This is a genomic window from Tomitella biformata AHU 1821 (assembly GCF_000524475.1).
GTDB lineage: Bacteria > Actinomycetota > Actinomycetes > Mycobacteriales > Mycobacteriaceae > Tomitella > Tomitella biformata.
The window spans coordinates 1-114,777 of record NZ_BAVQ01000071.1 but is presented as its reverse complement, the minus strand read 5'-3'; the positions used below and the strand labels follow the sequence as shown (position 1 = coordinate 114,777).

Annotated in this window: 107 protein-coding genes, 3 tRNA genes and 1 pseudogene (1 of these 111 only partly in view); 71 read left to right on the top strand and 40 right to left on the bottom strand. The window is 68.1% G+C overall.

Annotated elements, in window-relative coordinates:
* Positions 1-207 carry the 3' end of a bifunctional alpha/beta hydrolase/OsmC family protein gene (locus TBIF_RS17110; RefSeq protein WP_024795974.1) on the top strand. Its footprint begins 1,005 nt before the window's first position, so the window shows 207 of its 1,212 coding nt (coding positions 1,006-1,212); the start codon falls outside the window, past its left edge; the stop codon is at positions 205-207.
* A 92-nt stretch (positions 208-299) separates the two neighbouring features.
* Here TBIF_RS17110 and TBIF_RS17105 read toward each other — a convergent pair whose 3' ends face one another.
* Positions 300-1,085 (bottom strand): alpha/beta fold hydrolase, encoded by a 786-nt coding sequence (locus tag TBIF_RS17105; protein ID WP_024795973.1) that lies wholly within the window; start codon positions 1,083-1,085, stop codon positions 300-302.
* A 138-nt stretch (positions 1,086-1,223) separates the two neighbouring features.
* On the opposite strand from TBIF_RS17105, the gene TBIF_RS17100 reads away from it, so the two are divergent.
* The 6 genes from TBIF_RS17100 (at position 1,224) to TBIF_RS17075 (ending at position 7,845) form a co-directional block, all read left to right on the top strand.
* On the top strand, positions 1,224-2,717 hold the full coding sequence (locus TBIF_RS17100) for a flavin-containing monooxygenase (protein WP_038171685.1): 1,494 nt from the start codon (positions 1,224-1,226) through the stop codon (positions 2,715-2,717).
* A complete protein-coding gene (locus TBIF_RS17095) occupies positions 2,711-3,691 on the top strand; it encodes a metal-dependent hydrolase (protein ID WP_024795971.1) in 981 nt (326 codons plus the stop codon). The genes TBIF_RS17100 and TBIF_RS17095 overlap by 7 nt, the downstream gene beginning before the upstream one ends.
* Positions 3,692-3,696: 5 nt before the next feature.
* Positions 3,697-4,758: a PDR/VanB family oxidoreductase gene (locus TBIF_RS17090; RefSeq protein WP_024795970.1), complete on the top strand. Its 1,062-nt coding sequence runs from the start codon at positions 3,697-3,699 to the stop codon at positions 4,756-4,758.
* The gene (locus TBIF_RS17085; protein ID WP_372435166.1) at positions 4,713-5,705 is read left to right on the top strand and encodes an SDR family oxidoreductase; all 993 of its coding nucleotides are present in this window, start codon (positions 4,713-4,715) and stop codon (positions 5,703-5,705) included. The genes TBIF_RS17090 and TBIF_RS17085 overlap by 46 nt, the downstream gene beginning before the upstream one ends.
* Positions 5,702-7,522, top strand: a complete 1,821-nt coding sequence (fadD11, locus tag TBIF_RS17080) for a fatty acid--CoA ligase FadD11 (protein WP_024795968.1) — start codon at positions 5,702-5,704, stop codon at positions 7,520-7,522. The genes TBIF_RS17085 and fadD11 overlap by 4 nt, the downstream gene beginning before the upstream one ends.
* Positions 7,523-7,650: 128 nt before the next feature.
* Complete coding sequence (locus TBIF_RS17075) at positions 7,651-7,845, top strand: hypothetical protein (RefSeq protein ID WP_038171682.1); 195 nt, start codon at positions 7,651-7,653, stop codon at positions 7,843-7,845.
* A gap of 11 nt (positions 7,846-7,856) precedes the next feature.
* Here TBIF_RS17075 and TBIF_RS17070 read toward each other — a convergent pair whose 3' ends face one another.
* Positions 7,857-8,507 (bottom strand): TetR/AcrR family transcriptional regulator, encoded by a 651-nt coding sequence (locus TBIF_RS17070; RefSeq protein WP_024795966.1) that lies wholly within the window; start codon positions 8,505-8,507, stop codon positions 7,857-7,859.
* Between the two features lie 91 nt (positions 8,508-8,598).
* Between TBIF_RS17070 and TBIF_RS17065 the strand changes: the two genes are divergently transcribed.
* Positions 8,599-9,771 carry an acyl-CoA dehydrogenase family protein gene (locus TBIF_RS17065; protein WP_024795965.1) on the top strand — a complete coding sequence of 391 codons (1,173 nt, stop codon included), beginning with the start codon at positions 8,599-8,601 and terminating at the stop codon, positions 9,769-9,771.
* Here the strand turns inward: TBIF_RS17065 and TBIF_RS17060 are convergent.
* Positions 9,752-10,423, bottom strand: coding sequence for a rhomboid-like protein (locus TBIF_RS17060; RefSeq protein ID WP_024795964.1), 672 nt, complete (start codon positions 10,421-10,423; stop codon positions 9,752-9,754). The two genes, TBIF_RS17065 and TBIF_RS17060, sit on opposite strands and share 20 nt — an antisense overlap.
* A gap of 144 nt (positions 10,424-10,567) precedes the next feature.
* Here TBIF_RS17060 and TBIF_RS17055 point away from each other — a divergent pair, with 144 nt between their 5' ends.
* Positions 10,568-11,029: an SRPBCC family protein gene (locus TBIF_RS17055; protein WP_024795963.1), complete on the top strand. Its 462-nt coding sequence runs from the start codon at positions 10,568-10,570 to the stop codon at positions 11,027-11,029.
* A gap of 81 nt (positions 11,030-11,110) precedes the next feature.
* Positions 11,111-12,982 (top strand): ABC transporter ATP-binding protein, encoded by a 1,872-nt coding sequence (locus TBIF_RS23875; RefSeq protein WP_038171678.1) that lies wholly within the window; start codon positions 11,111-11,113, stop codon positions 12,980-12,982.
* A gap of 106 nt (positions 12,983-13,088) precedes the next feature.
* Here TBIF_RS23875 and TBIF_RS23870 read toward each other — a convergent pair whose 3' ends face one another.
* On the bottom strand, positions 13,089-14,018 hold the full coding sequence (locus tag TBIF_RS23870; RefSeq protein WP_038171676.1) for an LLM class F420-dependent oxidoreductase: 930 nt from the start codon (positions 14,016-14,018) through the stop codon (positions 13,089-13,091).
* A gap of 285 nt (positions 14,019-14,303) precedes the next feature.
* Here TBIF_RS23870 and TBIF_RS17035 point away from each other — a divergent pair, with 285 nt between their 5' ends.
* The 4 genes from TBIF_RS17035 (at position 14,304) to TBIF_RS17020 (ending at position 17,613) form a co-directional block, all read left to right on the top strand.
* A complete protein-coding gene (locus TBIF_RS17035) occupies positions 14,304-14,609 on the top strand; it encodes an antibiotic biosynthesis monooxygenase family protein (RefSeq protein ID WP_024795961.1) in 306 nt (101 codons plus the stop codon).
* 124 nt (positions 14,610-14,733) lie between these two features.
* Positions 14,734-15,873, top strand: coding sequence for a DUF4328 domain-containing protein (locus TBIF_RS25055; RefSeq protein WP_084611761.1), 1,140 nt, complete (start codon positions 14,734-14,736; stop codon positions 15,871-15,873).
* Positions 15,873-16,652 (top strand): glycerophosphodiester phosphodiesterase, encoded by a 780-nt coding sequence (locus tag TBIF_RS17025; protein ID WP_024795959.1) that lies wholly within the window; start codon positions 15,873-15,875, stop codon positions 16,650-16,652. The genes TBIF_RS25055 and TBIF_RS17025 overlap by 1 nt, the downstream gene beginning before the upstream one ends.
* Before the next feature lie 34 nt (positions 16,653-16,686).
* Positions 16,687-17,613 (top strand): DUF5926 family protein, encoded by a 927-nt coding sequence (locus tag TBIF_RS17020; protein ID WP_024795958.1) that lies wholly within the window; start codon positions 16,687-16,689, stop codon positions 17,611-17,613.
* A 130-nt stretch (positions 17,614-17,743) separates the two neighbouring features.
* On the opposite strand, the gene TBIF_RS17015 is transcribed toward TBIF_RS17020, so the two are convergent.
* The 4 genes from TBIF_RS17015 to TBIF_RS17000 form a co-directional block, all read right to left on the bottom strand.
* Positions 17,744-18,601: a DUF559 domain-containing protein gene (locus tag TBIF_RS17015; RefSeq protein WP_024795957.1), complete on the bottom strand. Its 858-nt coding sequence runs from the start codon at positions 18,599-18,601 to the stop codon at positions 17,744-17,746.
* A 198-nt stretch (positions 18,602-18,799) separates the two neighbouring features.
* Positions 18,800-20,068 carry an LCP family protein gene (locus TBIF_RS17010; RefSeq protein ID WP_235174834.1) on the bottom strand — a complete coding sequence of 423 codons (1,269 nt, stop codon included), beginning with the start codon at positions 20,066-20,068 and terminating at the stop codon, positions 18,800-18,802.
* A 31-nt stretch (positions 20,069-20,099) separates the two neighbouring features.
* Positions 20,100-20,909 carry a CPBP family intramembrane glutamic endopeptidase gene (locus TBIF_RS17005; protein ID WP_024795955.1) on the bottom strand — a complete coding sequence of 270 codons (810 nt, stop codon included), beginning with the start codon at positions 20,907-20,909 and terminating at the stop codon, positions 20,100-20,102.
* A 16-nt stretch (positions 20,910-20,925) separates the two neighbouring features.
* A complete protein-coding gene (locus tag TBIF_RS17000) occupies positions 20,926-21,663 on the bottom strand; it encodes a DUF2470 domain-containing protein (RefSeq protein ID WP_024795954.1) in 738 nt (245 codons plus the stop codon).
* 119 nt (positions 21,664-21,782) lie between these two features.
* Between TBIF_RS17000 and TBIF_RS16995 the strand changes: the two genes are divergently transcribed.
* The gene (locus TBIF_RS16995) at positions 21,783-22,484 is read left to right on the top strand and encodes a hypothetical protein (protein ID WP_024795953.1); all 702 of its coding nucleotides are present in this window, start codon (positions 21,783-21,785) and stop codon (positions 22,482-22,484) included.
* Here TBIF_RS16995 and TBIF_RS16990 read toward each other — a convergent pair whose 3' ends face one another.
* Positions 22,485-23,000: a hypothetical protein gene (locus tag TBIF_RS16990; RefSeq protein ID WP_369385441.1), complete on the bottom strand. Its 516-nt coding sequence runs from the start codon at positions 22,998-23,000 to the stop codon at positions 22,485-22,487.
* Between the two features lie 184 nt (positions 23,001-23,184).
* Entirely contained in the window at positions 23,185-24,495 is a 1,311-nt protein-coding gene (locus TBIF_RS16985; RefSeq protein WP_158506366.1) for a transposase domain-containing protein, read from the bottom strand.
* 231 nt (positions 24,496-24,726) lie between these two features.
* Here TBIF_RS16985 and TBIF_RS26510 point away from each other — a divergent pair, with 231 nt between their 5' ends.
* Together TBIF_RS26510 and gad are read left to right on the top strand one after the other, a co-directional pair.
* A complete protein-coding gene (locus TBIF_RS26510; protein WP_268746921.1) occupies positions 24,727-24,852 on the top strand; it encodes a hypothetical protein in 126 nt (41 codons plus the stop codon).
* A gap of 105 nt (positions 24,853-24,957) precedes the next feature.
* The gene (gene gad, locus TBIF_RS16975) at positions 24,958-26,349 is read left to right on the top strand and encodes a glutamate decarboxylase (protein WP_024795950.1); all 1,392 of its coding nucleotides are present in this window, start codon (positions 24,958-24,960) and stop codon (positions 26,347-26,349) included.
* 102 nt (positions 26,350-26,451) lie between these two features.
* Here the strand turns inward: gad and TBIF_RS16970 are convergent, their stop codons facing one another.
* On the bottom strand, positions 26,452-26,967 hold the full coding sequence (locus TBIF_RS16970) for a nuclear transport factor 2 family protein (RefSeq protein WP_024795949.1): 516 nt from the start codon (positions 26,965-26,967) through the stop codon (positions 26,452-26,454).
* A 79-nt stretch (positions 26,968-27,046) separates the two neighbouring features.
* Positions 27,047-28,012, bottom strand: coding sequence for an NADPH:quinone oxidoreductase family protein (locus TBIF_RS16965; protein ID WP_024795948.1), 966 nt, complete (start codon positions 28,010-28,012; stop codon positions 27,047-27,049).
* Between the two features lie 150 nt (positions 28,013-28,162).
* On the opposite strand from TBIF_RS16965, the gene pheA reads away from it, so the two are divergent.
* Complete coding sequence (gene pheA, locus TBIF_RS16960) at positions 28,163-29,095, top strand: prephenate dehydratase (RefSeq protein ID WP_024795947.1); 933 nt, start codon at positions 28,163-28,165, stop codon at positions 29,093-29,095.
* On the top strand, positions 29,092-29,763 hold the full coding sequence (locus TBIF_RS16955) for a histidine phosphatase family protein (protein ID WP_024795946.1): 672 nt from the start codon (positions 29,092-29,094) through the stop codon (positions 29,761-29,763). Before pheA ends, TBIF_RS16955 begins: the two co-directional genes overlap by 4 nt.
* Here TBIF_RS16955 and TBIF_RS16950 read toward each other — a convergent pair.
* On the bottom strand, positions 29,760-30,110 hold the full coding sequence (locus TBIF_RS16950) for a metallopeptidase family protein (RefSeq protein WP_024795945.1): 351 nt from the start codon (positions 30,108-30,110) through the stop codon (positions 29,760-29,762). The genes TBIF_RS16955 and TBIF_RS16950 overlap by 4 nt on opposite strands.
* On the bottom strand, positions 30,111-31,319 hold the full coding sequence (locus TBIF_RS23865) for a septum formation family protein (RefSeq protein ID WP_024795944.1): 1,209 nt from the start codon (positions 31,317-31,319) through the stop codon (positions 30,111-30,113).
* 40 nt (positions 31,320-31,359) lie between these two features.
* Here TBIF_RS23865 and serS point away from each other — a divergent pair, with 40 nt between their 5' ends.
* Positions 31,360-32,616 (top strand): serine--tRNA ligase, encoded by a 1,257-nt coding sequence (serS, locus tag TBIF_RS16940; protein ID WP_024795943.1) that lies wholly within the window; start codon positions 31,360-31,362, stop codon positions 32,614-32,616.
* A gap of 6 nt (positions 32,617-32,622) precedes the next feature.
* A complete protein-coding gene (locus TBIF_RS16935; protein WP_024795942.1) occupies positions 32,623-33,567 on the top strand; it encodes a hypothetical protein in 945 nt (314 codons plus the stop codon).
* Between the two features lie 16 nt (positions 33,568-33,583).
* Here the strand turns inward: TBIF_RS16935 and TBIF_RS16930 are convergent, their stop codons facing one another.
* Positions 33,584-33,991 carry a PaaI family thioesterase gene (locus tag TBIF_RS16930; protein ID WP_235174832.1) on the bottom strand — a complete coding sequence of 136 codons (408 nt, stop codon included), beginning with the start codon at positions 33,989-33,991 and terminating at the stop codon, positions 33,584-33,586.
* A 270-nt stretch (positions 33,992-34,261) separates the two neighbouring features.
* Positions 34,262-35,881: a Rieske 2Fe-2S domain-containing protein gene (locus TBIF_RS16925; RefSeq protein WP_024795940.1), complete on the bottom strand. Its 1,620-nt coding sequence runs from the start codon at positions 35,879-35,881 to the stop codon at positions 34,262-34,264.
* A 96-nt stretch (positions 35,882-35,977) separates the two neighbouring features.
* On the opposite strand from TBIF_RS16925, the gene TBIF_RS16920 reads away from it, so the two are divergent.
* The 16 genes and pseudogenes from TBIF_RS16920 (at position 35,978) to TBIF_RS16850 (ending at position 59,422) form a co-directional block, all read left to right on the top strand.
* Positions 35,978-36,730 (top strand): lysophospholipid acyltransferase family protein, encoded by a 753-nt coding sequence (locus TBIF_RS16920; protein WP_024795939.1) that lies wholly within the window; start codon positions 35,978-35,980, stop codon positions 36,728-36,730.
* Complete coding sequence (locus TBIF_RS16915) at positions 36,727-37,542, top strand: HAD family hydrolase (RefSeq protein WP_024795938.1); 816 nt, start codon at positions 36,727-36,729, stop codon at positions 37,540-37,542. Before TBIF_RS16920 ends, TBIF_RS16915 begins: the two co-directional genes overlap by 4 nt.
* 81 nt (positions 37,543-37,623) lie before the next feature.
* On the top strand, positions 37,624-38,922 hold the full coding sequence (locus TBIF_RS23860; protein ID WP_084611758.1) for a SpoIID/LytB domain-containing protein: 1,299 nt from the start codon (positions 37,624-37,626) through the stop codon (positions 38,920-38,922).
* Between the two features lie 101 nt (positions 38,923-39,023).
* Positions 39,024-40,202 (top strand): UDP-galactopyranose mutase, encoded by a 1,179-nt coding sequence (glf, locus tag TBIF_RS16905; protein WP_024795937.1) that lies wholly within the window; start codon positions 39,024-39,026, stop codon positions 40,200-40,202.
* Positions 40,199-42,106 (top strand): glycosyltransferase, encoded by a 1,908-nt coding sequence (locus TBIF_RS16900; protein ID WP_024795936.1) that lies wholly within the window; start codon positions 40,199-40,201, stop codon positions 42,104-42,106. The genes glf and TBIF_RS16900 overlap by 4 nt, the downstream gene beginning before the upstream one ends.
* Positions 42,090-42,677, top strand: coding sequence for a phosphatase PAP2 family protein (locus TBIF_RS16895; protein WP_024795935.1), 588 nt, complete (start codon positions 42,090-42,092; stop codon positions 42,675-42,677). Before TBIF_RS16900 ends, TBIF_RS16895 begins: the two co-directional genes overlap by 17 nt.
* Positions 42,674-43,645: a decaprenyl-phosphate phosphoribosyltransferase gene (locus TBIF_RS16890; RefSeq protein WP_084611757.1), complete on the top strand. Its 972-nt coding sequence runs from the start codon at positions 42,674-42,676 to the stop codon at positions 43,643-43,645. Before TBIF_RS16895 ends, TBIF_RS16890 begins: the two co-directional genes overlap by 4 nt.
* 19 nt (positions 43,646-43,664) lie before the next feature.
* Positions 43,665-45,587, top strand: a complete 1,923-nt coding sequence (locus tag TBIF_RS16885; protein ID WP_235174830.1) for an arabinofuranosyltransferase AftB family protein — start codon at positions 43,665-43,667, stop codon at positions 45,585-45,587.
* Between the two features lie 384 nt (positions 45,588-45,971).
* Positions 45,972-46,976 (top strand): alpha/beta hydrolase, encoded by a 1,005-nt coding sequence (locus tag TBIF_RS16880; protein ID WP_024795932.1) that lies wholly within the window; start codon positions 45,972-45,974, stop codon positions 46,974-46,976.
* A gap of 246 nt (positions 46,977-47,222) precedes the next feature.
* Positions 47,223-48,254, top strand: a pseudogene (locus TBIF_RS26325) (alpha/beta hydrolase); the annotation flags it as partial.
* A 108-nt stretch (positions 48,255-48,362) separates the two neighbouring features.
* Positions 48,363-49,091 (top strand): LGFP repeat-containing protein, encoded by a 729-nt coding sequence (locus tag TBIF_RS26320; protein ID WP_235174838.1) that lies wholly within the window; start codon positions 48,363-48,365, stop codon positions 49,089-49,091.
* 127 nt (positions 49,092-49,218) lie between these two features.
* Positions 49,219-49,731: a DUF732 domain-containing protein gene (locus tag TBIF_RS25475; RefSeq protein ID WP_024795930.1), complete on the top strand. Its 513-nt coding sequence runs from the start codon at positions 49,219-49,221 to the stop codon at positions 49,729-49,731.
* Positions 49,728-50,708, top strand: coding sequence for a cutinase family protein (locus TBIF_RS16865; protein WP_024795929.1), 981 nt, complete (start codon positions 49,728-49,730; stop codon positions 50,706-50,708). The genes TBIF_RS25475 and TBIF_RS16865 overlap by 4 nt, the downstream gene beginning before the upstream one ends.
* A 237-nt stretch (positions 50,709-50,945) precedes the next feature.
* Complete coding sequence (gene fadD32, locus TBIF_RS16860; RefSeq protein ID WP_024795928.1) at positions 50,946-52,850, top strand: long-chain-fatty-acid--AMP ligase FadD32; 1,905 nt, start codon at positions 50,946-50,948, stop codon at positions 52,848-52,850.
* Positions 52,851-52,864: 14 nt separating this feature from the next.
* The gene (gene pks13, locus TBIF_RS16855; RefSeq protein ID WP_084611755.1) at positions 52,865-57,853 is read left to right on the top strand and encodes a polyketide synthase Pks13; all 4,989 of its coding nucleotides are present in this window, start codon (positions 52,865-52,867) and stop codon (positions 57,851-57,853) included.
* Between the two features lie 27 nt (positions 57,854-57,880).
* Positions 57,881-59,422 (top strand): acyl-CoA carboxylase subunit beta, encoded by a 1,542-nt coding sequence (locus TBIF_RS16850; RefSeq protein ID WP_024795926.1) that lies wholly within the window; start codon positions 57,881-57,883, stop codon positions 59,420-59,422.
* 66 nt (positions 59,423-59,488) lie between these two features.
* Here TBIF_RS16850 and TBIF_RS16845 read toward each other — a convergent pair whose 3' ends face one another.
* A complete protein-coding gene (locus TBIF_RS16845) occupies positions 59,489-59,932 on the bottom strand; it encodes a DoxX family protein (protein WP_024795925.1) in 444 nt (147 codons plus the stop codon).
* A 100-nt stretch (positions 59,933-60,032) separates the two neighbouring features.
* Here TBIF_RS16845 and TBIF_RS16840 point away from each other — a divergent pair, with 100 nt between their 5' ends.
* Entirely contained in the window at positions 60,033-60,566 is a 534-nt protein-coding gene (locus tag TBIF_RS16840) for a MarR family winged helix-turn-helix transcriptional regulator (RefSeq protein ID WP_024795924.1), read from the top strand.
* 24 nt (positions 60,567-60,590) lie between these two features.
* Here TBIF_RS16840 and TBIF_RS16835 read toward each other — a convergent pair whose 3' ends face one another.
* From TBIF_RS16835 to TBIF_RS16810, 6 genes are all read right to left on the bottom strand, one after another.
* Entirely contained in the window at positions 60,591-61,925 is a 1,335-nt protein-coding gene (locus TBIF_RS16835) for a glycosyltransferase 87 family protein (RefSeq protein WP_024795923.1), read from the bottom strand.
* Positions 61,926-62,284: 359 nt separating this feature from the next.
* The gene (locus TBIF_RS16830; protein ID WP_024795922.1) at positions 62,285-65,572 is read right to left on the bottom strand and encodes an arabinosyltransferase domain-containing protein; all 3,288 of its coding nucleotides are present in this window, start codon (positions 65,570-65,572) and stop codon (positions 62,285-62,287) included.
* Positions 65,573-65,637: 65 nt separating this feature from the next.
* The gene (locus TBIF_RS16825; RefSeq protein WP_051461611.1) at positions 65,638-67,641 is read right to left on the bottom strand and encodes a galactan 5-O-arabinofuranosyltransferase; all 2,004 of its coding nucleotides are present in this window, start codon (positions 67,639-67,641) and stop codon (positions 65,638-65,640) included.
* A gap of 53 nt (positions 67,642-67,694) precedes the next feature.
* On the bottom strand, positions 67,695-68,453 hold the full coding sequence (dprE2, locus tag TBIF_RS16820) for a decaprenylphospho-beta-D-erythro-pentofuranosid-2-ulose 2-reductase (RefSeq protein ID WP_024795920.1): 759 nt from the start codon (positions 68,451-68,453) through the stop codon (positions 67,695-67,697).
* Positions 68,450-69,907, bottom strand: coding sequence for a decaprenylphosphoryl-beta-D-ribose oxidase (dprE1, locus tag TBIF_RS16815; protein WP_024795919.1), 1,458 nt, complete (start codon positions 69,905-69,907; stop codon positions 68,450-68,452). Before dprE1 ends, dprE2 begins: the two co-directional genes overlap by 4 nt.
* A 63-nt stretch (positions 69,908-69,970) precedes the next feature.
* Positions 69,971-70,885: a serine hydrolase gene (locus TBIF_RS16810; RefSeq protein ID WP_024795918.1), complete on the bottom strand. Its 915-nt coding sequence runs from the start codon at positions 70,883-70,885 to the stop codon at positions 69,971-69,973.
* A 188-nt stretch (positions 70,886-71,073) separates the two neighbouring features.
* Between TBIF_RS16810 and TBIF_RS16805 the strand changes: the two genes are divergently transcribed.
* The 9 genes from TBIF_RS16805 to TBIF_RS16765 all read left to right on the top strand — a co-directional run bounded on the left by TBIF_RS16805 (position 71,074) and on the right by TBIF_RS16765 (position 82,453).
* Positions 71,074-72,969 (top strand): DUF6541 family protein, encoded by a 1,896-nt coding sequence (locus tag TBIF_RS16805; RefSeq protein ID WP_148302306.1) that lies wholly within the window; start codon positions 71,074-71,076, stop codon positions 72,967-72,969.
* A 43-nt stretch (positions 72,970-73,012) separates the two neighbouring features.
* Positions 73,013-73,492, top strand: coding sequence for a GtrA family protein (locus TBIF_RS16800; protein ID WP_304941180.1), 480 nt, complete (start codon positions 73,013-73,015; stop codon positions 73,490-73,492).
* Between the two features lie 39 nt (positions 73,493-73,531).
* Positions 73,532-75,382 (top strand): glycosyltransferase, encoded by a 1,851-nt coding sequence (locus TBIF_RS16795; protein ID WP_024795915.1) that lies wholly within the window; start codon positions 73,532-73,534, stop codon positions 75,380-75,382.
* A 67-nt stretch (positions 75,383-75,449) separates the two neighbouring features.
* Positions 75,450-77,054 carry a sigma-54-dependent Fis family transcriptional regulator gene (locus TBIF_RS16790; RefSeq protein WP_024795914.1) on the top strand — a complete coding sequence of 535 codons (1,605 nt, stop codon included), beginning with the start codon at positions 75,450-75,452 and terminating at the stop codon, positions 77,052-77,054.
* Positions 77,055-77,164: 110 nt separating this feature from the next.
* Complete coding sequence (locus TBIF_RS16785) at positions 77,165-78,664, top strand: aldehyde dehydrogenase family protein (RefSeq protein ID WP_024795913.1); 1,500 nt, start codon at positions 77,165-77,167, stop codon at positions 78,662-78,664.
* A gap of 26 nt (positions 78,665-78,690) precedes the next feature.
* Positions 78,691-79,806: an NDMA-dependent alcohol dehydrogenase gene (locus TBIF_RS16780; protein WP_024795912.1), complete on the top strand. Its 1,116-nt coding sequence runs from the start codon at positions 78,691-78,693 to the stop codon at positions 79,804-79,806.
* 135 nt (positions 79,807-79,941) lie between these two features.
* Positions 79,942-81,102: a DNA cytosine methyltransferase gene (locus TBIF_RS23855; RefSeq protein ID WP_038171667.1), complete on the top strand. Its 1,161-nt coding sequence runs from the start codon at positions 79,942-79,944 to the stop codon at positions 81,100-81,102.
* Positions 81,103-81,129: 27 nt separating this feature from the next.
* Complete coding sequence (locus TBIF_RS23850) at positions 81,130-81,918, top strand: GIY-YIG nuclease family protein (RefSeq protein ID WP_051461602.1); 789 nt, start codon at positions 81,130-81,132, stop codon at positions 81,916-81,918.
* A gap of 154 nt (positions 81,919-82,072) precedes the next feature.
* Positions 82,073-82,453 carry a very short patch repair endonuclease gene (locus tag TBIF_RS16765; RefSeq protein ID WP_024795911.1) on the top strand — a complete coding sequence of 127 codons (381 nt, stop codon included), beginning with the start codon at positions 82,073-82,075 and terminating at the stop codon, positions 82,451-82,453.
* A gap of 21 nt (positions 82,454-82,474) precedes the next feature.
* Here the strand turns inward: TBIF_RS16765 and TBIF_RS16760 are convergent, their stop codons facing one another.
* Entirely contained in the window at positions 82,475-83,113 is a 639-nt protein-coding gene (locus tag TBIF_RS16760) for a TetR/AcrR family transcriptional regulator (protein ID WP_024795910.1), read from the bottom strand.
* A 165-nt stretch (positions 83,114-83,278) separates the two neighbouring features.
* Between TBIF_RS16760 and TBIF_RS16755 the strand changes: the two genes are divergently transcribed.
* On the top strand, positions 83,279-84,739 hold the full coding sequence (locus TBIF_RS16755; protein ID WP_024795909.1) for a DHA2 family efflux MFS transporter permease subunit: 1,461 nt from the start codon (positions 83,279-83,281) through the stop codon (positions 84,737-84,739).
* 3 nt (positions 84,740-84,742) lie between these two features.
* On the opposite strand, the gene glfT1 is transcribed toward TBIF_RS16755, so the two are convergent.
* The 4 genes from glfT1 to TBIF_RS25470 are packed head-to-tail and all read right to left on the bottom strand — an operon-like array spanning position 84,743 to position 87,985.
* The gene (glfT1, locus tag TBIF_RS16750) at positions 84,743-85,723 is read right to left on the bottom strand and encodes a galactofuranosyltransferase GlfT1 (protein WP_084611764.1); all 981 of its coding nucleotides are present in this window, start codon (positions 85,721-85,723) and stop codon (positions 84,743-84,745) included.
* The gene (wzt, locus tag TBIF_RS16745; protein ID WP_051461601.1) at positions 85,671-86,519 is read right to left on the bottom strand and encodes a galactan export ABC transporter ATP-binding subunit Wzt/RfbE; all 849 of its coding nucleotides are present in this window, start codon (positions 86,517-86,519) and stop codon (positions 85,671-85,673) included. The genes glfT1 and wzt overlap by 53 nt, the downstream gene beginning before the upstream one ends.
* A 13-nt stretch (positions 86,520-86,532) precedes the next feature.
* On the bottom strand, positions 86,533-87,396 hold the full coding sequence (gene wzm, locus TBIF_RS16740; protein ID WP_024795906.1) for a galactan export ABC transporter permease subunit Wzm/RfbD: 864 nt from the start codon (positions 87,394-87,396) through the stop codon (positions 86,533-86,535).
* Positions 87,397-87,433: 37 nt separating this feature from the next.
* A complete protein-coding gene (locus TBIF_RS25470) occupies positions 87,434-87,985 on the bottom strand; it encodes a bacterial proteasome activator family protein (RefSeq protein WP_024795905.1) in 552 nt (183 codons plus the stop codon).
* Between the two features lie 110 nt (positions 87,986-88,095).
* Here TBIF_RS25470 and TBIF_RS16730 point away from each other — a divergent pair, with 110 nt between their 5' ends.
* Entirely contained in the window at positions 88,096-89,298 is a 1,203-nt protein-coding gene (locus tag TBIF_RS16730) for a cysteine desulfurase-like protein (RefSeq protein ID WP_024795904.1), read from the top strand.
* A gap of 155 nt (positions 89,299-89,453) precedes the next feature.
* Positions 89,454-90,578 (top strand): polysaccharide deacetylase family protein, encoded by a 1,125-nt coding sequence (locus TBIF_RS23845; protein WP_235174825.1) that lies wholly within the window; start codon positions 89,454-89,456, stop codon positions 90,576-90,578.
* A gap of 25 nt (positions 90,579-90,603) precedes the next feature.
* On the opposite strand, the gene TBIF_RS16720 is transcribed toward TBIF_RS23845, so the two are convergent.
* A complete protein-coding gene (locus TBIF_RS16720) occupies positions 90,604-91,590 on the bottom strand; it encodes an NAD(P)H-quinone oxidoreductase (RefSeq protein ID WP_024795903.1) in 987 nt (328 codons plus the stop codon).
* A 209-nt stretch (positions 91,591-91,799) separates the two neighbouring features.
* On the opposite strand from TBIF_RS16720, the gene TBIF_RS16715 reads away from it, so the two are divergent.
* The 4 genes from TBIF_RS16715 (at position 91,800) to TBIF_RS16700 (ending at position 94,828) form a co-directional block, all read left to right on the top strand.
* Positions 91,800-92,345, top strand: a complete 546-nt coding sequence (locus TBIF_RS16715; RefSeq protein ID WP_024795902.1) for a MarR family winged helix-turn-helix transcriptional regulator — start codon at positions 91,800-91,802, stop codon at positions 92,343-92,345.
* A 12-nt stretch (positions 92,346-92,357) separates the two neighbouring features.
* Positions 92,358-92,442 (top strand) — tRNA-Ser (locus tag TBIF_RS16710).
* Positions 92,443-92,540: 98 nt separating this feature from the next.
* Positions 92,541-93,092 carry a TetR/AcrR family transcriptional regulator gene (locus TBIF_RS16705; RefSeq protein WP_024795901.1) on the top strand — a complete coding sequence of 184 codons (552 nt, stop codon included), beginning with the start codon at positions 92,541-92,543 and terminating at the stop codon, positions 93,090-93,092.
* A 137-nt stretch (positions 93,093-93,229) separates the two neighbouring features.
* On the top strand, positions 93,230-94,828 hold the full coding sequence (locus TBIF_RS16700; protein ID WP_024795900.1) for a GMC oxidoreductase: 1,599 nt from the start codon (positions 93,230-93,232) through the stop codon (positions 94,826-94,828).
* Here the strand turns inward: TBIF_RS16700 and TBIF_RS16695 are convergent.
* Positions 94,825-95,433, bottom strand: a complete 609-nt coding sequence (locus tag TBIF_RS16695) for a PaaI family thioesterase (protein ID WP_024795899.1) — start codon at positions 95,431-95,433, stop codon at positions 94,825-94,827. The genes TBIF_RS16700 and TBIF_RS16695 overlap by 4 nt on opposite strands.
* A gap of 7 nt (positions 95,434-95,440) precedes the next feature.
* Positions 95,441-96,535: a DUF8606 domain-containing protein gene (locus TBIF_RS26010; RefSeq protein ID WP_024795898.1), complete on the bottom strand. Its 1,095-nt coding sequence runs from the start codon at positions 96,533-96,535 to the stop codon at positions 95,441-95,443.
* A gap of 84 nt (positions 96,536-96,619) precedes the next feature.
* On the opposite strand from TBIF_RS26010, the gene TBIF_RS16685 reads away from it, so the two are divergent.
* The gene (locus tag TBIF_RS16685) at positions 96,620-97,573 is read left to right on the top strand and encodes an alpha/beta fold hydrolase (protein ID WP_024795897.1); all 954 of its coding nucleotides are present in this window, start codon (positions 96,620-96,622) and stop codon (positions 97,571-97,573) included.
* A 43-nt stretch (positions 97,574-97,616) separates the two neighbouring features.
* Here the strand turns inward: TBIF_RS16685 and TBIF_RS16680 are convergent, their stop codons facing one another.
* Both TBIF_RS16680 and hisC read right to left on the bottom strand, forming a co-directional pair.
* Positions 97,617-99,296 carry a bifunctional metallophosphatase/5'-nucleotidase gene (locus TBIF_RS16680; protein ID WP_024795896.1) on the bottom strand — a complete coding sequence of 560 codons (1,680 nt, stop codon included), beginning with the start codon at positions 99,294-99,296 and terminating at the stop codon, positions 97,617-97,619.
* Positions 99,297-99,410: 114 nt separating this feature from the next.
* Positions 99,411-100,496, bottom strand: a complete 1,086-nt coding sequence (hisC, locus tag TBIF_RS16675; protein WP_024795895.1) for a histidinol-phosphate transaminase — start codon at positions 100,494-100,496, stop codon at positions 99,411-99,413.
* Positions 100,497-100,613: 117 nt separating this feature from the next.
* Between hisC and TBIF_RS16670 the strand changes: the two genes are divergently transcribed.
* A tRNA-Ser gene (locus TBIF_RS16670) sits at positions 100,614-100,702 on the top strand.
* 58 nt (positions 100,703-100,760) lie between these two features.
* Positions 100,761-100,833 (top strand) — tRNA-Arg (locus TBIF_RS16665).
* Between the two features lie 89 nt (positions 100,834-100,922).
* On the opposite strand, the gene TBIF_RS16660 is transcribed toward TBIF_RS16665, so the two are convergent.
* Both TBIF_RS16660 and TBIF_RS24590 read right to left on the bottom strand, forming a co-directional pair.
* Entirely contained in the window at positions 100,923-102,053 is a 1,131-nt protein-coding gene (locus TBIF_RS16660) for a site-specific integrase (protein WP_024795894.1), read from the bottom strand.
* On the bottom strand, positions 102,046-102,663 hold the full coding sequence (locus TBIF_RS24590) for a hypothetical protein (protein WP_024795893.1): 618 nt from the start codon (positions 102,661-102,663) through the stop codon (positions 102,046-102,048). The genes TBIF_RS16660 and TBIF_RS24590 overlap by 8 nt, the downstream gene beginning before the upstream one ends.
* Before the next feature lie 108 nt (positions 102,664-102,771).
* Here TBIF_RS24590 and TBIF_RS16650 point away from each other — a divergent pair, with 108 nt between their 5' ends.
* From TBIF_RS16650 to TBIF_RS16590, 13 genes are all read left to right on the top strand, one after another.
* Entirely contained in the window at positions 102,772-102,969 is a 198-nt protein-coding gene (locus TBIF_RS16650) for a helix-turn-helix transcriptional regulator (RefSeq protein WP_024795892.1), read from the top strand.
* A gap of 143 nt (positions 102,970-103,112) precedes the next feature.
* Complete coding sequence (locus TBIF_RS16645) at positions 103,113-103,373, top strand: hypothetical protein (protein ID WP_024795891.1); 261 nt, start codon at positions 103,113-103,115, stop codon at positions 103,371-103,373.
* Positions 103,370-103,519 (top strand): hypothetical protein, encoded by a 150-nt coding sequence (locus TBIF_RS25775; protein ID WP_158506364.1) that lies wholly within the window; start codon positions 103,370-103,372, stop codon positions 103,517-103,519. Before TBIF_RS16645 ends, TBIF_RS25775 begins: the two co-directional genes overlap by 4 nt.
* Positions 103,520-103,606: 87 nt before the next feature.
* Positions 103,607-103,846 (top strand): hypothetical protein, encoded by a 240-nt coding sequence (locus tag TBIF_RS25770; protein ID WP_038171664.1) that lies wholly within the window; start codon positions 103,607-103,609, stop codon positions 103,844-103,846.
* A complete protein-coding gene (locus TBIF_RS23835) occupies positions 103,843-105,270 on the top strand; it encodes an AAA family ATPase (protein WP_024795889.1) in 1,428 nt (475 codons plus the stop codon). The genes TBIF_RS25770 and TBIF_RS23835 overlap by 4 nt, the downstream gene beginning before the upstream one ends.
* Positions 105,267-105,509: a WhiB family transcriptional regulator gene (locus TBIF_RS16625; protein WP_024795888.1), complete on the top strand. Its 243-nt coding sequence runs from the start codon at positions 105,267-105,269 to the stop codon at positions 105,507-105,509. The genes TBIF_RS23835 and TBIF_RS16625 overlap by 4 nt, the downstream gene beginning before the upstream one ends.
* A 9-nt stretch (positions 105,510-105,518) precedes the next feature.
* Complete coding sequence (locus TBIF_RS16620; RefSeq protein WP_024795887.1) at positions 105,519-105,959, top strand: hypothetical protein; 441 nt, start codon at positions 105,519-105,521, stop codon at positions 105,957-105,959.
* The gene (locus tag TBIF_RS26505; protein WP_268746920.1) at positions 105,956-106,084 is read left to right on the top strand and encodes a hypothetical protein; all 129 of its coding nucleotides are present in this window, start codon (positions 105,956-105,958) and stop codon (positions 106,082-106,084) included. The genes TBIF_RS16620 and TBIF_RS26505 overlap by 4 nt, the downstream gene beginning before the upstream one ends.
* Complete coding sequence (locus TBIF_RS25765; protein WP_200182810.1) at positions 106,081-106,245, top strand: hypothetical protein; 165 nt, start codon at positions 106,081-106,083, stop codon at positions 106,243-106,245. The genes TBIF_RS26505 and TBIF_RS25765 overlap by 4 nt, the downstream gene beginning before the upstream one ends.
* A gap of 11 nt (positions 106,246-106,256) precedes the next feature.
* Positions 106,257-106,472 carry a hypothetical protein gene (locus tag TBIF_RS16605; RefSeq protein WP_148302304.1) on the top strand — a complete coding sequence of 72 codons (216 nt, stop codon included), beginning with the start codon at positions 106,257-106,259 and terminating at the stop codon, positions 106,470-106,472.
* A gap of 271 nt (positions 106,473-106,743) precedes the next feature.
* Entirely contained in the window at positions 106,744-107,955 is a 1,212-nt protein-coding gene (locus tag TBIF_RS16600) for a phage major capsid protein (protein ID WP_024795885.1), read from the top strand.
* Between the two features lie 163 nt (positions 107,956-108,118).
* Positions 108,119-108,418, top strand: a complete 300-nt coding sequence (locus tag TBIF_RS16595; protein WP_024795884.1) for an HNH endonuclease — start codon at positions 108,119-108,121, stop codon at positions 108,416-108,418.
* A 376-nt stretch (positions 108,419-108,794) separates the two neighbouring features.
* On the top strand, positions 108,795-109,037 hold the full coding sequence (locus TBIF_RS16590; RefSeq protein ID WP_024795883.1) for a hypothetical protein: 243 nt from the start codon (positions 108,795-108,797) through the stop codon (positions 109,035-109,037).
* A 354-nt stretch (positions 109,038-109,391) separates the two neighbouring features.
* Here TBIF_RS16590 and TBIF_RS16585 read toward each other — a convergent pair whose 3' ends face one another.
* Entirely contained in the window at positions 109,392-110,513 is a 1,122-nt protein-coding gene (locus tag TBIF_RS16585; protein WP_024795882.1) for a sensor histidine kinase, read from the bottom strand.
* Entirely contained in the window at positions 110,510-111,211 is a 702-nt protein-coding gene (locus TBIF_RS16580; protein ID WP_024795881.1) for a response regulator transcription factor, read from the bottom strand. The genes TBIF_RS16585 and TBIF_RS16580 overlap by 4 nt, the downstream gene beginning before the upstream one ends.
* 384 nt (positions 111,212-111,595) lie before the next feature.
* Here TBIF_RS16580 and TBIF_RS16575 point away from each other — a divergent pair, with 384 nt between their 5' ends.
* Positions 111,596-112,210 (top strand): DUF305 domain-containing protein, encoded by a 615-nt coding sequence (locus TBIF_RS16575; protein WP_024795880.1) that lies wholly within the window; start codon positions 111,596-111,598, stop codon positions 112,208-112,210.
* Between the two features lie 444 nt (positions 112,211-112,654).
* Here the strand turns inward: TBIF_RS16575 and TBIF_RS16570 are convergent, their stop codons facing one another.
* The 3 genes from TBIF_RS16570 to TBIF_RS26500 form a co-directional block, all read right to left on the bottom strand.
* Positions 112,655-113,380, bottom strand: coding sequence for an MgtC/SapB family protein (locus tag TBIF_RS16570; RefSeq protein ID WP_024795879.1), 726 nt, complete (start codon positions 113,378-113,380; stop codon positions 112,655-112,657).
* A gap of 107 nt (positions 113,381-113,487) precedes the next feature.
* Positions 113,488-114,540 (bottom strand): tyrosine-protein phosphatase, encoded by a 1,053-nt coding sequence (locus TBIF_RS24585; RefSeq protein ID WP_158506362.1) that lies wholly within the window; start codon positions 114,538-114,540, stop codon positions 113,488-113,490.
* Positions 114,537-114,668, bottom strand: coding sequence for a hypothetical protein (locus TBIF_RS26500; RefSeq protein WP_268746919.1), 132 nt, complete (start codon positions 114,666-114,668; stop codon positions 114,537-114,539). Before TBIF_RS26500 ends, TBIF_RS24585 begins: the two co-directional genes overlap by 4 nt.
* Positions 114,669-114,777 lie beyond the last annotated feature (109 nt).

The following is a 114,777-nucleotide window of genomic DNA, read 5'->3' as shown; positions in this document are numbered from 1 at the left end:
GTATCGCTGCGGCACAAGCGGATCCACGCACGGGACTGCGAGGACTGCGAGAGCGTCGACGGCCACATCACCCGCATCGACCGCGAGATCACCATGACCGGAGATCTGACGGCGGACGAGCGCGCGGCGCTGCTGCGGATCGCGGACAAGTGCCCGGTGCACCGCACCCTCGAGGCGGAGATCACGATCCATACCGCCGAGAGCTAGCCACTCGCCGGAACTTACGCACACGCACGCAGAAAAAACGTGCGCGATGTCTGCGTGAGCGCGCGTACGTTTCTGTGGGCACGGGTGTTGAGTCAGCCCAGCACCGTCGAAGCGCATAGGGCCGGGTTGTCCGAGAACGGCAGGTGCCCGCAGCCGGGGAGCGGGACGTGGCGGGCGCCTGGCAGCAGCTTGCGGGCAGCGGCGCTCTGGCGGCGGGCGGGCAGGATCGCGTCGCGGCTGCCCCACGCGATGGTGACCGGGATCCGGGCGAGGCCGTCGGCGGGGCGGGGGGCGGCGCGGAGATCGTAGGCGTTGAACCCGGCGCGTGCCTGAGGGAAGGCGGTGGCCCGGATCAGCCCGTCGACGGCGAGCAGGGCGTCCTCCGGCTCAATGAGCCACGGCTTGCCGAAGAACAGGGAGAACAGCGCGATGCGGCCCACGCGGGTGCGGCTGGCCAGGTCCACGAGGGGGCGGGCGACGGTGGAGATCGCGCGCATCGCGGTGATGACGCCTTGGGCCCAGCGGCGCTCGAGGGGAGTCCAGAAGCCGACGGGCGAGAACGCTGTGACCTGCCCGGCGACGCCCCGACGGCCGAGCTCCAGGGCGATGCCGCCGCCCATGGAATTGCCGACGACGTGGGGACGCTCGAGGCCCAATTCCGTGATCAGCTGCGCCACCCGCGTCGCATAACCGTCGACGGTGAGGTCGAGGCCGGGCTCGGCGGGGGAGAGGCCGAAGCCGGGTAGGTCGACGGCGACGACGTCGTGGGCGCCAGCGAGGCGGTCGAGGATCGGCTCGAACACCTGCCAGCGGCTGCCGATGCCGTGGAGCAGCACGATGGCCGGCGCGCCGGCGGGTCCCCTGCGATTGATCTCCATTCCCGAACCGTACAAGCCGAACCCCTGACAGCGCGGGAAGCGCTGGAGTTGCGCCAAGTTTTCGGCCAACTATTGACATCAGCTGATGTCAGAAATACGGTTGCATGAAATCTTCGTGAAGCGATGAGGAGTCGGCAGATGGTTGAGACAGTCAGGTGTCACCGCGTGGCGATCATCGGTGCGGGCTTCGGCGGCTTGGGCACCGCGATCCAGCTCAAGCGCGCCGGGATCGATGATTTCGTGGTGCTGGAGCGCGCCACCGAGGTCGGCGGCACCTGGCAGGCCAACACCTATCCGGGCGCGCAGTGCGACATCCCCGCGGTGCTCTACTCGTTCTCCTTCGCCCCCAACTCGGAGTGGTCGCGGCTCTACCCGCTGCAGGGCGAGCTGCAAAAGTACCTCGCGGACTGCGCCGACGCGTTCGGCGTCACGGAGAACCTGCGCCTGGGCGTCGAGGTTCTCGACGCGAGCTGGCAGGAGGCCGAGCAGCTGTGGCGCGTCACCACCTCCGACGGCGTGTACGACGCGCAGCTCCTCGTGGGCGCCATCGGCCCGTTCAGCGCGCCGTCGGTGCCTCGGCTGCCGGGCCTGGATAGTTTCACCGGCGAGGTCTTCCACACCGCCGACTGGAACCACGACTACGACTTGGCCGGCAAGCGCGTCGCCGTCATCGGGACCGGCGCGTCCGCGGTGCAGATCGTCCCGCAGATCCAGCCCACCGTGGCGCACCTGACCGTCTTCCAGCGCACGGCCACCTGGATCCTCCCGCACCCCGACCAGCCGCTGACCGGCCTGCCCGGCAAGGTCTTCACCGCCGTCCCCGGCCTGCAGTGGCTGGCCAGGCAGGGCGTGGACCTGGTGCAAGAGCTCATGGTCTCCGGCATGGTCTACCGGCCCGCGCTGCTCAAGGGCCTCGAGGCGCTCGGCCGCGGCCATCTGTTCCGGCAGGTGCGCGATGGCACTATGCGCGCGCAACTGACCCCCGGCTACACCTTCGGCTGCAAGCGGCCCACGTTCTCCAATCGCTACTACCCGGCGCTGGCCCAGCCCAACGTGGACCTGGTCACCGAGGGGATCGACCGGATCTGCCCCGAGGGCGTCCGCACCGCCGACGGCACGCTGCACACGCTCGACGCGATCGTGATGAGCACCGGCTTCAACCTCACCGACCACCCGGGCTTCGGGCTCATCCACGGCCGCGACGGGCGCTCGATGGCGCAGGTGTGGCAGGGCGACGCGAAGGCGTACCTCGGCATCACCGTCGCCGGCTTCCCCAACCACTTCCAGCTGCTGGGGCCGAACTCGTCGAGTTACACCTCGGCCGTGGTGACGCTCGAGGCGCAGATTGACTACATCGTCAGCTGCCTCAAGGAGATGGACAAGCTGGGCCTGGCCAGCGTCGACGTGCGCCCGGAGGTCCAAGACGCGTTCGTGGCGGAGGTGGACCGGGGCCTGCAGGGCTCCGTCTGGAACTCCGGCGGCTGCAGCAGCTACTACCTCAACGACGCGGGCCGGAACTTCACGTTCTACCCCGGATTCACATTCGCCTACCGCAACCGCACGCACAAGTTCGATGCGCGCGACTACCTGACCGAGACACTCGATTCGGCTGTGAGGACATCATCATGCTGAAACAACTTAACCCCCTCCCACGCATCAAGGCCATCGGCCGCAACCCGCGGATCGACCCCAAGGGATCCCGACGCCACCCTGACCACCGCTACACCGACCAGGAGCACGCGATCCACGCGCGCGATGTGCACTTCGACTGGAGCAACGTCCCGCTGCACTACATCCCGGGCGAGCCGATGGCGACGCACGTCATCGACTTTATGCACCTGGTGCTCCCCGAGGGCGAGCGCGCGATGTCGAACACCCTCGCCGAGGCGCTGTCGCTGATCGAGGACAAGCGCCTGCACGAGGAGGTCGTCGGCTTCGTCGGCCAAGAGGCCACGCACGCGTCGTCCCACCGGGGCGCCCGCGAGCGGCTCGCCGAACTGGGCCTGGACGTCGAGCCCATGGCCCAGAAGCTCGAGTGGGCCGTGGACAACATCCTCACCGACCGCGGGCTCACCGGCCGCGCGCGGCACGAGTGGCTGTGCGAGCGGCTGGGACTGTTCGCCGCGCTCGAGCACTTCACCGCCGTCATCGGCGAGTGGCTGCTGGAGTCGGAGACTCTCGAGGCCGCCGGCATGGACCCGATGATGCTGGACCTGGTGCGCTGGCATGGGGCCGAGGAGGTGGAGCACCGCAACGTCGCGTTCGACGCGTACATGTACGTCGACGGCAGCTATGCCCGCCGCGTCCGCACCGCGTTCATCGCGACCGCCGCGCTGCTCGGCATCTTCTTCGCCTCCGAGTCCTACCTGTTCCGCAACGACCCGTCCGAGGACAAGGGCCGGTTCTGGCCGCTGCAGCTGGCCTCCACGATCAACCGCGGCCTCGCGCCGAGCCTGTGGTTCTGGGTCCGCGAGATCCCGCGCTACCTGGACCCGCGCTTCCACCCGTCGCAGCTGGGCGATATCGACAAGGCCGTGCGCTACCTGGCGCAGTCCCCGGCGGTGAACGGCGAGAACGTTCCCGCTGCGGAGAAGGCCGAGGCATAACGATGATGACGACCGAGAACGCCAGCCCCACGGCCACCCTCAAGCTGATCTCCGCCGGTATCACGGCCTACCAGTCCGTGTTCGTCAAGAGCCGACTCGCGCCTCTGCTCTCGCGGCCGAAACCGGTGCGCAACAGTGGTTTTGAGATGGCCCTGACGATCGAGTCGGTCACGGCGCAGGGCCCCGACGTCATCAGCCTCGAGCTGGTGGACCCCGACGGCGGCCAGCTGCCGTCGTGGATCCCGGGTGCGCACCTGGACATCCTGCTGCCCTCCGGCAAGCAGCGTCAGTACTCGCTGTGCGGGGACCCGGCCGACCGCACGCGGTATCGCATCGCGGTGCGCCGCATCGCCGACGGACTGGGCGGCTCCCGCGAGATGCATGAGCTGACGGCGGGCAGGACGATCGACGTGGTCGGCCCCCGCAACGCGTTCCCGCTGATCGCCGCGGAGAGCTACCTCTTCATCGCGGGCGGCATCGGCATCACGCCGATCCTGCCGATGGTCCGGCAGTGCCATGAGCGCGGGATCCCGTGGAAGTTGGTGTACCTCGGGCGTTCCCGCGAGACCATGCCATTCCTCGACGAGCTGGCGCAGTACCCCAGCGGGCAGGTCGAGATCCGGCCCGACGATGAGTTCGGGCTGCCCGACGTCACCCACATCATTCCGACCGCGGCCCAGGGCTCGGCCATCTATATGTGCGGGCCCACCCCGCTGATGGCCACTGCGCGCGGGCTCATGCGCGAGATCAACCCGTCGGGCTCCCTGCACACCGAGCGCTTCTCCGCGCTGCCGGTCGTGGGCGGCAAGGCCTTCGAGGTGCGGCTGGCGGCCAGCGGGATCACGGTGCAGGTGGCGGCCGACGAGACGGCGCTCGCCGCGATCCGCCGCGAGGTGCCGGGCGTCGCGTACTCCTGCCAGCAGGGCTTCTGCGGCACCTGTCGGGTGCGGGTGTGCGGCGGCAAGGTCGACCACCGGGACAGGCTGCTCACCCCTGGCGAGCGCGCGGAGACCATGCTGACCTGCGTCTCCCGTTCCGCTGGCGGTCCACTAGTTGTGGACCTGTGATGGGTTTCCAATCGGCCGCAGGCATCCTGCGTGATCTGGGGTTGCCGATCCCCGGCGGCAGGCGCCTGGATGTGGCCGGCAAGGTCGTGCTCATCACCGGCGGTGCGGACGGTATCGGCCTGGCACTCGCGCGCCGGCTGCACCGCCAGGGCGCGACGGTCGCTCTGATCGACGTCAGCGCGTCCGGGCTCAAGGCCGCCGACTCGGCTCTGGGCGGGGACCGCGTGGTCACCGTGACCGCGGACATCCGCGACCGCGCCGCGATGGCCGACGCGGTGGCCGAGATCGTCCGGCGCGTCGGCGGCATCGACGTCGTCATCGCGAACGCCGGCGTCACGCCCTCCCCTGCGACGCTGCGCACCATCGACCCGGCGGACTTCGACCGCGTCATGGACATCAACATCACAGGCACATTCAACACCGTGCACGCCACCGTCGACGAGGTGATCGCGCGCGCGGGCCACCTGGTCGTCATCTCCTCCGGGGCGGCGTTCACCCCGGGCCCTGGCGGCGCGCCGTACATGATCAGCAAGGCCGCCGTGGAGCAGTTGGGCCGCGCGCTGCGCCTCGAGGTCGCCGCGAACGGAGCCACCGCCGGGGTCGTGTACTTCGGCATGGTCGATACCGCGCTGGCCTCGGCGACCCTCGACGACGACCAGTTCGGCCGCGCTCTCGACGCCCGGCTGCCGGGTGTGCTCAGCCGTCGCATGTCCGCGGACAAGGCTGCCGAGGTCATCGGCCGGGCTATCGAACGCCGCGCCGGCCGCGTCATGGCACCCGCAGCGTGGGAGCCCTGGGCCCTGGGCCGCGGCTTCGTCAACGTGCTCGCCGACGGCGTCCTCGCCGCCGACGCGAAGTTGCACCACCTGATCCGCGACCTCGAAAGCCGCAGCAGGACAGCGCGGCCCGCATCTCAACCACAACCCGACAAGCGAGTGAACCGATGACTGATACAACCCTGTGCGAGGCTTTCCAACGCGTCGCCGCCATCGACCCCGACGCGACCGCTGTGCGCACCGTCGGCGCCGCGCAGTCGCTGACCTGGCGCGAGTACGGCGAGCAGGTCCGCCAGATCGCCGCCGGTCTGAGCGCGTTGGGCGTGCGCCGCGGGGACACCGTCGCGCTGATGATGACCAACCGCATCGACTTCTACCCCGTGGACGTCGGCGCGCTGCACGCCGGCGCGACGTCGTTCTCGATCTATAACTCCTTGGCCCCCAGCGCTATCGCGTACGTGCTGGGCAATGCCGGCGCGAAGGTCGTGGTCTGTGAGGCGCAGTACGTCACCCGGATTCAGGAGGCCGGGCTGGCGCTCGACAAGATCGTCGTGGTTGATGTGGAGCCGTCCGAGGCTCCGGCAGGCACGATCGCCCTGGCCGAGCTGAAGACGCTGGGCCAGGCTGATTTCGACTTCGAGGCCAGTTGGCGCGCCGTCGAGGCGGACGACATCGCGACCCTGATCTACACCTCTGGGACCACCGGCAACCCCAAGGGCGTCGAGACCACCCACCGGGCGCTGCTATTCGAGACGGACGCCGTCGGCCAGGTCCTGCCCGTCGAGTTCGGGGACCGCATCACCTCCTACATGCCGTCCGCGCACATCGCGGACCGCCTGACCTGCCTGTACTTCCAGATCGTGTACGGCGTGCAGGTCACCGTGGTCGCCGATCCGAGCCTGATCGCCGCGGGTCTCGCCGACTGCAAGCCGACCATCTGGGGCTCCGTGCCGCGCGTGTGGGAGAAGCTCAAGTACGCCGTGGAGATGGCGATTGAGGGCGAGCCGGAGCCGGCCCGCAAGCAGGCTCTGCAGTGGGCGATGGGCGTGGCCGCCAAGCGTTTTGCGCTGCTGCGCGCCGAGCAGGCTGTGCCCGCCGAGCTCGAGGAGGAGTTCGCCAAGGCGGACGGCATGGTGCTCGCCGCGCTGCGTGCCAAGCTGGGCTTCGGCGAGCTGAAGTGGGCCATCTCCGGCGCCGCGCCCATCCCGATCGAGACACTGACGTTCTTCGCGGCGCTGGGCCTGAACATCTCCGAGATCTGGGGCATGTCCGAGCTCACCTGCATCGCCTCGGCCGCGCAGGTGCCGCCCGCCAAGCTGGGCACCGTCGGAAAGCCCGTGCCCGGCATGGAGTTCAAGGTTGCCGCCGACGGCGAACTGTTGGTCCGCGGCCCGCTGGTGATGCGCGGCTACCGCGGCGCGCCCGAGCAGACCGCGGAGACTATCGACGCCGACGGCTGGCTGCACAGCGGCGACGTCGTGACGATCGACGCGGACGGCTACGTGCGGGTGGTGGACCGCAAGAAGGAGCTGATCATCAACGCCGCGGGCAAGAACATGTCCCCCTCCGCCATCGAGAATGCGATGAAGGCGGAGTCCGCGCTCATCGGCGAGGTCGCCACCATCGGCGACGGCCGCCGCTTCAACGCCGCGCTGGTGTCGCTCAACAGTGACGCGGGGGCCGCTTATTCCGCGCAGAGCGGCCTGGCGCACGACGCCGCGGTGCTCGCCGCGGACGCCGGCATCATCGCGCAGGTCCAGGCGGCCATCGCGGCCGGCAACGCGGGGCTCTCGAGGCCCGAGCAGCTCAAGCGCTTCCGCATCCTGCCCATCTTCTGGGAGCCGGGCGGCGACGAGCTGACGCTGACGATGAAGCTGCGTCGGAAGCCGATCGCCGAGAAGTACGCGGCCGAGATCGAGGAGATGTTCGGCCCCGACGTCGTGGGCGGGGTTCTCGAGCCGAGTGCCCTTGAGCCTGCCGACGCCTGACTGCGGACTAGAGCGACGTGAGATCGCCGCATACGGCCAGGTGATTCCCTCAGTGAATCAACAGACTCGGCCGGTAGCCTCGGTGCCTTGGGCCGGGGTGCTCGGTGGCATTGAGGGAGAGGTTGGCGATGAGGCGGGTGGCGGCGGGCGTTTTGAGGTTGGCCGTCGTGCTCGGCGTCATTGGGGCCGTGTTCCTGTGGGCCGCCGGCGTCTTCGCCCTGTTCATCGGGGTCTGGCAGTACGCGGGCCTGGCGCTGATCCTGGCGACGGGGATGGGCGTGGCCGCGTATACGGCACAGCGGATCCGGCGGGGCCTGGTCTAGAGCTCAGAACTCTAGATCGGCGTGCTGTCGACCCTCGCGAAGGCCTCAATGATCTGGGAGACGTGCTCCACGATGCGGCGCTGCGAGATGCGGGCCGAGCCGGTCAGCCAGTCCTGGTAGAGGAAGGCGAGCGCGCCGAAGATCGCGATGGAGTTGAACTGCACCGTGACGGCGTCGGGTTCTTCCTCCGCCCCGCTGAGGACGGCCAGCACGGGGCCCAGGGGGGCGGTGAAAAGCTCGATGAGCTCTTTGCCACGGTCCTGCAACTCCGGCACGGACTGGGCCTCGACGAACATGATCCGGCCACGACGCCGATCCCTCGCGACATAGCTGGTGAAGGCCTTGATGACGTGTCGGACCAGCAGTTCCGGGTCCTCGGGCCCATCCGCCAACGCGCCCAAGAGGGTGTCGCGGGCGCCGAGCACGACGGCGTCGAGCACCGCCACCACGAGGTCGTCACGGGTCTCGAAGCTCTCGTAGAAGTACCGCTCGGTCAGCCCGGCCTGGCGGCAGGTGGCGCGCATGGTGGCGGCGGCGGCGCCCTCCGTGCCCATCAGCTGGAGGCCGGCCTCCAGGAGCATCGCGCGGCGGGCGGCGCGGCGGTCCTCCGGTTCCTGGCCGACCCAGCGCCCAGGCTGGCGGCGGGTGCGGGGTGCGGGCATGGCCCCATCCTGTCACCGATCGGTGACACCGAATCAGCTAGTCCCGCCAATTACTTTCAATCTGCCAACGAAGATGAGATGGAGATAGGCGATGGCCCCCAAGACCTCGGCTAGGACCGCACGCTGGATGGACGACGAGCTGTCGGCGGTGGCCGACCTCGCGCGCCACTTCTTCGCCAAGGAGGTCACGCCGAACCAGGGGAAGTACGCGAAGCAGGGCTTCCCGGATAAATCCGTCTATCGCGCGCTGGGCGACCTGGGTCTGGCGAGCATGTCGATCCCCACCGAATATGGCGGCGGCGGAGGCACTTTCGCGCACGACGCGGTCCTGTTCCACGAGCAGGTCATGGCTGGGGACCACGCGCTGCAGCTGGGCGTGCACTCCGGCATCGTGCCGCACTACCTCAACGCGTACGCCAGCCACGAGCAGAAGCTGGACTGGCTGCCCAAGCTCGCCAGCGGCGAGTGGGTCGGCGCGATCGCCATGACCGAGCCCGGCACCGGCTCCGACCTGCAGAACATCGCGACCAAGGCTATCCGCGACGGCGACGAGTACGTGATCAGCGGCTCGAAGACCTTCATCTCCAACGGCCACAACTGCGACGTCGTGATAATCGCCGCCAAGACCGACCCGTCGCTGGGCGCGCGCGGCGTCTCGCTGATCGTGGCGGAAGTGGGCCAGAAAGACGGGGCCACCCCCGGCTTCGAGCGCGGCCGCATCCTCGACAAGGTCGGACAGAAGGGCCAGGACACGACCGAGCTGAACTTCGACGGGCTCCGCGTGCCGGTCGCGAACCTGCTCGGCGAGGTGGAGGGCCGGGGCTTCATCCAGCTCATGGAGCAACTGCGGACCGAGCGGTTGATCTGCGGCGTCGCGGCCGTCGCCGCCATGGAGCGCGCGGTGGCGATCACCGTCGAGTACACCAAGTCCCGCACCATGTTCGGCGGGACGCTGTTCGACTTGCAGAACACCCGCTTCGAGCTGGCCGAGTGCGCCACGCTGGCCGCCGTCGGGCGCACGTTCATCGACGACTGCATCGCCTCGCACCTGAACGGGGAGCTCGACGCGACCACCGCGGCCATGGCCAAGTACTGGCTGACGGACCAGCAGTGCGCCGTGATCGACCGGTGCGTGCAGCTGCACGGCGGATACGGCTACGTCCTGGAGTACCCCATCGCCCAGATGTATGCCGACGCGCGGATCCAGCGCATCTACGCTGGCTCCAACGAGGTCATGAAGGACCTCATCTCCCGGACCCTCTAACCCGCCATGAGCGGATCGCCGTGGCGGGGTTCCAGACCCCGCCACGGCCGCGCGTGAGCGGATAGCAGGCCAGGCCCAAGAATAAGGACGCGAAATGCCCGATGGCAGTGAAGTTCAGGTCAACGAGTAGCGGCACCGTCATCAGCGTCGTCAGCGCGGCCAGATAGTAGTACCGCCACGGCGTGGCGATCCGGTAGACGAGCACGGCGGCGACGCCGACGAGGGCGTAGCTGACGCCGACGTCAAGGGCGAACTCCGACTGCTCCGACGCCTCCCCGTGGTTGATGGCCCAGTACAGGACGCCCTCACTGATGTAGGTGGCGCTCACATGGACGAACACGCAGACGAACAGCCAGCGCCAGGTTCGCAGCCACCGCTCGGCCGGCACGTGGATCAGGTTGAAGATGAGCAGGTAGAGGAGCCAGCCGCCACCGTCGAGCCAGAAGGCGCTACTGATCAGCACCCGCCACGGGTCCTCTGCCAGGTGGTGCAGGTTTGTCGAGCGGTTGCCCAGGACGTGCTCCGCCACCGTCGATGGCAGGCGATGCAGGAAGACGGTCGTCGCCAGCAGGATCGCCAGCCAGATGAAAGTGCCGGGCGCGCGCCGCAGGTAGTCCCACACGAGGCGGGGCAGCGCGGCGGGCCGGGGCATCGCCTCAGGCTAGTGGAGCGCCGGCCCCGGCCGCCGCGATCTTGGTGGAGCTGGCCGCCGTGACACGCGCCTGGCTACTAATTGACGTACCGTCAGCGTGTAGTTGACCACCGGTATCAACCGCATCGAACACGAGGTAAGAGCATGGGCCTGATTCAGATCTCTGCCGTCGCACAGGTGCCGGTCAGTGTCGCGTTCGCGTTCGTCGACGATCACCGCAACGTCCCCGACTGGATGTTCGGCGTCACCAAGTTCGAGCCCATCGGGGCCCAGGACAGCGGGCTCGGTGCGGAGTTCGACGTGGTGATGCAGCTCGGGCCGAAGGCGATGAAGTCCAAGATCCGCTGCACGGAGTGGGGGCAGGACGAGGTCATCACCCTCACGTCCTACGAGGGGATGAGAAACAACTCCAGCTGGCGGTTCCGCGCCGTCGACGCCGAGAAGACCGAGCTCTCCGTGGATTTCGGCTACGAGTTCCCTGGCGGGTTCGCCGGTAAGGCGCTCGCCAAAATCGTGGAGCCGGCCATTCAGATCGCGATCCGGCAGACCGAGCAGAATCTGCGCAAGGCCATCGAAGAGCACCACCGGGCGAACCCGCAAGACTGATCTCTAGGCTGGTCGGGTACTGCAGTACCTGGCCAGCCCGCCACATCGGCTCTGGCCACCTGCTCGGCAACAGGACGAAAAATGAGCATGGATTCGATCGCCCGCTCGGCGATGTACCAGGCGATGATGGCGGAGACCGACAAGCGGCCGTTCTCGAAGAAGACACTGCGGCGCATCGGTGGGTTCGCGCGGCCGCACCGGACACAACTGCTGTGGTTCCTACTGTTGTCGGTGATCACGGCCGTGCTGGCCGTCGCGACGCCGATCCTCGCCGGCCGGGTCGTCGACGCGATCGTCAAGGCCGACGCCGTCAGCGTCGTCGTGTGGCTCGCGGTGGTGATCGCCGTGATCGCGGTGGTCGAGGCAGCGCTGTCGATCGTCTCGCGCTGGCTCTCCTCCAACATCGGCGAGAACCTGATCCTGGACATGCGCAGCGCCGTGTTCAACCACGTGCAGAAGATGCCCATCGCGTTCTTCACCCGCACCCGCACCGGCGCACTTGTCAGCCGACTGAACAATGATGTGATCGGGGCGCAGCGCGCGTTCAGCACGACGCTGTCCGGGGTCGCGTCGAACATCGTGATGCTCGTCGTCACGCTCGTCGTGATGGTCTCGATCTCCTGGCAGATCACGGTGCTGGCGCTGATCCTCCTGCCAATCTTCGTGCTGCCCGCGCGCCGGATGGGCACCAGGCTGGCCACCTACAGCCGCGCGGCTGCCGAGTACAACGCGGTGATGGGCAACCAGATGACCGAGCGCTTCTCCGCGCCCGGCGCCATGCTGGTCAAGCTGTTCGGCCGCCCCGACCAGGAGTCCGAGGAGTTCGCCGCCCGCGCACGGAGCGTCCGCGATATCGGCGTGAAGTCCGCGATGGTGCAGACCGTGTTCATCACGGCACTCACCCTCGTCTCCGCCCTCGCCCTGGCGCTGGTCTATGGACTCGGCGGCTTTTACGCGCTGCGCGGGGAACTCGAGGCCGGCGCCGTCGTCTCGATGGCTCTGCTGCTGACCCGCCTCTACGCGCCGCTCACCGCCCTGGCCAGCGCGCGCGTCGACGTGATGAGCGCGCTCGTCAGCTTCGAGCGGGTCTTCGAGATCCTGGACCTCAAGCCGCTGATCACCGACCGTCCCGGCGCCGGCACCGTGCCCGACGGCCCCGTGTCTATCGAGTTCGACACGGTCGGCTTCGCCTACCCGTCCGCGGACAAGGTCTCCCTGGCCTCGCTCGAATCCGTCGCGGTGCTGGACTCGCGCGGCGGCGTCGAGGTGCTGCACGACGTGTCCTTCCGCGCCGAGCCCGGCCAGCTCATCGCCCTTGTCGGCACGTCCGGCGCGGGCAAATCCACCATCGCGCAGCTGCTGCCCCGTCTCTATGACGTGGACACCGGCGCGGTGCGCATCGGCGGTACGGACGTGCGGGACCTCACTGCCGAGTCCATCCGCGCCACCGTCGGCATGGTCACCCAAGACGGGCACCTGTTCCACGACTCCGTGCGCGGCAACCTGCAGCTCGCCCGGCCCGAGGCCACCGACGACGAGCTGTGGCACGCCCTCGAGCGGGCCCGCATCGCCGAGCTGGTCCGGGCACTGCCCGACGGTCTGGGCACCGTGATCGGCGAGCGCGGCTACCGGCTCTCCGGCGGCGAGCGCCAGCGCCTGACCATCGCCCGGCTCCTGCTGGCGCACCCCCGCGTGGTGATTCTCGATGAGGCCACCGCGCACCTCGACTCCACCTCCGAGGCCGCCGTGCAGGAGGCCCTCGCCGAGGCACTCGCAGGGCGGACGTCGCTGGTGATCGCGCACCGCCTGTCCACCGTGCGGGCAGCGGACATGATCCTCGTGCTCGAGGCCGGCCGGATCATCGAGCGGGGCACCCACGCCGAGCTGCTCGCGGCGGGCGGGCGGTACACGGAGCTGCACAACACGCAGTTCGCGGACGCGCCCTCGGCTTGAGGGTCTCCGGCGATCCGCTCCACCTATTCGAGTCTGCTGCCCGTGCAAGGTCGGCGGACTTGAATAGGTGGAGCGAACCGAGTGGCGGTGGGCTGACGGGGGGCGGTCAGCCCAGCTTGGGCATGACCTGTTCCGCAACCAGCTGCAGGTGCTCGAGGTCCGTCAGGTCCAGGGTCTGCAGGTAGACGCGCTGCGAGCCAAGCGCGGCGTAGCGCCCGAGCTTGTCCACTAGTTCCTGGGGCGTGCCGGCGAGCCCGTTCGCGCGGAGCTCGTCCACGTCTCGGCCGATGACTGCGGCCCGGCGCGCGATGTCCGCCTCGTTCTCGCCGCAGCACAGCACCAAGGCGTTCGACAGGGCGAGGCTTGCGGGGGTGCGGCCAGCGCTCTCGCACGCCCGGCGCACGACGTCGAACTGCGCCTGGGTCGTGGCCTCGTCGGCGAACGGCAGGTTGAACTCGTCGGCGTAGCGGGCGGCCAACGCGGGGGTGCGGCGCTTGCCCATCCCGCCAATCACGATCGGCGGGTGCGGACGCTGACGAGGCTTCGGCAGCGCGGGGGAGTCGGTGATCGGGTAGTGGACGCCGTCATGGTTGAACTGTTCTCCGTCGGGCGTGGTCCACAGCCCGGTGATCACGGCTAGGGACTCCTCGAGGCGGTCAAAGCGCTCGCCGAGGGCGGGGAAAGGGATTCCGTAGGCGGCGTGCTCCTCGGCGAACCAGCCGGCGCCGATACCGAGCTCCACCCGGCCGTCGCTCATGGCGTCGACCTGTGCCACGGAGATGGCTAGGGGGCCCGGGTAGCGGAAGGTCGCCGACGTGACGAGGGTGCCCAGGCGGATCGTTGAGGTGTCCCGAGCCAGGCCGGCCAAAGTGATCCACGCGTCGGTGGGGCCGGGCAGCCCGGCGGCGTTCATGGCCAGGTAGTGGTCGGAGCGGAAGAATGCGCCGTAGCCGCACTCCTCTGCGGTGCGGGCGACGGCGAGGAGATCGTCGTACGTCGCGCCCTGCTGGGGTTCGGTGAAAATGCGTAATTCCATGTGCCCCAGGGTGCCAGTTCGCTGGCGGCGGACACCGTCTGCGGGTTGTGGACAAGTTACCCGTGAGTTTTCACAAGGCTGTGAGAACTCGAGCCAATAGGCAGGTCAGAGGCGGCAATCAATCCCCAGCTTGGGGATAACCCTGTGCAAACTGTGGGTAACCATGAGCCAAATGTGTTCTGTATCACAGTATTACGATCATTTGATTGTAAATAGCGAACAATTCGGTCGAGAGTGATCGACTCTTGCCTGCTCAGTTGCTCGGGGCCGTGGGAGGATTGCGCTGTGATCCACGAGCACGCGGTACTCAATATCGACGTCAGTCGAGCCGAGGAGTTCGAGGCGGCCTTCGAAGAGGCGGCCCCGCTGATTTCCGCATCGGCAGGCTTCCAGCGCATGACCGTGTCCCGGTGCGTCGAGACCCCCGGCCGCTACCTGCTTCTCGTCGCGTGGGAGTCCGTGGCGGCGCACAACGAGGGCTTCCGCGGCTCGCCCGCCTATCAACAGTGGCGGGAACTGTTGCACCAGTTCTACGACCCGATGCCCCTTGTGGAGCACTACGAGGTGGTTCTCGAGGCGGACCCGGCCTGATGGCGGGGATTCAGAGTTCGGTTGTCCGGGTTGGTGCGGCATGAAAAGATCGGCCCCATGACGGAATGGTGGCGAGGGCAACGTTGACTGAAGTGGGCCCCACCCGGCGGCAGGCGGATGAGCGATGACCGCCCCCGGGATCCTGCAGGCCTGCAGCCGCTGCGGCAGTCGCTGGCCCGTGGCCCTCGGTGCCAACGGGCCGGTGCCCGCGCGGTGGTGCCCGCGCTGCCGAGGCACGCTCCTCGCGCCGGTCAGCGCCGGGCCGGCCCCCGCCCATGTCGCACCGCAACCCCAGTCCCCGCAGCCCGTCGCCCAGCACTCTGCACCGGCGCGCACGCGTTCCGGATTGCCCAGGGGCTATCGCTGGATCGCCCGCATGCCCGCGCCGCCCGTCGACGAGAGCGCAGCGGGCCGGGGCTCGCAGCCACTCGGCCCGACGCCCCGCTATCGCGAGATCCCCCGCTGGGGATTGCCTGTCGGCCCCGCCCCCGCTGCCCCCTCGGGCACACCCACGCCGAAGTACCAATCATGGGCATCCTCGGCGCGGTCGACGATGCGAATCCTCGTGTGGGCGCTGATCCTCGGCGTCATCGCGGAGGCCTTCCGATACGGACTGCTGCTGTGGAATCAATCCCACCTGGTTGGGCGGTTCACCGTCGCGATCTCGGACGCCCTGAGCCTGGTGATCGGCGTGCTGACCCCCGTCGTGGTGATCCTGTCCGCCATCGGCTGCGCGGCGTGGCTGGTGCGGACCCGCGCGGAACGTTATGCCCGGTCGGGGTGGCGGGATCCGCGGTCTGTGCGCTCGATCTTCCTTGGCGCACTGATTCCGGGCTGGAACCTCCTCATGCCCGGGGTCTTACTCACCGAATTGGCGCTGCTGGATGAGGCCGACGGTGTGGCCGCGGGCGGGCCTGGTCTGCCGCCCACCGGAACCGCCCGTGCGCCGGCGGGCCGAACGCGCCTGGGCTGGCTGCGCGGCGTCGGCGACAAATTTCAACGGACCTTCGCGGACCTGTCAGCGCTGTGGCTGATCGGGTTCTGGTGGGGCATGTGGGTGCTGACGAACGTGACGGTCGTGGGTGTGCTGATGGCCCGCTTCGACACGTCGTCGCAGGGCCGCGCCGACGGGGTGCTGTTCACGCTGTACGCGTACGTGCTGGCGCTGGCGGTCGCCGGGCTCACGATCAAGGTCATGGCGCGATTCGACGAGACCCCCACCGCTGCGCGAGCCGTGCCGGCCCGATGGCTGATCGCGACATGATGACGCCGCGCTGGGAGGGCCGCGATCCGCACGTGGTGGCGCACCGTGGGGCGTCGGCCGCGCTCGCCGAACACACCCTCGCCGCCTACGAGTTGGCCATCGCGGAGGGCGCCGACGGGCTGGAATGCGACGTGCGGCTGACCCGCGACGAGCACCTGGTGTGCGTCCACGATCGCTCCATCGACCGCACCTCCTCGGGCTCCGGCATCGTCAGCGAGATGAGCCTGGCCGAGCTCGCCGAGCACGATTTTGCCAGCTGGCACGGCGACCCCGCCCCGGCCTCCGTCCTCGAACTCGACACACTGCTGGAGTTGGTGCTGGACCAGGAGCGGCCGATCAAGCTGTTCATCGAGACCAAGCACCCGGTGCGATTCGGGGCGCAGGTCGAGAGCCAGGTCCTCGCCACGCTGAGCCGCTACGGGCTCGGGACCCCCGCGTCGGCGTCGCACTCGCGGGTCGTGGTGATCTCCTTCTCGGCCAGCGCGGTCTGGCGCGTCCGCCGGGCCGCGCCCATGCTGCCGACAGTCCTCCTCGGCGATGCGGCCCGTTACCTGGGCGGGGGCGCGGCCACGACGGTTGGGGCCACTGCGATCGGCCCCTCCATCGAGGCGCTGCGGGCGAACCCCGGAATGGTGGACCGCGCCGCGGCGTCGGGGCGCAGCACCTACTGCTGGACCGTCGACGAGCCCGCGGATGTGGCGCTGTGCCGCGATCTGGGCGTCGGCTGGGTCGCCACGAACTACCCGGGGCGGACGAAGCAGCTGCTGGCCCGCGGCTAGCCTGCCGTCGCTCGGTGCCGTAGGTTTGACCACCGTGGCTAAGAAGAGCAAACGCAACAGTGGTCCCCGCGCCGATGGCAACCGCGCCGAGCTGATGGAGAAGCGCGCCGCAGAGCGGGCCGCCGTGCAACAGGTGCCGACGCGCCCGTTCGCCGGCCTGGCCGCCGAGTGCGACCTCGTGGCGATGCGGGAATTCGTCCCGTCCGCGAGCGCGACGCTGCCGGTGACCGCGCAGATCTCGGCTGATCGGCCCCTGACTGTCGCCACCGTGCTGCCGGGCGCGGTCGCGGCGATCGTGCGCCCGGACGAGTCCGACGAAACGCCCGGCCAGGGCCTGATCGGCATGCAGGTGCAGGCCTTCTCCACCAACCTGGGCGCCGACTTCGCCGCCTCGATCCTCTGGGCCGCCGGCGCCTCCGCCGGAGAGTCGCTGCCCGCGGCCAACCCGTCTGACATGGTCCCCGCCCTCACCGACGTGGTCCAGGCCGACGCGCCCCTGGAGATCACCGTCTACAAGAACTTCGACTGGTGGCTGGCCGAGGGCGTCGAGCCGACCCCCGAGGTGCAGCAGGCGATCTCCCAAGCCAACGAGCTGATGATGCCGTCCGCACGCATCGACGGCGTCTCCGCCGCGTGGTGGGTCGACGCTGGTGAGCGTGCGCACCTGCGCTGGGTCCGCCCCGAGGACGAGGACGAGCTGATGAAGGCGCTCGCCCGCGTGCACGCCGACGGCGGCCTGACCCTTGGCGAAGGCTCGAAGTTCGCGGGCTCCTTCCGCGCGCACGGACTCCTGGTGCCGGTGTTCGACCTGGACATCGAGATGCACCCCGCCGAGTGGACCGATGCGACGATCGAGCTCGGCCGTCGCATCGACGAGGCGCTGGCCGTGGACACCCCGCTGACCGGCGAGCAGCTGCGCTCGCGTGATGGCATCCGCGGACGCCAGGTCACCATTCGCTGATCCCGAGCGCTGTGGCTCGAATGTTGTGGCTCGAACGCTGTGGCTCGAACGCGACGAAGTTGACGTGATTTCCTCGGAAACACGTCAACTTCGTCGTTTTCGGGGACAAGAGTAAGGGACGGGCCGGGAGTCAGACATCTGCGCCAGCCTCGCGCAGGAGAGCACGGACTTCGGCGACGACCTCCCCCGAACACCGCCGAAGCAGTTCGGAGTTCACCCGCACTACCCGCCACCCGAGCCGGGCCAGCAGCGCGTAGCGCCGGATGTCCCTGGTCCGCGCCCGCTCGTCCGCCCAATGCTGGGCGCCGTCGTACTCGACGAGCACCCTCCAGCGCCGCCAGCCCAGGTCAGCGCGGGCGACAATCCGATTGACTTCATCGGTGATCTGCACCTGGGTGCTCGGCGGAGGTAGCCCGGCGCGGACGAGCAGCAGCCGGATTCGAGTCTCGGGAGGGGACTCCGCGCCGCCGTCCACGAGCTTGAGCACCCGCCGAAGTTGCCGAATGCGACGGGCGCCCGGATGCCGGTCTGCGAGGGCTGCGACGGTCTTCGGCTCGATCCGGGTGGCGTTGCAGAGGGCATCGAGCATCGCGACCGCCTCATCGAATGGCAACCATCTGCCCAGGTCGAAGGCTGTTCGTGGGACGGTCGTCACAGGAAGGCCGTGGACCGACTCCACCTCGTCGGGCAGCGGGGAATCAGTGTGGACCCTGATACCGGGCGCTGATCTGCGGCTGCCCGCCCGGCGGATGAGCTCGGCAGGATGGTCGGCGTCGACCCACTTCGAGCCGTGCACCGCAGCCGCGGACAGCCCGGCGAGGACCCCGTTGTCGCCGGCCCACAGCAGGGCTGCCCGCGCCCGAGACAGTGGGGTTGGGGCGGCCCGCGGGTCCACATAGACATTGCGATGTAGCTTGCGATGGTTACGCAGTTGGTGCGTGGTCAAACCGCTGATGCTCGCCAGAAATGGCCCTCCCTGATCCCCCATGCAGACCATCGTGGACCGCGGGCGTGAGCAGCTTCGGCGCAAAGGGCTCCAGGCGCCTAGTTATCCACAGGCGGGGCTGAGCTCACAGGCATCGAGAACGACGAAGTTGACGTGTTTTGCCTGGAAACAGGTCAACTTTGTCGTTCTCGGCGAGGGAATTGGGGGCTGGCGAGGAAATTAGGGCTGGCGAGGGGATGATCACAGGCCGACCGTAATCAGCTCGGGCGGCAACTGCTGGTCCCGCGCCAGGTAGTCGAAGAATTGGCTCGCGCGGTCGCGGTCCCACAGCAGTACATTGCCGGAGCTTTCAGTGTCCTCGAAGCCGCCGATCGGCACCGTCGTGGTGATGAGATCGCCCCGCATGGCCCAGGCGAGGCCGGCGAGGTTCCAGATGTGATCGCCATTGTCGATGGTCAGCGACTTCGCGGCGTTCGAGGCCAGGCCCCACAGGCGGAAGGGGTTGAGGAACGTGGACGGGCTGGTGGCGCCGTTGACCAGCGCGGAGAGGAACTGGCGCTGGTTGTTCATGCGATCGATGTCGCTGTTGTCCAGTCCGTAGCGCTCGCGGACGAAGTCCAGGGCCTTCGCGCCGTCGTACTCGTTGCAGCCGCCGGGCAGGAAGATGTTGTGGTCGGGGTCGTCGACGGGCGCGTCCAGGCAGAGGTCGATGCCGCCGATACCGTCGACGATGTTGGAGAAGCCGCCGAAGCCGATCTCCGCGTAGTGGTCCATCCGCAGGCCGGTGGCCTCCTCGACCGTCTGCGCTAGCAGCGGCGCGCCGCCGATCGCGAACGCGGCGTTGATCTTGTCGCGGCCATTGCCGGGGATCGGGACATAGGAGTCGCGCGGCAGGCTGACCAGCGTTGCCGGGCCGGACTTGGCGATGTGCAGGATCATGATCGTGTCGGAGTGCCCCGCGCCGGTATCGCCGCCGGTGTTGAGGGCCTGCTCCTCCTCGGGGGACATCCCAGTGCGGCTGTCGGAGCCGACGATCAACCAGTTCGTGCCGGGGGTGTCGGCGATGCGGCCGGGATAGTTCGGCAGCGCGTCGATGCGGGTGATGGACTGGTCCAGGTAGAACACAACGCCGCCGAGGCCGAGAAGCAGCACCAGCAACAGCAGGGCGATCCGCCGGCCCCAATGGCGGCGCTTGCGGCGGCGCGGCGGCGCGGGCGGTCGGCCCCCGGGCGGGCGGTTGACCTGCTGGGGCGTTGGACGTTGGGGTGCGGGGCGCTGGGGTGCTGGGCGCTGGCCGGGATAGCGGGGATCCTCGAACCGCTCGGGCACCTGCCGCGGGGCATAGCGGATGCCGTCATCGCCCGGCCGCTGCGGGGATTGCTGCCTAGGGTGGCGCTGCGGGGGTTGTTGAGACCATGCCTGGTTCTGGTCCGGCGGCCGCTGCCGAGGCGTCGGGGCCCGGCGGGTGCCGTCCGGGTCTCGGCTGGGTTGCGGGGGCTCGGCGTTCACGATTTCCAACAGTACGCAATTAGGGCCCCGATCAGTGCAGCCACGACACATGCTCGGACAAGAGCGCGTATCCGACGAACGCGATGACGTCGATGAGGGCGTGCGCGATGATCAGCGGCCACAGCCGTCCGGTGCGCTGCCAGTACCGGCCGAAGATCAGGCCCATCGCGAGGTTGCCGAGCCCCGGTCCGACACCCTGGTACAGGTGGTAGCCGGCGCGTAGCAGGCTTGAGTACGCCAGGGCTGCGTTGGGGGAGAAGCCGAGCCGGCGCAGCCGCGTGAGCAGGTACGCCACGACGAGGGTCTCCTCGGCGGCGGAGTTCGCGATGGCGGCCAGAATCAGGGTGGGGATGCGCCACCAGTGATCGTCCAGGGCGCTCGGCTGCACCTCCGAGGTCCAGCCGAGGACGCGGCCGGCCAGATAGAAGGCCAGCCCGGGGATGCCGATCAGCGCGGCCAGAGCCAGGCCATGCAGCACGTCCGGCCGCCACTTTGCGCGCATGAGTCCGATGGCCTTGGGCCCGATTCCGCTGCGCCAGAGCAGATAGAGCGCCAGGCCCGCGATCGCCAGCAGCTTGGAGATCCCGATGAGTTGGAAGGCGAGGTCGATGAGGCTGTTCGCGGCGCGGGAGGTGTTCAGTGCGACGGTCTGCCCGCCGATACCGCCCTCCGCGACGGCGCTGCGGGCGAGCTGCAATATCGAGGACAGGGCGCTATAGCCGTAGGTGATCATCAGGACCACGGCGATCTCAAGCCACAGCATCCGGCGGGCGCGGGGATTGAGCTCCTCGGGCACGTCGACGGCTTGAGAGCGGGGGCGCAACCAGTCGCGAATCACCACGTCACGGTAGCTGGGTTCAGGGCGCGTCGTGCCGTGCGTGCAATCCTCGATGGAAGACGCAGCTGGCGAGGGCGCGCACGGCCCGCCCGAGCTCGAGCGGGGATTGCGCGGGGGTGGCGAAGGGCAGGCGGACATCGGTGGTGGCGTCCTCCGTCGTCTGCACCCGCAGGCTCAGCCCGTGGCGATCGATGGCGAGCGGGTGGGCGCGGTGGCCGCGCAGGGCCGGGGGCAGCCGGCGGCACAAGATCTGCAGGATCTCGTCGTGCGCGTCCTCGAGGTGGGCGAGCCAGACGTCCTCGAGCATGCAGAACGGGTCGGGGCGGGCGGCGATCAGCTCCTCGATGGACACAGACGTGGCGGCCTCGGCGTCGACTACTACCGCGGTGAGCGGGCGCAGGAGCACCAGTGACGCGCTATGTCCTACCTCCAGCAGCTCGGGGTGCGGGCGGTCCTCGGCGATGTCGAGGGCGATGGCGGCTTGTTCCGCGTCGCACAGGGTCTCGAGGAGGCCGGTGATCCAGGTGAGCGAGCGGATGGGCTGGCGCTGCGGCAGGTTCAGCTGGTCGGGGAGCTCCAGCATGGCCGGCTGCGGATCCGCGGACCAGTCGGTGACCAGCAGCGCGATGGAGCCGTCGGGCAGCAGGTGCTGGAGAACAGGGCGCACGGTTGCGGCGGTGTCGAGAGTGAGTGTGGGGCTGCCGGGGCGCAGGAGTGTGCTGCGAATGCGCTCGGCGGCGGACAGGGCTGCGGACATTACGGTCCCTTCGACGGGGGCGATGAAGTAAAGATAGGCAACCCTAACTTAGGAGAGCGGTCTGCGCGAGGGGTTTGCCCAATTGGGGCCCCGGGCCGCGTCGGGCCTACGGTGTGGGGGTGTCGATTCCCCTGACTTTGCGCCCGCCCACACCCCGGAACGAGCACCCGCTGACCGTCGGTCTGCTGCTGGTGGATCGGCCGGGGACGATCTCGGCGGCGCCGTCCGGGCCGGACGACGAGGCCATCGCCCGGATGCTGGGGCCGGCGAGGGTCGCGGCGTCGGCGGCCGGGGCGGACCAGTCTGGTCTGTTCATCGACCTGGATCTGGACCCGGCCGAGTTGGGCGCGGTCACGGCCCCGCGGCGCTATCTCCTGGACTGCGCCGCCGCCGATCTCGCACAGGCACTGGACTTGCAGACGCCTGCCCCGCTCGTGTTGTTCGTCGAGCCCGACGCCACGCACGGGTTGGCGGACCTTGCGGCGCTCGTGGTGGCGGCGGGCCAGTCGGTGGGGCTGGTCGCCGGTCGCTCGAACGAGGAGATCGCGGATTTCTTCGCGGTGCTCACACACTCGATGGTCGGCTTCGTGCTGCGTGCCGCGGACGCCGAGGACGTGGTGCGCTTGCTGGCGGCCACCGTCGCCTCGATGCGCGGCGACGATGTGCGGGCCGCCCTGGCGCAGCCCAATCTGCGGGGGCTGCTCGGCCTGGGCGACGAGGCTGCCGCGACGGTGCGGGAGATCCTGCTCGGCATCGAGGTTGCGGACCCGGTGGGCGTCGCCGCGGAGCTGCTGGCGAGAGGCTTGGGCGCGGGTCTTTAGTTAGGCGGCCTGCGGCTGGAGTTCGGGCTTCGCCGCGTTCAAGTAGAGGGCCGAGGCGGCGAAGAAGCACAGGGCGCCGATGAAGGTGCCCGTGTTGGCCAGCAGTGCGTCCGCTGTCGCGCCGGACTCAGACACATATGCGCCGACGGCTGAGGCGCCGAACGCCACGCAACCGACGAAGTTGAACATCGTGCTGATCCAGTCCCGCGACCGCGGCTTGTTGAGCTTGCCGATGCGATAGAGCCCGACGATGGCCACCGTCCCGCTGATGAGGAAGGCGACCGAACCGGTCGAGTCGGGCACCCACACATAGTGGCGCTCGGTGGAGACGACGTGCGCGTGGATTGCCGCGCCGGTGCTCACATTGAATAGGAGCGTGCCGAAGAACTGCGTCGAAGCCGTGAGCCAATCCGCGCGGAGCATGCGACGGCCGCGCACGTCCACCGTCATCGGCCCGGCGAGGATTAATTGGACGAGCGCCGCCCCGGTGAAGAACCATGATCCGATAAAGAACACGGTGTTCGTGCCGGTGGACCCCGCCCAGGATGCGAAGCCGGGAACGGCGCCAAGCGCAAAGAGGAATGAGCCTATGCAAAATCCCCACGATTGGCCGCGAAGGGTCGGCTGTAGCAGCATGGAGGCAGCATAACAAGGCGCCCGTGGGCGCAGGCCGTTCGCCATGACTGAACGTCAGGGGCGGTTACCGCATTATGCGGGGGAGATTGTCAATTAGCACGGCGTTGGCAGGGTCTGTTCTACGCAGACTGGTTGAATTGCGATCAAAATTCGAGTTCTGGGAGTGCGCACGCGCCGGACGTCGCGATGGCGCCTCGGCCGGGTGCCGGACAAGGGCTATATCGCCGGTGTCCGACGGGTCGTCGAACGGTTCGCCCACCTCCTCGGCAGCTTGGTTGATGAAGGCCCGGATCGCGTAGTGGCTTAGTAGGTGTCCCCAGATCTCCTGGTGGACCAGATCCGGTTTGCGAGAACGCAGGGGCCGGGCGTCAGGGACGCTCTGGGCGTTGAATTTGGTGAACACCACCGAGTCGTCAGTGCGCCCCGCATACACCGCGAGGAGTTGCTCCGCGGATGCTTCGTCGGGTGCCAGCAGCGAGCTGATCAGTGAGAACTGGGCAGAGTCCCCGTCGGGCGAGGCTCTCAGGCAGGTGAGCACTCGCACGGTTCGGGCCCGCGCTGGGCCTACTGGGCCCCGGCCGAGGGGCAGCGTGGAGAGGTAGGTGCCGTCCGGGAGCACGGTAATCACGGGCAGGGGCAGGGAGTTCTCGACGGCCGAGAGCAGGTCCGCGCCATTGGAGAGGGTCTCGACCCACATGGCCGGCGAGTAGAGCTGCTGGCCCGTGATGAGCAGCATCCCGGGCCGCAGGTAGGTCTTCACCATGTCGACGGCCAACTCCTGGACGTCGCTGCTAGAGGGGCCGAGAGTCGCGCCGATCGTGGCCTGGGTTCCCGCTTCGGCCAGGGTGCTGACTCTGATCTGCGGCAGCGTGGACCGGAATGGGGCGGTGGAGCTAGGGCTGTAGCCGAAGGCGCGGGCGTTGGCCGGGCTGTCCGCCACATTGAGGACCGCGCTGGAGGCCTCTACGACGAGCAGATCCTCAAGGAAGGAATGGGTCCGATTGCGCTTAGCTAGGGGCAGCGCCGCCCGATTGAACAGCGCAATCAGCGGGGCCGAGCCGAGGCGGGTGCGCGCCGCGGTGATCGCGCCGCCGGTGGGAATGGTCAGGGTTCCGCGCCCGCCCCTGATCTGATGCGCGGCATGGGCGAGCCGATCGATGACCTCTGCGTACGACTTGTCCGCGTGCAAGGCCAGGCCCAGTACGAGGTGCACCACAACATAGGCGGGGAGCAACCGAACGCGTTGCTCGCGGCGGCCGGTCTCCTGCAAGACGGAATCGATGAGGGTGCGGTCGAATGCTTGGGCAAACAGCCCGATCCCCAAAATATCGGCGGTGACGACGTCGCTGTCTGCGGGGAGCACTCTTCGAGTCACGCTATTTAATTTAGGGCGCCAGATCAAGATATGGAAGCTGAAATGGAGAATCAGAGGCCGTCCATCGGGCAGCTTCCAGTGTGCTGGGACTACGGACTTCCTTAACTAAACAGAACTGAAATCCGCGAGTGGCGGCATCATTTCAGTTTGGCGGCCGGTTGCGGGTCTGGTATTTTCGTCCAATTTTGGAGGTAAATCGCATTGTTGAGAGTTAGTTGGTATTTTGTGGCCATGAACTCAGACGCGGCCGAGGTGCTGGTGGACGGGCACCATACCGACCTGCGCCTGCCTGGCGCCCCGAGAAAGCCTATCTCGGTGATCAGCAAGGACGGCCGAAGCTACCAAGACGCCCATTGACAAACGCAGAATCACCCCGCCCTGGAAACCCATCCAGGGCGGTGGCCTGCGCTCCATCGACCACCTGCTCGCAAGACCCCGCCACAAGGATAAAACGGAGGAAACGTGTCCGATAACAAGAACCAGAGCTCGTTCAGCGACGAGGTGCTCGCGCCGGCCTACACCGGCCGCCTAGGGACGAACCCGGTCCCGGCGCTGCGCCTGCCGGACTCGGAGATGCAGCCGGAGGCCGCCTACCGCTTCATCCACGACGAGCTGATGCTCGACGGCAACTCGCGGCTCAACCTCGCGACGTTCGTCAGCACCTGGATGGACCCCGAGGCCGAGAAGCTCATGGCCGAGACGTTTGACAAGAACATGATCGACAAGGACGAGTACCCCTCGACCGCCGCGATTGAGTCGCGTTGCGTCTCGATGGTCGCCGACCTGTTCAACGCCCCGGGCCTGGACCCGGCGGATCCCGCCTCGGCGACCGGCGTCTCCACGATCGGCTCCTCCGAGGCCGTCATGCTGGCCGGCCTGGCCATGAAGTGGCGCTGGCGCGCGCGTCGTGAGGCCGCTGGCCTGGACGGGTCCAAGCCGAACCTGATCCTCGGCAGCAACGTTCAGGTCGTCTGGGAGAAGTTCTGCCGCTACTTCGACGTCGAGGCCAAGTACCTGCCGATGGAGAAGGGCCGCTACGTCATCACGCCCGAGCAGGTGCGGGACGCCGCGGATGAGAACACGATTGGCGTGTGCGCGATCCTCGGCACCACGTTCACCGGCGAGTTCGAGCCCATCGAGGAGATCTCGGCAGTGCTCGACGAGCTGGCCGCCAACGGTGGCCCGGACATTCCGCTCCACATCGACGCGGCCAGCGGCGGCTTCGTGGCGCCGTTCCTCCACCCGGATCTGGTGTGGGACTTCCGCAACCCGCGCGTCGTCTCCATCAACGTCTCCGGCCACAAGTACGGCCTGACGTACCCGGGCATCGGCTTCGTGGTCTGGCGCGACAAGGAGCAGCTCCCGGAGGAGCTCGTCTTCCGCGTGAACTACCTCGGTGGCGACATGCCCACCTTCACGCTGAACTTCTCGCGCCCGGGCAACCAGGTTGTGGGCCAGTACTACAACTTCATCCGCCTGGGCCGCGACGGTTACCGCGCCATTATGGAGGCGCTGCGCGACACCGCGGTGTGGCTGAGCCAGCAGATCGAGAAGATCGACGGGCTCTCCATCATCAGCGACGGCTCGGCGATCCCGGTGCTGGCGTTCGAGCTGGAGGAGGGCCGCGGCTACACGGTCTTCGACATCTCGCATGAGCTGCGCTCGCTCGGCTGGCAGGTGCCCGCATACACGATGCCGGCCGACGCCGAAGAGGTCGCGGTGCTGCGCATCGTCGTCCGCGAGGGCTTCTCCGGCGACCTCGCCGGCAAGCTCATGGATGACATGCGGAGCGTGTGCGCCAAGCTCGAGGCCGGGGCCCGCCCGAACTCGCACTCGCAGCACTTCGCGCACTAGGGAACTGGGCTAGTCCCACCCGAACTGCCACTCTCACGCCCGATCCGTGCGTGCGCCCCCAATCCAGGGGACGCAGGCGCACGGATCGGGCGTGAGCCGTTTCTAGCGGTTGTGGAATCCGTCGGTGGCGTCGACGCGCAGGCGGGTGAGGTTCCGGTAGGAGATCAGCCAGCGGCCCTCAACATTGCGGTATTCCTCGTGGTAGTGCCCGTAGCCGTGCAGGTGCTCCTCAGCGTCGGTGGCGGCGTTGGTCCACCACAGCTTGTCCTCCATCGCCCACACGCCGCGCGCGGTGGTGTCGGAGGTCAGCTCGATCTCTGGAGTGTGGCCATGGTGCACGCTGACGACCTTGACCGGGCCATCGAGCGTGCCGCGGATCGCGTCCGCCAGTGCTCGGCCGCCGGTGACCGACCCGGCCGCGGTGCCATCGGCCTGTGGCGCGGCGTCGGTGCTGGCCCAGGAGTCGCTGACGACGTCGTCAGTGTGGAAGGAGGCGTAGCGGTCCCACTCCTTGTTGTCCATGCACCGCAGGCGCCCCGCGAACACGCGCTTGATCTCCTCGATGGCCAGTAGTTGCTCGGGGATGGATAGGGTCACGGCTTGCTGTGTTGCGCTCATAGACAGGACGTTGCCAGCGTCGGGGCGGCGGGACGGGCGAATAGTCCGCCAGCTGGGACAGTCGCTGGGGGGTAGCTGGCTACCGGACCGTGAGGATGATTTTGCCGAGCGCGCCGCGGCCGTCCATTAGTTCGAGGGCCTGAGCTGCTTCTTCCAGCGGGTAGGTGGCGCCGATCACGGGGTCCAGCTGTCCGGCCTCGAGCAGCGGCAGCAGATCCGCCCACTGCTCTTGCAGGTAGGCGATGTTCTTCATCCAGAACTCGCCCCACGCCACGCCCAGCACGGAGACATTGCCCAGCAGCAGGCGGTTGACCTTGACGGTGGGGATCTCGCCGGCGGTGAAGCCGATGACCAGCAGCCGGCCCTCGGGGGCGAGGCTGCGCAGCGAGTCGGTGAAGCGGTCGCCGCCCACCGGGTCCACCACCAGATCCACGCCGCGGCCGTCGGTGAGCGCTCGGACCGCGTCCTTGAAGCCCTCGACCGCCACGACGTCGTCGGCCCCCGCGCGGCGCGCAATCTCGGCCTTCTCGTCCGTGGACGTCACCGCGATCACCCGCGCGCCCAATGCCTTGGCGAGCTGGATCGCGGCTGTGCCGACGCCGCCGGCCGCGCCTTGCACCAGCATCGTCTCGCCAGCCTGCAGCTTGCCGCGGCGAGTGAGGGCGAAGTGCACGGTCAGCACGTTCATGGGGATGCCAGCGCCCTGCGCGAAGCTGAGCCGGTCCGGCAGGGGGAACACCATGGCGGGCGGGACTACGACGGTCTCCGCGAAGGTCCCGAGGCCTGGGAATGCGGCGACCCGATCGCCCGGGGCGAAGCCACTGCCCTCGGGCGCGGAGCGGACGACGCCGGCGACCTCGGATCCCGGCGTGTACGGCAGCGCCGGCTTCATTTGGTATAGCCCGCGGGTCTGCAGCACATCGGGGAACGTCAGCCCGGCCGCATGCACGTCGATCACCACCTGGCCGTGCGACTCTGGCTCTGCCACCTCGAGGAATTCCACGGCGGAGGGTCCGTCCAGGCTGGTGATCCGTACTGCGCGCATGCGGGGTCCTTTCACGGTGGGCTATGTCACTGCCGAGTATGCCGGTTGCCTCTGACGCCGGGCCGGCGAGTCCTCGGCCAGGCGTCCGCGGCGCCGGCCGGGATCGCGGCTCAAGGGCAGATGTCAGGGGCACCACGTAGGGTGCATAGCGTGCAGCGCATCGCCTATTTCGGACCATCTGGGACCTTCACCGAGGCGGCCCTTCGTCGCCTAGAGCAGAATGGCGGCGTCGCCACGCTCCTTGGGGACGGCCCGGTGGAGCGGGTGGCGGCGGACTCTCCGTCTGCCTCGCTGGCCATGGTGGAATCGGGCGCGGCGGATTACGCCTGCGTGCCTATCGAGAGCTCCATCGACGGGCCGGTGCTGCCCACGCTCGACCCCCTGGCCAAGGGGCGTCGGCTGCAGATCTTCGCCGAGACCGAGCTCGACATCAGTTTCTCTATCCTCGTGCGGCCGGGGGTGACGCCGGCCCAGGTCCGCACCGTAGGGGCGTACCCCGTGGCCGCCGCGCAGGTGCGGGAGTGGTTGGCCGCGCAGTTGCCGCACGCCACCGTCGTGCCAGCGTCCTCGAACGCGGGGGCCGCGGAGGACGTGGCCGGCGGCCAGGTCGACGCCGCGGTGTCCACCGACATCGCAGGCCAGCGGCTGGGCCTGGAGTCCCTCGCGGACGGCGTCGTTGACGTCGCGGGCGCGCGCACCCGCTTCGTGTTGGTGGGCCGGCCGGGGCCAACGCCCAAGCGCACCGGCTCGGACCGCACCGGGCTGTATCTGTATCTCGACAACAATCCAGGATCGCTCTCGCAGGCGCTGCTGCAGTTCTCGATTCGGGGTATCGACCTCACACGCATCGCGTCGCGGCCCACCCGCTCGGGCCTGGGCAACTACTACTTCCAATTGGACTGTGCGGGCCATATCGAGGACACCGCGGTCGCGGAGGCGCTCAAGGAGCTGCACCGCACGTGCAGGCAGGTGCGGTACCTCGGCTCGTGGCCGGTGGCGCACAGCGAGGGCTCCGCGCCGCCGCAGGATGTGGACTCGGTGCAGTGGCTCGACGATATGAAGAACGGACGTGATCACCAGTGACCGGCAGGCTGATTTTGGTGCGGCACGGGCAAACAGTTGCCAATGTCGCTCATCAACTGGACACGCTGCCTCCGGGCGCGCCGCTGACCGAGGAGGGGGAGCGGCAGGCCGAGGTGCTGGGCCTGGGCCTGGCAGATCGGAGCCTGGCCGCGCTGGTCAGCTCCACGGCGCTGCGCGCGCGGCAGACGGCGAATCCCGTCTCGCGCACCACCGACAGCGGCATCGAGATTGTCGATGGGCTGTATGAGATCCAGGCGGGCGATCTGGAGGGGCGCTCGGACGAGGAGGCCCACCGCCAGTTCGTCGAGGTCTACACGCAATGGCATCGGGGCAACTTGGCCGAGCGGCTGCCGGGCGGGGAGAGCGGCCACGACGCGCTGGGCCGCTACCTCCCGCAGCTGGACGAGCTCCGGGCTGGCTACCTGCAGGAGGGGACGGACCAGGACGTCGTCGTGGTCAGCCACGGCGCGATCATCCGGCTGGCTGTCGCCGCGATGAGCGGCATCGACCGCGCCTTTGCCGACAGCCGCTACCTCGCCAACACGGAGGCGGTCACGTTGGCCCCCACCGCGGACGGCGGCTGGGAATGCGTGCAGTGGGGCGAGGACCGGCCGCCCTTCACCGTCCGGGTGGACGCGAATGCGGACGATCCCAGCCGGGCCAACTAACCCCAGCCGAGCTCGTGGAGCTGCTCGTCGTCGATGCCGAAGTGGTGGGCGAACTCGTGGATGACCGTGATGCGGACCTCGTCCACCACCTCCGCCTCGGACTCGCACATGTCGAGCAGAGCGTCGCGGTAGATGGTGATGGCGTCCGGCAGGGCGCCGGCATACCAGCTATCCCGCTCGGTGAGCGCGATCCCCTCGTAGAGGCCCAGCAGGTCCGGCTCGTCCTCATTGCGGGACTCGACGAGGACGACGACGTTGTCGATGGCCGCGATCAGCTTCTCCGGCAAGAGGTCTAGGGCGTCTGAGACCAGCTCCTCGAAGCGGTCCGCTGGCATAATCACGGGCATTTAGGCTCCAGGCTCGGTGCCGGGCGGTGGGCCCTCTTCGATCATCGGATTGGCCGGTGCGGGCAGGGGCACGGGCACCGCGCGGCCGGCGGGGGGCTGGGGGGCCGGGGCTGGAGCCTTGCCTCCGATGGTGATCTGGCCGCGCGCGGCGCCGACGATCGGCGCGTAGTCGCCCGCCGCCGATCGGCTGCCGACGGTGCAGTTCACTAGCCGGCTGCCGGCCTGCCAACTGGGCAGGCTCAGATTGCCCCACAGGACGGTCAGCGTCTGGTTGTGCAGGGCGTCCGGGGAGCCGAGGAAGGCCTCCGTCGCCGCCAAGCACGCCTCCTGGAGGAACTGGTCCTGCTGCTCGGCGCTCGGGGGTCCGTCGGGGAATTGCTCGGCGAGATTGAGGATCGCGGTGGCCTCGACGGCATGCTCCTCGCCGCAGTCGACTGGGTCCGTGGGGACACCGCCCTTGATCCCGCGGCATTCCCCGGGCTGGAGGACCTTCGACTGGTCCTGGCTCGCGACCGTGCCGCTGATCGTGTGGAACACGGTGCCGTCGACGCTGGTCTCCTGGAGCCCGCAGCGGATGCTGCGCTCGCCCTGGGACCAGCCCTTGGAGCTCGGGTGGATCAGGCCCACCGTGAACCGACCGCTGGGGTCGAGCTTGCCGCCGAGGTACTGCTCGGTGGCGGGGACGCACACCTGGTCACGTAGCTCGATGTACCGGGCGGGGGTCGCGAGGACGGCGTGTGTGCCGAACTCCGAGTTGGGGAACACGCTCAGGTCGACGGACGCGGACACCTCGAAGAGGTGCTCGGCGGCGCAATCGGCCGTCGTCAAGTCTGGCTCGACGGGGTCGGTCCAGGTCAGGCAATCGCCAGGCTGCGCGTCGGCAAAGGCGGGGCCCTCCGCGGAACCGGTATGCGTGGGGATCGCGGTCGGCGTGCTCGAGCCCTCGGTGACCTTGCCCAGGTTGCCGGTGGTCATGAGAGTGATCGCGGCGGCGGCCAACGAACCCACCGCGACCAAGACCAGTGCCCGGCGGACATTGTGGGCGGATTGGGGACGGGTGGCGTCGCCGGTAGGCCCCTCGGGCTCTGCAGCGGTGGGCTCTGGAGAGTCGGGGGTGGGCTCGGGTTGCGCGCGTCGAATGCGGAACATCGTCACCAATGATGCCTGTTGTCTGTCGACGGTGGACATCGGATCGCGGATTAGCGCCACCCGACGCCTCCGCGGAGCCGGGCAAGTAAGGTCTAACACTGTGATTGACCTGAAGTTTCTTCGTGAGAACCCCGATGTCGTCCGTGAGTCCCAGCGCACCCGGGGCGAGGACCCGGCGCTGGTCGACGCTCTGCTGTCGGCGGACACCGCCCGCCGCGGTGCGATCGCCTCCGCGGACAGCCTCCGCGCAGAGCAGAAGCTGTTGGGAAAGCAGGTGGGCAAGGCCACAGCCGATGAGCGCCCCACGCTGTTGGTCCAGGGTAAGGAGCTCGCCGCCAGGGTCAAGGCGACTGAGGCCATCGAGAACGAGGCGAAGGCCAAGCTCGACGCCGCGCATCAGGCGATCTCCAACGTCGTGCAGGACGGGGCCCCGGCGGGCGGCGAGGACGATTACATCGTGCTCGAGCATATTGGCGAGATCCCCCAGATCGAGAACCCGCGTGACCACCTCGAGCTCGGTGAGGCGCTGAGCCTGCTGGACATGGAGCGCGGCGCGAAGGTTTCTGGCTCCCGCTTCTACTTCCTCACCGGCGCCGGCGCGATGCTGCAGCTGGGCCTGCTCCAACTGGCCGCGCAGAAGGCCACCGCCAACGGCTTCACGATGATGATCCCGCCGGTGCTCGTGCGTCCGGAGATCATGCAGGGCACCGGCTTCCTCGGCCAGCACTCCGATGAGATCTACCACCTCGCCGACGACGACCTCTATCTGGTCGGCACCTCCGAGGTCCCCCTCGCGGGCTATCACTCCGGCGAGATCCTCGAGCTGAACGACGGCCCCAAGCGCTACGCCGGCTGGTCCTCCTGCTTCCGCCGCGAGGCTGGCAGCTACGGCAAGGACACCCGCGGCATCATCCGCGTGCACCAGTTCGACAAGGTGGAGATGTTCACCTACTGCCGTCCCGAGGACGCCGACGCCGAGCACCAGCGCCTGCTGGGCTGGGAGAAGGAGATGCTCGCCGCGGTCGAGGTGCCCTACCGGGTCATCGATGTCGCTGGCGGGGACCTCGGCAGCTCTGCCGCGCGCAAGTTCGACTGCGAGGCGTGGGTGCCCAGCCAGCAGGCCTACCGCGAGCTGACCTCCACCTCGAACTGCACCACCTTCCAGGCGCGCCGGCTGTCCGTGCGCTATCGCGACGAGGACGGCAAGCCGCAGACCGCCGCCACGCTCAATGGCACCCTCGCGACCACCCGCTGGATCGTCGCGATCCTCGAGAACCACCAGCAGCCCGACGGTTCCGTGCGAGTGCCGCTGGCTCTGCAGCCGTTCGTCGGCACCGACGTTCTCAGGGCGAAGTAGCCTCCAATGGTGGTCGGGCTCATCGCCGCGATTCTGGCGAGCCTCGCGTATGGCACCTCCTCGGTGCTGCAGGCGTATGGTGCCCGACAGTCCGCTGGAGCCGCGCTCGGAGACCTTGAGCTTGGCGGCGGTGGTCCGGCCCGGGTCACCGCCTCCGGCGCGCCCACGCTGCGCTCGACCTGGGCGGCGGTGCTGACGCTCGCGTTCATCGTGGGCACGGTGCTCGACGTCCTGGGGTTCGTCGGCGGCGCGATCTCCGCCCGCCTGGCCCCGCTGTTCCTCTCCCAGACTGTGATCAGCGCGAACCTCGTGGTCACCGCGGTCCTGGGCATCTTCGTGCTCAAGATCCGGCTGCACATGCGGGATTGGCTCGCCATCGGCACAGTGCTGCTCGCGCTGGGCGCCCTGGGTCTCGCGTCGGAGTCCTCCGGCGGCGGCAGCTCGGATCCACTGATCCACTGGGGCTTGCTGGTCGGCACTCTCGCGATCCTCGGGGTCTCGCTGGGAGTGGTGCGGCTGCTCGGCTCGCGCGCCGCGATCGCCGCCGGTCTCAGCGCGGGCGTGCTGTTCGGCGTCGTCGCGATGTCCGTGCGGGTGATGCACGGCGTGGAGCCCTTCAACCTCGGCGACCTGCTCCGGGACCCCGCGACATGGGCGCTGGCGATCGCCGGCGTCGGCGGTTTTTACCTGCACACCGTGGCGCTGCAGCTCGGGTCCGTGAACGGCGCCACCGCGGCCCTGGTGGTCGGGGAAACGGTGATTCCGGGGGCCATCGGAGTTTGGCTGCTGGGGGACTCCGCGGTGCCGGGCCTGGAATGGCTCGCGGTGCTCGGCTTCATCCTGGCCATCGGCGGCGCAGTGTGCGTCGCGGTGTTCGGCGCCGCGGAGGCGGTGTCGGCGGACGAGCATGCGGCCTCGGCGAAGCCGAACCCGGTGCCCGACCCCGCCTGAGCTCCGGACAGCAGGACTACGGAGCGTCGAACATGATGCCCGTCGTCGTGGCGGAGGCCAACAGCTTGCCGCGGTCGTCGCGGAGCTCGCCCTGGGCTGTGCTGGTGCGGCGGCCGCGGTGCTCGACTAGGCCTGTGACGAGCACGATCCCCGTCTCCGCGGTGACCGGTCGGATGAAGCGCACGTTCAGGTCCAGCGTGGTGAACCGCTCACCGAGAGCCAGCGTGGTCTGGATCGCGTAGCCCATCGCGGAGTCCAGCCACGTGCTGACGACGCCGCCATGGACGGAGCCGAACGCGTTGTACTGATACTCGGCGGGTGTCGCCGACAACGTCATCGATCCCTCGGAGAACTCGGTTATCTGGAACTCGAGAGTGCCGCAGGAGGGCGGGTAGTCCACCGTGCCGTCTCGCAGTGCAGCCATGAACTCCAAGCCGGTCAGGCCGGCTCTTCCCTCCGCAAGAGAGCGGGGATCCGACCACGTGTGGGTGCGAGAGTTGATTTTAGGGTCCATCGAGGCTCCTGGCTGGGTGGAAGTGGGACTCTTCGCAGCGTACGGGGTTGTGCGCAGGTCGAAAAGTTATCCACCGGTTGGCAAAAAACTCTCCACTCACACCACCCACATTGCCGATTATCGGCAATCCAGGGGTCAAGAGTGGAGAGTTTTCACACCCCGAGACGCTTCGGAGACGACCTAGCTTTTCTCAGCGCTTAGCGTCGCGGTCTCGGCGTCCGCGCCCGGCCCACAACGCAGCTCGTGGCCCTTGGAGGTCAGGCAGCGGCCGCTGGTCAGGTCCCACTGCCAGCCGTGCAGGTTGCAGGTGAGCTTGCCGTCCTCGATCACGCCGAACTTGGTCAGATCCGCCTTCAGGTGGGGGCAGCGCCGCTGCATCGTCCAGCCGTCGAGCGTGATCGTGGCGCTGTCGTCATGCGTCTCCGCGAACCAGCCGTCCGCGTACGCGATCCGCTCATCCGTGAGGCACTTGAAGAAGGTGTAGAGGTACTCGTTGTAGCCGCCGACGCGCCAGGTGCGGAAGCGGGTGGACAGGAAGATGGTGTTGACCCAGTCCGGCTCGTCATCGCGGAGGACCGTGCGCACAATCCCGCGGTCGATCGTGAAGCCGTAGCGGAACTTCTTCTCGTCGAGAGCGGCCGGGCGGACGGTGCGCTCCGGGAAGTCGAGCACCACGGTTTCGACGACGACGGGCTCGCCCGAGGTGCCGGGCACGGTCAGCTCGAGCGCCACGGGGTAGCCGATGCCGTCGCAGATCTGGTTGCTCTGCCGCATGATCGGCTCGAACAGCGCGCGCAGCGGCTCGAGCAGCGCAGATCCCTCGGCCGGCGCCCACGTGGCCTTCTCCGCGGCGATGACCGGGGCCATCCGCTGCGCCATATCCTCGATGTAGGCGGCCTTCTCGGTGAAGATCTTGTCGACCTCCGCGTCAGTGGCCGGATGCGTGAGGTTGCGCAACTCGGTGCCGCTGAAGTCCGCGGTGGTGCCGGGGATCATCAGGATGCCGCCAGTGCGGCCGTTCTTCTCCAGCTCGGACAGGAAGACCTTCTGGTCCGGGAAGATGTTCGCGGGGTTGCCGCAGTCGTCGTTGAGGTAGCGCAGCTCGTCGTCGAGGAACATGGGCGGTCCGGCGGACGGGATGACGTGCGTGGCCCCGACCTGCTCGATGTAGCTGCGGGAGCGGTCCATCTGCCGCTGGCGCTTCTGGGTGCCGAAGGCGTTCTTGGCGCGCTCGGGCATGTCGTAGACCCAGGGGTACCAGATGGCGCCGGAGTACTGCAGCATGTGCACGTCGATGTGCCCAAACTCGCGCTCCATCGCCTCCAGGTCCACCGGGCGGGCGTCGTTCATGTTGAACACGGTGGTCGTGCCGTCGGTAACCACGAGGCCGGAGTCGCCGATGGGGCCGTCCGCCGGGGCGCGCAGCGCGATGACCATGATGTCGAGCTCGCCCTTCGGCCCGGTCAGCGTGTGCTTGACAGAGTCGCGGGTCTCGAAGAACTTGTGGAAGCCGAGCGCCTCGAGTGCACGCTGCAGGTCCGGCACCGGGAAGTCCGGCAAGATCACGACGGCGTCCTTGTTGACGTGTCGGCGCAGGATCTCCGGGTCGAAATGGTCCTTGTGCAGGTGGGAGACGTACAGGTAGTCGCAGTTGCCGAGCGCGTCCCAGTCCAGCCGGGTGTTGTCCGGGAAGGGGAACCATGACGCGAAATATGCGGGGTTGACCCAGGGATCGCAGAGGATCGAGCCGGCTTCGGTGTTGATGTGGAAGCCGGCATGTCCGACGCTGGTGACCTGCACGGTGGGGGACCTCCGAGTTGGGGTTCTGGTTGCCACTCAGGATACGGGCACCTGCTCGCGTGACGTGCGCCGCTGCTGGCAGCTAGGGTTGGCGGCGTGGAACCTGTCTACAGCTCGGTCATCCTTGTCGCTAAAGCGCTGTTCAAACTCGAGGGATTGAAGTTCACCCGGACCGGCTCGGAGAATTTGCCGCGCGTCGGCGGGGCCGTCGTGGTGATCAACCACACCGGATACATGGACTTCACCTACGCGGATTACTCGGCGTTCGACAGGAAGCGGTTCATCCGCTTCATGGCGAAGAAGGAGGTCTTCGACCATAAGATCTCTGGCCCGCTGATGCGCGGTATGAAGCACATCCCCGTGGACCGAGGCAATGGCGCCGGCTCGTACCAGATGGCCATCGACTACCTGCGGGACGGCGAGCTGGTGGGCGTCTTCCCCGAGGCCACGATCAGCCGCAGCTTCGAGCTCAAGGACTTCAAGTCCGGCGCGGCGCGGATGGCCCTTGAAGCGCAGGTCCCGATCGTGCCCGTGATGATCTGGGGCTCGCAGCGTGTCTGGACGAAGGGGCATCCGAAGCGGCTCGGCCGCACGAGGACGCCGATCCTCATCCGCACCGGCGCGCCGATTGAGCCGGTCGGCACTGCCGACGAGTTGACGGCCACGATCAAGGCGGCCATGTCCAAGCAGTTGGACCAGATGCGCTTGGACTACGGACCCCACCCGGCCGGCGAGTTCTGGGTGCCCGCCTCGATGGGCGGCTCCGCCCCGACCTTGGCGGAGGCCAACAAGATGGACGCCGACGAGGCCGCGGCGAAGGCTGCCCGCAGGGCCGAAAGGGACAGTTGAGAAAACCTCTGCTCATCGCCAGCGATGTGGACGGCACGCTGATCGATGACGAGTACCAGGTCGGTGCGCGCAACATCGCGGCGATCACCGCGGCTGTCGCGGACGGGGTGCCGTTCGTCCTATGCACGGGCCGCCCGCCGCGGTGGATCGCGCAGGTCACCGATCAGCTGGGACACGCGCCGATCGCCGTGTGCGCCAACGGCGCCGTGGTCTTCGACAGCGCAACGGACCGCGTGCTCTCGGCCCACACTTTGAACCCGGACGACCTCGGCCACCTCGCGGAGCTCATCCGCTCGGCGATTCCTGGCGCGGCGCTGGCCGCGGAGCGGATCGACCTCGGCGCGGAGGGTGGCCTGGCGATGCAGTTCGCCACCGCGCCCGGCTATGAGCACGCATGGGAGAACCCGCAGAATATCGAGGTCTCCGTCGCGGACTTGGTGACCATGCCGGCCGTGAAATTGCTGGTGCGGATGCCCGGCGCGCGCAGCGCCGATATGCGTGATGCGCTGACGCCGCTGATCGGCGACCGCGCGGACCTGACCTTCTCCACCGACAACGGGCTGATCGAGATCGCCGCGCACGGCGTCACGAAGGCGACGGGCCTGGCTGGCGTGGCCCGGGAGCTTGGGATGCTCGAGGACGACGTGATCGCCTTTGGCGACATGCCCAACGACATTCCGATGCTGGGCTGGGCCTGGCACGGGGTGGCGATGGCGAACGCGCACGCGGAGCTTGCGGCGGTGGCGGACGAGGTCACAGGGTCCAATAACGACAGCGGCGTGGCACTGGTCCTCGAACGCTGGTGGGGCTAGCTACCTGCGCTTAAAGTTACATTGATGTAGTTCACGACTCCCATTGCGCAACTCCAGTCACTCCAGTCACACTGGCAACACATGGCTGTTTCATTCGCCTGCCACCCGACCCAGGAGCTGTCGTTTATGCGCAAGTCCATTGCCGCCCGTCTAGGTCTCACCACCACGGTTGGGCCGGGGCGGGAGCGGCGACGGTCCCGCGGGTTGAGCGTGGCCCCGGCGCTGTTGCTCCTCGCAGGTGGCGGGCTGGTCGGGGTCCATACCGCGGGCGGCATATCGCCGGTGGCCGAGGACCAGACGCTGTTCACCCTGCACGGGCACGGCCACGGGCACGGCCGGGGCATGGGCCAGTGGGGGGCTCTCGGTTACGCGCAGCAGGGCTGGAGCGCGGAGCAGATCCTCGGCCACTACTACGGCGACACCGAGCTGGCGATGCTGGAGCCGACTGAGATCACGGTCCGCCTGATGTTCCGCGACGGCAAGCCCCTGGAGGTTGCCTCGGCAGGCCCGCTCACCGTCGCCGGGCAGAGCGTCGCGCCCGGGCAGTCCGCGCGACTGACCCCGACCGCCGGCGGTGCGCACGTGCAGATCGCGGACTCCTGTGGCGGGCAGGTGCTATGGGAGGGGGAGACAACTGACCCCTGGGTGTATCCGGAGAGCGAGAGCCCGTCGAGCCTGTGCGGTGAGGACGCCACCTATCGCGGGGCGCTGGGGGTCGCGCTCGCCGGTGGCGAGGCGCGGACCATCAGCAAGCTCGACCTCGAGGACTACCTGCGCGGGGTCGTGCCGGCGGAGTCCCCGGCTAGCTGGGCCGACCAGGGCGGCGCGGAGGCGCTCAAGGCACAGGCCGTCGCGGCTCGCTCGTATGCCGCCGCCGAGAGCCGCACGGGCTATGCGAAAACCTGCGACACCCAGGCCTGCCAGGTGTACCGCGGCGCCGATAAGAACGACCCGCGCACGGACGCCGCGATCGAGGGGACCCGCGGGCAGGTCCTTACCCGCGGCGGCGTCGTGGTCCCGGCGGAATTCTCGGCGTCCACCGGCGGCTTCAGTGCGGGCGGCAACTTTCCCGCGATGCCTGACGATGGTGACGCCGTCTCCCCGACGCATGACTGGACGCACCGGCTGACCGCCCGCGAGATCTCCGACGCGTTCGAGGTGGGCGAGCTCGTCTCGATGACGGTCGTCGAGGCGAACGGTCTCGGCCCGGACGGCGGCCGGGTGCTGCGGCTGCGAGTCGAGGGCGCGGACCGCACGGTGGAGGTAAGCGGGGACGACGCGCGTGTGCAGCTCTCGCTGAAGTCGGACTGGTTCTATATCGAGGGCCAGGAGCCCGTGGTCGAGGGTCTCCCCGAAGAGAAGATCCCGCACCCGGAGTAGCAGTGTTATCGGTCACCCGTCAGCGCGCTGGCGGTACCCAGGTCACGGTTCCGTTACTGTGGGATTCTGTGTCGACAGAAAATGCAGCAAACCAAGCTCACGTGACCAAATCAGGCGAGTATGACCTGATCATCGTGGGCTCTGGTTTCTACGGTTTGACCATCGCGGAGCGCGCCGCGTCGGAGCTCGGCAAGCGGGTACTGGTGCTGGACCGCCGCCATCACATCGGCGGCAACGCCTACTCGGAGGCGGAGCCGGAGACGGGCATCGAGGTGCACCGCTACGGCGCGCACCTGTTCCACACCTCGAATCAGCGGGTCTGGGACTACGTGAACCGCTTCACGACCTTCACCGGCTACCGCCACAAGGTGGTCACGATCCACAACGGGCAGGTCTACCAGTTCCCGATGGGCCTGGGCATGATCTCGGAGTTCTTCGGCCGCTACTACACCCCCGACGAGGCGCGCGCGCTGATCGCGGAGCAATCTGCCGAGATCGACAGCAAGGACGTGCAGAACCTCGAGGACAAGGCCATCTCGCTGATCGGCCGCCCCCTCTATGAGGCGTTCGTCAAGAACTACACCGCCAAGCAGTGGCAGACGGACCCGAAGGAGCTGCCGGCCGGCATCATCACCCGCCTGCCCGTGCGCTACAACTTCGACAGCGGCTACTTCACGGACACCTATGAGGGCCTGCCCACCGACGGCTACACCGCGTGGCTGGAGAATATGGCCGCCCACGAGAACATCGAGGTCCGGCTCAACACGGACTGGTTCGACGTCCGCGACGAGTTGCGGGCGGCGAGCCCCGACGCGCCCGTGGTGTACACCGGCCCGCTGGACCGCTACTTCGACAACAGCGAGGGCGAGCTCGGCTGGCGCACCCTGGACTTCGAGGAGGAGGTCGTCGCCACCGGCGATTATCAGGGCACCCCCGTGATGAACTACGCCGACGCCGACGTGCCGTTCACGCGCATCCACGAGTTCCGCCACTTCCACCCGGAGCGGGACTACCCCAAGGACAAGACCGTCATCATGCGGGAGTTCTCGCGGGCCGCGGAGGCCGGCGACGAGCCGTATTACCCGATCAACACCGCCGAGGACCGCGCCAAGCTCGAGGCGTATCGCGAGCTGGCCAAGGCGGAGACAGCGAACCACGGGGTGCACTTCGGCGGCCGCCTGGGCACCTACCAGTACCTGGACATGCACATGGCGATCGCCAGCGCGATGAACCTGTTCGACAATGAGCTGGCTGCCGACCTGCAAGGCACCGACAAGTGACCGCCGCGACCCGGGGCCCCGCCGACAAGGCACGGGCCCTGCTGCAGCGAGTCATCCTGCCGCGCCCGGGCGAGCCCCTCGACGTGCGGACGCTGTACTTGGAGGAGGCGCCGACGAACTCGCGTCGCGCCCACGCCCCGACCCGCACCTCGCTCATGGTGGGCGCGGAGTCCGAGGTGTCGTTCGCGACGTACTTCAACGGCTTCCCCGCGAGCTACTGGCGACGCTGGACCATCCTGGAGTCCGTCGTGCTGCAGGTGGAGGTCCGCGGGTCCTGCCGCGTCGACGTCTACCGCTCGAAGGCCGACGGCAGCCGCATCCACGTCGAGGGGGACGTCACTGCCCAAGACGGCACCCCCCATGACAGCGCCCACGTCTTCGAGTTCGAGGTCACCCTCGCCCCGTTCGAGGACGGCGGCTGGATCTGGTTCGACATCACCTCGGACACCGAGGTGGAGGTTCTGCGCGCGGGCTGGTTCGCGCCCATCGAGGCCCCCGGCCGCGCGGCCGTCACCCTGGGCATCCCCACGTTCAACCGCCCCGTCGACGCCGTCAAGGCGTTGCGGGCGATCTGCTCGGATCCGTTGGTCCTGGACGTCATCGAGGCTGTGATCATGCCCGACCAGGGCACGGACAAGGCCAAGGACCAGCCGGACTTCGCGGAGGCCTCGGGGCCCTTGGGCGACAAGCTGCGGATGTATGACCAGCCGAACCTCGGTGGCTCCGGCGGCTACAGCCGCATCATGCTCGAGGCCGTCACCGCGACGGACTGCGAGCAGATCCTGTTCATGGACGACGATATCGAGATCGAGCCGGACTCGATCCTGCGTGCGCTCGCGATGAGCCGGTTCGCGAAGGTCCCGACGCTGATCGGCGGCCAGATGCTGAACCTGCAGGAGCGCAGCCACCTGCACACGATGGGTGAGGTCGTCCGGCGCGACATCTTCATGTGGGGCGCCGCGCCGCACGTGGAGTACGACCACGACTTCTCGGCCAAGCCGCTGCGTGACCGGGACGAGTCCAAGGACCTGCACCGGCGCATCGACGTCGACTTCAACGGCTGGTGGATGTGCATGATCCCGCGCGTCGTCGCGGAGGAGATCGGCCAGCCGCTGCCGCTGTTCATCAAGTGGGACGACGCGGAGTACGGCCTGCGGGCCCGCGCCGCGGGCTACCCGACGGTGACGATGCCGGGTGCCGCGATCTGGCATATGGCCTGGTCCGACAAGGACGATGCCATTGACTGGCAGGCGTACTTCCACCTGCGCAACCGCCTGGTGGTCGCCGCGCTGCACATGCCGGGCCCCGCCCGGGGGCTGATCCAGAACTCGCTGAAGGCCACGGCGAAGCACCTGCTGTGCCTGGAATACTCGACGGTGGCCATCCAGAATCAGGCCATCAAGGATTTCCTGGCTGGCCCGGAGCACATCACGAGCATTCTCGAGTCGGCGCTGCCGATGGTCCGGGAGATGCGCACGCACTTCCCCGACGCGGTGGTGCTGCCGTCGTCGACCGACCTGCCGCTGCCCTCCGGGTCCGGCGTGGGCGCGGTGGCCGAGCCCACGAATCCGCTCTCCAAGGTGGTCCGCCTGGTCAAGGGGCTGCGCCACAGCGTCAGGCCTGCGAACACGGCGACGCACGCGGTGCCACAACTGAACGTGCCGACGCTCGACGCGCGCTGGTACCTGCTCTCGCAGGTGGACGGCGTCACGGTGACCACGGCCGACGGGCGCGGTGTCGTGTACCGCCAGCGGGACCGGGCCAAGGCCGCGGCGCTGGGGCGCGAGTCCATCCGCCTACACCGCGAGCTGGCCAGCCAGTTCCCGGCTCTTAAACAGATCTATCGGGACGCAGTGCCCGAGATGACAAGCAGGGACAGGTGGGCACGTGTCTTCAATAAATAGCCTGGCCATCAAGTACGAGGTGCCTGCCCTGGCGACGGTGCAGTACGCGGTGGCCCAGCGCCCCGGAGTGCTGCCCGCTGCCCGCGGCCTCTCGCACTTCGGCGAGCACGCGCTCGGCTGGATGGCTCTCTCCGTGCTGGGCGCGGCGATCGACCGCGACCGCAGCCGGGAGTGGTTCGGCGTGGGCGTGGGCGCGGTCGCCGCGCACGCGGCCTCGATTGTGATCAAGCGCGTCGTGCGCAGGCCGCGGCCGGACAGCCCCGCCGTGATGGTGGGGGTGTCGACGCCGAGCCAACTCAGCTTCCCGTCCTCGCACGCGACGTCGTCTACGGCCGCCGCGGTGCTGATCGGCAAGCTGACGGGGCTGCCGGTGGCAGCCGTTGTGGTTCCGCCGATGCTGCTCTCGCGCCTGGTTCTCGGCGTGCACTACCCCTCGGATGTGCTGGTGGGCGCGGGGGTAGGCGCGGCCACCGCCGCGGCTCTCGGCCGTGCGCAGCGCCGTTACCCGGCACTGCGTGGGAGGCTCTTCGCTGCGGGCAATACTGTGGCCCAGGCGGAAGGAACAGCATGACTGAACCGAACTTGGAGCGGCTCCCTGGCTTGGAGGCGGTGGATGAGCCCACCATCTCCGACGCGGCGGTGGCGGCCGCGAAGGTGCCCAAGACTGTGCTTGGCGGCCTGCTGAAGGCCATGCGCCCGTGGCAGTGGGTAAAGAACGTGCTGGTCCTGGCGGCGCCCGTCGCCGCAGGATCGCTGTTCGACACCAACGTGCTGGGCCCTGTCGCGCTGGCCTTTGTGGTCTTCTGCCTCGCCGCCTCGTCGATCTACCTCGTCAACGACGCGCGCGATGTCGCGGCCGACCAGGCGCACCCGGTCAAGCGCTACCGGCCGATCGCGGCCGGCGTCCTGCCTGTCGGACTCGCGTACGCGGCCGCAGCGATCTTGATGGCCGCCGCTATCGGGCTGTCCTTCATCGCGACCTACCAGCTGGCGATTGTCGTCGCGGTGTACATCGCCGTGCAGCTGGCGTACTGCTTCGGACTCAAGCATCAGCCGGTGCTGGACATTTGCATCGTGTCCTCGGGCTTCCTACTGCGGGCGATGGCCGGCGGTGTGGCTGCCGGCATCGCGCTCTCGCAGTGGTTCCTGCTGATCATGGCGTTCGGCTCCCTGTTCATGGCGGCGGGCAAGCGCTACGCGGAGCTGCAGCTGGCCGAGCGCACCGGCGCGAAGATCCGCAAGTCCCTCGAGGGCTATACCAGCACCTACCTGCGGTTCGTCTGGACGCTGTCCGCGACGGCCGTCGTGATTTGCTACGGGCTCTGGGCCTTCGAGCAGGACCGGATCCACGGCGGCGCCTGGTACGCGGTCTCGATGGTGCCCTTCGTCATCGCCATCCTGCGCTACGCGGTGGATGTCGATGGCGGTGTCGCGGGCGCGCCCGAGGACATCGCCCGTCGCGACCGCGTGCTCCAGGTCTTGGCCGTCTCGTGGATCGTCGTGGTCGGGATCGCCGCCTATGTCGTCCCCAATATCTGACACGTCGCCCGAGGGGGGCGTGAGCAGCAAGGACCGCCCGCTAGGCCTGGCCCGGAGGCTATTGACGCCGGCCGGGCTGACGGCGCTGTCGATCACCGTCGCCGCGGCCCTGTTCGCGTGGGGCGCGTGGCAGCGCCGGTGGATCGCCGACGACGGCCTGATCGTCCTGCGGACAGTGCGGAACCTCCTTGCCGGCAACGGCCCGGTGTTCAACAAGGGCGAGCGGGTCGAGGTCAACACCAGCGCGGCCTGGACCTATGTCGTCTGGTTCTTCAGCTGGCTCAGCCGTGCCCAGATGGAATACGTGGTGCTGGGCATCACGCTCGTGCTGAGCGTGCTGGCGATCGTCTTCGTCATGCTGGGCTCCGGGCGCCTGCACCGCCACCGCGCGCAGGCTGCCGGAGTGTCGGGCATGATCCTGCTCCCGGCCGGCGTGTTCGGCTATATGGCGCTGCCGCCGGCCCGCGACTTCGCGACCAGCGGGCTCGAGACCAGCTTGGTGATCTGCTGGATCGGGCTCGTCTTCTGGCTGCTGATGCGCTGGGCCACCACCGCGACCCCCTCCCGCGCACAGATCCTCACCCTCGGCTTCATCGCCGGCCTGTGCTGGCTGGTGCGGCCGGAGACGGTGCTGGTGGCCGCGCCGATCCTGCTGCTGCTGTTCTGCGTGAAGCAGGGCTGGCGCTCGCGCGTGTTGCTGGTGGTCGTCTCAGGCCTGCTGCCCGTCGGCTACCAGATCTGGCGGATGGGGTACTACGGGCTGCCGTACCCGAACACCGCCGTCGCGAAGGACGCGACGGAGGCCAAGTGGGGGGTCGGCCTCACCTATCTCGGCGACCTGGCCGGGCCGTATCGGATGTGGGTGCCGCTGGCGCTGCTGCTGTTGATCGCCGCGGTGGTCCTCGTCAACAGGGCCACGGCGGCACCGGCGGCGGCGTACCGGCCGCCTAACAGCCTGCGGGCGCGGTGGGCCAAGTTTCAACGGTGGCTGCACTCTCCGGCCGCGGCGGTGACCCTGATCCTGGCCGTCGGCCTGATCTGGTTGATCTACGAGATCCGCGTCGGCGGCGACTTCATGCACGGCCGCGTCCTGCTGCCCGTGGTGTTCATCCTGATGGCGCCGCTGGCGATGATCCCGGTCCGGCTCCCGACGCGCGAGCAGTGGCGCAGCACCGTTGTGCGGCCCACCGGCCCGCGCGCGGCCGCGGTGGTCACGCTGGCCGCATGGATCGGGATGATCGCGTGGGCGCTCGCGGTGGTCAACACCGGGCCAGAGGCGCGGGCTGGCACGCTCACTCGCAATGGGATCGTGGATGAGCGGGGGTTCTACTCGGTGCAGACCGGCAACGCCCATCCGCTGACGGCCGCGGATTATCTGGCGTTTCCGCGGATCGGGTCAATGGTGGATGCGATTCGGCGAACTCCGGAAGGCGGGTTGCTTGTGCAGGCAGCCGCGATGGACGACTGGGTGGCGATCCCGCCGCTGGGCCCGATCCCAGAGGGCGGCGCCGGACACACCATCTACTTCATCAACCTGGGCATGCCGAGCATGAACACGGACCTCGACACCAAGGTCTACGACATGGTGGGCTTGGCGTATCCGCTGGCGGCGCATTCGCCGCGCATCGAGCACGCGCGCATCGGCCATGACAAGAGCCTGCCCGTCGACTGGATGATCGCGGAGAAGGGCTTCGTCCCCGAGCATGACTGGGGCTTGCCGGGGTGGATCGACGAGGATTGGGTGGCGGAGGCCAAGGTGGCGCTCACCTGCGAGGACACCCGGATGCTGTTGGAGTCCTACCAGGGCGAACTGACGGTGCGGAAGTTTCTCTCGAACATCCGGAACGCCTGGAGCTACGGCCAGTATGAGATCGACAGGGTGCCCGAGTATGAGATCCAGCGTTGCGATCTGGTGGCGCCGGCACTCCAGAATCCGCGGTAATGTGCACGGAGGCGCCAGTGTGATTACGGGCACACACACGCCGCGGCGGGGTTCTGGCGCGGCAGATCCAGCGGGTTCCGAGTGGGACCAGGGGAACGACGCTTGGCCAGTGGGTATGTCACAGCGACGTAACGGTCGCGCGACTTTCCTCGATAAGCAGTCCGTATAGACCAGGTTGTGGGCGCACGGGTAAATGCGCCAACGGCTTGCGGTGCCAGCGGGTTAGGGCCTAGGTTTGGACCTCGGTATGTAAACCCGGGGAGAAGATCGGCAGAGCCGGACGGCTCGATCGGTTGCGCCTGCGGGGGATCACGGTCCCCACAGCAGAAGTGGCCGAGAACATGCGTCGCAGATGGTGTCGCAGACAGAAAGAGGATTTAGTCCATGGCAACAACGAACCCACGAAAGCCAGGCGGCTTCAAGCGCCGGCTGATCGGATTCGGGGCGGCGCTCTTCTCGCTCACCATGCTCACCGGTCTCGTCAACGCAGGCACTGCGAACGCCTGGTCCAACCCGGATCGCATCGAGCGGCTCAACGTGTGGTCGCCCTCGATGGGCCGGAACATTCCCGTGCAGTTCCAGAGCGCCACCGGCGGCAGCGGTGGCAACCCCGCCGTGTACATGCTCGACGGATTGCGCGCCCCCGACACGGCCAACGGCTGGGACATCGAGACCAACGCCTTCGACCAGTTCAAGAACGACAACGTGAACGTGGTCATGCCGATCGGCGGCGCGGCCAGTTTCTACTCCGACTGGATTGCCCCCAGCAACTTCAACGGCCAGGACTTCACCTACATGTGGGAGACGTTCCTGTCGAGCGAGCTCCCCAACTTCTTGGCCGACGTCAAGGGTGTGAACCGCAGCGGCAACGCCGTGCTGGGCATCTCCATGGGCGGCAGCGCCGCGCTGTACCTCGCGGCCAAGCACAAGCCGCAGTTCGCCTTCGCCGGCTCCATGTCCGGTTACCTGAACCTCTCGACGCCTGGCATGCCGACGAGCATCCGCGTCGCGATGCTGGACGCAGGCCTGTTCAACGCCGACTCCATGTGGGGCCCGCCGTGGTCGCCCATGTGGGCGCAGCATGACCCGTTCGTCTTCGCCGAAGAGCTCCGCGGCCTGTCGCTGTTCATCTCCGCGGCCTCCGCTATCCCGGACCCGGGCCCGAATGGCGATCACCCCACCAGGCCGGTCGATTTCTGGAACACCGGCATGGGCATGGGCCTCGAGGCGCTCTCGCTCGCGTCGGCCAAGATCTTCCAGGTGCGCCTCGCGACCATGAACATCCCCGCCACGTTCTCGTTCCCGAACTATGGCATCCACGCGTGGAACAACTGGGAGAACCAGCTCTGGACCGCTCGCCCGCAGATCCTGCAGGCTGTCGGCCGCTAGTTGCGACCCTGAGTCGAATTGCCGAGCGGCCCGGGCCGCACACCGAATACCTCGGTGTGCGGCCCGGGCCCTTTTGCGCATCCACCCTATGGGTATCGGGAAAATGTGGCTAGAGTGACGCGTGTTCGGCGTGTGATCCGTGGGATCTCACCGGGTCGGGCTTATTGTGTCGGTAATCGAGAAACGGATGATTGAGTCGTTTCTGTTGCTCGGAATGAAGCGAGGGATATCTTGGCACTCACACCGATGTCGGGGCGTGCAGTCGCGCCGGCCAGCCGAAGGTCCGGCGTCCGCTGGCAGCGCGCGCTCGTGGCCGCCGCGGTGTTCCCGCTGGCCGCAGCGTTGATCAGCCCGGTCGCGGCGCAGGCTGCCCCGGCTGTCAGTGCTCCAGCCCAGACCGCCCCCGTTCACACGGCGCCGGTCCTGGACGGTGTGAAGGTCACCAAGGTCGAGTGGATCACCGCCCGTCGAGTGGCACTCTGGGTCCACTCCCCGGCGATGAACGAGGACATCCAGGTCCAGATCTATGTGGGCCGGGACTGGAACATTGATCCCGCCAAGACCTACCCCCAACTGCTGATGCTCGACGGCCTCCGAGCCCGGGACGACGTCAACGGCTGGACGTTGGAGACCAATATCGAGGAGTTCTTCGCGGACAAGAACGTGAACGTCGTCCTGCCCGTTGGTGGGGAGTCCAGCTTCTACACCAACTGGAACGAGCCCGACAACGGGCACAACTACCAGTGGGAGACGTTCCTGACGCGGGAACTGCCCCCCATCCTGGAGAACGACTGGCGCAGCACGAACGTGCGCGGCGTCGCCGGGCTGTCCATGGGCGGCACCGCCGCGATGATGCTCGCGGAGCGCCATCCGGACATGTTCAATTTCGTCGGCTCCTACTCCGGCATCCTGAACACCACCTCGCTGGGCATGCCGCAGGCGCTGCAGTTCGCGATGCAAGACGCGGGCCAGTTCAACTCGCAGAAGATGTGGGGCGCGCCGTCCGACCCGCGGTGGGCCGAGCAGGACCCGCTGCTGCACGTGGACAAGCTCCAGGGCAAGAGCATCTACATCTCCAGCGGCAACGGCTTCGCCGGCCCGTATGACCAGGTTGGCGGCATTCCCGGCATCTCCACGAACATCGCCGGCATGGGCCTGGAGATCCTCTCCCGGCTGACGTCGCAGAACTTCGCCAGCGCGCTGGCCCGCGAAGGTATCCCCGCGAACGTGGTCTACCGCCCGTCGGGGACGCACTCCTGGCCGTACTGGCAGTTCGAGCTGCACCAGTCCTGGCCGCAGATCGCCCAGGCGCTGGGCGTGAACACCGAGCCGGTCAACTGCGCACCCAATGGCGCCATCGGCGGGTTGGTGGCCGGGAGCGGCTGGATGGGCGACTGCGTGACCCCCGAGTACGCGGTGCCAGGCGGCGTCGCGCAGGACTACACCAACGGCCGCGCCTTCTGGTCGGGCGCCACCGGCGCGAACCTCGTGTCCGGTCTCATCGGTGGCCGCTACCAGCAGTCCGGCGGTCCGGGCGGCTTCCTCGGCCTGCCGACGTCCAGTGAGCTCCCGACGCTCGAGAACGTGGGCCGGTTCAACACCTTCCAGCACGGCGCCGTCTACTGGTCGCCGCCCACCGGGGCGCACTCGATCTCCGGCGACATTCAGCGTGCCTGGAACGACCTCGGCTGGGAGCACCTGAACGGGCTGGGCTTCCCGCTGGACGAGCCCATCACCACCCCCAACGGGCAGGGCCAGTCGCAGGTCTTCGAGCGCGGCATCCTGTTCCAGAAGAACGGGGCGGACGCGTACGAGGTCCGCGGCCTGATCTTGGACAAGTACAAGGAGCTCGGCTACGAGGCCAGCGTGCTCGGCTTTCCCCAGACCAGCGAGCTCGACGCGGTCGGCGGCAAGTTCAACCGCTTCGACAAGGGCAACCTGTACTGGTCCCCGGCCTCCGGCGCCTGGTCGGTGCTGAACGGCTCCGTCATGGACGCCTGGGCGGCCAAGGGCTACGAGGGCGGGGAGCTGGGCTTCCCGATCAGCGACCAGCGCATCGAGGGGACCGCAGTGGTCCAGGACTTCCAGCACGGCCAGGTCGGGGTGGGCGACTAGCACCCAAACCACGCCGCCCGAGCCAGCTCGCCGAACACTCCCCGGGGGGGAATGATCAGTACGCTGGCTCGGGACGGCGTGGTTTTGTCTCTTCCCAGTTCTGCCAAACGAAGTAAGGATTTTCACGATGCGCACTGCATTCGGACGAGGCCTGGTGGCCGCTGCTCTCGCGGTCGGCGTTGCCGGGTTGACCGCGGCTTGCGGCGGCGACGGCTCAACGGTGAGCTCGACCCCGAGCGTCAGTGCCAGCCAGTCCGCGGGCAGTAGCCCCACGACGCCGTCGTCGACGGTGGACCCTAGCCCCACCGCGGTGCCGCCCACGGCTCCCGCTGAGGCCCCGGAGCCGGTGCCGGAGGGCTACCCCGGCCCGGCCGCGCCGGAGCGGTCTACGCGCGACCAGGCTTTCCTGGACGGGCTCGGGGAGAAGGGCATCGACTACAGCCAGGGCGGCGACGTCGCGCTGAGCGCCGCGCAGTACATCTGCGCGTCCGAGGCCGACGCGGTGCCCCAGGTGCAGATGCGCCAGTACGTGCTGGCGTTCGTCGCGTCGGACGCGCAGCTGCTCAATAAGGAGATCGACGCCGAAGCGGTCACCGACGCCTACATCGCCACCGCCCAGGCGACCTTCTGCAACGCATGAGCAGGGGCAAGAAGCGTGGCGGCGGCGGGAAACTGGTGCTTGGCGGATTGGTGCTGGCCGCGATTGTCATCGCGATCATCGCCCTTGTGTTTGGTTTGACCCGCACCCAGACGCCGCCCGTGCCGGGCGGCCCGACCCCCACCCCCGGTCCCGAGGAGCCGCAGGCGCAGCCCGCGAGCTGCCCGGACGTGCAGGTCATCTCCGTGCCGGGCACGTGGGAGAGCTCGCCGACCGACGACCCGCACCATCCGACCGCCAATCCGGCGGCGCTGCTGCTCAACGTCACCGGGCCGCTGCAGGAGCAGTTCCCGGAGTCGCGGGTGGATGTGATGACGGTGCCGTACGTGGCGCAGTTCGCTCGGCCGATGGCGCCGCCGGAGGCCACCTATGACGACAGCCGCGCGCAGGGCAAGGCGGCGGCCGAGAACATGATTCGCGACCGCACCGCGGAGTGCCCGCTCACGAACTTCGTGCTGATGGGCTTCTCCCAGGGCGCCGTGATCGCCGGCGATATCGCGTCGGACATCGGTAACGGCGTGGCCACCGCGCCGATCTCCGCGGACCGCGTGCTGGGCGTCGGCCTTATCGCGGACGGGCGCCGGGACACCACCGCGCCCGCGGCGGGCCTGAATCTGGGGGTGCCGGGCGGCAAGGGCGCCGAGGTGCTGCTGGCCGGGCTCAACCTGGGCCCGCTGATGCCGGGCACCACGATGACGGGCCCGCGCCCCGGCGGTTTCGGAGTGCTCGCGGACCGGGCGGTGCAGATCTGCGCGCCGGGCGATCTCATCTGCGATGCCCCCGCAGAGGTCCTCACCAACCTGGTGGGGACCATCGCGCAGCTGTCCACCGCGGCCAGTGCGCCGATCCACGCGATCTACCACACCAACCCGATTATCGACGGGACTACGGCCACGGCGTACCTGACTGATTGGGCCGCGGGACTGATCCAGAACGCGCCCACACCTGCGCACAACTAGGCGGAGTGGGACGGTCGTCCGATACGCGCGGGCAGGTCGGGGTGGCAAGGTGCATGTTGCGCGAAAGGGCGCTCCGGTGTGTCTGTAACATGTTTGTGATCTGAGTGGGCGATCTGATCGTCGGCGTTCGTACGCCCGACGAAGGATTGTGTCTGTCCCGTCAAGCCTGGGATGCTGCATCGGAGCCCATCGGCACAGACACTTAGCGCCACACGAGAAGTACTGACAGGAGTAGGGATGCAACCGATCGTCGACCATTTGGCTGAATACCTGGACGACCAGGGGCAAGTAAGCCTGAGGGACGGCCGGACCCTGGTGGACCACGTCGAGGCGAACACGCACGACGCCCCGGCAGAGCTCGCCTATCGGTTCATGGACTACTCCGCGGCCCGTGACGGCGTCGCCGAGGAACTCACCTGGGGCCAGTTCGGCATCCGCATCCGTGCGGTGGCAGCGCGGCTGCAGCAGGTGACCAAGCCGGGCGACCGCGTCGCGATCCTCGCGCCGCAGGGCCTGGACTACGTGATCTCGTTCTTCGCCGCGATCCACGCCGGCAATATTGCGGTGCCGCTGTTCGACCCGGACGAGCCCGGCCACCTGGACCGCCTCGAGTCGGTCCTCGCGGATTGCACCCCCGCCGCGATCCTGACGGCGACGAACTCGGCCGCCGGCGTGCGCCAGCTGTTCCGCGCGCTGCCCGCCAAGGAGCGCCCGCGCATCATCGCCGTCGACGGCATCCCGGACGAGGTCGGCGCCACGTGGGTCAAGCCGGAGTCGGACCTCGAGGCGATCGCATACCTGCAGTACACGTCCGGTTCCACACGCACCCCGGCCGGCGTGAAGATCACGCACCGCGCCGTGCTCACGAACGCGCTGCAGATGGCGTTCGGCATCGGACTGGACCTGGAGTCCCGCGGCGTCACCTGGCTGCCGCTGTTCCATGACATGGGCCTGCTCACGGTGATTCTCCCCGCGTTCGGCGGCCGGTACATCACGATCATGTCCCCGCGCGCGTTCGTGCAGCGCCCGGGCCGCTGGATCCGCGAGCTCGCCGCCGCCTCGGACGGCGCGAACACGTTCGCCGCCGCGCCGAACTTCGCGTTCGAGCACGCCGCCGCGCGAGGTCTGCCCAAGGAGGGCGAGACCCTCGACCTGAGCAACGTCATCGGCCTGATCAACGGCTCTGAGCCGGTCACGACGTCGTCGATCCGGAAATTCAACGAGGCCTTCGGCCCCTATGGGCTGCCGGACACGGCGATCAAGCCGAGCTACGGCATGGCGGAGGCGACGCTGTTCGTCTCGACCACCGGGCCCGACGCCGAGCCCGTCGTGATCTACGTCGACCGCGATGCGCTCAACCAGGGCCGCATCGAGCGCCTCACCGAGGACCACCCGAGCGCGGTGCCGCAGGTGGCCTGCGGCTACGTGGCCCGCAGCCAGTGGGCGACCATCGTGGAGTCGGAGACGGGCACCGAGCTGGCCGACGAAGAGGTCGGCGAGATCTGGCTGCACGGCGAGAACATGGGTACCGGCTACTGGAACCGTCCCCAGGAGACCGTCGAGACGTTCCAGAACAAGCTCACGCAGCGGATCCCCGCGGGCAGCCACGCAAACGGCACCCCCGAGGACGCGCACTGGATGCGCACCGGTGACTACGGCGTGTACATCGACGGCCAGCTGTTCATCACGGGCCGCGTCAAGGACCTGATCATCGTGGACGGGCGCAACCACTACCCCCAGGATGTGGAGTACTCCGTGCAGGAGGCCTCCAAGGCCATCCGGCCCGGCTTCGCTGCCGCGTTCGCGGTGCCGCTCAACCAGATGCCCGCGGGCGTCTTCGAGCACTCGGGCTCCGGCCTGGTCCATGATCGCGACGATTCCTCGGAGCAGCTCGTCGTCGTCGCCGAGCGTGCGCCCGGCGCCGGCAAGGCCGACCCCGGCCCCATCGCCGACGCGGTGCGCGCCGCCGTCTCCGCCCGCCACGGCGTCACCGTGCGCGACGTGCTGATGGTCCCCGCCGGTTCCATCCCGCGCACCTCCAGTGGCAAGATCGCCCGGCGGGCGTGCAAAGCCGCGTACATCGAGGGCACGCTGCGTGGCGGTTACACGCAGCAAGCCTTCCCCGACAGCCCCAACGAATAGTCGAAGCAGGTCGCATGACTGATCTACCGTCTGACGGACAGCAGCCGGATCTCCCCAACACGGAGACCGCCGCAATCGCTGTCGGAGAGTCCGCAAGCGCGGACTCCACAGCAGTGGAGTCCGCAGGGCTGGGATCCTCAGGGCTGGAGCGCCCCGAGCTGACCGTGGCGGGGCTGCGCGAGTGGCTGACCGACTGGATCGTCGCCACCACGGGCCTGGCCCGCGGCGAGGTCGATCCGAACCGTCCGATGGAGGAGTTCGGCCTGTCCTCGCGGGACGCGGTGGCGCTCAGCGGCGAGATCGAGGACCTCTGCGGGATCACGCTCGACGCGACCATCGTCTACCAGCACCCCACGATCGCCTCGCTGGCGCAGCGCATCGTGGAGGGCCCGCCGGAGTCGGCGGACGTGCCGGTGGACGAGAACTTCTACACCCGTCCGTCCGGCCCGGGCGCGCACGATGTCGCGATCATCGGCATGGCCTCGCGCTTCCCCGGCTCCGGCAGCACCCCCGCCCAGATGTGGGAGATGCTGGCCGCCGGGCACGACGGCATCACCGACCTGCCCGCGGGCCGCTGGGACGAGTACCGCTCGGACCCCGTGATCGCCGCCGCCATCGAGCGCGCGAACACCAAGGGCGGCTACCTCGAGGACGTCAAGGGTTTCGACGCGGAGTTCTTCGCGATGTCCCCGCGCGAGGTCGAGATGGTGGACCCGCAGCAACGCCTGGCGCTGGAGCTCACCTGGGAGGCGCTCGAGCACGCGCATCTGCCCGCGAACACCCTCAAGGGGCAGTCGGTCGGGGTCTTCATGGGCTCCTCCGCCAACGACTACCAGCTGCTGACTGTCGCGGACCCGTCCACCGCGCACCCGTACGCGATCACCGGCAACTCGACCGCGATCATCGCGAACCGCATTTCCTACTTCTACGACTTCCGCGGCCCGTCCGTCACCCTGGACACCGCCTGCTCGTCCTCGCTGGTGGCCGTACACCAGGCGGTGCGCGCGCTCCGTGAGGGCGACGCCGACCTGGCCGTCGCCGGCGGCACCAACATGCTGGTCGCCCCCGCCGCCACCCTCGGCTTCTCCGAGCTGGGCGTCATGGCGCCGGACGGTCGCATCAAGGCCTTCTCCTCCGACGCCGACGGCATGATCCGCTCCGAGGGCGGCGGCCTGCTGGTGCTCAAGCGGCTCGAGGACGCCGAGCGCGACGGCGACACCGTGCTGGCCGTCATCGCGGGCACCGCTGTCAACCAGGACGGCCGTTCCAACGGTCTCACCGCGCCGAGCCCCGACGCGCAGGTGGACGTGCTGCGCCGCGCCTACCGCGACGCCGGCATCGTGCCGACGCAGGTGGACTACATCGAGGCGCACGGCACCGGCACCACCCTGGGCGATCCCATCGAGGCCGGCGCCCTGGGCCGCGTCGTGGGCCTGGGCCGCGAGGACGACAAGCCCGCGCTGCTCGGCTCCGCCAAGACCAACTTCGGGCACCTTGAGGCCGCCGCCGGCGCTGCGGGCATGATCAAGGTCGTGCTGTCGATGCAGGCCGACGCGCTGCCGCCGACGCTCAACTACGCGGGCCCGAACCCGCTGATCGACTTCGACGCGGCGCACCTGCGCGTCATCGACGAGGGCGCGCAGTGGCCCCGCTACAGCGGCCAGGCCATCGCCGGCGTGTCCGGCTTCGGCTTCGGCGGCACCAACGCGCACGTGGTCCTGCGGGAGTACACGCCGGCTGCCGTGGAGGTGCCCGCCGTCGAGGCCCCTGTCGCCGATGAGGCCGCCGAGCCCCCCGCGGTCCTGCTCGTCGTCTCCGCCCCGATGCCGTCGCGCCGTCGCCGCGTCGCCGCGGACCTGGCCGACTGGCTCGAGACCGAGGCCGGCAGCGTCACCTCGCTCGAGGACCTCGGCCGGGCGCTGGCCCGCCGCAACCACGGCCGCTCCCGCGGTGCCGTGCTCGCGCGCACCCGGGCCGAGGCCATCGCCGGCCTCCACGCCCTAGCCGCGGGCAAGCCATCGCCGCACGTGCTCTCCGCGGACTCGCCCGCCACGTCCGGCCCGGTCTGGGTGTTCTCGGGCTTCGGTTCGCAGCACCGCAAGATGGGCAAGAGCCTCTACCAGACCAACTCCGTGTTCCACGCCGCCGTAGACGAGATCGACGAGTTCATCGACATCGAAGCGGGCTATCGCGTGGCCGAGATGTTCCTCGACGACTCCGTCGACTACGACACCGAGCGCGCGCAGGTCGGCATCTTCACCATCCAGGTTGCCCTCGCGAAGCTGCTGCGTCACCACGGCGCGGAGCCCACCGCGGCGCTCGGCCACTCGATGGGCGAGGCCGCCGCCGCGTACGTCTCCGGTGGGCTCTCCCTGGAGGACGCGGTCCGCGTGATCTGCGTCCGCTCACGCCTGATGGGCGAGGGCGAGGCGACCCTGGAGGGCCAGGACATCCGCCGCATGGCGATCGTCGAGTACAGCGCCGCGGAGATCACCGACGTGCTGGTCGACTTCCCGGACCTCGAGGTGTGCGTCTACGCCGCCCCGAACCAGACCGTCATCGGCGGACCGGACCCGCAGGTGCAGGCGATCGTCGCCCGAGCCGAGGCCGCCGGCAAGTTCGCCCGCGTCATGCAGGTCAAGGGGGCCAGCCACACCTCCCAGGTCGACCCGATCCTCGGCGAGTTTCAGGCGGAGCTGGCGGGTATCGAGAACTTCCCGCTGGCCACCGGCCTGTTCTCCTCGGTCCACGAGGGGAACAGCTTCCCCGCGGGGCACGACCCGCTCCACGCCGAGGACTACTGGATCAAGGGCATGCGCCACAGCGTCTTCTTCGACCAGGCCGTCAAGGCGGCCCTATCCGCCGGGCACACCACCTTCGTGGAGCTCGCCCCGAACCCCGTCACGCTGATGTCGATCGCGATGACCTGCTACGACCAGGGTGTCCTGGAGCCGCAGCTGGTGCAGACCCTCAAGCGCAAGGAGGACGAGGAGCTCACCGTCCTCACCGCGCTGGCCACCCTGTACGTGCACGGCCACCAGGTCGACCTGGACTCGCTGCTGCCCGCCGGGCCCTTCGCCGAGATTCCGCGCACCGCCTTCCAGCGCAAGCAGCTGTGGGTCAACTCGCGCATCTCCACCGGCGGCAACGCCCGCATCCCCGGCGCGCACGTGGCGCTCCCGGACGGGCGCCACGTGTGGGAGGTCGTCGCGGACGCGGTGACCGACCCCGCGCAGCTGATCGTCGCCGCCGCCGGCGAGGTGCTCTCCGACGTCACGCTGGGCGCGGTGCTTCTCGGCGCCGCCGCAGTCCCGATGTCCGGCACCATCACCACCTCGCTGGTTCCGCACCTGGGCGGCGGGTCCGTGCAGGTGCACGCCCGCGGCGCCGACGGCGCGTTCACGCTCCTCGCGGAGGCCGTCGTCCACTCCGGCGCGCCATTGGCCGAGCGGGTCGTCCTCGCTCCGGTGCTGGCCGAGCAGGTAGTGGCCGAGGATGCGGACGATGACTTCGGCGCGGCCTCTCGCTGGGACCCCGAGGGCAAGATCAGCCTGGATGACCGGCTGCGCGAGATCGTCGCCGAGTCGATGGGCTTTGCCGCCGAGGACCTGCCCATGGAGATCCCGCTCATGGAGCTGGGCCTGGACTCACTCATGGCTGTGCGCATCAAGAACCGCGTCGAGTACGACTTCGACATCCCGCAACTGCAGCTGCAGGCTGTGCGGGACGCGAACCTTGTCGAGGTCGCCAAGTACGTGCATTACGCCGTGGAGAACCGCGAGGAGGTCGCGGCGCTCGCCGAACAGCAGAGGCGCGAGGCGGAGACAGGGGGAGTGGCGGGCGAGACCGTCACCGCGATCCCGACCGATTTGCCCGCCGACGTGCCGGAGGCTGCGGCCGAGACGGCTGCGGCTCCTGCCGAGAAGCAGGCCGCGGACGTGCCGCCGCGCGATGCCGCCGAGCGCCTGACCTTCGGCACCTGGGCGGTCGTCATCGGACGCTCCGCACGGGGCATCTTCAACCCACTCACCCCGCTGGACGACGCGCAGACCGCGGCGCTGGCCGAGCGGCTCACCGAGCGCGCGGGCGGCGACATCACAGCCGAGCAGGTCCGCGGTGCCACCACCATCGAGCAGCTCTCGGACCTGGTCCGCGAGCACCTCGAGGGGGATGTGGGCATCGTCCGCACCCTGCGTGCCAAGGTCGAGGGCGTCGACCGCGTCCCGGTGTTCGTCTTCCACCCGGCCGGCGGCTCCACCGTCGCCTACGAGCCGCTGCTCAAGCGCCTGCCCGCCGACACCCCGATGTACGGGTTCGAACGCGTCGAGGGCGAGATCGCGGAGCGTGCCACGCAGTATCTCGAGCCGATTCGTGAGATCCAGGCGCACGGGCCCTACGTGCTCGCGGGCTGGTCATTCGGCGGGATCCTGGCGTACGCGGTGGCGAAATTGCTGCGCGCCGCCGGTGAGGAGGTCGCGTTGGTCGGCCTCATCGACGTGGTCATGCCGGGCGAGGAGATCGTCGACAACGAGGACGAGCGCCGCGCCCGCTGGAACCGCTACATCGCGTTCGCCGAGAAGACCTACGGCGTCGAGGTGCCGCTACCCGTCGACCTGCTCGCGCAGACCGATGATGAGGGCGCCGTCGACATCCTGATGGGCCTGCTCAAGGGCGTGGACCTGCCGATTCCCGGCGGTGTGATCGAGCACCAGCGGACCTCGTTCCTAGAGAACCGGGCGCTGGCCCGTGCGGCCGCGCAACTGACCCCGTACGACGGTCCTACTGTGCTGTACATGGCCGACACCTACCACGACGGCGCCATCGAGTTGGAGCCCGCGTATGCGACGCGGGCGGCCGACGGCGGCTGGGGTGGGGTGCTCACCGATCTGGAGGTGGTGCAGATCGGTGGTGACCACGTGGCCATCGTCGACGAGCCGTACATCGCCAAGGTCGGGGCGCACCTGAGCCGCAAATTGGCCGAGATCGAGTCCGCACGCGGGTAGTTTCCCCCGCCGACAAGGAGTTTGACTGTGAGCACCACTGCCGAGAAGCTGGCTGAGCTCCGCGCGAAGCTGGAGCTTGCCCGCGAGCCGGGCAGCGCCCGGGCGATCGCCAAGCGCGATGCCGCGGGCCAGGCCAGCGCCCGGGACCGCATCAACACGCTGCTCGACGCCGGCTCGTTCCAGGAGTTGGGCGCACTGGCCAAGACGCCGGGCAGCGCCAGCAACCCGTATGGCGACGGCGTCGTCACCGGCTACGGCTCCATTGAGGGCCGGCCTGTGGTGGTGTTCTCGCACGACCAGACGGTCTTCGGCGGCACTATCGGCGAGGCCTTCGGCCGCAAGGTGGTCTCCGCGATGGAGTACGCGGCCAAGATCGGTGCCCCGATGATCGGCATCAACGACTCCGGCGGCGCGCGCGTGCAGGACGCGGTGACGTCCCTGGCCTGGTACGCCAAGCTGGGGCCGGCGCACGAGAAGCTGACGGGCATCGTCCCGCAGGTCTCGATCATGCTCGGCAAGTGTGCGGGCGGCGCGGTCTACTCACCGATCAGCACCGACGTTGTGGTCGCCACCGAAGAGTCCTATATGTTCGTCACCGGCCCGGACGTCATCAAGTCCGTCACCGGCGAGGAGATCACGCTCGAGGAGCTCGGCGGCGCCAAGAAGCAGATGGCGTACGGCAACGTGCACCACGTCGCGACGGACGAGGCGGCCGCATTTGAGTGGGTCCGCGAGTACCTGAGTTACCTGCCCAGCAACGCGTTCGAGCCCGCCCCGGTGATCAACCCCGGCCTGGAGCCCACGCTGACGGACTCGGACCTGGAGATGAACTCCCTGGTGCCGGACTCCGACAACGCCGGCTACGACATGCACGAGGTCATCCTGCGCGCGTTCGACGACGGTTCCTTCCTGGAGTTGGCGGAGGGCACCGCGAACAACGTCATCACCGGCTTCGCCCGCATCGACGGCCGCTCGGTGGGCGTCGTCGCCAACCAGCCCTTCCACCTCAGTGGGGCGCTCGACGCGGCCGCGGCGGACAAGGCGTCGCGTTTCGTCCGCATGTGCAACGCGTACAGCGTGCCGTTGGTGTTCCTGGTGGACACCCCCGGCTTCATGCCCGGCGCGGAGCAGGAGCGGATGGGTGTGATCCACAAGGGCGGACGGTTCCTGTTCTCCTACGTGGAGGCCACCGTGCCGAAGGTGACGATCGTGATCCGCAAGGCCTACGGCGGCGGTTACGCCGTGATGGGCTGCAAGCAGCTCGGCGCGGACCTGAACTTCGCTTGGCCCACCGCCCGCATCGCCGTGATGGGCGCGGAGGGTGCGGTGACGCTGCTGCGCCGCCGTGAGCTCGAGGCGGCCGGCGACGGCGCGGAGGCGCTCAAGAAACAGCTCGTGGACATGTACAACGAGTTTGTGGCGACGCCGTACACGGCTGCCGAGCGCGGGTACATCGATGGCGTGATCGAGCCGTCGGCGACCCGCCTGGAGTTGCGTAAGGCGATGCGGATGCTGCAGGACAAGATGGTCGAGGACCGTCCCCGCAAGTCGAAGCAGATCCCGATCTAATTCTCAGACCAACGCGGTGGGGCCGGCCGGGATAATCCCGGCCGGCCCCACTGTCTATTGGAGTGTCTACGCGGAGGCCAGCGCCCGCGGCGCCAGCCAGGACACGCGCTTGCCCAGCAGGCCGTCCACGCTGATCCGGCCGGCGCCGACCACTGCGAGCATCAGGGCCGCGAGGCCGAGCACCAGCACCAGCTCGTAGCCGCCGTCGCCGACCCACAGGCCGTTCTCGAAGTGTGTGAAGACGATGGCCCCGGCCATGTCCAGCACGAACAGCGCGCCGATGACCGGTGTGAGCAGCCCGATGATCAGCGCGATCCCACCGAGGACCTCCAGCCACATGACGAGGAATGCGGTTACGCCCGCGGCGGGCACACCCATCGATTCGAAGGCCGCGGTGGTGCCGTCGAGGCCCCACACGTTGAGCTTTTGCAAGCCATGGGCCAGGAATACCGCGCCGAGCCCGACGCGGGCGAGCAACAGGCCGAGGTCGCGGTACAGGGGGTAGCTCATGGTCAGTCCAATCGATTGAGTGGGCAATGCTTGATGCGTCAACTCATAACTTATGGGACGTGTTGTTGATGTGTCAACATATGGGCCGTATTCTTCGGTCATGACTGGTGAAGGCGCATCGACGCGGTGGCTGGACGGACAAGAGCTCGACGCGTGGCTGCAGGTGGCCCGGATTTTGTCGTGGGTGCCCGCGGAGTTGGATGCCCGGCTGCTGCGCGAGGACGGCATCACGCACTTCGAGTACGAGGTCCTCGCGTCGCTGTCCGAGAGCGCCGACCGGCGTCTCCGGATGAGCGTGCTCGCCGGCCTGGCCAACGGCTCGCTGTCCCGGCTCTCCCACGTGGTGCGGCGGCTGGAGCAGCGTGGCTGGGTCACCCGTGAGCGCTGCCCCGACGACCGGCGTGCCACCTACGCGGTGCTCACCGACGACGGCTACGCCAAGGTGGTCGCGACCGCCCCCGGCTATGTGGAGCACGTGCGCTCGCTGACGATCGATCCCCTCGATCGCGAGCAGATCGTGCTCCTGGCCCAAATCGGCCAGCGCCTCAATGACGCTGCGGGCCGGGGTGGGCTGGCGGGCCTGGCGGGGGAGGGCCGCGCAGCCAGCACGGGTGCCGCTGATCCGACCGACTAGCCAACCACCAGCCACCGCTGCTGGTCAACCGCCAGCGGCGTGCCTGCCGGCGGTGTTGTCCACATCCTTTGAGGGTTTGGAGAAGCTGCGTGCGACCCCCGGGGTTGCTGTCGCCGCGACCACAGCGATGAGGATGATGATCAGGGTGACCAACGCAGCGAGGTCGCCCCAGGGAAGCGCGAGTCCTGCGAGATAGCCGGGGGTGCCGACGCTCTCGTTGAGCGGCGAATACAGGAACAGAGCGGCGGCAGCGCAGAACACGGTGACGACTGCTCTCGCAGGCGCGGGTAGCCGCTGGGCCAAAACAATGATGCCGATGACCAGTGGGATGCACACCAGCATGTAGTGGGACCAGAGAATCCCTGAAGCGGCCGTGGCGATCGCGTAGGCCCCCACAAGTACTGCAGGTGCGGCAACAGCTCGATTGTGCCAGGCAGCCGCGGCGAGGCACACGAAAAGCAGGCAGGCGACTAGCACCGGCGCCATGGTGACAATCGTTGGCGCGTCGGTGACTACCGGGGCTACCGAGCCGTCCGGCGGTGTGTCCTGGAGGACCATCGCAGCGAATGATCTGTTCGCCGAAGTGACGACCACACTCGACGAGACCCTGCTAAGGGTGGCTAACCATGTGCTGAACAGCTCTCGTCCCCCGAGGATCAGGGAAGCCAAGGCCGCAGCTCCCGCGGTTATGGTCGCGATGATGCCGCTGCGGCGGTACCGGGGGAAAAACAGCATGAGCGGAATGAGTCCGAGTGGAGTCAGCTTCACTGCTCCGACGATTCCGAGCAGTATGCCGCCTGTGATGGGACGATAACTGGCGCATGCAACAGCGCATATTGTGATGCAGACGATGATGGGGGTGGTTTGTCCAAGCCAGGAGGCGGATTGAAACGCGTTGGAATACCACCCGGCAATTGTCGCGATGACCAGGAATGTGAAGGGGATGGATTGCCGTGACCAGAGGACCCACGAGGCGCTGATGAGTACCGGGAGGCAAAATCCACTCACCACTGTCAGAACGATAGCGGAGCTGTCGAAGCTAAGCAGGTCGGTAAGTGGCGCAACGGCGTAGGCCACCCCTGGAATGTGGACAAAGGGATGGGGCGCTGCCGAGGCTGTGCCAGCGGTGACGAGCTCGTCCCATGCCGGTCCCGCCCATGCGGCGAAGTCCACGGGATCATGATCGTAGAGATGTCCAGTCTTCCCCTGGCGTACCAGCAAGCCGGCGATCCACAGAGAAGACCAGTCATCAGGTTGCTGGCGGCTGGTCCAGTACAGCGCGTTCAGCAACCCGGTGGCCAGGCCCACGATGAAGACAGGCCAGGTCAGTATGCGGCACATCATCCTGGGCTTTGTCATGGTTGAGTCGATTATATTGCCACGGGTCGGGTATGCATTGCCTCGGGTCGCGTTCGACTGCGGTGCAAAATCGGAAAGTCAGTCCGCGGCTTCGTTTTTGCGTCAACGGACAGTGGGGAATGACCGCGAATGGTCAACAAAAACTGGCGGCTTATATCGCTATACCGGCAATTAATCCGCCCTCATTGAAATTCGTGCCCTGGGGGTAGAAATAGCCGATGAATACGTTGGCATTCTCGTTGGTGCCGCGCTACTACGGCGAATGCGGTCGCAAAAATATGCGGGTCAGGTTCTGTGGCGCGCGGATCGGCCGTGTGCCAGCCCTCGGTATACCGAGGGCTGGCACACCCTCTGGTGTGCTACTTGCTATACGCGTGCTTGATCGAACCCGGCGACCAGAGCCCGGAGCGGGTCTGGTCACCAAGCTCCAGCTGCGCGAGCTCGCTGTCCGGCACCTGCGGGCTGTACCGCTCGATGGAGCCCCAGTCGCGGTCCCAGTCGTTGAGCTGGTAGCTCGGGACGGTCTCGGCGCGCAGCAACAGCGAGGTCCAGCCCAGCGGGCCGCCGCCGATATCGTCCTGCCAGGTGTTCGTGGAGCTGACGGCGAGCCCGCGGTCCGGCAGGATGCGGAACTCGGGGATCTCCGCGACTCCGTTGACATGCCCGAAGGGACGCTGGCACGGGAACGCCAGGGACACTGCCCAGTCGAGCAGCACGGGCGCGTCGGAGCCGATGTACTCCTGCACCGTCTGCAGCTGCGCCACTCGGGGGGGCGTGAACGCCAGCCACTCGTTGAGGCCGGGGTCATCGTCCCAGGCGTGGATACGCACGGCGGTGGCGTCGGCGGGCGCCTCGGAGAGCGGCAGGCGCAGGTTTCGCCAGGACGGGAACGGTCCGATGTCGACGAGCCCCGAGCTGGACAGCGGCACGAAGTCGCCGGCCTCCTCGCGGCCGAACTCCACCCGCAGGGTGCCGTCGTTGATCCGGCCGGCGGCGGTGACGACCAAGAGCTGGTCGTTGGCCGCGGTGCGCTCTGGCAGCTGGTACCAGGACGAGATCGAGCTGGCGGTGAGCTGTTCGCCGGACTGGAAGCTGCCGACCACCGGGGTGGTCGCTGGGTCCAGGCCGAAGGGGAGCTTGGCGTGGGAGCCGTTGAGGCCCGGCTCCGCGATGGTGCCGCCGCCCGTGCCCGCACTGTTGGAGCGGGTGTTGGATGAGGCGCCGGTGCCGACGACGCCGGGCTCGACGTACGACTGCTCGGAGCTCAGGTCGACGGGGATGCCGCCGGGGCCGAAATTGCTGCCGACGGTGCTGGTGAGCGCGTCCGCCGGGGTGGCGCCAATGGGCGTGAGCATGCCGAGGTTGGCGTTGGGCTCGAGCACGATCTCATCCCCCTGGGCGCAGGGCTGCCCGATGAGGGCCTTGAGGTTGCCCTTGCCCACCGAGTAGGCGGGCCACTGGTTGGCCATGCCCATCGCCATGGTGGAGACCTCGATGACCACCATCATTCCGGCCATGATCGTCAGCGGCGCGGCGACGAACCCGGTGATGCGCTTACCGAGGGCGGACTGCTTGACCCCGTTGCTGTCTGTGTACGGCTCGCGGTAATGGAGGTACAGCGCCAAGGCCAGGGACAGCAGCATGAGGCCGAGGAATACGTTCGCCACTGCGATGCCGGCGAACTCCGGCCTCTTGCCACCGAACGGGATGCCGTAGTTGGAGACATACCACCAGCTGTTGGAGGACTCGAACGAGAGCGCCATCACGAACATCAACGCGGCGGTGAATAGCGCACGGTTGCGCCCGGCCCGCAGCGCCGACGAGGTCACCGCTATCGCTGTCAATGCGGCCAGCGCGCCCGCCAGCCCGGCGTAGACACCGAAGTGGTGGCTCCACTTGGTGGGGTTGAACATCATGAGCGCCATCGACATGGCGGTAATGCCCACAATGCGGCGGCTGGGCCCGAGCGCGACGCCGGGGATACGGCCCTTGCGGTAGAGCATGGCGGCACACGTGAGCAGGCACAGGATCATGGAGAAGACGGCGAAGCGTCGGGCATTGGAGCCGTCGGGCGAGAACGCCATCAGCGTCTCGTAGCGCAGGTACTCCATGTACCACTCCTCGGACGGGCCGAGGTCGGTCTTCATGGTCGTCGCCTGCAGGACCGACTTTAGGGTGCTGTCGCCGAAGACGAGGACCAGCACCAGGGTGCCGGACGCCAGCAGCGGCGCGAGCGTCGCCGCCCAACCGATCTGCTTGGCGCGCGCGATGATCACCTGCAGCATCGGGCGCGAGCCGGCGATGATCGCGGCCACACAGATGGTGCCCGTGGGGCCCACTGACAGGGTGAACCCGGCGATCATGAAGGCGGCCGCGATGGGCAGCAGCCGTCGGGTCGCGATCGCGCGCTCGACGGAGCACCAGGTGAGCAGCGCGCCGAGGGCAATATAGGGCTCGGGTCGCAGACCGTTGTTGAACGGCAGCCAGAACGCCAGGAACACCAGTCCGGCGGTCCAGCCAATGAGGCTCTTGCTGCGGGCGAGGCGGCCGAAGCGGGGGATGACCTCGCGGCTGATGACCATCCAGGTCAAGATGCCGGCGATCAGGGCCGGTAGGCGCAGCAGTGGGCTGGCGGTGCTGATGTGCGAGAGGCCCGTGAACATGTAGTACGACATGCCGAACGGCGCCTCGGGGGCGGCAAACCAGCGGTAGTAGTTCGATAGATATCCGCTGCCCTCGGCAGTGCGGGCCATGGTCATGATGTAGCCGTCGTCGGCGGTGTTCGCGCCGATGAAGTGCCAAATCGTCAACACGCCGATGACGACGCCGTCCTTGAGCCCAAACGTCCACCAGCGCTGCGGCAGGAACCTGCGGTGCTTGCGGGTGTCGGTGCGGTCGAGCCGGCTGAGCGTGATCAGCGAGCTGAGCGTGAGGATGACCGCGAAGATCATCGCCAGGCCCTTGATCAGGGTCGGCGAGGTGGAGTAGCGGGAGTCGACCTCAGCGGTGAAGGAGAGGCCGGCCGGGGCCGCGTCGGTGCCGCTTACGCCGGTGATGTCGGTGTAGACGCCGACGATCTGCGGACGTTGGTCGTTCTCATTCCAGCCGCCGATGACGTTGCCGTCGCCGTTGAGCAAGCCGTTGAACACGGCCGACGTCATCTCCGGCGTCGACGAGATGTCCAAGCTGCTGCACGCGCCGGGCGCGGTCACATCGGCCAGGGCCACGCGGGCGATCAGCGAGTTGCGGGAGCGGACCTCGACGTGGCCGTCCTGGATGGTCGCGAACAGCCCGCGCTGGTGGGCGGCCTCGCCCGCGGAATCCGGGGCCGTGGACAGCAGCACCGAGCCGCCGGTGTCTGCGAGCGACGCGATCGCCGAGCACGGAATCGACGCCTGCAGGCTCGTCGGCTGGTAGCCGACGAACGGGGCGCTGACCGCGTTCAGTGTGCCGTCCTGCGGCCAGTTCAGCTGGGCCGTCGTCTGCGTGACCGGCAGGATCGGCGTCAGGATGGCCAGGAGGAACCCGAGCAGGCCAGTGACCACGGCGATGATGCGGGCGTTGCGGAGGTGGCCTGGCCCAGTGGGCTTCGTTGCAGGCTTCTCGGCTGGAGGCGGCGAAGTTGTATCAGTCACGGCTGGGGGCACGTCCTGTGATGCTAGTCGGCTCGAATGGGAAGGGCGTCTTCCGGTCGAATGGAGGTCCGGTCACGTCACTTTCGGACGATCACTGTAAACGGTCCAATATTCTCGGTCGAGAATTCTGGACTATCGAATAGTTTCTTCGGGAAGGCTACCGTGTACAACTTCACGTTCGGGTTGTTCGGGTAGACGTCGGCGGACAGTCGCAGCGTGTACGCGTCGTCCGTGGTGCGGAAGACGAAGGCCTGCGGGGCCCGCCACGGGGAGGCGTCGAGTTGGCGGATCAGATCCGCGGCGTCAGTCGACTTGCTCCAGTCGTTGATGGCGGCGGAGCGGGCGTTGAACAGGCCGAGCGGGTTCGCATAATGGGAGGTCAGCGCCTGGAAGCCGAGGTAGGGGTTGAAGCTGAGGAAGCTGAAGTCCGTCGTCAGGACCACGGTGTCCGAGACGGGGGTGGCCACCTGCGTGCGGATGGCCTCGTCGACCTCCGCGAAGTAGCTGGCCGCGCCCGGCGCGTAGCGGTCCGCACGCTGGCCGTTGCCATCGGTGTCGCTGTAGGCGGTGGAGATCTCGGTGGCCAGCACGCGCGGGATGCCCTGGATGAACGAGAGCGCGGCGATGACGCCGATGGCGATCACGGTGACGCGCACCTGCCGCGAGCGGACCCGGGCGACGTCGGCCACCTGGTAGAGCTGGGCGCGGCGCACCGCCCAGGAGGCGACGTCGAACACCCCGAACACGCCGGCGACACCGAGGAGCAGCAGCAGCACCGGCTCCAAGCGGAAGCCCAGCAGGGTGGTGCCAATCACCGTGAACGCCATCGACAGCAGGCTCCACAGATAGATGGACACGACGCCGACGCCGAACGCCTGTGCTCGGACGGAGTTGCGGGCGCGGGTCAGGATCCACAGGAAGCCGATGGCGCAGAGGATGCCGATGAGGTTCAGGTGCAGCATCGGCAGGGGCAGCGCTGAACCGGACTCCGGTAGGTAGCGCATCGCGGTGGCGGCCTCGCTGGGCTTGCTGGCTGCGGCGATCAGGTACGGGGACCACACGACGAGCGCGATCGCGCACGCGATCACGGTGATCACGGCCAGGCGGATCAGGGGGACGACCGCGGCGCGCAGGGTGGCGGCGCTCAAGCGGCGGTCGCCGGTCTCCTGCACGTGCGACCGCATCGCGAGGATGATCACGGTCGCGGCCATCAGCACCACGGTGAACGCGGCCAGTCCCGTGTACAGGGTGTAGATGGTCGCGGACAGGCCAAGGAAGATGCCGACGCCGACGATGGCGGGCCAGCGGCCCTCGGCGCGCTCGATGGGATGGCCCGCGGCGAGCAGTGACAGGTGGCTGGTGGGGTCCTGAGTGGCGCCCGGCCCGGAGCGCGATTGGGCGGCGCTGCGGCGCAGCCCGGACCAGGCTAGGACCAGCACTGGCGGCAGCAGGAGCGCGACGATGGCCCCGTACGGCTCGGGGGAGCCGTAGGCCAGCGCGATCGCGCCCTGCGCCAGGCCGACGACGACGGCCAAGTCGGCGCGCACGAGCCTTGACCACAGCACGGTCGAGGCGACGATGGCGAGCGCGAGGGTCGCGATCGCGTACGGCTTGTACATCTCCCAGCCCGGCATGCCGAGCAGGTCGGCGGAGCGGCCGCCGAACCAGAACCAGCCGGCGGGATAGTACGAGGGGAGATCCGCGTAGTTCATGTCCTGCAGACGTGGGGTGGCCGTCATGCGGGTGAAGAACTGGGTGCGGAACTCTTGGTCCACGGAGATCCCGAAGAGGTAGAGCTTGGTGGCGGATAGGGGCATCGCGAGGGTGACGGTGGCGAAGCCGGACAGGCCCGCCCAGGAGAGTGTCTTGCCCCAGCGGCTGTCCTTATCCCTGCGCAGCAGGGCGATGGCGGCGATGATCACCGCGACGGCGACGACCTGGCCGACCGTGGTCAGCGAGCGCGCCACATGGGAGGTGGTGAAGGCCGGCAGGCTGGTGCGATCGATCAGCGCCAACCCGGCGACAGCCACGACCCCCGACACGATGAGCGCGGCGACCAGCTCCAGCAGCGTCCCCCGCATGGCGCGGACGGGCCCGGGCGTCAGGTGCTGGGCCGCGACATCCCCTGCCACCGTTATACCGGCAGCTTGCGGAAGATCTTTCGCGGCACGTGGCGCAGCACCATCATCACGTAGCGGAAGGGACCGGGCGCCCACACGATCTCTTTGCCCTTGGCGGAGGCGGCGACGGCCATGCGGGCCACGTCCTCCTTGTTCACGGTCAGCGGCGCCTCGTCGACGTGCGCGCTGAACTGGGTGCGGACCATGCCGGGGCGCACCACGGTGATCTGGACGCCGAACGGGTTGAGGGCTTCGCCCAAGCCAAGGTAGAAGCCATCGAGGCCCGCCTTGGTGGAGCCGTAGACGAAGTTGGCGCGCTTGACGCGCTCGCCGGCGACCGACGACATCGCGATGATGCGGCCGTGGCCCTGCGCGCGCATGTGCTCGCCGAGCAGGACGCCGACGGAGACGGACGCGGTGTAGTTGACCTGCGCGACGCGGACGGCCTTGCCCTGGTCCTGCCAGAGCGCCTCGGCATCGTCGTCGAGGGCGAAGGCCACGACGGCCACATCGACGTCGCCCTGGGAGAACGCCTCGGCCATCATCTTCGGGTGCGAGTCGAAGTCCAGGGCGTCGAAGTCGACGATCTGCACATCGAGGGCGCCCTTGGCGCGCAGCGCGGCGGCCGTCTCCTCGCGCGGCTCAGCCGGGCGGGCGGCGAGCACCACGCGCAGCGGGGCGCTGGCGAGGTAGCGCTCGGCGATCGCGAGCGCGATCTCGGAGCAGCCGCCCAGCAGCAGCAGCGACTTGGGGTTTCCCACGGCATCGATCACTTGAGTTCCAACCTTCTGGCCATATCGGACATAAAGACCCCGGTGGGGTCCACTTCGCGCCGCACCGAGATCCACTCGTCGATGCGTGGGTACATGGCGTGGAAGGTCTCCGCGGAGGTGCGGGACTCCTTCGCCAGGTAGAGCCGGCCGCCGAACTCGAGCACGCGGCGGTCCAGTTCGGTGACGAACTCGTGCAGCCCCGGCTTGATGGCGAAGTCCACGCAGATGTTCCAGCCCGGGATCGGGAAGCTCAGCGGGCCCTTGTTGCCCTCGCCGAACAGCTTGAACACGTTGAGGAACGAGTAGTGCCCCGACGCCTGGATATCCCGGATGATCTGCTTGAACTCCTCGACGGCCTCGACCGGCACGATGAACTGGTACTGCAGGAAGCCCTTGGAGCCGTAGGCGCGGTTCCACTCCCCGAACAGGTCGAGGGGGTGGTAGAACTGCGTCAGGTTCTGGACCTTGTTGCGGTAGTTGCCGGACTTCTGGAACCACAGCTCGCCCAGCGCGCCGAAGGTCAGCTTGTTGGCCAGGCCGTTCGGGAACACGTCGGGCAGCGTCAGCAACGTCGGCGCGTCGAACTTGAGCGGATCCTTCTGCAGCTTCTTGGGCAGCTGGTCCAGCTTGGCGAGGGAGCCGCGGGAGACGGCGGCGCGGCCGAGCTTCGGCGCGGGCGCGATGGCGTCGAACCAGGCCGATGAATAGTCGTAGTGGTTCTCGCTGCCGTCGCTGTGCAGGGCGATGGTCTCGTCGAGGCTGTTGGTGCGGTCGCCGTCGGCGATGAAGTACGCGGTCTCGGTGGGCGTCATCTTGATCGTCGCGCGCAGGATGATGCCGGTCAGGCCCATGCCGCCGACGGTGGCCCAGAACAGCGCGCCCTTCGGGTCGTTCTTGCCGCCGCGCGGGGTCAGTTTGCGGACCGTGCCGTCGGCGGTGAGCAGGTCTAGGGACGTCACGTGGTTGCCGAAGCTGCCAGCGCTGTGGTGGTTCTTGCCGTGGATGTCGGAGCCGATGGCCCCGCCGATGGTGACCTGGCGGGTGCCGGGCAGCACGGGGACCCACAGGCCGAACGGCAGCGCGGCCTTCATCAGCTGATCGAGGGTGACGCCGGCGTCGACCTCGACCAGGGCGGAGTCGCGGTCGGTGCGGTGGATGCGGTTCAGCGCCGTCATGTCGATGACGAGCCCGCCGGCGTTCTGGGAGGGGTCGCCATAGGAGCGGCCCAGGCCGCGGGCGATGACGCCGCGGCGCAGGTGCGCCGGCTTGGCGTCGTTGCGCTCGGCGACCTCGGCGACGGCCCGGGCGATCAGCTCGACGTCGGGGGTGCGCAGGACCTGTGCCACAGACGGCGCGGTGCGGCCCCAGCCGGTCAGAGTCTGGGCCGTGGTCGGCAGGGTTGTCGCCGGCGCCGGGCGTGTCTCGTTGGTGCTGCTGTCAGCGGAGTTAGACATCGAGGGAAAGGTTACCGCGAAGTTAGATGTCGGACACTCGACGAGGGTGTGATCTGGCCCGAATCAGCAGGTTCCGGCAGGCAGTTGTTCCAGATGCGCGACGATCCACTTCGCGATCTCGTCCAGCATCGCGTTCCCGTCCTCGAGGCTGCCGGAGGTGGCCACCGCGGTGATCGCGACCGCGGTCTGCCCGTTCGGCGTGTCGATGATGCCGAACTGCCGGGTCAGGAAGTCCGGTTCACCGGGGCCCCAACCGCCCTTGAATCGTGCGCCCTCGATGGTGCCCAGGCCCCACCGCTGCTCCTCGTCGATCTGGCCCATGAACTCGAGAACCGGACCGGCGTCGGCCAGGCACGGCAGGCCGGCGGCGAACCGGACCTGGTCCGCGTCGTCCCACAGGCTCTCCCCGTAGCTGGGGCCGCCCGAGTGTAGGCGGTCCGTCTCGAACACGGTGACCTCGTCCCCGCCGTCGCGAAGCGCCTGGTCGAACTTGTCGATCCAGGTGTCCATGTCGTCGCCGAGCAGTGTCCAGAGCGTCCAGGTGGCGTCGTTGTCGGAATAGACGATGGCGCTCTCGACCAGGTCCAGCACCGAGTCGCCGTTCTCGCGCAGCGCGGCGATGGACAGCGGCACCTTCATGGTCGACCAGGCGACGTCCTCGATGTCGTCGCCGAAGGAGAGGACCTCGCCGCCGTGGCCCACCGGCGCGATGGCGATCGAGACCTCGCCATCGAGGCCCGACCGGAGCGCGTCGAAGTCCGCGGACAGTGCGGACACCTGGGCCGGATTGATCGCGCCGTCAACCTGTGCGATGGACGTCGCCTTGGCGGCCGGGACCTCGGGATTGTGGCAGCCGGACAGCAGCAGCACGCCCGCCAACAGTCCGCAGCCCAGCAGCAGGGCCGGCCGCTGTGACCGGGTGTGTACGGGGAGAGTCCGCAGGCGGCGGGCAATCCTGCCGCGATGCTGGGGGGTCATGGAGGTCCTCATCTGAAGGCGCCAGGTGCTGGCGGTAGTTCGGTGTGGCGGGGTGCTGCGCGGCATTCATTGTGCGCTGTGCGCGCCGATCATGGGTGCCGAGCGGGGTTGGGGTCAGCGGGGGTAGATGGCGAAGGGGGCCATGGACTCGGAATTCCCTGTTCAGGCCAGCGTGAGACTATATCGCGGTGCTAATTTTTGGTGTGCCGGCCGTGCTCGTGGCGGTGTGCGTGCTCTTCCTGCCCGGTGCGGCGCTGGGCTGGTCGTTGGGGTTGCGTGGCCGCCTGCTGTGGGGGGTCGCTCCCGCGCTGACGCTGGGGTTCACCGGATTGGCCGCGATCAGCTACTCGGGACTCGGCATCACCTGGGCGCCGATCCCCGTCCTCGCCGGCGTCGCAGCGGTGTGCGCGGTGCTCGCGGGCAGCACGTGGCTGCTCCGTTGGCGCTGGCCGGGGCTATATCCCCACGAGCCCGCACATGTGGGCCGCGTGCCGGTAGCCCTCGCGATCGCGGCCGCGTCGGCCATCGCCGTGACGATCATGCTCACCGCCACGCGCGGCCTGACCAGGATCCCGCAGGGCTGGGACGCCCTGCTGCACGGCACGGCTTCGCGGCTGATCGAGCAAAGCGGCGACGCGAGCCCGTTCGCGTTGGCCGACGCGGCGGCGCCGGGCAACGCCGCCTTCTACTATCCGGACGCCTTCCACGCGCTGACAGCGCTGGTGCTGCACGTGCCCGGCCAGTCGATGCCCGGGGCGCTCAACGCTATGGTCACGGCCACGGCCATCGTCTTCATCTTCGCCACGGTGGCGCTGGTCTCGCGCATCGACCCGCGACCCCTCGCGTTGTCCGCCGCGGCGGTGCTCGCCGCCAGCTTCTCCGCGTTCCCGGTGCTGCAGGCTGCGCATGGCCCGCTCTCGCCGTTCGCGCTGGGGGCCGCGGCTATGCCGGGCGTCCTCGCGGTGGTGTTCGCGCTGCTGCGGCGGCCGTCCGCGCCGCTGGTCCTCGCCGCGGCGCTGGGCATGTCGGGCCTCTATGTGACACACCCGTCGATCGCGGCGATGGCACTGATCCTGATCGCGATCATCGGGGTGTGCTGGCTGCTGTGGGGCGGTCGGACCCGGACCCCGCGCAGTCTGGTCACGGTGCTCCTGGCCGGGCTGGGGGCGGTGGCGCTCACCCTGCCCAGCGTCGACACCGCGTCGAAGTCCGTGATGAACAACTTCGACTGGCCGGCCGAGGCGACATTCGGGGAGGCGGCGGCCCAACTGCTCGGCATGCGCACGTATGTGGCGCCGCAATGGCTGCTGTTCGCGCTGGCAGTGGCGGGTCTGTGGGCGCTCGGGCGGCGGCGAGAGCTGCGGCCGCTGGTTATCGGCGCGGCGGCGATCGGCTGGCTATTCGTGATCGCGGCCGCCTCGGACGCGCCATATGTGCAAACCCTGACCTCGCTGTGGTGGAACGATGCCATGCGGTTCCTTGGCCTGTACGCCGTCATGCTGGCGCCGATTGTCGCCTGCGGAGTGGTGGTCCTGGTGAAGGTGGTGGCGCGTCTGGGCCGGAACCTTCTGGGCCGGGGCAGGCTCGACGTGCGCTGGGTCGGCGTCGTCGCGGTGGTGGCCCTCGCCGCGATCTCCGCGGCCTTCTACGCGCCCCGCGGGGTCCAGATGCTGGCACGGAACTTCCAGGAGGGCGTCACCGTCTACCCCGAGGAGGCGGCGGCCTACGCGCAACTCGCGGAGCTGTACGACGGCGGCGCCATCATGAACGATCCCTATGACGGCTCCCCGTGGATGTACACCCTCGAGACGCTGCCGATCCTGGTGCCCGGGCCGTTGGGGGAGGACCCGGTGGGCACCCTCGGCCAAGACCGGATGGACCTGTACGCGGACATCCACTCCTATGGGCACAACCCCTACATGGCGGATATCGTCGAGCGTCTCGACGTGCGCTGGCTCGTGGTGGGCGAGGGCAGCGTCGGCGGGATGCCCAAACCCCCGGGCTTCGCCGGAATCGCGGAGAACCCCGCCTTCGAGCCGGTGATCGTCAACGACAGGACGGTCATCTACCGCCTGGTGCGGTAGCGGCGCCTGTGCTGGCCGTGCGATACCCAGCTACCCTTCCACGGTGTCTGTATCCAGCCCCGACGGCGAGCGCGTAGAGCCGCATGAGTACCCGCTGCCGGTTGAGATACCCGTGACGGAGAACGTGGGCTCCCCGGATCTGGGGCTGAAGACGCAGATCATCCGCTTCTTGGTGACCGGCGGACTGTCGGCCGTCGTGGACTTCGGGCTCTACATCCTGCTGCTCTCCAACGGGATGGACGTGCGGCTGGCGAAGTCCATCGGCTTCATCGCCGGCACCACCACCGCCTACCTGATCAATCGCCGCTGGACGTTCCAGGCGCCGCCAAGCCGGACCCGCTTCGCCGCCGTCGTCGCGCTCTACGCGGTGACCTTCGGGGTGCAGGTGGGCATCAACACCGTGCTCTACGAGGTGCTGCCGGACACGGACCTGAACGTGCTGGTCGCCTTCGTCATCGCGCAGGGGGCTGCCACCGTAATTAACTTCGTGGTCCAGCGCAGGATTATCTTCAAACTTGATTAACCCGGTCGTGGTCAAAATAATGCAGGGAGTCGATCAAAGGTGAATTCGCGTCTAGGCCGCAGCCTGATCCAGCGCACGCTGTTCGCGGGACCCGCCAGCTGGGCCAGCGAGGATCTGTACTGCAAGATCGAGACGGGCGTGGTGCTGCGTCGCCGCGGGTCCATCGCGCTGCAGGCCGGGGCGATCGTGCACACCAACGCCTACTTCGGGCGCTTCGAGGCGTCCTACTGGCAGCGCTGGTCGACCGTCGGCTCGGTGCAGGTCAGCGTGCGGGTGAGCGGGCCAGAGGGAGTGGGACTTGCGGAGGGCGTGATCCGCGTGCGGGCCTCCGATATCGGCAGCCATGTGCGCACCATCGCCGTCGCGCATGTCGGCGGCGGCGATGGTGACAGCGGCCCCCAGACCGTCACTCTCGACGCGCCCATCGACAAGTTCCTCGACGGCGGCGCGATGTGGCTCGAGTTCCGGGCCATCGACGGCCCGCTGACCTTCGACGAGGTCCGCTGGAGCGCCGACGGCGCCGGCGCCGGCCGGCCGACCGCGATCGCCATCTGCACCTACAATCGCGCCGACGACTGCGCCAACACCGTCGCCGCGCTGGCCTCGGACTCCGAGGTGCTCGGCATCATCGACACGGTCTACGTCACCGACCAGGGCACGGACCTGGTGCAGACCCGCCCGGTGTACCAGGACGCGGCGGACTCGCTGGGTGCGAAGTTGCACTATCTGCGGCAGGCCAACCTGGGCGGGGCGGGCGGCTTCAGCCGCGGCATGTTCGAGGTCACCGCGGGCACAGCCGACGCGAACGTGCTCCTGATGGACGACGACGTGCGCGTGGAGCCCGAGACGATCCTGCGTATGACGGCCCTCGCGAACCACGCCATGACGCCCACCCTTATCGGCGCGCAGATGCTGTATCTCTACAACCCGGACTACCTGCTGGTCTCGGCGGAGTCCGTGGACCTGCCGGAGTTGCAGGCCGGACTGCCTGCCGACGAGTGGTGCCTGCAGGATCAGAGCGTTATCGACAACATCCAGGAGCGGCGCATCGACGCCCCCTATAACGCCTGGTGGTCCTGCCTGATTCCGGCCTCGGTGGTGCGGGAGATCGGCCTGCCGATGCCATATTTTTTCCAGTGGGACGACATCGAGTACGGCATCCGCGCGGGCTCGCGCGGTTTCCCGACGGTGACCCTGCCGGGCGCCGCCGTGTGGCATGCGGACTTCTACTGGAAGGACGGCGACGATTTCGGGCAGTTCTTCGGGCAGCGCAACTCCCTGATCACCGCGGCGATCCACAGCGACTTCGAGGTGCGTGCGTTGGCGAAGGTGCTCTCGCGGCGGGTCTCGCAGGCGATCGTCGCCATGCAGTACGGCTACGCCCGCACGCTCCTGTCCGCGATCACCGCGTTCCTGGAAGGGCCGGCGACCCTGGCCGATGGCGGCCAGGCCGCCCTCTCGAAGGTACGGGCCGAGCGCGAGCACCACCCCGAGACCAAGATGAGCCCGATCTCCGAGCTGCCCACCACGATCCCGGTCCGGCGGGCCGTCGGCCAGCTCAAGGAGGGTCGGGAGGACCTGGTGCTGGCAAAGCGCGCTCTGGGGCAGCTGAGCGGGCGCGTGCAGCGCGGACCCGTCGCCATCGCCTACGAGGACGCCCACTGGTGGCACGTCTCGCTGTTCGACGAGGCCTACGTGACCGACGCGTCCCAGACCGGGGTGCGGCTGCGCCGCCGGGACCCCGCGCTGGCGAAGTCGCTGTCCGTGGAGCTGGCTAAGACCATCAAGCGCTTCCACGCGGATGCGGCGGGCGTGCGCGCACAGTTCCGCGCGGCCGTCCCGGAGCTGACGAGCCGGGGGAACTGGGCCCGCCTGTACGGCAGCGACTGAACCCCGCCACCTTCCGATAGTGTGATGATGATCACGCGGACGTGGGGGCGGAGGTGGAGTCGACGGTATGCAGGATGATATTTCGCAGGCTGGCGGATTGGCGCTGCGCACGGAGATCGCGATGTCGTGGAAGCGCTCGCGGCTGAGCGGCGTGGATCCAGGTCTCCGGCTTGCCGTGCCGACTCTGGTGGATGTCGCGGCGCCGGCTGCGGTGCTGCTCTCCGACGCGGCCCGGCCGGTGTTGAGCGAGTTGGCCGACCGTGTCCGCGGATCCGGGGTCTCGATGGTGCTGGCGGATAGGGATTGCCGCATCATCGACCGCTACTTCGACCCGGGCCGGGTGGAGCGGGTCTTCGACCGGACCGGCCTGGTGCCCGGTACCGAGCTGTCCGAGGACCGGGTGGGCACCAATGCGCTGGGCACCGCCCTGGAACTGGGCCGGGGGCTCGCGATCCACGGGGCCGAGCACTTCGCGGAGGACCTCAAGGACTTCAGCTGTTACGGGCATCCGATCCGGCATCCGATCACCCGCCGGATCGAGGGGGTCCTGGACATCACTGTCTCCGCCTCGATGGCGAACCCGCTGTTCGAGCCCCTGGTGGTGCGGGCGGTTGCCGATATCGAGCAGCGGCTGCTTGACGGGGCGCAGGTCTCGGATCGGCGGCTCATGGTGGCGTTCCAGGCCATCGCCCGCCAGCCGGGGGTCGCGGTGGCGGCGCTGGGCGTGGACCTGGTGCTGAGCAATCCCCTCGCCATGGACGTGCTCGAGGCCGCGGACCACACGATGCTGCGCCGCCTCGCCGAGACCCTGGGTCCGGGCGGCGTGCGGCTGCCGCTGGTGCTCGCCTCCGGCGAGCAGATGCTGGTCGACGCGCAGCGGGTCGAGGGCTCGGGCCGCGGGGCACTGTTCCAATTGCGCCCGGTGGCCCGCACCGCGACGCCGATCCGTCGCGGCGGCGGATCCGTCCGCCCGGCCCGCGATCCGGTGGGGGCGGAGCTGACCCGGCTGCGCGCCGCCGCCGGCTCGGTCGTGCTGCTGGGGGAGTCGGGCAGCGGCCTGACCAGTGCCGCCCGGGCCATCGCCGACGGCCAAGACTCCGCCGGGCTCGCAGTGCGGATCATCGAGCAGGCGCACCTGCTCGACGCGCAGGCCGCGCGGGCGCTCGAGCGGGAGCTGTCCGACGACGGGCCGCGCCACGTGCTCACGGTCGCCGCCGGCGTCGAGCTGAGCGCGGAGGTGGCGATGCTCGTGGCCGCCTGCGCGCACCGTTACGAGCTGCCGCCGCTGCGCGCCAGGGGCGGCGAGTTGGCGCAGATCGTGCGGGGGCTCGTGACTGAGCTGGACCGCGAGGCCTCACTGCGCTTCCCGGAGAGCGTGCTGGGCATGCTGGCGGCGCAGCCGTGGCCGGGCAACCTCACCGAGCTCAAGGCGATGCTGGCCCGAGTGCTCGCCAAGCGGACCATGGGACTCGTGGGCCCGGAGGACGTGCCCGCGGAGTACCGCGTCAGCGCGCGGGCCGCGCGCCTGAGCGACCTGGAGCGGGCTGAGCGGCACACCATCATCGGCGCGTTGGCGCGCCACGGCGGCAATAAGAGCCACGCCGCGGCGGCGCTGGGCATCAGCCGCACCACGCTCTATGCGCGGCTGCGCGCCCTTGACATCTCGGGCTGAGGGATCTCGGGGCACTGTTCAGTTCTTGAACAGTTAGCCTCTCGGATCGCGGGCAGTATGGCGTGTGTCACATCAAGCGCCGTAGTATCAACGCCGAGTAGGAGACCGCGATGACCGCAGTAGCCGAGCACCGCCTGCAGCCCGCAGTACAGAGCTTTTTATCTGGGACGAAGCAGCTCTACATCGATGGGCAGTGGGTCGACGCCGCCTCGGGCCGCACCTTCACCACCTACAACCCGGCCGACGGCCAGCCTCTCGCCGAGGTTGCGCACGGCGAGGCCGAGGACATCGACCGTGCGGTGCGGGCCGCCCGCCGCGCCTTCGACGCCGGGCACTGGGCCAACATGAAGCCCAATGCCCGGGAGCGCATGCTCTGGCGCGTCGGCGACCTCCTCAACGAGCGCGCCGAGGAATTCGGACAGCTCGAGGCGCTCGACAACGGCAAGTCCGCCGGCATCGCCACCGCCGTCGACGTCGCCTGGGCCGCGGACGTCTTCCGCTACTACGCCGGCTGGGCCACCAAGCTCGAGGGCACCACGGTCCCTGTCTCGATGCCCTTCGCCCCCGATAAGCAGTTCCACGCCTACACCACGCGAGAGCCGGTCGGCGTGTGCGGGCTCATCGTGCCCTGGAACTTCCCGCTGCTGATGGCCAGCTGGAAGCTTGCCCCGGCCCTGGCCGCCGGCAACACCGTCATTCTCAAGCCCGCCGAGCAGACGCCGCTGACCGCCCTGCTGCTCGCAGAGATCTTCGAGGAGGCTGGGCTGCCGCCGGGCGTGGTCAACATCGTGCCCGGCTTCGGCGACGCTGGCGCGGCGCTCTCCGGCCACCTGGATGTGGACAAGATCGCCTTCACCGGCTCCACCGAGGTCGGCAAGAAGATCGTCGACGCGTCGAAGGGCAATCTGAAGAGGGTCTCCCTCGAGCTCGGCGGCAAGAGCCCCAACATCGTGTTCGCGGATGCCGATTTCGACGCCGCCGTCGAGGGCTCGCTTAACGCCTGGCTGTTCAACCACGGCCAGAGCTGCGTCGCCGGCACGCGCCTGTTCGTCGAGGACACGATTTTCGAGAAGTTCACCCAGGCTGTCGCGGACGCGGCGTCGCAGGTCAAGATCGGCCCCGGCCTGGATCCCACCACACAGCTGGGCCCGCTGGTCTCCCAGGAGCAGTTCGACAAGGTCACCGGGTACATGGCGGCGGGTATTGCCGACGGCGCCCGCGCGCTGACCGGCGGCGGCCGCTGGGGGGAGGTCGGCTACTTCGTTGAGCCCACGGTGTTCGTCGACGTCAAGCCGGAGTTCAGCATCGTGCAGGAGGAGATCTTCGGCCCCGTCGTCGTCGCAATGCCGTTCAACGCAGAAGAGGGGGTGGTGGCCGCCGCCAACGACTCGATCTACGGGCTCGCCGCCGGCATCTGGACCAAGGACATCTCCAAGGCCCACCGCACCGCTCGCGAGATCAAGGCCGGTTCCGTGTGGATCAACCAGTACAACGGCTTTGACACCGCGATGCCGTTCGGCGGCTATAAGCAGTCCGGCTGGGGCCGTGAACTCGGCGCCAACGGCCTCGACGCCTACACCACCACTAAGTCCGTCAACGTCGCACTCTAGATCAACCGAGAAACTAGGAGACCGCCATGAAGACTAAAGCCGCAGTGTTGTTCGAGGCCCACAAGCCCTTCGAGATCATGGAGTTGGACCTGGACGGCCCCGGCGTGGGCGAAGTGCTGATCAAGTACACCGCCGCCGGCCTGTGCCACTCCGACCTGCACCTGATCGACGGCGACCTGCCACCGCGCTACCCGATCGTCGGCGGCCACGAGGGCTCCGGCATCATCGAGGAGGTGGGCCCCGGCGTCACGAAGGTCAAGCCCGGCGACCACGTGGTGTGCAGCTTCATCCCGAACTGCGGCACCTGCCGCTACTGCTCCACCGGCCGGCAGAACCTGTGCGACATGGGCGCCACCATCCTTGAGGGCCTCATGCCCGACGGCACCGCCCGCTTCCACGGCAACGGCCTGGACTTCGGCGCCATGTGCATGCTCGGCACGTTCTCCGAGCGGGCCACCATCTCCCAGCACTCGGTCGTCAAGGTCGACGACTGGCTGCCGCTGGAGACCGCGGTCCTCGTCGGCTGCGGCGTCCCGTCGGGCTGGGGCACGGCGACCAACGCCGGCGACCTGCGCCCCGGCGACACCGCCGTGATCTACGGCATCGGCGGCCTTGGCATCAACGCGGTGCAGGGTGCCGTCGCCGCGGGCTGCAAGTACGTTGTCGCGGTGGACCCGGTCCAGATGAAGCGCGAGCAGGCCCTGAAGTTCGGCGCCACGCACGCCTTCGCCACGGCGGCGGAGGCGGCGGAGAAGGTCAACGAGCTCACCTGGGGCCAGGGCGCCGACGCGGCCCTGATCCTGGTCGGCACCGTCGATGAGGACGTGGTCTCGGCCGCGACCGCCATCATCGGCAAGGGCGGCACCGTGGTGATCACGGGCCTGGCCGACCCGGCGAAGCTCACCGTCCACGTCTCCGGAGCGGACCTGACGCTGAACCAGAAGACCATTAAGGGCAGCCTGTTCGGCTCGATGAACCCGCAGTGGGACATCCTGCGGCTGCTGCGCATGTACAACGACGGCAAGCTCAAGCTCGACGAGCTGGTCACCACCCAGTACACGCTCGAGGACATCAACCAGGGCTACCAGGACCTGCGTGATGGCAAGAACGTCCGCGGCGTGATCATCCACGACGCGAACTAGAGACCACGGCCCGTGAGGGCCGACCTGGCATTGACGCCGCGCGAACCCCCCGTCGCGCGGCGCCAATGTGATGTGGCGCCCTATGCACGGGGCGCCTCGCCCAACTTGTCAGAGGGGCATGCCACGATTGGGGCCATGTCCGCGACGAGAACTTCCGCAGCCCCGGCCCCGGCAGGGATAGTCGATGGGCCGATAGCGGTCGCCGAGTTCTTTGCCGGGATCGGGCTGATGGCCGCGGGGCTCGAGCCGCTGGGCTTTCACGTGGCGTGGGCCAACGATATTGAGCAGGCCAAACAAGACTTGTATGTGGCGAACCGTCCGCGGTCCGCCGAGGCGTTCCACCTCGGAGATGTCCGCAACGCGCAGGGCTCGGACCTGCCCGCGGCCGTGGAGCTGGCGACGGCGTCGTTCCCCTGCATCGACCTGAGCCTGGCCGGCAACCGCAAGGGCCTCGCCGGCGAGCAGAGCGGGATGTTCTGGGAGTTCGCGCGGGTGCTGCGGGAGATGGGCCCGGCCCGCCCACGCGTGGTGCTGCTGGAGAACGTGCATGGCTTCGCCACCAGTCACGGCGGCAAGGACCTGCGCGAGGCGCTCGAGACGATGGGCGAGCTGGGCTACAGCTGCGATGTGATCGCCGTCAACGCCCGCCACTTCGTGCCGCAGAGCCGCCCGCGAATGTTCGTCATCGGGATCGCTGGGGACCTGCCGAAGGGTGCGCACCTGGGCGTGCCGCCGATCTCCAGCGCCCGCCCGGAGTGGGTGCGCGGCGTGCATGAGGCGAACGCCGACTTGCGGATGCACCACATGGAGCTGCCGGAGCTGCCCGACGGGCCCGCCGATTTGGGTGCCGTGGTGCAGAAGATGGCGCCCGACGATGACCGCTGGTGGGACGCCGAGCGCCTGGAACGGTTCACCGCGAGCCTGCGCCCGCTGCACGTCGAGCGGCTGCAACAGCTGCGCGACGCGGGGGCGACGGCCTGGCGCACCGCCTATCGCCGCACCCGCGACGGCGCCACCACCTGGGAGATCCGGGCCGACGGCATCGCGGGCTGCCTGCGGACCACGGGCGGGGGCTCGTCGAAGCAGGCGCTGGTGGAGGTCAAGCGGGGACGCGCGCGAGTGCGGTGGATGACGGCGCTCGAGTACGCGCGGCTGATGGGGGCTGGCGACTACCGCACAAAGGCGCGCACCGATAACCAGGCGATGTTCGGTTTCGGGGACGCCGTGGTGGTGGATGTCATCGGTTGGATCGGCCAGCACTACCTGGTGCCCGCGCTGCGCCCCAGCGTGAGCTGACGGGCCGCAGAGATGGGTGCTCCTGTATTGAGGCAGGTCAGCAAGAAGGACCAGCCGCCGCGCGCGGTGCAGATGATCCGGGCCAAGCTCGCGGAGGTGATGGCGCGTCCAGACCCCGAAAGCCCAGGCCAGCCGATCGGCGAGGCCGTGGGGATCTATGCGTATTTCGACTACGACGGCGAGCCGATTTACGTGGGCCAAACCTCGTCCAAGTTTCGGGACCGGGTGGGCCGGCACCTGACCGGCCAGCGCTCGGATGCCGTCGCGAAGTTCATCCTGGACCCCTTCGAAGTGGCCGATATCGCGATGTGGAGCATCCCGCAGGTGGCTGCGCTGCGGGATCCGGTGAATTCCGCGAAGGCCGCGTCGATCGCCCAGAAGCGCGCTGTGCTCGAGGCCTATGAGTACACCGTCTATAAGCGGCTCGAGGCGGAGAGCCGCTTCGGCGCCGTCCTCAATGAGGCCGCGATCCGGCCGCACAAGCTGATGGCGCTGCCGCAGTCGGTGCGTGGGCGGATCATCCCCGACGAGCTGTGGGACGACCGCGCGCACTCCGATATCCGCATCGCCCGCCGCGCCGCCACCATCTCCCGGCTCTCGCAGATGATCTCCGAGCGCGCCGTCTCCGCCGGCATGCGCAGAACCCTCTTGTTGCAGGCCAAGCGGCTGGCGTGGCTGGCGGATCAGCGCATTGAGGACCTCGGTGCTCGATACCCCGAACTGGAGTCCGGTGCGGACGAGCCGGGCCTGTTCGAGGTGGCCGGCGAGACCGATCTATCTGACACCTGGGCACTATTCGATGAGCACGACGACTGATCCCGGCGCAATCCCTCTCACCACCGGCGCCGGTCTCGTGCAGTCGTAGTGTTGTGGGATGTCGCCCGATCGGCAACCCGCCCACTTCGCGTCTTCCGGCGAGGAGGACCATGCGGTGGCGAAGCCAGGTTTTTCGCCCGGCACTCGAAAGTCCATGCAGGGCAACCGCAGCCGCGACACCAAGCCAGAGTTGGCGATCCGCTCGCTGCTGCATCGCCGCGGCCTGCGCTATCGCGTCGTGGCCCGGCCCATCCCGGGTGTGCGCCGCACCGCGGACGTGGTCTTCACCCGGGCCAAGGTGGCGGTGTTCATCGATGGCTGCTTCTGGCATTGCTGCCCGCAGCATTACCGCCAGCCCGCCAGCAATGTCGAATATTGGCGGGCGAAGGCGCAGCGCAATGTCCAGCGAGACCGTGAGACCGATGCGCTGCTGGCCTCGGCTGGGTGGACGGTGGTGCGGGTCTGGGAGCACGAGGACGCGGGGAGGGCGGCGGAGCGCGTCGCCGGTGTTGTGGCGCGGGCCGCGAGTTTGTGACGATTGCGTGCGAGACGCGCCCTAGGCGGATATCTGGCGGAGTTCCTGGCGAGTCGTCCGGTAAATCTCGACCAGATCGGCGGCGTCGCCCGCCTCGACGCGCTCCACCCAGGAGTCGAAGGCGATTCGAATGGCCACCCCGGCGACCTCGACGAGGAGTTTGGCGTAGGACGAGGACCGGACTCCCCCCACCCTTTCCGCGACATTATGCGTCAGGCGGCACATCGCGAGGGCGTCGGCTGCGAAGGCGGCCGCGCGGAGGTTCTCGTCCGAGGCGATGAGGCGGCGGGTCCTGAGCAACTGATCCCACGTGTCGTCAGTGGACGCCATGAGGCGGCGCAGAAACTGCTCATAGACGCTCTCGATGCCCGCGAGGTCGACCTCCTCTGGCGCTGTCGACCCGAGCCAGTCGAGCAGGGCGGCCTCGAACTCCGGGTCCGTGCCGCACACCGATTCCTCCTTGGTGGCGAAGCATCGGAAATAGGTGCTAGGTGACACGCCGGCTCGGCGGGCGATCTCCTCGACGGTGGTGGCGGCCGATCCTTGCAGCTCAAAGAGCTCCAATGCGGCTTGGGTGATCTCGCGGCGCGTCTCCTGCCGTCTGCGTTCGCGCAGGTCGGGGGTACGTGCATGTGAGGTCGATTCGATCTGGGCAACCATCGGCAGCTCCTTTCGCTCCGGCAGGCAACGCGCGTGGGGCGTTTGCCCGGCAACTCTAGCAGTCAAGTTCAACTTGACAGTCACTGTCATCTTGCTTCAAACTATCCTTTTTGCCGCAGTCGTGTGGGCCACGATCCACACCCCTCAGCCAGAAAGCACCTCGTAATGCAGACGCACCAGGCACAGGATCAACCGGACGTCATCGCCGAGGAGAATCTTGAGCCCGGCAGCAGGCTGCTGATTGGCGTGCTCGTGGTGGCGGCCTTCGTCATGATTCTCAACGAGACGATCATGAGCGTGGCGTTGCCGCCCTTGATGGTGGACCTCGATATCACCGCCAGCACGGCACAGTGGCTGACCACCGGCTTCCTTCTGACGATGGCCATCGTTATCCCGGTGACTGGCTATCTGTTCGAGCGATTCACGCTGCGCCAGGTGTTTATCGCGTCCATGGGGGTCTTCAGTCTCGGCACGCTGCTCGCGGCCATCGCACCCGGATTCGAACTGCTACTGGTCGGGCGGGTGGTTCAGGCCGGCGGCACGGCCATCATGCTCCCGCTGCTGATCACGACGGTGCTGCGAGTGGTGCCCGCGCATAAGCGGGGCAGCATGATGGGGGTCATCTCGATTGTCATCGCCGTTGCCCCCGCCATCGGCCCCACCATCTCCGGCCTTGTCCTCAATACGCTCGACTGGCGCTGGATGTTCTGGATAGTCCTGCCCATCGCACTCGTCACCTTCGCCATCGGGACGGCCTTGGTGAAGAATGTGACCACCCCGAGTCGGACTCCTCTCGACGTGATGTCGGTCGTGCTGTCCGTGTTCGCGTTCGGCGGCATCGTTTATGGGCTGGCCAGCATTGGGCAATCCTCCGACGGTGCGGGCGTGCCAGCGTGGATCCCGCTCAGCGTCGGCATGGTCGCGTTGGTCGTGTTCGTCCTGCGGCAGATCTCCCGGCAGAAGGCCGGACGCGCACTGCTCGACCTGCGCCCGTTCGCGACCCCGACGTTCAGCATCGGGCTGGGGATGCTGTCGATCAGCATGATGGCATTGTTCGGCGCGTTGATCTTGCTGCCGCTGTACCTGCAGAACATCCGTGGGCTCGACACCCTCACCACGGGACTCTTGATGCTGCCCGGCGGCCTGTTTATGGGCCTCCTGTCACCCTTCGTCGGCCGGATCTTCGACCGCACCGGCCCCCGCGTGCTCGTGATCCCCGGCGCAGTGGTGGTCAGCGCGGCCCTGTGGCTGATGACGCTGCTCGACGCCGAGTCAGCGCTTCCGATGGTGGTGGGCATCCACTCCCTGCTCATGGCGGGCCTGGCGATGGTGATGACACCGTTGATGACGTCCGCTCTCGGGTCGCTGTCGAGCGAGCTCTATTCACACGGCAGCGCCATCTTCAACACGGTTCAGCAGTTGGCGGGCGCCGCGGGCACTGCGCTGTTCATCACCGTCATGTCGACCACGGCGGCCGCGCGCGTGGCCGGGGGTGCGACCGGCGCGGCCGCGAGCCAGGACGGCATCCACATGGCATTCCTCTGGGGCGGCGCGGTGTCCCTGATCGCCGTCGCCGCGTCGTTTTTCATTCGGAAGTCGACAGCGGCGGAGCCGGCGCAGGTGTGATTGTTAGGGCTTGCCGCCGAAGCGTTCCTGGCGACCGAGTTTGCGCAGGCGCATCCACTCCCGGAAGCCCGCGAGGTCGCGGCGCTGGATCAGGAAGAACCAGCCGAAGCGGGCGTACTCCTGCGGCAGGAGTTTGCGCATGCCGGGCTGGGCGAGCAGGTAGCCGCGATTGCGGTACGTGAAGTAGCGCTTGCCCGCGTTGTCCGGGAACTGCGTGTGCATGCGCCCGCCGAGGATCGGTTTGAACTCGTCCGCGCCGTTGGGGTGCAGGTAGGCGGTCTCCAAGCAAGTGCCGAAGGGCAGCCCGGAGCGGACCAGGCGGCGGTGCAGCTCCACCTCGTCGCCGCGCACGAACAGCCGCAGGTCCGGCACGCCGACGGCGTCGAGCGCGTCGGCGGTGAACAGCGCGCCGTTGAACAGGGACGCGATGCCGGGCAGCAGATCGGACTCGGCCGCGCCGCCAGTGGAATCAGCGGAGGCCTGCAGTTCTGAGCGGCGCCGACGCCACACCACGCCTCGGCGCAGCGGGAAGGCCAGGACGTCGGGGTCCTCGATATCGCAGACCACGGGGGAGACCTCGGCCAGGCCGTGCCGCTGGGCGCAGGCCAGCAGGATCGCGAGGACGTCGGGCCCCTCGGGGCGGCCGTCGTCGTCGGCGAGCCACACCCGGTCCGCGCCCTGGGCGAGTGCGTGCAGCATGCCAAGGGCGAAGCCGCCGGCGCCGCCGAGGTTGTGCTGCGAGCCGATGTAGGTGACCGACATGGGGGTGGACTCGACCAGCGCCTTGACGTCGTCCTCGCAGGCGTTGTCGATGACGATCAGGTGGTCCAGCGGGCGGGTCTGCGCGGCAAGTACTTTGAGGGACTCGGCGAGGAGCTCCCGGCGCTTGTGGGTCACGACGACGCCGATGATGCGCTCGGACTGCGACGGGTTAGCCACGCGCGCGCTCGTCGCGCTCGAGTTCAGCGAGAACCCGGCGCACATGGGCTGCCGCGTCGGGGCCCTCGTAGGCGCCCACGACCTCCTCGATACTGCCGCGCTGGCGGATGTGGCCGTGGTCGATCCACATCGCGGAGGTGCACAGCTGCGCCAGGAACTCGTTGGAGTGGCTGGCGAACACGAGGATGCCGGCGCGCGAGACCAGTTCCTGGAGCCGGATCCGGGCCTTCTTCATGAACTCCGCGTCGACGGCGCCGATGCCCTCGTCGAGGAGCAGGATCTCGGGGTCGATGCTGGTCACCACACCCATTGCGAGGCGCACGCGCATGCCCGTCGAGTAGGTGCGCAGCGGCATGTTGAGGTACTCGCCCAGCTCGGTGAAGTCGGCGATGTCGTCCATCCGCTCCATCATCTGCTTGCGCGTCATGCCGAGGAAGAGACCGCGGATGATGATGTTCTCGTAGCCGGAGATCTCGGGGTCCATGCCGACGCCAAGATCGAAGACGGGGGCCACCCGGCCGCGGATGGTGGCGCTGCCACGGGTGGGCTCGTAGATCCCGGCGAGCAGTCGGAGCAGGGTGGACTTGCCGGCGCCGTTGTGGCCGACGAGGCCGATGCGGTCGCCGTCGCGCAGGGAAAGCGTGATGTCCCGCAGCGCCTCGATGGTCACCAGGTTCGAGTCGTTGAGCCCAATGGTGCCGCCGGCCTTGCCGAGGAAGGCCTTCTTCAGGGACCGCGATTTCGCGTCGAAGATGGGGAAGTCCACGCACGCGTCATGCGTGTCGATGCTGATGGCCTTGTTGAGCCCGCGCGCGTTGGCGCCGTTGTCAATCGATGTCATTGCCGTCTCTCCGTCAGACCCAGTAGGGCACGCGGGCCCGGAATTGGCGCAGGGCCAGGAGCGCGAGTCCCCAGCCGATGACCGTGATGCCCAGGACGATGTACCAGTGGTACGCCTGCTGCTGCTCGCCAAGCATGGGCGCGCGGATGATGTCGAGGTAGTGGTACAGGGGGTTGATCTCCGCGATCTTGGCGCGGTCCTCCTGACCTGGCCGGTCGGTGATGACCTTGGTGGACCAGACGATGGGCGTGACGTAGAACAGCAGCTGCACCAGGCTCGCGAGCAACGGTGCGACATCGCGGAAGCGGGTGGCGAAGATGCCGAACAGGATCGAGACCCACACGCCGTTGATCACCAGCAGCGCCAGCGCCGGGAACGCCATCAGCGAGGCCCAGCTCAAGTCGTGCGAGCTCCAGAACACGGCGATCATGATCACGTAGATGATCATGTTGTGCATCAGCAGGAGGAATTGGCGCCAGACCAGGCGATATACGTGCACGCTCAGCGCCGACGGCAGCTGTTTGATCAGGCCCTCATTGGTGATGAAGACCTCGGAGCCGTCGATGATGCAGCCCTGGATCAAGCCCCAGATGATGAGGCCCACGGTGAGGAACGGCAGGAAGTACGCGAGGTCCTGGTCGAGGATCACCGAATACAAGAGGCCGAGGGCCAGCGCCATGACGCCGGTGGCGATGGTGATCCAGAACGGGCCGAGCACCGAGCGGCGGTACTTCTGCTTGATGTCCTGCCAGCCGAGGTGCAGCCACAGCTCTCGCTGTGACCAGCCCAGACGCAGGTCCGCGAATGCTCGGGCAAACGTGCGAGAGTCCGAGACCGGGTTCGGGGGGATCTGCTCGTCGGGGACGGCAGCGCTTATGTCGGACACGGTCGCCAAGACTACTAGGGCCGCCTCGTCACAGGTATTGGCCGGTGCCCGGCAGCTGCCCGTGCCCGGAGTTGTCCCGCTGCCCCGGGGCGTCGGGCTGATGGGGCCGACCGCCCGGCGGCAGGGCGTGCTGGAGCTGTTGCAGCTGCGCCTGCGCGGCCATCTGCTGCGCCATGATCGCGGTCTGGATCCCGTGGAAGAGGCCCTCGAGCCAGCCGACGAGCTGGGCCTGCGCCACGCGGAGCTCCGCGTCCGACGGCACGGAGGCGGCATCGAAGGGCAGGGTGAGCCGGGACAGCTCGTCGCGGAGATCGCCGGATAGCCCCTCCTCGAGCTCGCTGATGGACTTCGCGTAGATCTCGCGCATGCGGGTGCGGCTGGCGTCGTCCAGCGGGGCGGAGCGGACCTCGTCGAGCAGCTGCTTGATCATCGTGCCGATCCGCATCACCTTCGCGGGCTGCGAGACCATGTCGGTCAACGAATCTCCGTCGTCCTCAACGAGTTCGACGTTGTCGTCCCTGTCGGGGCTCTCGGATGGGGGTGCCGCGTCGGGGCCCGGTGAGCTCTGAGTGTCGGTCATAATCATTCATTCTGCCTGCTTGGGCTGATCACTGGGAATCGATTCCGTTTCGGACGCGTACCGGTGGGTAGGTGTGGCGACGCTTACGGGTCCCCGCATAGGGTGGACGCATGGCTTATGACGTTTGGGGGGTCCGAGGACTGTTCCCATCTTTGGGTGACGGTTGGATCCATCTGGACGCACAGGCGGGAATGCAGATTCCGGATTCGGTGGCGAGCACGGTCTCGGCCGCGTTTCGGACCTCTGTCTCCGACCCGTCCGGCCCGTACCCGTCGGCTCAGCGCAGCGCCGGGATCCTGGAGACGACGCGGTCCGCGATCGCCGATCTCGTGGGCGGCCAGCCGGAGGGCGTGGTGCTCGGACCGAACCGGGCGACGCTGTTGGCCCGGCTGTCCTGGGCCTGCACGCGGCGCCTCGGCATCGGCACCGAGGTGGTGCTCTCGCGACTCGACGACGAGGCGAATATCGCGCCTTGGCTGCAGGCGGCCCACCTCTACGGCTCCTACGTCAAGTGGGCCGAGGTCGATATCGAGAACTTCGAGTTGCCGGCCTGGCAGTACAGCGAGCTGATCACGGAGGCCACCACGCTTGTCGCGGTCACCGCGGCCTCGTCCAGGCTTGGCGTGATGCCCGATGTGGCCTCGATCAGCAAGCTGGCGCACGCGGTCGACGCGATGATGGTGGTCGACGCGGCCTCCCTGGCCCCGTACCGCTCCATCGACATCGACGCGCTGGGCGCGGACGTGATCGCGGTCGACGCCGCAGGGTGGGGCGGGCCTCCTGTGGGTGCACTGGTGTTCCGGGATCCGGCGCAACTGGAGCGCTTGGAGTCGCTCTCGTTCGACCCGACTGCGACGGGCGTCGCGCGGCTGGAGGTGGGGGACCACCAGTTCGCGATGCTCGCGGGCGTTGTCGCCTCGGTGGAATCGCTGGCCAAGCTGGGCGGCCGCACCACGGGTTCGCGTCGGAACCGGCTGGTCAAGGCGATGGGCGAGCTCAGCGAATTCCAGAGCGGACTGTTCGAGCATCTGCACACGTCGCTTCGGTCCTTGCCGCTGGTGATGGTGCTGGGCACGGACGGGCATGACGGCGTCCCGATGCTCAGCTTCACCGTCGCCGGCATCCCCGCCACCAAGGTCACGCAGCGGATGGCGGACAACGGGATCTGTGCGTTGGCCACGCGCGGCGGCTCCCGCGTGCTCGACGCCATCGGAGTCGCCGAGATCGGCGGTGCCGTGACTATCGGTCTGGGGCACTACACGACAGCGCACGAGGTCGACCAGTTGGTGCGCGTCATCGCGTCGCTTGGATAACAATTGCTGGAGAGTGTGAGTGTCGTAACAATTCTGCTTTCTGCGGGCTGGTAACGTGCCATTTTTGACGGAACTGGATGGCATCCCGGCTGTCGGCGGTATGCAGGAGGCGAATCGTGCTTAAGCGGTCATTGCTATTTGCGGCAATTGGGCTAATGGTGGCAAGTTGCTCGATCGCCATCGGTGGTGAGTCTGGGCAGGATTCGGATGACGGGAACGAGACGGTGCTGGCCGACGTGGAGCCGGCCGCCCCGCCGCCCCCGGTGCGCAAGGAGTCGAATGTGCCGATGCGCGCGTTGCTGCCGGGCGAGACGCCCCCGCAGTTCATCCTGTTCTCCTTTGACGGCGTCGGATTGACGCCCAACTGGGACATGTTTTTGGAGACGGCCGACGAGGTCGACGCCCGCTTCACCGCGCTGATGACCGGCCTCTACTTCGTGGCCGACGAGAACCGCGAGGTGTACCACGCGCCGGGCCACCCACCGGGCGCGAGCGCCATTGCTTTCGGCGGCACCAACGAGGACGTCGTCGAACAGGTGAAATTCCTGAATAAGACCTGGTATGGCGGCCATGAGATGGGCACGCACTATGTTGGCCACTTCTGTGCCGGCAGCGGCTCGCACGGCAACCAGTGGACCACCGCGGACTGGAACCAGGAGCTCGGCCAGTTCTTCAACATGATGACCAACTGGCAGGATATCAACGGACTCCAGGGCGCCGAGCCGCTCGCCTTCGGCCCGGACGTGGTCAAGGGTGGCCGCACCCAGTGCCTGGAGGGGCAGCTTGATCAGCTCATCCCCGCCTGGCACGACAATGGGATGACGTGGGACTCCTCGATGCCCTCGAAGGTGACCGGACTGATCTGGCCCGAGATGATCGACGGCATTTGGGAATTTGCGGTGCCCTATGTCTATTCGCCGGCGATCGGCGGCGGGCAGACCGCGCTGGACTACAACTTCTGGTATTCGTTCAATGGCGCCGCGGACCAGCCGGAGACCGCGCCGGAGATGGGCCGGATTGTGCGTGAGACCTACCAGTACATGTACGACCGCGCGTATTACGGCAATCGCGCGCCGCTGGTGATCGCCAACCATTTCAATGACTGGAACGGCAACTCGTTCAACCCCGCCACCGCCGAGTTTATGGGCGACGTGTGCGGGGACCCGGAGACCATTTGCGCCACCTACGCCGACGTGGTGGCGTGGATGGAGCTGCAGGACCCCGCGCTCCTCGCGGAGTGGCAGGCGCTGCCACCGGTCGCGGGCACCGCGGAGTCCTGAGCGGGGTTCCCCGCGGGGGCCGGGGTTACCGCACCCGCAGGATGACCTTGCCGACGACCTCGCCGGAGTCGAGCAGGCGGTGGGCTTGCGCGGCCTCCGCGATCGGCAGCTCCGCGTGCACCACGGGCAGCACTCGGCCGTCCCTGATCATCGGCCAGACATGCTCGACCACCGCGGTCACGATCGCCGCCTTTCCCGCCGCGCCGCCCGTCGGCCGTCCGCGTAGTCCGGTGGCGGTGATCCGGGCGCGCTTGGCCATCACGTGAGCGATATTGAGCTCGGCCTTCACCCCGCCCTGCATGCCGATGATCGAGAGCCAGCCGTCCGGGGCCAGTGCGGCGATGTTGCGGGCGAGGTATTTGGCGCCCATGTTGTCGAGGATGACGTCCGCGCCGATCGGCTCCGCCATCTTCAGGCGCTCGACGAAGTCCTCCTCGCGGTAGTTGATCGCGATGTCCGCGCCGAGCTCTCGGCACCGTTCGAGCTTGTCCGCGGATCCCGCGGTGACCGCGACGCGCGCGCCGAGGGCCTTGGCGACCTGGATTGCGTGGGTGCCGATGCCGCCCGCGCCGCCGTGGATGAGAACGGTCTGCCCGTGGTGCAATCCGGCCCGGGAAACCATGTTGGACCACACCGTGCAGGCCACCTCGGGCAGCGCGGCGGCAACATGGATATCCATGCCGTCGGGCACCGGCATGAGTTGTGTGGCGGGAACCACTACCTGCTCGGCGTATCCGCCGCCGACGAGCAGCGCGCACACCTGCTGGCCGACTTTCCACCGGGCCACGTCCGGCCCGACAGCGGAAATCACGCCGGAGCACTCCAGGCCCAGGATTTCCGAAGCGCCGGGTGGGGGTGGGTAGTTGCCCTGCCGTTGTAGCAGGTCCGCGCGGTTTACGGCGGTGGCGGCAATGTCGATGAGGACTTCGCCGCGACTCGGTTCGGGGGTGGCAGCGGAGCCCCACACCATGTTTTCGGGACTACCGTGCTGATCAAGGCATATTGCGCGCATGGCTACGACCGTAGCGGCTGTGGAGGCTCGTTGTCGCAGGTCTGGTCTTGACATATCGGTGATCTAGAGTAGAAATATATCCTACTGACAAGTAGCTTTTGGTCTCGAGGCCAGAAATTTCGCGGGGGGCCCGCAATTGTGGAGGGAATCTGAACCATATGGCGGAACTTGCGGGCACTGAGATGGTCGGCGCGGATGGTGTGATCGGCATGGAGCCGGAAGGCCCCGCCGTCGAGGCAGACTGGCTGGAGCCGGAGGAGATGCGGGCGTGGCGCACCTATATTGAGGCCAGCGACCGCCTGCAGGCGGTGCTGAACCGCTCGCTCCAAACCAAGCATGGAATGACGATGGACGACTACCGCATCCTGGTGTTCCTGTCAGAGGCGCCGGAGCGGTCGCTGCGGATGAGTGATATCGCGGACGGCATCGTCGCCTCCCGCAGCAAGCTGACACACCAGGTCCGACGCCTGGAGGCCGCTGGCATGGTTGCGCGGGCAGGATGCGCGTCTGATAAGCGGGGAGTCCTGGCGACTTTGACCGACGAGGGGCTGCGCCGACTCGAGCGCGCCGCGCCGGATCATGTGGCCGACGTCCGCCAATTCATGATCGACGCGATGACCGCGCGGCAGCTCCGTGCGCTCGGGGACGCTTTCGTCAAGGTGGGCAGCCTGTGCCAGGACGTCGAGCAGGCGGACGCCACGTTGGCGAAGGTCCGGGGCCGGGGCGGGAGATCGGCGAGACGCTCGTCGCTGTAGGCTCTGCGGCGAGGAAGCGTGGCAGAGCGGCCGAATGCACTCGCCTTGAAAGCGAGCATGGGTGAAACCATCGGGGGTTCAAATCCCTCCGCTTCCGCAACGTGAAAAGGCTCTGATTCTGGCTGCGAAGCCAGGTCAGGGCTTTTTTGCGCTTGCGGTGGGCCGGGTCGACGCCCAGTGCGCGAGAATGTCCCCATGCGGGCGCGCCAGAAGATCCTCATTGCCACCATCGGGCTGATCGAGCAGGCAGGCTTCCAGGCGGTCAATATCGCCGCGGTGGCGACTGCGGCGGGGGTCTCGCGGCAGACTGTCTACTCCAATTTCGGCACGCTGGAACAGGTGATTTCGCAGTCGATTTCCGACGTTGTGCGGGAGGCGTTGGGCGAGGTCCAGGCCTCGGTGGCGACCGCGGCGACCGCCTATGAGTACGTGGTGGAGTTGATCGTGGCGGGGCGGCTGGTGCTGCGCACGCACCCGGCCCTGGCGACGCTCGTCCTCGCGGAGCGGGGGAATCCGTTGTTCGACGACGAGATGATGGCGTACGCCAAGCCTTTCGGGGTCGAACTCCTGCAGCCGATGGTGGAGCGAAACCTGTTGGGGCCAAAGTATATTGATGACGTGGTCGAGATCGCGGTCCGACTTGGGCTGTCGGCGATCATGTTCGACAGTGACGCGGTTCGCCGCGACGACGACCTTCGGCAGTTTCTCGCCCGCTGGCTGCAGCCAGCGATGACGGCAATCATGTGACCGCCCCCACTTGACACTATGAATCTCGAGTGTCTAGTTTTGTGTTCGCAAGGTCACAGCCCCAGTGGGCCGGCCAGCATCTGGCCGGGGGTCTCCGACTCGTCGCCGCCGCAATTCCTCGAGGAAGTGATAGAGCCATGCCCGCAGTTATCAACCGTCGCTCCTTTCTAGCCGGCGCCGCCGCGGTGGGGGCCGCGCTCACCCTGCCCAGCGTGGTCCCCGCGGGCCTGGCCCAGGCGCGCCCCGGCTCGGTGCCGCTGACCCGGGAGGAGCATCGGGTGGTTGTCGTCGGCTCCGGTTTCGGCGGCGGCATCACAGCGCTGCGCCTGGCCGAGGCTGGCGTGCCGGTGACGGTGCTCGAGCGCGGGATCCGCTGGCCGTCGGGCCCCAACGCGGAGACTTTCCCGCACCCGACCCGGCCGGACAAGCGGATCCTCTGGCACCAGTCCAACCCCGAGTTGTTCGGCCGCAAGCTCGCGTTCGAGCCGTACACGGGCCTGCTCGAGGCCATTACCGGCGAGAATATGACGGCGCTGTGCGCGGCGGGTGTCGGCGGCGGATCGCTGGTGTACCAGGGCATGACGCTGCAGCCGACGCCCGCGGTGTTCAACGCGCATCTCCCCGAGGCGCTGGATTATGCGCGGATGGACGCCGTCCACTATCCGCGGGTCGCGCGGATGCTGCGCCTGTCCACCGCGCCCGACGAGCTGATCGCGAGCCCCGCCTATGAGGCGGCCCGCGTGTTCGCCCGCAACGCGGAGCGCGCGGGGCTGCCGGTGGAGAAGATTCCGATGCCCATCGACTGGGACTACGCGCTGGCCGAGTTGCGCGGGGAGATGAAGCCGTCCTACACCAACGGCGACGGCGCGTTCGGCGTCAACAACGGCGGCAAGCACTCCGTCGACGTCACCTATCTGGCAGCCGCGGAGGCGACGGGACGGGTACGGCTCGAGACGCTGCACCAGGTCACGGACGTGGAGCGGGCGCCGGATGGGCGCTGGACCGTGTACGTCGACCGCACGGACACCACCGGCCGGGTGCTGGAGACCAAGATCCTGACCACCGGCGCGCTGGTGATGGCCGCGGGCAGCGCCAACACGACCAAGCTCCTCGTGCGCGCCGCGGCGACGGGCCGGATCACCGACATGCCCGACGCGCTGGGCGGCGGCTGGGGCACCAACGCCGACCGCATCTACGTCTGGAGCGACCCAACCGAGAACTTCGGCGCGGAGCAGGGCGGACCGGTGGTCTACGGCAGCAAGAACTGGCAGGATCCCGACGCCGCGTTCACCGTGATCCAGGCGTCGATCCCCCCGCTGGGGATAGGTATGGACCCGCACAGCACGATGCTCGTCGGCTACGGCGTCAGCGCGGACCGCGGCCGGTTCACCTACGACCACGCCCGCGGCGAGGCCGTCCTGCAGTGGCCCCGCGGGGGCGACGCCGCGATCCAGCGCCACATCGACCCCGCAGTGCGCGCGATCGCCGGCCCGTCCGCGCTGGTCACCGACACCAACGCGCTGATGCCCACGACCTGGCATCCGCTCGGCGGCGCGTGCATGGAGACCGTCTGCGATCTCGAGGGCCGCGTGCACGGCCAGCGTGGGCTCTATGTGCTCGACGGCGCGCTGTTGCCCGGCAACACCGCGGCCTGCAACCCGTCGATGACGATCGCGGCCATTGTTGAGCGGGCGCTGGAGGACATCGTCGCCAAGGACGTCGGCACGGTCATCTAGACGGCCGGGCTGATGAAGTTGCCCTCGGCCTCCACCGTCACCCCGCCGGCGTCGGACAGGGTGCCGACGACGATGGTCTTGCGGCCCTCGACCCGGTCGACGCGGGCCTCGGCGCGGAGCAGGCCCAGCGGCGTGCCACGGCGATAGCGCAGGGTCAGGGTGCCGGTGAAGCTGAAGGTCACGGAGCTGGCGGTGGCGCCGAGGACATGGTCGAGCACTAGTGCGCAGACCCCGCCGTGCACCAGCCCCGGCGGCCCCTCGTAGGCGGCGCCGAGCGTGAACTCGGCCCAGCGCCGGCCGTCGGCGTCGGCCTTGACGACGAGGGGCGGCGCGATCGCGTTGCGGAGCCCCATGGCGGCATTGCCCCAGGACATGTGCTCGCCAGCGGTCGTCTTTCGTGCGCCGTAGGCGCCGTCGAGCTGCCGTGCGCGGAGTTTGGCGGTGGCGGCGGCGATGTCTGCGTGGACCTGCCGGACGACGTCGTCGTCCACCTCGGTGCGGATGGTGGCATCGATCAGCTCGCGGACCGCCTCGGTGAGGGGGCCGTACAGGGCTCGGCGGCGGGCGAGCTCGGCGGTGTCGATGTCCTCGGTGATGATCTGCATACCGGAATCAGTCCTCTTCCTCTTCCGCGTCGAAGTCGGCGTCGAAGATCTCGGGCAGCCGCTGCAGCGTGAAGGGCTGGGTGAGCCTGGCGACGACGTTCTGGTTGGCGAACATCCCGGACTCCCAGTGCGCCTCGCTGCGGGGGCGGCTGTCGATCCATCGGACCCGGACCACGTATTCGCTGAGGTCCTCGTCGTGAGATTCCGCGCCCATCGCCTCCGCGCGCAGAGGCAATCCCAGGATAGGGACGTCGCCGGCGTCGGCGGCCACGATGAAGTCCCGGACCGCGACTGCCGGCGCGAGGACCTTGCCGACTCCGACGTATCCGGTGCCGGGGATCATCGCCCAGACGCGGGCCCCCTCGAAGAGCCTGGCCATGGCTTTGCGGTACTTCGGGCCATGGCCGGCTGAGACAAAGCCGTACTGGCGCATGTCATCCCAGTTCCGATGCTCGCTCTCGCCGACCGCGACGGCGAAGTCCACGCCGTTCCAGTGTGGTTGGCGCCGGGTGGTCGCCGAGGGTGCGGGCTCCACGTCGGGGTCGCTGAGCCACGAGCGGGCGAGGAACTCGCGGCCGTCGTCGAGCAGGTATTCAAAGAATAGGACGTTGATCGGCACGCCGTATCCGCGGAGGTAGTCCACGATCTGCTCGGTGCTGGTGGTCATCTCGGTGGCGACGATCGCCAGATGGTGGTCCGTGTTGATCTGCTCCGGGAAGTTGACGCCGAAGTGATTGCTGAACGCGGTCTCCAACCGCTTGCCCTCATGGTGGCGCGCATACAGGCCCACGACGTCCTCGGTGGACAGGCCGCGAATCCAGAAGCCGTACTCGAGGGCCTGCGCCACGACATCCCTCGGGGTCTTGTCGCGCTTCAACTCGATGAGATGCAGGTCCCCCTGCTCATCGATGGCCAGCAGGTCGATGCGCTTGCCGAACTCGGTGATCACCTGCCGGCCGATCGATAGCAGATCCCCCAAGCCCAGGATGTCCAGGTGCGATTCGAGGATGCGCTCTAGGCGCTCCTCCGAGTCGATTACCCGGGGTGGCAGCCGCTGCGCGCGATCCCCGTCGATCCGCCAAATGCCGAGCTTCACCGTCATAGGCGGAGCATAGCGTCCGGCACGTGAGGCATGGCTCGCCGCCGATCAGGGCCGGTGGGGGCAGGTTCCAGTACGTTGGGAGAGGTGAATGGGGACCAGGATCAGCTCAGTTTCGCTTCGGCCGACGGCGTCCATCGCTGTCATGTCCAGGAGTGGCTGCCGGACGGACCGCCGCGCGGGGTGGTGCAGATCGTGCACGGCATGGCGGACCATATCGGCCGGTACAGGGAGTTCGCGCGATTCCTCACGGCGGCCGGCTACGCGGTGCTTGGGGAGGATCACCTCGGGCACGGATTGACGGCCGGACCCGGGGAGTGGGGCTATTTCGCCGAGCACGACGGCTGGAATACCGTTGTCCGCGATGTGCGGACCGCGAGGTCGCTTGCGATGCAACGCCATCCCGATGTCCCGCACTTTCTACTCGGCCACAGCTTGGGCTCGCTGCTGACCCGTCAATATCTCATCGACTATCCGGGCACGGTGGCCGGCGCACTGCTCTCCGGCACCGGCCATGTGCCGACGCTGGCCGCGGGGGCAGGCGCGGCGGCGCTGAGCGGGTTGGCGCGGGTGCGCGGCGCGAACGTGGTGAGCGCGCTGCTGCAGAAGCCCTTCGGCTCGTACAACCGCCGGTTCGCGCCCACCCGGACGGAGGCGGACTGGTTCTCGCGGGATCCGGCGATGGTCGACGCGAACCTTGCGGACCCGCTGTGCGGATTCCCCGCGACGATTGGCCTCTCGCGGGACCTGCTCGTGGGCGCGCGGGGCATCGGCAACCGCAAGAATCTGCGCCGCATGGACCCGTCGACCCCGGTCCTGCTGTTCTCCGGAGGTGAGGATCCGGTCGGCGGTCGAGGGACCGGGGTGCGGCGGGTCGCGGCCGGGTTCCTGCGTGCGGGGAGCGGGGACGTGACGGTGCGGATCTACCCGGGCGGTCGGCACGAGATGCTGGCCGAGGTCAACCGCGAGCAGGTGTACGCCGACATCCTCCGGTGGCTGGAGCGGCTTCACTCCGCGTCGCGCGTCCGGATCTCCGAGTAAAGTTTCGCCCCATCGACCGGGAGGAAGGCTGCTGAGGGCGGGGTTAGTTGACCGACCCGATGCGATTGCGGGCGGGCGCGGCGACTGGCGACGCGGCGCTGAGATAGTCGGCGAACGCGCCGAGGTCGGTCGGCCCGCCGACCACGTCGACGCCCTTCGCCAGCTCCGTGAAGCCGTCGCCGCCCTCTGCGAGGAACTTGTTGACCGTCACGCGGACCAGGGCGTCACGCGCGACCTCCACCCCCGCAATGCGCAGGTTGCGGACCTTCTGCCCGGCGGGCGCGGCGGCGGACACGTCGTAGGCGAGGTTCGCGGAGGGGGCCAGCACGACGTCGCCATCTGACCGGAACTGTTGCTCCAGAACGGCATTCAACTGGGCCCCGGTCAAGGTCAGGGTACGCAATTGGTTGCGGAATGGCTGCACGTTGTGGGCGCTGGCGTAGTTGACGGGCCCCTTCTCGAGGCTCGCGCGCAGGCCGCCGGGGTTCGTCAGCGCCACCTGCGCGCCGCTGGCGGTCGTCGCGGCCAACTGCGCGTCGGCCACCAGGTTGCCCAGCGCGGACTGCCCGGTCTCGTCCCGGTGGCGATCGATCTTCTCACTGACCTCGCCGATGGGGCGCTGCGACGTCTCCGCGGACAGCTCCTCGGCGCGCGCCACGAGGGCGGCCGCTGTTGGATTCGGCGTGATGTCGCGGGTGACAACCTGATTGAACGTCGCGACACGATCGCGGAGCACCTCGCCGGTGGCGAGGTCCACGGTGACGTCGGCGACGGACACGCCGCGTCCGCGGCCGTTGGACTGCAGCACCGAGCGCGGTCTGCCGTCAGGATCCGGCAGGACGCAGTTGTACTGGCCGGAGTTCTGCCCGGTGAAGATCACGTCGACCTTGGGGGAGGCGGCGCTGGCCACCTCATGCACCCGGCCAGCGGCGTCGCAGCCCTCGGTGGGGATGCCCTCGTGCAGAAGCAGCACGATTGTCTTGACGCCGAGAAAGTCCAAAAGGTCTGCGGTGCGATTGATCTCGGTGATCTCATCCGTGAACCGGAGCCCCGCGACACCGTCGGGCGTTACGCGGGACGGGGTGTCTGCGGGGGTGATCGCGATGGTCCCGACGGGGATTGTGCCCGCGAAGTTGACGGTGAACGGCAGGGTCGCCGGGCGGCCGTTGTCGAAGACTATGTTCGACGCGACAATGGGGAATCTCGCCCCGCTGAAGCCCTCGCCGAATTGGCAGCCGTCCACCGGGTGGCAGCCGCCGTTCTTGAGCCGCAGGAGCTCGGTGAAGCCCGCGTCGAGCTCGTGGTTGCCGATTGCCGAGGTCGCGATGTTCAGCGAGTTGAGGAACTCGATGGTCGGCTCGTCGTGGAACAGCGAGGACTCGAGTGGGGTGGACCCCACATTGTCGCCGACGGTGAACAACAGCGAGTTCGGCGACGTCGCCCGCAACTGCTCCAAGTAGGCCGACAAATAGGCGGCGCCGCCCGCGGGGGCCGTGGTCCCGTCCGGGCGTGTGATCGTGGACTGCGGCCCCTCGGGCGGCGACAGCGCGCCGCCGAAGCTGTTGATCGCCAGCAGCCGGATATCGGCCGTCTGCTGGGCTGCAACCTGTTGGCCGGGGCCCGCAAGCGGGTTGGCCTGCGCCGGGGCGACGGTGAGAGCGGTGGTCAACGCGAGCGACAGGGCGGCGGCAAGAGAGCCCAGTGAGGCGACGCGTCGGCGCACTGAGCTCCTTCCACGGTGATAGGCGACCGCAGTGAGCGGTCGCCGCAAGACTTGAACCACCTTGCCCTGCGAAGGTCACAGATTGGTGAACTTACGCCCCCAGGTTGGCATCAGTTATTGGCTGGCAGCCTGTGCCGCGAAGGCGAGGAACGCGTCGTTCTCGTGGGGCGCGCCCACCGTCACCCGCACACCGTCGTCGCCGTAGGGACGCACCAGCACGCCGGCCTCGGCGCTGCGGGCGGCGAAGTCCTGCGAGCCGGCGCCGAGCGGCAGCCACAGGAAGTTCGCGCCACTGGGGGCCACGTCGTACCCGGCGGCGGTCAGCGCCGCGCGCATCCGGGCGCGCTCGGCCACCACGGCGTCGGTGCGCGCCAGCAGTTCGTCCTGCGCCTCGAGGCTCGCGATCGCCGCGGCCTGCGCAACCGAGCTCACGCTGAACGGGATGAACACCTTGCGCAGCGCCGCGATCACCGTGGGGGCGCCGACGGCGTAGCCCACGCGGAGCCCCGCCAGCCCGTAGGCCTTCGAGAACGTGCGGAGGATGACGACGTTGCTGTGGCGCTTCGCGATGGCCAGGGAGTCGGGGACCTGCCCGTTCGGGTCGTTGTCGGTGCGGCCGTCGCCGGCGCGCATGTACTCGATGTACGCCTCGTCGAGCACCACCACGACGTGCTTCGGGACGGCGGCGATGAACCGCTCGATCGCGGCCTCGCCGACCACAGTGCCCGTCGGGTTGTTGGGGTTGCAGATGAACACGATGCGGGTGCGCTCGGTGACGGCGGCGGCCATCGCGTCGAGGTCATGCGTCGCGTTCGCGTCCAGGGGCACGGGCACGGGCGTCGCGCCCGCGACCTGCGCCACGATGGGATACGCCTCGAAGGAGCGCCATGCGAACAGGGCCTCGTCGCTGCCGACGCATGTCGCCTGCACGATTTGCTGGCACAAGGCGACGGAGCCGCAACCCACCGCGACCTCGTCGGGCCGGACGCCGAGCTTGGTCGCGAGGGCCTCCGTCAGTGCGACCGCGCCGATGTCCGGATAACGGTTGGCGTTGGCCGCGGCGTCCGCGATCGCCTTCGCGACGGTGGGCAGCGGCCCGAATGTGGTCTCGTTGCTCGCGAGCTTGATGAGGTTGGGTGCGGAGCGGCCAGGCACGTAGGCGGGCAGCGATTCGAGGTCGGGGCGAGTTCGTGGTTCCACGAGAGCTAAGTATGGTCTACCTGGTTGGCAAGGGCGAGAGTGCTGGTCATAACCAGCCGTTTTGCCTTCCAAGCTCCAGCATGTGTAATCTGTCTCCCGTTGGCCTGCGAGGGCCGAGGAGGCGTGCCAGAGCGGCCGAATGGGATTCACTGCTAATGAATTGTCCCCCTTAAAGGGGACCGGAGGTTCAAATCCTCTCGCCTCCGCAACGTCGTGTATGGTTCACGACGGAGCCAGAGTGAAAGCCCTGGCACAACTAAAGATGCGCCCGTAGCTCAACGGATAGAGCACCTGACTACGGATCAGGAGGTTAGGGGTTCGAATCCCTTCGGGCGCACAGATAGCCCCAGGTCAGACGGTGTTTTCACGAGCCGTAAGACCTGGGGCATTTTCGTGTTTCACCCCTAAACCACCCCTAAACTCTGGCTACTGGGGCGCGAGCACCCCGAGAGCCTCTGCGACGTCCGGCCCCACGTCCGGCCTGTCGACGTAATGGCGCTCTGTGACCGCAGTGCCCGAGTGCCCCAACTGACGGGATGCAGCCTCGAGCCCGAGCGCCTGGTCGACGGTCGTGGCCGCCAATCTGCGCAGTGCTCGCAGGGTGATGTGAACGAGATCATCGGGCCGAGCTTCGCGCAGTTGACGGTCGAGGTTGGCCCGGCTGCGCACAGTCCCGGTGGACGAGGGGAACAGCATCCCGGTCAGGTCGACGAGGGGATCGTCTAGACGCTGCTGTAGTGCCTTGAGCGCGAACGCTGGCAGGCGCACAGTCCGGTGACCCTTGCGCGTCTTTGGCGTCGGCTGACGCTGATTGCCCACGACCGTGCCCGCCACCGTGAGGGTGCCGGCCTTGATATCGAGATCCTCGACGCGCAGCGCCAGCACCTCGCCAGGCCGCAGCCCGGTTCCGAGCACGACGTCCACCACCTCGAGGAGACCATTCCCTCGAGGTGGCCCAGTCTTGTTGCCGCCGCACCACTCTGCGATGGCCGCTCGGTAGCGGTGGGCGTCGGCGATGGTGGGCACCTCGACGCCGGCGGATTGCTTGCGGACGGTCGAGGTGTCGCGCACAGGGTTGGTGTCGACGAGGTCGAGCCGGGCCGCGTAGGCGAACGCGAGCATCAGAACCGTGCGCGTGCGCTTGCGGATACCGTCGCCGGCCATGCCGCGCAGGAACCTGTCGAGGTTGCCGACGGTCGCCTCTCGGATGCGCACCTCGCCGATGCCTGGCCGGATATGGCCCTCGATGGACGAGCGGTAGTCGTCGAGGGTCTGCGGGCGCCGGGTGCCGTCGTCGGCGTTGTCGATCCAGTTGTCGAGCAGCTGCGCGACGGTGGACTCCGCGGTGAGCGTGTCGCCGCCGGATTGCTTGCGCCTGTCCCTCGCCGCCTGGACGAGGGACCGCTCTGCCTTCGCCGCAGAGGTGTCGAACCGCTCGAGCCTGCGGGTGATTCCGTCGAGGTCGCGGTACTTCGCCCGAGCCCGCCAGCGCCCCTCGGATATTTCCTTGCGGGTGACGGTGCCCCAGGTGCCAAGGGGGAGCGGCGGCCTAGCCATCGGATTGCTCGTCGCGTTGAATCCGAGCCTCGAGGTCGCGACGGATGGAGGCCAGGTCCTCGAGGCGGAAACACGCTAATTCGTAAGCCGCGGCGGCGTCCTCTATTTCCTGTGGGGTTATCTCGCCGCCAGGGAAGTTCTGGAGGTGTTGGGCGTGCCTCGCTGCCTCTTCAACGAGAATGCTGGCGTCCTCGATGGAATTATTGATTTTGAGCCAGGTCCAAGTCTGCCCAAGTGGCCCAGGAGCCGCTTCTTTCCAGGCTAAGTGCCCTGACTCTAGGTAGAAGGGGGCGCGGTGACCCGATACCCATTGAATTGCTTCGTAGGTGGGCATTTGTGCGCCCGGCCATGGCTCTACGGGTCCGTCAGGCAGGCGCGGGAAGAGTAGCTGCAGGGGAGGAACCTCAAGCGCAAGAGCGAGGATGAGGAGCTCGGCAACAGTGACGCTCTTCCTCTTGCCGGTCTCGAGCTCCGAGATGGTTGTTCGTGAGACGCCGTGCCCCAACTCCGCGGTTCGATCCGCTAGCCACTTTCCACTGCGCTTGCCCCTCTGTGCCTTTATTTCTGCTGCAATACGCGCCGTCTGCTCGTCGGCCCAAGATTTCGACATGTCGTAAGGATACGCAGAGATTGCGGGAATCGCGAAGCTCTGATAGAACTATCCGTGAACACGTTCAAATAATCGGATCTGAACGAGATCACGAAATTGGAGGCAACGATGGACCGCACAGAAGCACTCGGACTCGGAGTGACCACCGACCTGCAGACGGCAGCCCGCGCGCTAGGCATCGGCAAATCGACCGCCTACGCGCTCGCCCAGAAGGGGGAGTTCCCAGTCCGCGTTATCCGGATGGGTTCGCGCTACGTGATCCCCACCCGGGAGCTGCTCGACCTGCTCGGCGTCGAGGCCGCGTAGCCATGCGCGGCGCAACACCAGTGCAGTACATCCCAGGGATTCAAGAGCCTGGAGTCCACAGGACAGACCAAAACGCCCCCGACGCCGGCCAGGGCATCGAGGGCAACGAGACCACCACCAGCATTCACGAAGGAAGTAGTTCCATGACTACCGTACCGAACCGCCACCCGCACCCGCCGCTCGCCGATTGGGACGCCACCTCACTCATCATGCAGGCGACCGACGAGGGCCGCACAGTCTCCGAGCTGCTCGCCGAGATCCTCGCCGACGACGCAGCAGCCAAGCGCGCCGCCCGCTGGGAGCTGGCCGGCAACCTCGCACTGACCGTCCTGGCCCTGATCGTCACCTACTGCACGGTCATCGGCGCTGTGGAGATCCTGGTCTCGCTGGGGGTGTCCGCATGATGCCCAGCTACCTGCCCCACGTCGAGGTCGACGGCGCGCGCGCCACGCTCACCGTCCGCAACGTCGAGGGGGAGCTCGTCGAGATCACCGTCGACACCTGGTCGGCGCGCAAGCTCGCGCTGGCCCTGGGCGAGAACCTCACCTGATCCATCCACCAACGGCGCTGCACCGCCATCGAGAAGGGGCCGACCATAGTCCGGCCGGCCCCGCGAGCTCAAGAGAGAGACAGCACCATGGTAGCTAAATTGCAGCACCGCCCGCTCGCCCCTCGCCAGCGCGTAGCGCGGCAACACCCCTGGCCCATCGACTACGACGCACCTAGTCCTCGTGGCCGCGCGGAGGCCTGCCTGCACCTGCTCTCTGCCGGCCTCTGCCCGGGCTATTCCCTCGAGGAAGTCCGCGAGGCATGGCAGGGCGCTGGCGAGCTCGAGCGCGAGGCGCTGGCCATTGTGGCCGGAAGGGTGGCGGCGTGAGCTACGGAAGCTATGGCCCCGAGACCGACCTCGACGCCCTGCTCGACGAGGCCCGCGAACGGGACCAGATCACCGAGGATTCAATTCTTCCAGAAAGGAAGAATAGCCCGACGGAACCGCGGCGCGCGGTGACGTTGTCCGCGTTCTCCCAGGAGCGCGACGACGTCCCCGTGTGGGCGTGGAACTACGGAGAGAAAGGGCGCGTCCCCGTCGGCGCGCTGGCCCTCTTCGCAGGGCGTCCCGGCGCCGGAAAGTCCACCGCCGGACGCTGGTTCGCCGCCAGCGCCTCAACCGGCACCCTCGCCGGATGCTGGGAAGGCAGGCCCGTCGGCGTCGCCTACATCGCCGCAGAGGAGTCCGCCAAGTACGTCGTCAAGCCCGGCCTGCGCGCGGCCGGCGCGGACCTCGACAAGGTCTACATGCCGCGGGTGAACCTCGACGGCGAAGAGGTCCGGTTCCTGTCCTCACACGACATGGAGGAACTCACCGAGCAGCTGCTCGCCGCGAACGTGAAGCTCGTTGTCGTCGACCCGCTCATGTCCACCATCGGATCCAAGACCGACGTCAACCGCAACAACGAAGTGCGCTCGCTCATCGAGCCGTGGTCCAAGCTCGCCGAGAAGATCGACGGCGTAGTGCTCGGCATCGCGCACCTGAACAAGTCCGGCAACGGCGACGTGGTGGCCGGCATCAACGGCTCGTCCGCGTTCGGCGAAGTAGCGCGCGCCGTGTTCGGGTTCGCGAAGGACACCGAGGGCGACGAGGGCGACCGGATCCTCTCGCAAGAGAAGAACAGCATCGGGGAGGAGGACCTCGCGCTGACGTACCGGATCGAGTCCCACACCGTCACCACCGACAGCGGCAAATCAGCGGACGTAGGCCGGTTCGTCATCATCGGCGAATCCGACCGCACTGTCGGCGACGTCCTCCGCTCGCAGGCGGCCGGCCCCGCGAGGGAGTCCGGCGCGCATGACGCGCTCGACGCGTGGTTACTCGATCTGCTCGCCGACGGCCCGGTGCTCGCGAAGGAGGTCTACAGCTCCGCGGGGGATGCCGGCTACTCCGCAGACAAGGCCCGCCGTGCCAAGGAGCGCATCAACAAGGAGGAGGAGATCATCGAGGCGTACCGGCCGGAGATCCCCGGCGTGTGGTGGTGGCGGCGAACCGACGCCAAGGCGGCAACATCGCAGCCAACATTACCGACACCTGTAGAGCCTGCCGCCTTGCAATCTTCTGCCACCTTGCAGGTCAGCGGGGGTGGCCAAGGTAGTGAAGAGGCCCAAGGCGGCAAGGCGGCAACGTCGCAGGGTGTAGCGAATCCCGCCGCCTCCTTGCCCTGTCCGACCTGTTCCAAGCCGCTTGGCACCACGGGCAAGTGTGTCGCGTGCATCGTCGGCAAGGCCAACGAGGAGGCCGTCGCATGACCCCGAAGAAGCGGATGCCCCCGCGGTATCAGCCCGGCGACCTGTCCCTGCTCGCCGAGATTCTCACGGACCGGCCCAACCTCACCGACGCCGCCTGCCGTGGCGCTTGGCGGCTCGTCGACGAGGCCCTCCACCCCCAGCCGAACGCCGACCCCAGCGCCGCCCGCGCACGCCTGACCGCGCTGTGCCGCACCTGTCCGGCACGCGCAGCTTGTTCTGAATCGCTCGTCAACCATTAGGAGAAGAACATGACCATCTACCGCACCACCTACACCGCCGGCGACGTCCTCGTCTGGGCCGCCTGCATCGTCGCCGAGGTCACCGGCTGGGCCACCGAGGCGATCATGAGTCACCCCGATCTGCCCGCCGACCTCGCCGACGAGCTCGAGCTCCCCGCCGACGCCATCACCATGCTGGGCCACCAGCTGAGCCAGGTCGCCGAGGAGTACGGGCACACGCCCAACGTTTACTCTGACGGCCGCCCGGTGGTCTCACACGTCGAGCTCGGTCCCGGTTATGGCTATACCCACCAGTGGCATTTCGACCCCACCCGCGACGAGCCGCACACCATCGAGCCCGCACCGCACAAGGGCACGCACGTCGTGGTCCACGTCGTGCCCCCGTCCAAGCTGATCGTCGAGAAGGTCGTCGCACTGGCCGTCGTGCCGGGTGGAGGCGATGCAGCATGAGCACCCTCCACTTCGCCGTCGGCAAGGCACGCACCAAGCGGCCGGCACTCCGCTGCAAGCACGGCGGCTGTGCGCATCTGACCCGCCACCACAGCCAGGTCTGCCCGACCCACCGGGGGAAATGATGGACACCGCCGATCCAAGGCCGGGCCCGCTGCGCCGCGTGGTCGCCAAGTTCGTCGACGGCCGCGAGGAGGAGGTCGTCGAGACCCGCGACCCCGTCGCCGCTGACCACTGGGACGCCACCCGCTGGGGCACCTTGAGCCGCAAGGGAACTCACCGATGAAGGAGCACAACATGACCCACCCCCAGCAAGCCGCCCGCATGATCGTCGCCGCCATCGACGGAGACCAGTACGTCCAGGAGCTCGTCGCCGTCGAGGTCGCGCAGTCGGAGAACTGGCCGCAATTCGCGGCAGCGCTCGCAGCTCTCGCCGCTGCAGTGTGTCGCGAGACCGACGACCCCGATGGTGCCCGCGCGCTGTGGCTGCACGGACTTGCCGCAAGCCTGTAGGGTCGAACACGAGCACTAGGGAAAGTTCTCACTAGCAGTTGGCTGGCGGCGCGGCGCACACCGTCCCCGAGGTACCGATTGATCGGTACGCCCGGTAAGACCACAGCGACCCCGCCGGCCAACCGCAACAGCACGACCGCAAGACCAGATTGAGACCATCGGTACACGGGCCCGTCCCCCTGGCGAAAGCGCAGGGTGTGGCCATCCCAACCCGCCCGTCTCCCTGGCACCCCACCCACACACTTCGTTTGAGCTGCCAGGAGGCAGAAACATGACCATCAAAAACACCCGAGCCGCCGCGCTCAAGTCCGCTGAAGCAATCCTCGACGGAGCCAAGGCCGAGGGCCGCGAGCTCACCCCCGAGGAGCAGTCCGCCATCGAGGGCATAGTCGAGCAGGTCAAGGAGCTCGATATCCAATCCCAGAAGCTGGTCGACATCTTCGGCGTCGGAGCCAGCCAGGAGTCGACCGAAAAGCACTTCGGCCCCGGCACTGGCACGAAGAGCCTCGGAGCCCTCAACCACATGACAGGCCGATACGAGAGCACGGTCGAGCGCACCGGCCGCGGCTACATGGACACCTCCGCAAAGTCGTTCTCCGGCCTCGCCAACCGCGCCATCAGGGGCATGGTTGGCGGATCTCCCACCGGCGCCAAGGCGCTGCTCCCCGCCGGACAGACCGCAGTGTCCGTGACGATGAGCCCCAATATCGTCACCGACGCCAAGCCGCTCTCGGAGCTGCTCGCCGCGCTCCCGGTGGTCACCCAGTCCAGCCCCGTGTTCCGTTGGCTTCAGCAGACCGCACGCACCAACGCCGCCGCAGTCGTCGCGGCCGGCGCGGCGAAGCCGACGAGCGCATACGGCCTTACCCCGGTCGAGGGAGAGCTCAAGGTCATTGCCCACATCTCCGAGGCCATCGACAAGTACGTCCTCGGAGACGTGGCGAACCTCGAGCAGTTCATCACCGATGAGCTACTGCACGGCCTGCACCTCGCCCTCGAGGACCAGCTGCTCAACGGCACAGGCACAGGCCAGCTGACCGGGCTGCTCAACACCGTCGGCATCCAGACGCAGGCGTTCGCCACTGATCTGCTGACGACCACGCGCAAGTCGGTCACCGCGGTGGAGTCCATCGGACACCGGGCAGGTCTGTTCGTCCTGAGCCCGACCGACTGGGAATCCCTCGAGCTCGCACGCACCACGACCGCGGGCAGCCTCGAGCTCGGTGGACCGGTGGACCGCGCCAAGCGCACCCTGTGGAGCGTGCCTGTCGCGATCTGCACCGCACTGCCCGCCAACACAGGGATGCTGCTCGACCCGAGCACGGTCGCTGTCGACACCGACGGACAGATCGAGGTGCTCTGGTCCGACAGCGTCGGCGACGACTTCTCCAAGAACCAGCTGCGCGCCCGCTGCGAGAGCCGCTACCACGTCAGCGTCTACCAGCCCCTCGGCGTCGTGAAGATGACCACAGCCAGCGCGTAGGCCCACAGCCTCGGCGTCAACGTCGCCACCACGCCCTGAATCAGCGTCGGTGGAGCGATGGACAGCGAGTAGCCCGCTCAGGCCGCAGTGACCTGACCAGCGCCGAACAGCAGCACCCCGGTCTCACTACGAGGCCGGGGTGCTCTGCTACCGAGAGGAAAAGATGCGCAAGACGAAATCTGACCGCGAGCGCGGCCTCGGCTGGGACCACCGCCACCAGCGTGAGCGGCTGCTCCGAGCGCACCGAGATGGCACAAAGTGCTGGTGGTGCGGAGAGCCGATGTACAAGTCGCAGAAGCTCGACGCTGACCACAGCATCGCTCGATCCAAGGGCGGCACCAAGGCCGACAGGCTTCTTCACATGCACTGCAATAGAAGCCGTCAGGACGGCAGCCGAGACCACCTACGCCCCGCACTGGGCCCGCAGCCCACCGCGACGCTGACCACCCGCCAGTGGTGGTGACGGGGCACCCGAGATCACGACTGATCGCCATCGCCCGCCACCCTTACGGTGGGCAGTGGCAGCGAATCTCTCCAGCATTTTCCACGAGGGATGGCCCCTGTAGATCACGGTCGGTCGCCATCGCCCGCCACCCCAGGGGTTGACGATGGCGCGATATCCCCCCGCAGCCAGGAGCTACGAGCAAACAGGCTCTGACGTGCCGATACAGGCGTTTCGGGCCGCTGCTGCACTGTGAGTTTCAGGCCCGCGTAAAAAGCCCGCCATTGCCGACCAACGGTGTGGCGGGAGACGAGCCGAGCCCGCGATCTCGAGGGCCCTAGGGGCAACCGTAGTCATATCCCCACGGTTGCCCGCGGACCATGTGAGACTTTCCCGCATGATCAAGAATGTAAGCGAGATTGTTCAGGCGGCTGCCGTCACCCAAGTTCGTGCGGACGAGCTCAACGAGATTGCGCCGGATGGGCTCTACGTGGCGTTCAGCTCGATTGGCGATGGCTCTGGTTCGGCCGGCTCGACCGAGAGCTTCCAGATCTGTCGGCATGGCGAGGACGGGGAAGAAGCCACGATCCTGCACGCAGCCGTCACCTACGATGAGGCCCGCCGGATACTGCTGAGCTGAGTAGGCCGGGCAAGTTGTACCCCGTCGGCAACCGAGCTTGCGAGGGCGGCAGTGCTCTTGTCACCCCTTTACCACCCCGAAACTCTAGGAATCGGCGTGAAGTCGTGGGAGTGTCCAGCATCGATACCGCACTGACCAGCATGTACAGGACCAGCGGGGATGCCGGCGAAAGCTCTTGTCTTTCAGGAGGTTAGGGGTTCGAATCCCTTCGGGCGCACAGATAGCCCCAGGTCAGACGATTTTCGCAAATCGGATGATCTGGGGCTTTTTCGTGTCTCACCCTTTTACCCATCTCTTTGCGGATCGAGAGCCTCGAGGATATGGGAGACGTCCGGCACCGGCTATGGACTGAGGTCATCGATCCGAGCCGCACGCAAATGACACGGTGAACCTCGCGCCGTGGCCCTGGCCGTCGCTGTGGACGTGGATGGTGCCCCCGTGCGCTTCGACGAGGGCGCGGGTGATTGTGAGCCCGATCCCGCTGCCGCCGTGCTGGCGATCGCGAGCGGTGTCGGCGCGGTAGAACCGGTCAAACAGGTGCTCCAGATGCTCCGGCGCGATGCCCTCGCCGGTGTCCGCGACGATGATCTCGACGTGTCCGCGTCCGGCCATCTGGCTGGTGACGGTGACCGTGCCGCCGGCGGGCGTGTGGCGCAGGGCGTTTTCGAGCAGGTTCCCGAGCACCTGGCCCATCCGGTCGGGGTCTCCGGTCACTGTAGCCGCGCACCGCACCTGCCCGATTAGGGTGACGGCCTTGTCGTCGTAGCGCTCCTGAACGCTGCGGATCGCGGTGTCGATCAGGTCTGCCGTCGGAACTGAGACCGCGGCGATGCGGTCGCGGCCCTCCTCCGCGCGGGAGACGGCGGTGATGTCGCGGGCGAGGCGGCCCAGGCGGTGGGTGCTCAGGCGCAGGATCTCCATGGTGTCGGTGTCGAGTTCACGGATGCCGTCTTCGAGGGCCTCGAGATGCGAGTCAATGGTGGCCAGGGGAGTGCGCATCTCATGGGCGAGGTCGGACAGCATCTGCCTGCGGGTGCACTCGGTCTCTTCCAGCCGGTGGGCGAGCTCATTGAAGGCTGCGGTGAGCTGGTCGAACTCGCGGCCCAACCCGGGGCCGGCGACGCGGACCCCGTAGCGGCCGCCCGTGATCTGCGCCGCGGACGCGGTCACTGCGGCGATGGAGTGTTGGACCCGGCGCGCGATGAACCAGCTGACCGCCAGGGCGAGCAGCACCGCGACCGACAGAGCGATTGACCAGGTCAGTGTCATGGACCAGGTGTAGGCCTCCTCGATGTGGGCAGCCTCCTCGGAGAGCTGGTCGATGCCCGCCTGGCCGAGGTGGTCCTGAAATATGCCGGGCGCGACGGCGGCCGCGACGAGCCACGCGCTGACGGCGCAGCCGATGACCACCGCCGTCACCGCGACGAGTAGCCGGGTGCCGAAACTGGTCGCGGCGAGTTTTCCTGGTGAGGTCACCGCGTCATCCCCCTCTGGCCCGTCCGCATCTGGTAGCCGACGCCGCGGACGGTGCGCACGTAACGGCCGCGGCTGGCGTCGTCGCCGAGCTTGCGGCGCAGGTGGCCGATGTGCACGTCGACCAGGTGCTCGTCGCCGACCCACGACGGCCCCCATACCGCGGCGATCAGCTGGGAGCGGGAGAGCACGAATCCGGGGTCCCTTGACAGTGCCGCCAGGACGTCGAACTCCGTGCGGGTCAACGACACAGGGGTGTCCTCGACGGTCACCTCGCGGGCGTCGATGTCGACGGACAGAGCTCCGATCATCCGCACCTCCCGCGCTCGGATCACGCCAACTGCTAACCGCGTGCGGGGGCGGCGCATCATGGCCTGGATGCGGGCCATCAGTTCCCGGGGGCTGAAGGGCTTCGTCTGGTAGTCGTCGGCGCCGACGGACAACCCGATGACGGTGTCGATCTCCTCAGCGCGCGCGGTGAGCATGACGACGTACGCGTCGGAGAACGTGCGTAGCCGCCGGCACACCTCGACGCCGTCGAGCCGGGGTAGGCCCAGGTCGAGGACCACGACGTCGGGGTCGAATTGCCGTGCGAGTTCCAGCGCGTCGTGCCCGTCGCCGGCGATGATCACCTCGAACCCGTCGCGCTCCAAATATGATGCGATGAGTACTGCCAGCGCCGCCTCGTCCTCAACGACCATCGCCCGCAGCCCGGTCGGCGGGCGCGGCGCCGGGGCCTGGCGGCTGGTTGTAGCGACAGTGTCCGGGTGTGGGGCCATGGCTCCATCATCGCCAGCGCTGCCCGCCCGCGACGCCCCGGCCGTACTTCTTGACCAAACCTTCATGAAACGAACACCCGAATCACGGGGTCCACGCGTCACGCTGTGTGAGGCACAGCGGCGGAGAATGCAAGACATGACAGGCAGGGGTTCGATGAACTGGATCGGATGGCAGCTATCGCCGGCGTGCTCGCATTGTGGGCGTTGGTGATCTCCCTGATCACCACTCTCTTCCGTGGCTCGGACCCGGTAGCCAGGTCCGAGCCCGAGGCGCCCCTCCGCCCTCCGAATAAAGGACACCGTGACATGAGCAAGAAATCTCTCGCAGTAGGCGCCGCCGCTATCGTCTTGGTTCTGGGGCTGACCGCGTGTGGGAGCGGCGACTCCGCCGTCTCGGACGCGACTGCCACTACGACGACCAGCGCGAGCGCCGCACAGACTCCAGCCTCCGCGGCGGCGCACAACGATGCGGACGTGATGTTCGCGCAGATGATGATCCCGCACCACGCCCAAGCCGTGGAAATGAGCGATATCTTGCTGGCCAAGGAGGGGATCTCCGAGCCGATGGTGACGCTGGCCGAGGAGATCAAGGCCGCGCAGGCCCCGGAATTGACGGAGCTGACCGGCTGGCTCGGGCAGTGGGGCGAGCCGACGGAGATGCCCGGCATGGGCCACGACATGTCCACAATGGAGGGCATGCTCAGCGAGCAGGATCTGCAGGACCTGACCGACGCCCAGGGAGACGACGCGTCGAAGCTGTTCCTCACGCAGATGATCGGCCACCACGAGGGCGCGATCGGCATGGCAGAGGACGAGCTGGCCGACGGCCAATTCCCCGACGCGCTCGAGATGGCGCAGGTCATCATCGATACGCAGCAGCAGGAGATCGACGTCATGCGGCAACTGCTGACCACGCTGTAACAGCCAGTCCCACCACCGTCAGGAATCCCGCCCATGGCCAGCCCTGAGCATCCCCTCGGGCCTGGCCGAGGGGAGCCATACCGAGCACGCCGGGCACGGGGCGCACGGCGAGATCCGGTCCTTGTGCGCCTCGACGGCGGCGCGATCGCTGGGCCGCTGGACCAGCATCTCCTGGGGCTGCGTATTCGAGCAGATCGCCGCGAGGGCCTACCGATCCTGGTTTACCCGCCGGCACCCGCAAGTTCGCCGCGGAGGGCTCTATGGGCGGCGGAAGATGGTGGCCTAGCTGCGGTGCGGCTGCCCGCACGACCATTCCGAACACAAACGGCAACCGTGTCGGTGACCTGCTGAACCGTGATGTCACGGCAGTAGAGCCGAATTGGTTGTGGGGCACCGACTTTCCCTCAAGTACTTCATGTAGGGAGGGGCCGTCCTACTGTCGGACTAGTCGCTGTCGAAGAGGGGCTCGGCGTCGGGTTGGCTCACGCTCCACGCGACATGCGTGACCAGGGGCTCGAGGCTGAGGCGGCTGACGGCGTCCTCTAGGAGGGCGTCGTCGCGCTCGGTCGCGGTGAGTTCCGCGAGGACGGTGACTGTGCCTTTTTCGGTTCGGGAGGAGCGGACCGATCGCAGTTGGAACTCGGGCCTGCTGATCGCCTGGACCGTCAGCCGGCGCACGTGGGGTTCGGCCTCTTTGCGGCAGGTCACCTCGAAAACGTAGTCGGCGGAGGGCATCTCGCGGCCCACGCGTACCGGCTGCCGATCCATTGCCCGGCTGAGGGGGCGCAGCAGGGTGTTCGCGGCCATGATCGCGACCGTGCCGATGACCGCTGCCCAGTACATGCCGCTGCCGGCGAGCGCGCCGACCGCGGCCGCGGCCCACAGCGTCGCCGCGGTGTTGATGCCGGTCACCGTGGCACCCTGCTTCATGATCACGCCGGCGCCGAGGAAACCGATGCCGGAGACGATCTGCGCGGCGACCCGGGTGGGGTCCGCATCGGGGCCGTCGAAGCTGTACGCGCCCATGACCACGAAGAGGGCGGAACCGAGGCTCACGAGGGCGTTGGTGCGCAGGCCCGCCATCCGCGCGCGCCATTGCCGTTCGATGCCGACCATCGCGCCGAGGCCAAGCCCCAGTGCGACGCGGGCGATGATGATCGTGTTGTCCATCAACGCTCCTTCGTCGGTTTGGGGTTCAAAGAGCCTCTGTCCTGGCATCAGCGTGCAGAGCGCCGACGAAGCCCCCGAGATCCGGCGGAACCCTGCACGGCCCCAGGCTAATTGCTGAGCAGTGCCCTTCTGATCGACTCGATCTCCGTAGCAGATAGTTTCAAGCACTCTAGGGCGAAGGCGTCCCAATCGCCGTACTGCTCACGGATGGCGGCCAGCACCGCTTCGATCTGGCTCGGCCGCTGTTCCATCAGCGGTCGGACCAGCTCGATGTCCACCCCACGCGCGGCCAGAGCGGCGAATCGCTGATTGTTGCGGTGTTTGTTGAAATGGTTGGACAACACGAAATCGTCGACGATCGCCTGGTCTGGCACACCCAGGATCCCCAGCAACAGCGCGGTCATCATGCTCGTGCGATCTTTGCCGCCCGCGCAGTGGTACAGCAGCGGCTCGTCCGGTGCGTCGGCGATCCTGCGCAGCGTGTCGGCATATCCAGCCATGGTCGTGGGCCTACCGAGTTGTCGTACAAATCCGTGCTCGCTGAGCTCCTCCGCCTTGCCGCCGCCGAGCATCTCGATCACGGCGTCCCTGTCGCCCTCGGCCAACGCCGTCGACATGACGGCGGCAAACGCGTTGGTGCTGTCATCCATCAGCGGCGTCTGGATGTGGGTGGTGCCAGCTGACACCCGATCGGGTCCAGCCGCGGCAACTTCCTGGGGGCCCCGGAAATCGACGACGGTGCGGATCCTCGATCTGTCCAGGTAGTCGACGTCCTCGTCGGTGAGGGCACTGAGGCTGTCGGCGCGAAACACCTTGCCCCACCGCACGGATCGGCCGTCCACAGTGGGATACCCCCCGATGTCCCTGGCATTCTGCGCGCCGCGCAACGCCACCTGGCGGGTGCCGGACGTGACGGCCCGGCCCGTCGGTCCGGCGACGGTGAAATACCAGCGCCGGTCCGGGGCCAGCCCGGTGATCTCGGCGCTGCCGCCGGCGGCAAAAGCCAGCTCCACCGTCGCGGCATCGGGGTCGTTGGGGTCCTCGGAGGCGGACAGCGTCAACTCGCTCACCTCGTCCAGCGCCCAGGACAGGGTGAATTCTCCCCCATCGGACATTGCCACCTGGAATCCGGCGGAATCCCCGGAGTGCGCCTCGGTCACGCTGCCAACCATGCATTCTCGAACAGCAAGATCCCGTCCAGGGTGGGCTGGACCCCGTGCACGTTGTCGCTCCACGCGACGAGGGTGGTCAGCGCGCTCAGAGCGACAAAGGGGCTCGTCTGATTCACCAGCTCTTGGACCTCGCCGAGAGCCGCTCTTTTCTCTGAGGTTCCCCAGGGTTGGTGGACATCGAGATAGCGGGATCATAGGTCCTGCTGGAAGGATGTTTCCATGTCA

Coding starts and splice junctions, on each gene's coding strand:
- TBIF_RS26510 (WP_268746921.1), top strand. CDS start 24,727: ATGAACTCAGACGCGGCCGAGGTGCTGGTGGACGGGCACCATACCGAC.
- TBIF_RS16880 (WP_024795932.1), top strand. CDS start 45,972: ATGGCAACAACGAACCCACGAAAGCCAGGCGGCTTCAAGCGCCGGCTG.
- TBIF_RS16605 (WP_148302304.1), top strand. CDS start 106,257: ATGACCCACCCCCAGCAAGCCGCCCGCATGATCGTCGCCGCCATCGAC.
- TBIF_RS16600 (WP_024795885.1), top strand. CDS start 106,744: ATGACCATCAAAAACACCCGAGCCGCCGCGCTCAAGTCCGCTGAAGCA.
- TBIF_RS16625 (WP_024795888.1), top strand. CDS start 105,267: ATGACCCCGAAGAAGCGGATGCCCCCGCGGTATCAGCCCGGCGACCTG.
- fadD32 (WP_024795928.1), top strand. CDS start 50,946: ATGCAACCGATCGTCGACCATTTGGCTGAATACCTGGACGACCAGGGG.
- TBIF_RS16765 (WP_024795911.1), top strand. CDS start 82,073: ATGCAGGGCAACCGCAGCCGCGACACCAAGCCAGAGTTGGCGATCCGC.
- TBIF_RS16570 (WP_024795879.1), bottom strand. CDS start 113,380: ATGGACAACACGATCATCATCGCCCGCGTCGCACTGGGGCTTGGCCTC.
- TBIF_RS17025 (WP_024795959.1), top strand. CDS start 15,873: ATGACGCCGCGCTGGGAGGGCCGCGATCCGCACGTGGTGGCGCACCGT.
- TBIF_RS16660 (WP_024795894.1), bottom strand. CDS start 102,053: ATGGCTAGGCCGCCGCTCCCCCTTGGCACCTGGGGCACCGTCACCCGC.
- TBIF_RS17090 (WP_024795970.1), top strand. CDS start 3,697: ATGACGACCGAGAACGCCAGCCCCACGGCCACCCTCAAGCTGATCTCC.
- TBIF_RS16730 (WP_024795904.1), top strand. CDS start 88,096: ATGGCTTATGACGTTTGGGGGGTCCGAGGACTGTTCCCATCTTTGGGT.
- TBIF_RS16810 (WP_024795918.1), bottom strand. CDS start 70,885: ATGACCCCCCAGCATCGCGGCAGGATTGCCCGCCGCCTGCGGACTCTC.
- TBIF_RS25765 (WP_200182810.1), top strand. CDS start 106,081: ATGATGGACACCGCCGATCCAAGGCCGGGCCCGCTGCGCCGCGTGGTC.
- TBIF_RS25055 (WP_084611761.1), top strand. CDS start 14,734: ATGACCGCCCCCGGGATCCTGCAGGCCTGCAGCCGCTGCGGCAGTCGC.
- wzt (WP_051461601.1), bottom strand. CDS start 86,519: ATGACATCGATTGACAACGGCGCCAACGCGCGCGGGCTCAACAAGGCC.
- TBIF_RS16965 (WP_024795948.1), bottom strand. CDS start 28,012: ATGCGCGCAGTACGGATCACCAGCCTGGACGGACCCTCCGCCGTGGAA.
- TBIF_RS16650 (WP_024795892.1), top strand. CDS start 102,772: ATGGACCGCACAGAAGCACTCGGACTCGGAGTGACCACCGACCTGCAG.
- TBIF_RS16705 (WP_024795901.1), top strand. CDS start 92,541: ATGCGGGCGCGCCAGAAGATCCTCATTGCCACCATCGGGCTGATCGAG.
- TBIF_RS16865 (WP_024795929.1), top strand. CDS start 49,728: ATGAGCAGGGGCAAGAAGCGTGGCGGCGGCGGGAAACTGGTGCTTGGC.
- TBIF_RS25470 (WP_024795905.1), bottom strand. CDS start 87,985: ATGACCGACACTCAGAGCTCACCGGGCCCCGACGCGGCACCCCCATCC.
- TBIF_RS16695 (WP_024795899.1), bottom strand. CDS start 95,433: ATGCAGATCATCACCGAGGACATCGACACCGCCGAGCTCGCCCGCCGC.
- TBIF_RS16620 (WP_024795887.1), top strand. CDS start 105,519: ATGACCATCTACCGCACCACCTACACCGCCGGCGACGTCCTCGTCTGG.
- TBIF_RS17070 (WP_024795966.1), bottom strand. CDS start 8,507: ATGCCCGCACCCCGCACCCGCCGCCAGCCTGGGCGCTGGGTCGGCCAG.
- TBIF_RS23870 (WP_038171676.1), bottom strand. CDS start 14,018: ATGGAATTACGCATTTTCACCGAACCCCAGCAGGGCGCGACGTACGAC.
- TBIF_RS16715 (WP_024795902.1), top strand. CDS start 91,800: ATGGAGCCGGAAGGCCCCGCCGTCGAGGCAGACTGGCTGGAGCCGGAG.
- TBIF_RS17015 (WP_024795957.1), bottom strand. CDS start 18,601: ATGGGGGATCAGGGAGGGCCATTTCTGGCGAGCATCAGCGGTTTGACC.
- TBIF_RS16825 (WP_051461611.1), bottom strand. CDS start 67,641: ATGCGGGGGACGCTGCTGGAGCTGGTCGCCGCGCTCATCGTGTCGGGG.
- TBIF_RS16755 (WP_024795909.1), top strand. CDS start 83,279: ATGCAGACGCACCAGGCACAGGATCAACCGGACGTCATCGCCGAGGAG.
- TBIF_RS16590 (WP_024795883.1), top strand. CDS start 108,795: ATGATCAAGAATGTAAGCGAGATTGTTCAGGCGGCTGCCGTCACCCAA.
- TBIF_RS16890 (WP_084611757.1), top strand. CDS start 42,674: ATGACTGAACCGAACTTGGAGCGGCTCCCTGGCTTGGAGGCGGTGGAT.
- TBIF_RS16720 (WP_024795903.1), bottom strand. CDS start 91,590: ATGCGCGCAATATGCCTTGATCAGCACGGTAGTCCCGAAAACATGGTG.
- TBIF_RS16935 (WP_024795942.1), top strand. CDS start 32,623: ATGGTGGTCGGGCTCATCGCCGCGATTCTGGCGAGCCTCGCGTATGGC.
- TBIF_RS23875 (WP_038171678.1), top strand. CDS start 11,111: ATGAGCATGGATTCGATCGCCCGCTCGGCGATGTACCAGGCGATGATG.
- TBIF_RS16835 (WP_024795923.1), bottom strand. CDS start 61,925: ATGACAAAGCCCAGGATGATGTGCCGCATACTGACCTGGCCTGTCTTC.
- TBIF_RS17095 (WP_024795971.1), top strand. CDS start 2,711: ATGCTGAAACAACTTAACCCCCTCCCACGCATCAAGGCCATCGGCCGC.
- TBIF_RS17105 (WP_024795973.1), bottom strand. CDS start 1,085: ATGGAGATCAATCGCAGGGGACCCGCCGGCGCGCCGGCCATCGTGCTG.
- pks13 (WP_084611755.1), top strand. CDS start 52,865: ATGACTGATCTACCGTCTGACGGACAGCAGCCGGATCTCCCCAACACG.
- TBIF_RS16950 (WP_024795945.1), bottom strand. CDS start 30,110: ATGCCCGTGATTATGCCAGCGGACCGCTTCGAGGAGCTGGTCTCAGAC.
- TBIF_RS16845 (WP_024795925.1), bottom strand. CDS start 59,932: ATGAGCTACCCCCTGTACCGCGACCTCGGCCTGTTGCTCGCCCGCGTC.
- TBIF_RS23860 (WP_084611758.1), top strand. CDS start 37,624: ATGGCTGTTTCATTCGCCTGCCACCCGACCCAGGAGCTGTCGTTTATG.
- TBIF_RS16930 (WP_235174832.1), bottom strand. CDS start 33,991: ATGGCTGCACTGCGAGACGGCACGGTGGACTACCCGCCCTCCTGCGGC.
- TBIF_RS17100 (WP_038171685.1), top strand. CDS start 1,224: ATGGTTGAGACAGTCAGGTGTCACCGCGTGGCGATCATCGGTGCGGGC.
- TBIF_RS16760 (WP_024795910.1), bottom strand. CDS start 83,113: ATGGTTGCCCAGATCGAATCGACCTCACATGCACGTACCCCCGACCTG.
- TBIF_RS23845 (WP_235174825.1), top strand. CDS start 89,454: ATGGTGGCAAGTTGCTCGATCGCCATCGGTGGTGAGTCTGGGCAGGAT.
- TBIF_RS17060 (WP_024795964.1), bottom strand. CDS start 10,423: ATGCCCCGGCCCGCCGCGCTGCCCCGCCTCGTGTGGGACTACCTGCGG.
- TBIF_RS17065 (WP_024795965.1), top strand. CDS start 8,599: ATGGCCCCCAAGACCTCGGCTAGGACCGCACGCTGGATGGACGACGAG.
- TBIF_RS16700 (WP_024795900.1), top strand. CDS start 93,230: ATGCCCGCAGTTATCAACCGTCGCTCCTTTCTAGCCGGCGCCGCCGCG.
- TBIF_RS16580 (WP_024795881.1), bottom strand. CDS start 111,211: ATGGTCGTTGAGGACGAGGCGGCGCTGGCAGTACTCATCGCATCATAT.
- TBIF_RS23855 (WP_038171667.1), top strand. CDS start 79,942: ATGTCCGCGACGAGAACTTCCGCAGCCCCGGCCCCGGCAGGGATAGTC.
- TBIF_RS16840 (WP_024795924.1), top strand. CDS start 60,033: ATGACTGGTGAAGGCGCATCGACGCGGTGGCTGGACGGACAAGAGCTC.
- TBIF_RS16645 (WP_024795891.1), top strand. CDS start 103,113: ATGACTACCGTACCGAACCGCCACCCGCACCCGCCGCTCGCCGATTGG.
- glfT1 (WP_084611764.1), bottom strand. CDS start 85,723: ATGTGCGCCGGGTTCTCGCTGAACTCGAGCGCGACGAGCGCGCGCGTG.
- TBIF_RS26010 (WP_024795898.1), bottom strand. CDS start 96,535: ATGACGGTGAAGCTCGGCATTTGGCGGATCGACGGGGATCGCGCGCAG.
- fadD11 (WP_024795968.1), top strand. CDS start 5,702: ATGACTGATACAACCCTGTGCGAGGCTTTCCAACGCGTCGCCGCCATC.
- TBIF_RS16575 (WP_024795880.1), top strand. CDS start 111,596: ATGAGCAAGAAATCTCTCGCAGTAGGCGCCGCCGCTATCGTCTTGGTT.
- TBIF_RS25775 (WP_158506364.1), top strand. CDS start 103,370: ATGATGCCCAGCTACCTGCCCCACGTCGAGGTCGACGGCGCGCGCGCC.
- TBIF_RS25475 (WP_024795930.1), top strand. CDS start 49,219: ATGCGCACTGCATTCGGACGAGGCCTGGTGGCCGCTGCTCTCGCGGTC.
- TBIF_RS26320 (WP_235174838.1), top strand. CDS start 48,363: ATGGGCGACTGCGTGACCCCCGAGTACGCGGTGCCAGGCGGCGTCGCG.
- TBIF_RS16790 (WP_024795914.1), top strand. CDS start 75,450: ATGCAGGATGATATTTCGCAGGCTGGCGGATTGGCGCTGCGCACGGAG.
- TBIF_RS17075 (WP_038171682.1), top strand. CDS start 7,651: ATGAGGCGGGTGGCGGCGGGCGTTTTGAGGTTGGCCGTCGTGCTCGGC.
- TBIF_RS17055 (WP_024795963.1), top strand. CDS start 10,568: ATGGGCCTGATTCAGATCTCTGCCGTCGCACAGGTGCCGGTCAGTGTC.
- dprE1 (WP_024795919.1), bottom strand. CDS start 69,907: ATGTCTAACTCCGCTGACAGCAGCACCAACGAGACACGCCCGGCGCCG.
- TBIF_RS16970 (WP_024795949.1), bottom strand. CDS start 26,967: ATGAGCGCAACACAGCAAGCCGTGACCCTATCCATCCCCGAGCAACTA.
- TBIF_RS16780 (WP_024795912.1), top strand. CDS start 78,691: ATGAAGACTAAAGCCGCAGTGTTGTTCGAGGCCCACAAGCCCTTCGAG.
- TBIF_RS17000 (WP_024795954.1), bottom strand. CDS start 21,663: ATGTCCGCAGCCCTGTCCGCCGCCGAGCGCATTCGCAGCACACTCCTG.
- TBIF_RS16785 (WP_024795913.1), top strand. CDS start 77,165: ATGACCGCAGTAGCCGAGCACCGCCTGCAGCCCGCAGTACAGAGCTTT.
- TBIF_RS26505 (WP_268746920.1), top strand. CDS start 105,956: ATGAGCACCCTCCACTTCGCCGTCGGCAAGGCACGCACCAAGCGGCCG.
- TBIF_RS25770 (WP_038171664.1), top strand. CDS start 103,607: ATGGTAGCTAAATTGCAGCACCGCCCGCTCGCCCCTCGCCAGCGCGTA.
- TBIF_RS24590 (WP_024795893.1), bottom strand. CDS start 102,663: ATGTCGAAATCTTGGGCCGACGAGCAGACGGCGCGTATTGCAGCAGAA.
- TBIF_RS16595 (WP_024795884.1), top strand. CDS start 108,119: ATGCGCAAGACGAAATCTGACCGCGAGCGCGGCCTCGGCTGGGACCAC.